This is a genomic window from Paenibacillus sp. SRL342 (assembly GCF_984798905.1).
In genome coordinates this window covers 2,018,501-2,133,843 of record NZ_OZ481790.1, presented here as the reverse complement: position 1 = coordinate 2,133,843, position 115,343 = coordinate 2,018,501, and the positions used below count along the sequence as shown (strand labels likewise).

General features: G+C 43.3%; 115 protein-coding genes and 2 pseudogenes (2 of these 117 running past the window's edge). 34 read left to right on the top strand and 83 right to left on the bottom strand.

The features are described from left to right. From AC4E8D_RS09820 to AC4E8D_RS09810, 3 genes are all read right to left on the bottom strand, one after another. A protein-coding gene (locus AC4E8D_RS09820; protein ID WP_490206148.1) for a phage antirepressor KilAC domain-containing protein crosses the window boundary here: on the bottom strand, nt 1–643 show its 5' portion. The gene continues 146 nt to the left of window position 1, outside the view; only the first 643 of its 789 coding nucleotides appear in the window; it begins with the start codon at nt 641–643; its stop codon lies off the left edge, out of view. 71 nt (nt 644–714) lie between these two features. Beyond that, complete coding sequence (locus AC4E8D_RS09815; RefSeq protein ID WP_490206147.1) at nt 715–885, bottom strand: helix-turn-helix domain-containing protein; 171 nt, start codon at nt 883–885, stop codon at nt 715–717. Between the two features lie 29 nt (nt 886–914). Next, nucleotides 915–1,148, bottom strand: coding sequence for a helix-turn-helix domain-containing protein (locus tag AC4E8D_RS09810; RefSeq protein ID WP_490206146.1), 234 nt, complete (start codon nt 1,146–1,148; stop codon nt 915–917). A 159-nt stretch (nt 1,149–1,307) separates the two neighbouring features. Between AC4E8D_RS09810 and AC4E8D_RS09805 the strand changes: the two genes are divergently transcribed. From AC4E8D_RS09805 to ytvI, 3 genes are all read left to right on the top strand, one after another. Next, complete coding sequence (locus AC4E8D_RS09805) at nt 1,308–1,652, top strand: helix-turn-helix transcriptional regulator (RefSeq protein ID WP_490206145.1); 345 nt, start codon at nt 1,308–1,310, stop codon at nt 1,650–1,652. A gap of 17 nt (nt 1,653–1,669) precedes the next feature. Next, a complete protein-coding gene (locus tag AC4E8D_RS09800) occupies nt 1,670–2,857 on the top strand; it encodes a tyrosine-type recombinase/integrase (RefSeq protein WP_490206144.1) in 1,188 nt (395 codons plus the stop codon). Between the two features lie 382 nt (nt 2,858–3,239). Next, nucleotides 3,240–4,358, top strand: a complete 1,119-nt coding sequence (gene ytvI / locus AC4E8D_RS09795; protein WP_221823142.1) for a sporulation integral membrane protein YtvI — start codon at nt 3,240–3,242, stop codon at nt 4,356–4,358. A 98-nt stretch (nt 4,359–4,456) separates the two neighbouring features. Here the strand turns inward: ytvI and AC4E8D_RS09790 are convergent, their stop codons facing one another. The 9 genes from AC4E8D_RS09790 to AC4E8D_RS09750 form a co-directional block, all read right to left on the bottom strand. Next, a complete protein-coding gene (locus tag AC4E8D_RS09790; protein ID WP_076209101.1) occupies nt 4,457–4,855 on the bottom strand; it encodes an FxsA family protein in 399 nt (132 codons plus the stop codon). 7 nt (nt 4,856–4,862) lie between these two features. Next, nucleotides 4,863–5,399, bottom strand: a complete 537-nt coding sequence (locus tag AC4E8D_RS09785; protein WP_237176130.1) for an acyl-CoA thioesterase — start codon at nt 5,397–5,399, stop codon at nt 4,863–4,865. 101 nt (nt 5,400–5,500) lie between these two features. Next, on the bottom strand, nt 5,501–6,928 hold the full coding sequence (gene pyk / locus AC4E8D_RS09780) for a pyruvate kinase (RefSeq protein WP_062833547.1): 1,428 nt from the start codon (nt 6,926–6,928) through the stop codon (nt 5,501–5,503). Between the two features lie 105 nt (nt 6,929–7,033). Continuing rightward, nucleotides 7,034–8,065, bottom strand: coding sequence for an acetyl-CoA carboxylase carboxyltransferase subunit alpha (locus AC4E8D_RS09775; RefSeq protein WP_339307701.1), 1,032 nt, complete (start codon nt 8,063–8,065; stop codon nt 7,034–7,036). After that, nucleotides 8,066–8,959 (bottom strand): acetyl-CoA carboxylase, carboxyltransferase subunit beta, encoded by an 894-nt coding sequence (accD, locus tag AC4E8D_RS09770; RefSeq protein WP_221823132.1) that lies wholly within the window; start codon nt 8,957–8,959, stop codon nt 8,066–8,068. It lies immediately after the preceding gene. 63 nt (nt 8,960–9,022) lie between these two features. Next, complete coding sequence (locus AC4E8D_RS09765; protein ID WP_490206143.1) at nt 9,023–9,277, bottom strand: hypothetical protein; 255 nt, start codon at nt 9,275–9,277, stop codon at nt 9,023–9,025. 87 nt (nt 9,278–9,364) lie between these two features. Beyond that, nucleotides 9,365–9,553 carry a hypothetical protein gene (locus AC4E8D_RS09760; protein ID WP_017689496.1) on the bottom strand — a complete coding sequence of 63 codons (189 nt, stop codon included), beginning with the start codon at nt 9,551–9,553 and terminating at the stop codon, nt 9,365–9,367. Between the two features lie 284 nt (nt 9,554–9,837). Next, the gene (locus AC4E8D_RS09755; RefSeq protein WP_076209104.1) at nt 9,838–10,329 is read right to left on the bottom strand and encodes a phosphatidylglycerophosphatase A family protein; all 492 of its coding nucleotides are present in this window, start codon (nt 10,327–10,329) and stop codon (nt 9,838–9,840) included. Between the two features lie 304 nt (nt 10,330–10,633). Beyond that, nucleotides 10,634–14,773: a DNA polymerase III subunit alpha gene (locus AC4E8D_RS09750; RefSeq protein ID WP_339307697.1), complete on the bottom strand. Its 4,140-nt coding sequence runs from the start codon at nt 14,771–14,773 to the stop codon at nt 10,634–10,636. 270 nt (nt 14,774–15,043) lie between these two features. Here AC4E8D_RS09750 and AC4E8D_RS09745 point away from each other — a divergent pair, with 270 nt between their 5' ends. The 3 genes from AC4E8D_RS09745 to AC4E8D_RS09735 all read left to right on the top strand — a co-directional run bounded on the left by AC4E8D_RS09745 (nt 15,044) and on the right by AC4E8D_RS09735 (nt 16,307). Continuing rightward, nucleotides 15,044–15,373 (top strand): YtrH family sporulation protein, encoded by a 330-nt coding sequence (locus tag AC4E8D_RS09745; RefSeq protein WP_026081169.1) that lies wholly within the window; start codon nt 15,044–15,046, stop codon nt 15,371–15,373. Between the two features lie 21 nt (nt 15,374–15,394). After that, nucleotides 15,395–15,883: a sporulation membrane protein YtrI gene (locus tag AC4E8D_RS09740; RefSeq protein ID WP_017689500.1), complete on the top strand. Its 489-nt coding sequence runs from the start codon at nt 15,395–15,397 to the stop codon at nt 15,881–15,883. An 82-nt stretch (nt 15,884–15,965) separates the two neighbouring features. Next, complete coding sequence (locus AC4E8D_RS09735) at nt 15,966–16,307, top strand: YtpI family protein (protein WP_339307695.1); 342 nt, start codon at nt 15,966–15,968, stop codon at nt 16,305–16,307. A gap of 145 nt (nt 16,308–16,452) precedes the next feature. Here AC4E8D_RS09735 and AC4E8D_RS09730 read toward each other — a convergent pair whose 3' ends face one another. The 3 genes from AC4E8D_RS09730 to AC4E8D_RS09720 all read right to left on the bottom strand — a co-directional run bounded on the left by AC4E8D_RS09730 (nt 16,453) and on the right by AC4E8D_RS09720 (nt 18,779). Next, a complete protein-coding gene (locus AC4E8D_RS09730) occupies nt 16,453–17,787 on the bottom strand; it encodes a DRTGG domain-containing protein (RefSeq protein WP_076209105.1) in 1,335 nt (444 codons plus the stop codon). A gap of 245 nt (nt 17,788–18,032) precedes the next feature. Beyond that, the gene (locus AC4E8D_RS09725; RefSeq protein ID WP_085981456.1) at nt 18,033–18,317 is read right to left on the bottom strand and encodes a hypothetical protein; all 285 of its coding nucleotides are present in this window, start codon (nt 18,315–18,317) and stop codon (nt 18,033–18,035) included. Between the two features lie 114 nt (nt 18,318–18,431). Further along, on the bottom strand, nt 18,432–18,779 hold the full coding sequence (locus AC4E8D_RS09720) for a YlbF/YmcA family competence regulator (RefSeq protein ID WP_036609862.1): 348 nt from the start codon (nt 18,777–18,779) through the stop codon (nt 18,432–18,434). Between the two features lie 237 nt (nt 18,780–19,016). Here AC4E8D_RS09720 and AC4E8D_RS09715 point away from each other — a divergent pair, with 237 nt between their 5' ends. The 5 genes from AC4E8D_RS09715 to AC4E8D_RS09695 are packed head-to-tail and all read left to right on the top strand — an operon-like array spanning nt 19,017 to nt 25,379. Continuing rightward, complete coding sequence (locus AC4E8D_RS09715) at nt 19,017–20,384, top strand: YheC/YheD family endospore coat-associated protein (protein ID WP_221823125.1); 1,368 nt, start codon at nt 19,017–19,019, stop codon at nt 20,382–20,384. Between the two features lie 50 nt (nt 20,385–20,434). Further along, nucleotides 20,435–21,625 carry a YheC/YheD family endospore coat-associated protein gene (locus tag AC4E8D_RS09710; protein ID WP_339307692.1) on the top strand — a complete coding sequence of 397 codons (1,191 nt, stop codon included), beginning with the start codon at nt 20,435–20,437 and terminating at the stop codon, nt 21,623–21,625. 60 nt (nt 21,626–21,685) lie between these two features. Then, the gene (locus AC4E8D_RS09705; protein ID WP_310334037.1) at nt 21,686–23,059 is read left to right on the top strand and encodes a YheC/YheD family endospore coat-associated protein; all 1,374 of its coding nucleotides are present in this window, start codon (nt 21,686–21,688) and stop codon (nt 23,057–23,059) included. After that, nucleotides 23,059–24,165 carry a YheC/YheD family endospore coat-associated protein gene (locus AC4E8D_RS09700; protein ID WP_221823121.1) on the top strand — a complete coding sequence of 369 codons (1,107 nt, stop codon included), beginning with the start codon at nt 23,059–23,061 and terminating at the stop codon, nt 24,163–24,165. The genes AC4E8D_RS09705 and AC4E8D_RS09700 overlap by 1 nt, the downstream gene beginning before the upstream one ends. A gap of 35 nt (nt 24,166–24,200) precedes the next feature. After that, a complete protein-coding gene (locus AC4E8D_RS09695; protein WP_339183647.1) occupies nt 24,201–25,379 on the top strand; it encodes a YheC/YheD family endospore coat-associated protein in 1,179 nt (392 codons plus the stop codon). A 66-nt stretch (nt 25,380–25,445) separates the two neighbouring features. Here the strand turns inward: AC4E8D_RS09695 and AC4E8D_RS09690 are convergent, their stop codons facing one another. From AC4E8D_RS09690 to AC4E8D_RS09655, 8 genes are all read right to left on the bottom strand, one after another. Next, nucleotides 25,446–27,368: an alginate lyase family protein gene (locus tag AC4E8D_RS09690; protein WP_339307689.1), complete on the bottom strand. Its 1,923-nt coding sequence runs from the start codon at nt 27,366–27,368 to the stop codon at nt 25,446–25,448. Beyond that, complete coding sequence (locus AC4E8D_RS09685; RefSeq protein ID WP_339183643.1) at nt 27,365–27,700, bottom strand: cupin domain-containing protein; 336 nt, start codon at nt 27,698–27,700, stop codon at nt 27,365–27,367. The genes AC4E8D_RS09690 and AC4E8D_RS09685 overlap by 4 nt, the downstream gene beginning before the upstream one ends. 68 nt (nt 27,701–27,768) lie before the next feature. Beyond that, a complete protein-coding gene (locus AC4E8D_RS09680) occupies nt 27,769–29,166 on the bottom strand; it encodes an ABC transporter substrate-binding protein (RefSeq protein WP_339307687.1) in 1,398 nt (465 codons plus the stop codon). A gap of 133 nt (nt 29,167–29,299) precedes the next feature. Continuing rightward, nucleotides 29,300–30,904 (bottom strand): helix-turn-helix domain-containing protein, encoded by a 1,605-nt coding sequence (locus AC4E8D_RS09675; protein WP_339307685.1) that lies wholly within the window; start codon nt 30,902–30,904, stop codon nt 29,300–29,302. Between the two features lie 11 nt (nt 30,905–30,915). Beyond that, on the bottom strand, nt 30,916–32,667 hold the full coding sequence (locus tag AC4E8D_RS09670; protein WP_339307683.1) for a sensor histidine kinase: 1,752 nt from the start codon (nt 32,665–32,667) through the stop codon (nt 30,916–30,918). Between the two features lie 104 nt (nt 32,668–32,771). Continuing rightward, complete coding sequence (locus AC4E8D_RS09665) at nt 32,772–33,641, bottom strand: carbohydrate ABC transporter permease (protein ID WP_339308654.1); 870 nt, start codon at nt 33,639–33,641, stop codon at nt 32,772–32,774. 52 nt (nt 33,642–33,693) lie between these two features. Then, a complete protein-coding gene (locus tag AC4E8D_RS09660) occupies nt 33,694–34,584 on the bottom strand; it encodes a carbohydrate ABC transporter permease (protein ID WP_076209116.1) in 891 nt (296 codons plus the stop codon). A 205-nt stretch (nt 34,585–34,789) separates the two neighbouring features. Next, the gene (locus AC4E8D_RS09655) at nt 34,790–35,476 is read right to left on the bottom strand and encodes an HAD family hydrolase (RefSeq protein WP_339307681.1); all 687 of its coding nucleotides are present in this window, start codon (nt 35,474–35,476) and stop codon (nt 34,790–34,792) included. Between the two features lie 294 nt (nt 35,477–35,770). Here AC4E8D_RS09655 and AC4E8D_RS09650 point away from each other — a divergent pair, with 294 nt between their 5' ends. After that, nucleotides 35,771–37,489 carry a methyl-accepting chemotaxis protein gene (locus AC4E8D_RS09650; protein WP_339307679.1) on the top strand — a complete coding sequence of 573 codons (1,719 nt, stop codon included), beginning with the start codon at nt 35,771–35,773 and terminating at the stop codon, nt 37,487–37,489. A gap of 184 nt (nt 37,490–37,673) precedes the next feature. On the opposite strand, the gene AC4E8D_RS09645 is transcribed toward AC4E8D_RS09650, so the two are convergent. Further along, on the bottom strand, nt 37,674–38,645 hold the full coding sequence (locus AC4E8D_RS09645) for a Gfo/Idh/MocA family protein (RefSeq protein WP_237176141.1): 972 nt from the start codon (nt 38,643–38,645) through the stop codon (nt 37,674–37,676). Between the two features lie 411 nt (nt 38,646–39,056). On the opposite strand from AC4E8D_RS09645, the gene AC4E8D_RS09640 reads away from it, so the two are divergent. From AC4E8D_RS09640 to AC4E8D_RS09620, 5 genes are all read left to right on the top strand, one after another. Then, nucleotides 39,057–40,688 carry a thiamine pyrophosphate-binding protein gene (locus AC4E8D_RS09640; protein ID WP_237176142.1) on the top strand — a complete coding sequence of 544 codons (1,632 nt, stop codon included), beginning with the start codon at nt 39,057–39,059 and terminating at the stop codon, nt 40,686–40,688. Between the two features lie 12 nt (nt 40,689–40,700). Continuing rightward, a complete protein-coding gene (locus AC4E8D_RS09635; RefSeq protein WP_221823110.1) occupies nt 40,701–41,069 on the top strand; it encodes a carboxymuconolactone decarboxylase family protein in 369 nt (122 codons plus the stop codon). A gap of 187 nt (nt 41,070–41,256) precedes the next feature. Next, nucleotides 41,257–41,607 (top strand): hypothetical protein, encoded by a 351-nt coding sequence (locus AC4E8D_RS09630; protein ID WP_221823108.1) that lies wholly within the window; start codon nt 41,257–41,259, stop codon nt 41,605–41,607. Between the two features lie 54 nt (nt 41,608–41,661). Continuing rightward, on the top strand, nt 41,662–42,654 hold the full coding sequence (locus tag AC4E8D_RS09625) for a 3-oxoacyl-[acyl-carrier-protein] synthase III C-terminal domain-containing protein (RefSeq protein WP_490206142.1): 993 nt from the start codon (nt 41,662–41,664) through the stop codon (nt 42,652–42,654). A 296-nt stretch (nt 42,655–42,950) separates the two neighbouring features. Continuing rightward, entirely contained in the window at nt 42,951–44,012 is a 1,062-nt protein-coding gene (locus AC4E8D_RS09620; protein ID WP_490206141.1) for a hypothetical protein, read from the top strand. Nucleotides 44,013–44,153: 141 nt separating this feature from the next. On the opposite strand, the gene AC4E8D_RS09615 is transcribed toward AC4E8D_RS09620, so the two are convergent. The 8 genes from AC4E8D_RS09615 to AC4E8D_RS09580 all read right to left on the bottom strand — a co-directional run bounded on the left by AC4E8D_RS09615 (nt 44,154) and on the right by AC4E8D_RS09580 (nt 51,402). After that, entirely contained in the window at nt 44,154–44,441 is a 288-nt protein-coding gene (locus AC4E8D_RS09615; protein ID WP_490206140.1) for a hypothetical protein, read from the bottom strand. A 215-nt stretch (nt 44,442–44,656) separates the two neighbouring features. Beyond that, nucleotides 44,657–45,226, bottom strand: coding sequence for a manganese catalase family protein (locus tag AC4E8D_RS09610; RefSeq protein WP_076209122.1), 570 nt, complete (start codon nt 45,224–45,226; stop codon nt 44,657–44,659). Between the two features lie 22 nt (nt 45,227–45,248). Then, entirely contained in the window at nt 45,249–45,524 is a 276-nt protein-coding gene (locus tag AC4E8D_RS09605) for a spore coat protein CotJB (protein WP_076209123.1), read from the bottom strand. Continuing rightward, complete coding sequence (locus AC4E8D_RS09600) at nt 45,514–45,753, bottom strand: spore coat associated protein CotJA (protein WP_179088483.1); 240 nt, start codon at nt 45,751–45,753, stop codon at nt 45,514–45,516. Before AC4E8D_RS09600 ends, AC4E8D_RS09605 begins: the two co-directional genes overlap by 11 nt. Before the next feature lie 267 nt (nt 45,754–46,020). Next, nucleotides 46,021–47,373 (bottom strand): hemolysin family protein, encoded by a 1,353-nt coding sequence (locus tag AC4E8D_RS09595; protein ID WP_339183617.1) that lies wholly within the window; start codon nt 47,371–47,373, stop codon nt 46,021–46,023. Between the two features lie 46 nt (nt 47,374–47,419). Beyond that, on the bottom strand, nt 47,420–48,556 hold the full coding sequence (gene yfkAB, locus AC4E8D_RS09590; RefSeq protein ID WP_221823102.1) for a radical SAM/CxCxxxxC motif protein YfkAB: 1,137 nt from the start codon (nt 48,554–48,556) through the stop codon (nt 47,420–47,422). Between the two features lie 220 nt (nt 48,557–48,776). Beyond that, nucleotides 48,777–49,898, bottom strand: a complete 1,122-nt coding sequence (locus tag AC4E8D_RS09585; RefSeq protein ID WP_339307664.1) for an HD-GYP domain-containing protein — start codon at nt 49,896–49,898, stop codon at nt 48,777–48,779. Nucleotides 49,899–49,971: 73 nt separating this feature from the next. After that, entirely contained in the window at nt 49,972–51,402 is a 1,431-nt protein-coding gene (locus AC4E8D_RS09580) for a bifunctional metallophosphatase/5'-nucleotidase (RefSeq protein ID WP_339307662.1), read from the bottom strand. Nucleotides 51,403–51,522: 120 nt separating this feature from the next. Here AC4E8D_RS09580 and AC4E8D_RS09575 point away from each other — a divergent pair, with 120 nt between their 5' ends. Together AC4E8D_RS09575 and AC4E8D_RS09570 are read left to right on the top strand one after the other, a co-directional pair. Then, entirely contained in the window at nt 51,523–52,269 is a 747-nt protein-coding gene (locus tag AC4E8D_RS09575; RefSeq protein WP_339183608.1) for a molybdenum cofactor biosynthesis protein, read from the top strand. Nucleotides 52,270–52,392: 123 nt separating this feature from the next. Then, nucleotides 52,393–53,442, top strand: coding sequence for an HD-GYP domain-containing protein (locus AC4E8D_RS09570; RefSeq protein WP_221823089.1), 1,050 nt, complete (start codon nt 52,393–52,395; stop codon nt 53,440–53,442). 160 nt (nt 53,443–53,602) lie between these two features. Here AC4E8D_RS09570 and AC4E8D_RS09565 read toward each other — a convergent pair whose 3' ends face one another. The 9 genes from AC4E8D_RS09565 to AC4E8D_RS09525 all read right to left on the bottom strand — a co-directional run bounded on the left by AC4E8D_RS09565 (nt 53,603) and on the right by AC4E8D_RS09525 (nt 61,528). Continuing rightward, nucleotides 53,603–53,743 carry a hypothetical protein gene (locus tag AC4E8D_RS09565; RefSeq protein ID WP_017689533.1) on the bottom strand — a complete coding sequence of 47 codons (141 nt, stop codon included), beginning with the start codon at nt 53,741–53,743 and terminating at the stop codon, nt 53,603–53,605. A 150-nt stretch (nt 53,744–53,893) separates the two neighbouring features. Beyond that, on the bottom strand, nt 53,894–54,613 hold the full coding sequence (locus AC4E8D_RS09560) for a M23 family metallopeptidase (protein WP_221823087.1): 720 nt from the start codon (nt 54,611–54,613) through the stop codon (nt 53,894–53,896). Nucleotides 54,614–54,817: 204 nt separating this feature from the next. Further along, a complete protein-coding gene (gene sufB / locus AC4E8D_RS09555; protein ID WP_076209130.1) occupies nt 54,818–56,215 on the bottom strand; it encodes a Fe-S cluster assembly protein SufB in 1,398 nt (465 codons plus the stop codon). A 20-nt stretch (nt 56,216–56,235) separates the two neighbouring features. Beyond that, nucleotides 56,236–56,667 carry a Fe-S cluster assembly sulfur transfer protein SufU gene (gene sufU, locus AC4E8D_RS09550; RefSeq protein ID WP_017689537.1) on the bottom strand — a complete coding sequence of 144 codons (432 nt, stop codon included), beginning with the start codon at nt 56,665–56,667 and terminating at the stop codon, nt 56,236–56,238. Then, a complete protein-coding gene (locus AC4E8D_RS09545) occupies nt 56,657–57,877 on the bottom strand; it encodes a cysteine desulfurase (RefSeq protein WP_017689538.1) in 1,221 nt (406 codons plus the stop codon). The genes sufU and AC4E8D_RS09545 overlap by 11 nt, the downstream gene beginning before the upstream one ends. Continuing rightward, a complete protein-coding gene (gene sufD, locus AC4E8D_RS09540; protein WP_036609929.1) occupies nt 57,874–59,178 on the bottom strand; it encodes a Fe-S cluster assembly protein SufD in 1,305 nt (434 codons plus the stop codon). The genes AC4E8D_RS09545 and sufD overlap by 4 nt, the downstream gene beginning before the upstream one ends. 25 nt (nt 59,179–59,203) lie before the next feature. Beyond that, nucleotides 59,204–59,986, bottom strand: a complete 783-nt coding sequence (gene sufC, locus AC4E8D_RS09535; protein WP_017689540.1) for a Fe-S cluster assembly ATPase SufC — start codon at nt 59,984–59,986, stop codon at nt 59,204–59,206. Between the two features lie 379 nt (nt 59,987–60,365). Then, a complete protein-coding gene (locus tag AC4E8D_RS09530; protein ID WP_221823083.1) occupies nt 60,366–60,941 on the bottom strand; it encodes a DUF1802 family protein in 576 nt (191 codons plus the stop codon). Nucleotides 60,942–61,066: 125 nt separating this feature from the next. Continuing rightward, nucleotides 61,067–61,528: a Dps family protein gene (locus AC4E8D_RS09525; protein WP_221823081.1), complete on the bottom strand. Its 462-nt coding sequence runs from the start codon at nt 61,526–61,528 to the stop codon at nt 61,067–61,069. A gap of 296 nt (nt 61,529–61,824) precedes the next feature. Here AC4E8D_RS09525 and mtnK point away from each other — a divergent pair, with 296 nt between their 5' ends. Together mtnK and mtnA are read left to right on the top strand one after the other, a co-directional pair. After that, nucleotides 61,825–63,042, top strand: a complete 1,218-nt coding sequence (gene mtnK / locus AC4E8D_RS09520; RefSeq protein ID WP_339307657.1) for an S-methyl-5-thioribose kinase — start codon at nt 61,825–61,827, stop codon at nt 63,040–63,042. A gap of 24 nt (nt 63,043–63,066) precedes the next feature. Beyond that, entirely contained in the window at nt 63,067–64,140 is a 1,074-nt protein-coding gene (gene mtnA, locus AC4E8D_RS09515) for an S-methyl-5-thioribose-1-phosphate isomerase (protein ID WP_036609936.1), read from the top strand. Between the two features lie 105 nt (nt 64,141–64,245). Here mtnA and AC4E8D_RS09510 read toward each other — a convergent pair. The 4 genes and pseudogenes from AC4E8D_RS09510 to AC4E8D_RS09495 all read right to left on the bottom strand — a co-directional run. Continuing rightward, nucleotides 64,246–64,443 (bottom strand): annotated as a pseudogene (locus AC4E8D_RS09510) (YunC family protein); the annotation flags it as partial. A gap of 69 nt (nt 64,444–64,512) precedes the next feature. Beyond that, nucleotides 64,513–65,628 carry a site-specific integrase gene (locus tag AC4E8D_RS09505; RefSeq protein ID WP_490206139.1) on the bottom strand — a complete coding sequence of 372 codons (1,116 nt, stop codon included), beginning with the start codon at nt 65,626–65,628 and terminating at the stop codon, nt 64,513–64,515. Between the two features lie 98 nt (nt 65,629–65,726). Next, nucleotides 65,727–65,912 (bottom strand): hypothetical protein, encoded by a 186-nt coding sequence (locus AC4E8D_RS09500; RefSeq protein WP_338593242.1) that lies wholly within the window; start codon nt 65,910–65,912, stop codon nt 65,727–65,729. Between the two features lie 127 nt (nt 65,913–66,039). Further along, the gene (locus AC4E8D_RS09495; protein WP_490206138.1) at nt 66,040–66,840 is read right to left on the bottom strand and encodes a hypothetical protein; all 801 of its coding nucleotides are present in this window, start codon (nt 66,838–66,840) and stop codon (nt 66,040–66,042) included. A gap of 97 nt (nt 66,841–66,937) precedes the next feature. Here AC4E8D_RS09495 and AC4E8D_RS09490 point away from each other — a divergent pair, with 97 nt between their 5' ends. After that, nucleotides 66,938–67,267 (top strand): hypothetical protein, encoded by a 330-nt coding sequence (locus AC4E8D_RS09490; RefSeq protein ID WP_490206137.1) that lies wholly within the window; start codon nt 66,938–66,940, stop codon nt 67,265–67,267. A 625-nt stretch (nt 67,268–67,892) separates the two neighbouring features. Here the strand turns inward: AC4E8D_RS09490 and AC4E8D_RS09485 are convergent. From AC4E8D_RS09485 to AC4E8D_RS09460, 6 genes are all read right to left on the bottom strand, one after another. Continuing rightward, entirely contained in the window at nt 67,893–68,699 is an 807-nt protein-coding gene (locus AC4E8D_RS09485; protein WP_490206136.1) for a stalk domain-containing protein, read from the bottom strand. Nucleotides 68,700–68,793: 94 nt separating this feature from the next. Then, on the bottom strand, nt 68,794–69,081 hold the full coding sequence (locus AC4E8D_RS09480) for a hypothetical protein (RefSeq protein ID WP_490206135.1): 288 nt from the start codon (nt 69,079–69,081) through the stop codon (nt 68,794–68,796). A 21-nt stretch (nt 69,082–69,102) separates the two neighbouring features. Beyond that, nucleotides 69,103–70,947 carry a hypothetical protein gene (locus AC4E8D_RS09475; RefSeq protein WP_490206134.1) on the bottom strand — a complete coding sequence of 615 codons (1,845 nt, stop codon included), beginning with the start codon at nt 70,945–70,947 and terminating at the stop codon, nt 69,103–69,105. A gap of 26 nt (nt 70,948–70,973) precedes the next feature. After that, the gene (locus AC4E8D_RS09470) at nt 70,974–71,273 is read right to left on the bottom strand and encodes a hypothetical protein (RefSeq protein WP_490206133.1); all 300 of its coding nucleotides are present in this window, start codon (nt 71,271–71,273) and stop codon (nt 70,974–70,976) included. A 474-nt stretch (nt 71,274–71,747) separates the two neighbouring features. After that, nucleotides 71,748–74,081, bottom strand: a complete 2,334-nt coding sequence (locus AC4E8D_RS09465) for a hypothetical protein (protein ID WP_490206132.1) — start codon at nt 74,079–74,081, stop codon at nt 71,748–71,750. A gap of 76 nt (nt 74,082–74,157) precedes the next feature. Continuing rightward, nucleotides 74,158–74,793, bottom strand: a complete 636-nt coding sequence (locus AC4E8D_RS09460) for a hypothetical protein (protein WP_490206131.1) — start codon at nt 74,791–74,793, stop codon at nt 74,158–74,160. Between the two features lie 678 nt (nt 74,794–75,471). Here AC4E8D_RS09460 and AC4E8D_RS09455 point away from each other — a divergent pair. After that, nucleotides 75,472–75,642, top strand: coding sequence for a hypothetical protein (locus AC4E8D_RS09455; RefSeq protein ID WP_490206130.1), 171 nt, complete (start codon nt 75,472–75,474; stop codon nt 75,640–75,642). Nucleotides 75,643–75,648: 6 nt separating this feature from the next. Continuing rightward, a complete protein-coding gene (locus AC4E8D_RS09450) occupies nt 75,649–77,640 on the top strand; it encodes a recombinase family protein (protein ID WP_490206129.1) in 1,992 nt (663 codons plus the stop codon). Nucleotides 77,641–78,044: 404 nt separating this feature from the next. On the opposite strand, the gene AC4E8D_RS09445 is transcribed toward AC4E8D_RS09450, so the two are convergent. Then, nucleotides 78,045–78,899, bottom strand: a complete 855-nt coding sequence (locus AC4E8D_RS09445; protein WP_490206128.1) for a tyrosine-type recombinase/integrase — start codon at nt 78,897–78,899, stop codon at nt 78,045–78,047. 1,097 nt (nt 78,900–79,996) lie between these two features. On the opposite strand from AC4E8D_RS09445, the gene AC4E8D_RS09440 reads away from it, so the two are divergent. Further along, nucleotides 79,997–80,155, top strand: coding sequence for a hypothetical protein (locus AC4E8D_RS09440; protein WP_490206127.1), 159 nt, complete (start codon nt 79,997–79,999; stop codon nt 80,153–80,155). Between the two features lie 19 nt (nt 80,156–80,174). Here the strand turns inward: AC4E8D_RS09440 and AC4E8D_RS09435 are convergent, their stop codons facing one another. The 11 genes from AC4E8D_RS09435 to AC4E8D_RS09385 form a co-directional block, all read right to left on the bottom strand. Continuing rightward, a complete protein-coding gene (locus AC4E8D_RS09435) occupies nt 80,175–80,861 on the bottom strand; it encodes a hypothetical protein (RefSeq protein ID WP_490206126.1) in 687 nt (228 codons plus the stop codon). A 164-nt stretch (nt 80,862–81,025) separates the two neighbouring features. After that, a complete protein-coding gene (locus tag AC4E8D_RS09430; protein WP_490206125.1) occupies nt 81,026–81,232 on the bottom strand; it encodes a hypothetical protein in 207 nt (68 codons plus the stop codon). Nucleotides 81,233–81,300: 68 nt separating this feature from the next. Further along, nucleotides 81,301–81,606 (bottom strand): hypothetical protein, encoded by a 306-nt coding sequence (locus AC4E8D_RS09425; RefSeq protein ID WP_490206124.1) that lies wholly within the window; start codon nt 81,604–81,606, stop codon nt 81,301–81,303. Between the two features lie 66 nt (nt 81,607–81,672). Beyond that, on the bottom strand, nt 81,673–82,101 hold the full coding sequence (locus tag AC4E8D_RS09420) for a hypothetical protein (protein WP_339193955.1): 429 nt from the start codon (nt 82,099–82,101) through the stop codon (nt 81,673–81,675). A 271-nt stretch (nt 82,102–82,372) separates the two neighbouring features. Then, entirely contained in the window at nt 82,373–83,056 is a 684-nt protein-coding gene (locus AC4E8D_RS09415; RefSeq protein WP_490206123.1) for an AbiTii domain-containing protein, read from the bottom strand. A gap of 85 nt (nt 83,057–83,141) precedes the next feature. Then, nucleotides 83,142–83,306 carry a hypothetical protein gene (locus AC4E8D_RS09410; protein WP_490206122.1) on the bottom strand — a complete coding sequence of 55 codons (165 nt, stop codon included), beginning with the start codon at nt 83,304–83,306 and terminating at the stop codon, nt 83,142–83,144. Between the two features lie 168 nt (nt 83,307–83,474). Continuing rightward, the gene (locus AC4E8D_RS09405; RefSeq protein ID WP_490206121.1) at nt 83,475–83,849 is read right to left on the bottom strand and encodes a DUF2513 domain-containing protein; all 375 of its coding nucleotides are present in this window, start codon (nt 83,847–83,849) and stop codon (nt 83,475–83,477) included. A gap of 244 nt (nt 83,850–84,093) precedes the next feature. Then, nucleotides 84,094–84,978 carry a DUF2971 domain-containing protein gene (locus tag AC4E8D_RS09400; protein WP_490206120.1) on the bottom strand — a complete coding sequence of 295 codons (885 nt, stop codon included), beginning with the start codon at nt 84,976–84,978 and terminating at the stop codon, nt 84,094–84,096. A 58-nt stretch (nt 84,979–85,036) separates the two neighbouring features. After that, nucleotides 85,037–85,822 carry a peptide arginase family protein gene (locus AC4E8D_RS09395; RefSeq protein WP_490206119.1) on the bottom strand — a complete coding sequence of 262 codons (786 nt, stop codon included), beginning with the start codon at nt 85,820–85,822 and terminating at the stop codon, nt 85,037–85,039. Nucleotides 85,823–85,846: 24 nt separating this feature from the next. After that, nucleotides 85,847–86,332 carry a hypothetical protein gene (locus tag AC4E8D_RS09390; protein WP_490206118.1) on the bottom strand — a complete coding sequence of 162 codons (486 nt, stop codon included), beginning with the start codon at nt 86,330–86,332 and terminating at the stop codon, nt 85,847–85,849. Nucleotides 86,333–86,372: 40 nt separating this feature from the next. After that, on the bottom strand, nt 86,373–86,666 hold the full coding sequence (locus AC4E8D_RS09385) for a hypothetical protein (protein WP_490206117.1): 294 nt from the start codon (nt 86,664–86,666) through the stop codon (nt 86,373–86,375). 250 nt (nt 86,667–86,916) lie between these two features. On the opposite strand from AC4E8D_RS09385, the gene AC4E8D_RS09380 reads away from it, so the two are divergent. Continuing rightward, entirely contained in the window at nt 86,917–88,470 is a 1,554-nt protein-coding gene (locus AC4E8D_RS09380) for a serine/threonine-protein kinase (protein ID WP_490206116.1), read from the top strand. Between the two features lie 72 nt (nt 88,471–88,542). Here the strand turns inward: AC4E8D_RS09380 and AC4E8D_RS09375 are convergent, their stop codons facing one another. From AC4E8D_RS09375 to AC4E8D_RS09365, 3 genes are all read right to left on the bottom strand, one after another. Further along, a complete protein-coding gene (locus AC4E8D_RS09375; protein WP_490206115.1) occupies nt 88,543–89,163 on the bottom strand; it encodes a hypothetical protein in 621 nt (206 codons plus the stop codon). Nucleotides 89,164–89,714: 551 nt separating this feature from the next. Further along, nucleotides 89,715–89,999: a hypothetical protein gene (locus AC4E8D_RS09370; protein ID WP_490206114.1), complete on the bottom strand. Its 285-nt coding sequence runs from the start codon at nt 89,997–89,999 to the stop codon at nt 89,715–89,717. A 543-nt stretch (nt 90,000–90,542) separates the two neighbouring features. Beyond that, the gene (locus AC4E8D_RS09365) at nt 90,543–90,962 is read right to left on the bottom strand and encodes a hypothetical protein (protein ID WP_111271497.1); all 420 of its coding nucleotides are present in this window, start codon (nt 90,960–90,962) and stop codon (nt 90,543–90,545) included. A gap of 377 nt (nt 90,963–91,339) precedes the next feature. Between AC4E8D_RS09365 and AC4E8D_RS09360 the strand changes: the two genes are divergently transcribed. Then, entirely contained in the window at nt 91,340–91,582 is a 243-nt protein-coding gene (locus AC4E8D_RS09360; RefSeq protein WP_111271496.1) for a helix-turn-helix domain-containing protein, read from the top strand. 206 nt (nt 91,583–91,788) lie between these two features. Here the strand turns inward: AC4E8D_RS09360 and AC4E8D_RS09355 are convergent, their stop codons facing one another. Then, on the bottom strand, nt 91,789–93,240 hold the full coding sequence (locus AC4E8D_RS09355) for an SEFIR domain-containing protein (RefSeq protein ID WP_490206113.1): 1,452 nt from the start codon (nt 93,238–93,240) through the stop codon (nt 91,789–91,791). Nucleotides 93,241–93,401: 161 nt separating this feature from the next. On the opposite strand from AC4E8D_RS09355, the gene AC4E8D_RS09350 reads away from it, so the two are divergent. Then, the gene (locus AC4E8D_RS09350; protein WP_490206112.1) at nt 93,402–94,133 is read left to right on the top strand and encodes a hypothetical protein; all 732 of its coding nucleotides are present in this window, start codon (nt 93,402–93,404) and stop codon (nt 94,131–94,133) included. A 630-nt stretch (nt 94,134–94,763) separates the two neighbouring features. Here the strand turns inward: AC4E8D_RS09350 and AC4E8D_RS09345 are convergent. From AC4E8D_RS09345 to AC4E8D_RS09335, 3 genes and pseudogenes are all read right to left on the bottom strand, one after another. After that, nucleotides 94,764–94,892, bottom strand: a pseudogene (locus AC4E8D_RS09345) (YunC family protein); the annotation flags it as partial. Between the two features lie 215 nt (nt 94,893–95,107). Further along, nucleotides 95,108–95,713 (bottom strand): hypothetical protein, encoded by a 606-nt coding sequence (locus tag AC4E8D_RS09340; protein ID WP_074094349.1) that lies wholly within the window; start codon nt 95,711–95,713, stop codon nt 95,108–95,110. A 146-nt stretch (nt 95,714–95,859) separates the two neighbouring features. Then, complete coding sequence (locus tag AC4E8D_RS09335; RefSeq protein ID WP_490206111.1) at nt 95,860–96,087, bottom strand: hypothetical protein; 228 nt, start codon at nt 96,085–96,087, stop codon at nt 95,860–95,862. 496 nt (nt 96,088–96,583) lie between these two features. Between AC4E8D_RS09335 and AC4E8D_RS09330 the strand changes: the two genes are divergently transcribed. Next, the gene (locus tag AC4E8D_RS09330) at nt 96,584–97,156 is read left to right on the top strand and encodes a hypothetical protein (protein WP_076318334.1); all 573 of its coding nucleotides are present in this window, start codon (nt 96,584–96,586) and stop codon (nt 97,154–97,156) included. Nucleotides 97,157–97,279: 123 nt separating this feature from the next. Here the strand turns inward: AC4E8D_RS09330 and AC4E8D_RS09325 are convergent, their stop codons facing one another. Next, entirely contained in the window at nt 97,280–97,666 is a 387-nt protein-coding gene (locus AC4E8D_RS09325; protein WP_017689551.1) for a DUF423 domain-containing protein, read from the bottom strand. Nucleotides 97,667–97,998: 332 nt separating this feature from the next. Between AC4E8D_RS09325 and AC4E8D_RS09320 the strand changes: the two genes are divergently transcribed. Together AC4E8D_RS09320 and AC4E8D_RS09315 are read left to right on the top strand one after the other, a co-directional pair. Then, the gene (locus tag AC4E8D_RS09320; RefSeq protein WP_339307653.1) at nt 97,999–98,469 is read left to right on the top strand and encodes a hypothetical protein; all 471 of its coding nucleotides are present in this window, start codon (nt 97,999–98,001) and stop codon (nt 98,467–98,469) included. Between the two features lie 105 nt (nt 98,470–98,574). Then, a complete protein-coding gene (locus AC4E8D_RS09315; protein WP_211081105.1) occupies nt 98,575–99,423 on the top strand; it encodes a DegV family protein in 849 nt (282 codons plus the stop codon). Nucleotides 99,424–99,620: 197 nt separating this feature from the next. On the opposite strand, the gene pdaA is transcribed toward AC4E8D_RS09315, so the two are convergent. Together pdaA and AC4E8D_RS09305 are read right to left on the bottom strand one after the other, a co-directional pair. Beyond that, on the bottom strand, nt 99,621–100,400 hold the full coding sequence (pdaA, locus tag AC4E8D_RS09310; protein WP_074094344.1) for a delta-lactam-biosynthetic de-N-acetylase: 780 nt from the start codon (nt 100,398–100,400) through the stop codon (nt 99,621–99,623). A 97-nt stretch (nt 100,401–100,497) separates the two neighbouring features. Further along, nucleotides 100,498–100,908, bottom strand: coding sequence for a hypothetical protein (locus AC4E8D_RS09305; RefSeq protein WP_221823056.1), 411 nt, complete (start codon nt 100,906–100,908; stop codon nt 100,498–100,500). Nucleotides 100,909–101,115: 207 nt separating this feature from the next. On the opposite strand from AC4E8D_RS09305, the gene cysC reads away from it, so the two are divergent. Then, nucleotides 101,116–101,754 (top strand): adenylyl-sulfate kinase, encoded by a 639-nt coding sequence (gene cysC, locus AC4E8D_RS09300; protein WP_221823054.1) that lies wholly within the window; start codon nt 101,116–101,118, stop codon nt 101,752–101,754. 167 nt (nt 101,755–101,921) lie between these two features. On the opposite strand, the gene AC4E8D_RS09295 is transcribed toward cysC, so the two are convergent. The 9 genes from AC4E8D_RS09295 to AC4E8D_RS09255 all read right to left on the bottom strand — a co-directional run bounded on the left by AC4E8D_RS09295 (nt 101,922) and on the right by AC4E8D_RS09255 (nt 111,916). After that, the gene (locus tag AC4E8D_RS09295; RefSeq protein ID WP_221823524.1) at nt 101,922–103,739 is read right to left on the bottom strand and encodes an ABC transporter ATP-binding protein; all 1,818 of its coding nucleotides are present in this window, start codon (nt 103,737–103,739) and stop codon (nt 101,922–101,924) included. After that, nucleotides 103,739–104,872 (bottom strand): nucleotidyltransferase domain-containing protein, encoded by a 1,134-nt coding sequence (locus AC4E8D_RS09290; protein ID WP_237176441.1) that lies wholly within the window; start codon nt 104,870–104,872, stop codon nt 103,739–103,741. Before AC4E8D_RS09290 ends, AC4E8D_RS09295 begins: the two co-directional genes overlap by 1 nt. 52 nt (nt 104,873–104,924) lie before the next feature. Continuing rightward, complete coding sequence (locus tag AC4E8D_RS09285; RefSeq protein WP_221823522.1) at nt 104,925–105,407, bottom strand: lasso peptide biosynthesis B2 protein; 483 nt, start codon at nt 105,405–105,407, stop codon at nt 104,925–104,927. Between the two features lie 4 nt (nt 105,408–105,411). Next, on the bottom strand, nt 105,412–105,711 hold the full coding sequence (locus tag AC4E8D_RS09280) for a lasso peptide biosynthesis PqqD family chaperone (protein ID WP_017689560.1): 300 nt from the start codon (nt 105,709–105,711) through the stop codon (nt 105,412–105,414). Next, the gene (locus tag AC4E8D_RS09275; protein ID WP_221823050.1) at nt 105,708–106,655 is read right to left on the bottom strand and encodes a phosphoenolpyruvate carboxykinase (ATP); all 948 of its coding nucleotides are present in this window, start codon (nt 106,653–106,655) and stop codon (nt 105,708–105,710) included. The genes AC4E8D_RS09280 and AC4E8D_RS09275 overlap by 4 nt, the downstream gene beginning before the upstream one ends. 139 nt (nt 106,656–106,794) lie before the next feature. Then, on the bottom strand, nt 106,795–106,932 hold the full coding sequence (locus AC4E8D_RS09270; protein WP_174806426.1) for a paeninodin family lasso peptide: 138 nt from the start codon (nt 106,930–106,932) through the stop codon (nt 106,795–106,797). Nucleotides 106,933–106,961: 29 nt separating this feature from the next. After that, nucleotides 106,962–108,893 (bottom strand): asparagine synthase-related protein, encoded by a 1,932-nt coding sequence (locus AC4E8D_RS09265; RefSeq protein ID WP_221823048.1) that lies wholly within the window; start codon nt 108,891–108,893, stop codon nt 106,962–106,964. Then, the gene (locus AC4E8D_RS09260) at nt 108,890–110,158 is read right to left on the bottom strand and encodes a sulfotransferase family protein (RefSeq protein ID WP_221823046.1); all 1,269 of its coding nucleotides are present in this window, start codon (nt 110,156–110,158) and stop codon (nt 108,890–108,892) included. The genes AC4E8D_RS09265 and AC4E8D_RS09260 overlap by 4 nt, the downstream gene beginning before the upstream one ends. Nucleotides 110,159–110,581: 423 nt before the next feature. Continuing rightward, nucleotides 110,582–111,916 (bottom strand): MFS transporter, encoded by a 1,335-nt coding sequence (locus AC4E8D_RS09255; RefSeq protein ID WP_490206110.1) that lies wholly within the window; start codon nt 111,914–111,916, stop codon nt 110,582–110,584. 255 nt (nt 111,917–112,171) lie between these two features. Here AC4E8D_RS09255 and yhbH point away from each other — a divergent pair, with 255 nt between their 5' ends. Both yhbH and AC4E8D_RS09245 read left to right on the top strand, forming a co-directional pair. Continuing rightward, nucleotides 112,172–113,341 carry a sporulation protein YhbH gene (gene yhbH, locus AC4E8D_RS09250; protein WP_074094335.1) on the top strand — a complete coding sequence of 390 codons (1,170 nt, stop codon included), beginning with the start codon at nt 112,172–112,174 and terminating at the stop codon, nt 113,339–113,341. Then, entirely contained in the window at nt 113,338–114,774 is a 1,437-nt protein-coding gene (locus AC4E8D_RS09245; RefSeq protein WP_221823042.1) for a SpoVR family protein, read from the top strand. The genes yhbH and AC4E8D_RS09245 overlap by 4 nt, the downstream gene beginning before the upstream one ends. Nucleotides 114,775–114,914: 140 nt before the next feature. On the opposite strand, the gene AC4E8D_RS09240 is transcribed toward AC4E8D_RS09245, so the two are convergent. After that, a protein-coding gene (locus AC4E8D_RS09240) for an EAL domain-containing protein (RefSeq protein ID WP_221823034.1) crosses the window boundary here: on the bottom strand, nt 114,915–115,343 show its 3' end. Its footprint extends 2,052 nt past the window's final position; only the last 429 of its 2,481 coding nucleotides appear in the window; the start codon falls outside the window, past its right edge; its stop codon occupies nt 114,915–114,917.

The following is a 115,343-nucleotide window of genomic DNA, read 5'->3' as shown; positions in this document are numbered from 1 at the left end:
TTTGCGTTGGTTCTGTTCCGGTTTTACTAATCAGCTTCCATTCCCTCAACTTGTCGTAAAGCCTGTTCTGTCCAATCTTGATACCATGACTACTAAGAGAATGTGCCAGGTCACGGACTTTAATTGAATCATTTGACTGCATGCACATTTCAGCAAAGGTAACTAGCGGTTTCTGTTTCTCGTTCTCCGCTCTAGCGACTTTCAATTGAGTAGCAAGTGAAATGATTGTATCTGGATCAGCCAACACTTCTTCGATTTTTGCAGGGGTCAGATAACCACCATGCTTTTGCACGGAAGGAAGCATTTCCTCATACAAGAAATCTTGGAATGGGATTGCCTTTGGCTGTCCGGACTGACCAAGCACCCGATTGAGTGATAGATTAGAAATGAACTTTTCACCAGCATTGTTCATTTTTCGGATATGGCGATTCACCATGTCTGAATTCTTTACAAGGTAGACATGTTCGGTTTTACAGAACTTCAGTACCTCGTTTGTTGCTGATGCACCTTGATACTCCAAGCCGACCGCCACGTCCTTAGCCGCAATGATGAATTCCCCTATAAAATCAAAGTCGACATCCCCCGGCATCAGGATCGTGATTGATATTTGTCCTTCAAATAACACCATTTGATTTTGATTCATTCGTTTTCTCCCTTCCATATCGTTGTTCATTCCAACACATTGTTGCTTCGTTCCAGTACAAAGTTGCTCTATTACTTGCCATTATTTTCGTCATACCCTTCAATCCATTCACGTTTGACCAGTACTTTACCACCGAATCTGAAGCTTTGTAGTTCTCCAGATTTAATCCTTCTCCAAATGGTGGTTCTACTCACACCGAAGTGAGACATGCAATCCTTAATCGTCATAAGAGTAGATGACAATATTTCCACCCCCTTTCACTCACACAATGTTAGATCACCACAAGTTCACCTAACATAAAGTTAGGATTCTGCTCAAAAAAAATGATTTCCCTAACTTCACACTCGAAAACACTAGCAAGCTTTATTGCTTCCTCAAATGTCGTCTTTTCTGGGTGATCTTCCATTCGTGTGTATGTGCCGCTATGAACCCCTAAACGCGCGGCAATAGCCGATTTTGTCAGTTTGCGAAATGCTCTCCACTCCCTAACTGTTTTCCTGACCATTGTGCATCACCTCGCTCTCTGGTGTACCCAATATATCAAACTTAAAGTTAGAACTCAAGCATATTTTTATATTTTTTAAGTATAAGTTAGATTTTTTGTGGAAATATTATATATTTAATGTTAGGATAGATACATAATTTCAAAGGAGGAAACACGGGCGTGAAAAAAATATATTTTGCTGAGAATTTGAAAAGGTATCGTGAGGAAAAGAAGTTATCCAAAGAAGAGTTGGGAGCAAGAGTGGGGGTATCTGGGGTAACCATAGGGTATTGGGAAGCAGGAAGAAACGAACCTCGGATGGGTAAGGTTCAGCTTATCGCACAAGTGCTTGATGTTACTATAGAAGACCTTCTTTTTGAAAATTCATTCAACTTGATCGAAATACATAATAGAGAAATAACTAATGAACAAAAACGCGCCATTGAGTTAATCCTTGCCCTACCAGAAGATGAAATTAAGATGTTCAACTTGTTGATGGAGCGTTCTTTGAATAAAGAGATTTAATCCAGGAGTGAATTCTAATGGCAAAGAAAAAGAAGGCTAACATACGACAAACTAAATCAGGTAAATTCACTTACCGTTATGACATGAAGGACCCCATCACTGGGAAACGGGTACAAAAAGAAACGCCTGCATTTGAATCATATGATGATGCACTTAATGAATCAATCCGAATTGATGCCGAACTAATGTACGGCATGCTTATAGATAAATCAAAAATAACATTCAAATACTGGGCTGCGGAATGGATTGAAGAGTATTCAAAAAGCGGTGTTGGGAAAAGTACTGTTGCAACTCGTAAAAGCATGATCAATTTAGCGGATGACTTGTTTGGATCAATGTATATCCAAGAGTTCACTGCATTTTATCTCCAAGACGTATTTGACAATTTAAAAGAAGATGGGTACGCAAGAAGTTCTCTTGTTAGCTTGTATGTTACTTTAAAAATGATCTTCGAAAGAGCCATGAAGCATGATCTCGTGAGAAAAAACGTTGTGCTCCATGTGAAAGTGCCTAAATATAAAAAAACTGTCGAAGAAGTTGAATTGGACAATGACATCCCACGCTATCTAGAAAAAGATGAGTTGATTCATTTTTTAAAAACCTCTTTAAACGCTTCTAGCGAACAAGCATTTCGTATTTTTTTCGTCTTGGCCTACACCGGTGTCCGAATTGGAGAACTTTGCGCTTTGAAATTGAGCGATTTTTCAGAATCCAACAAAACACTTTCAATAACAAAAACTTTGTACATCCCTAACTCCCTTAAAAACTATGAGATAGGACCACCCAAGACACCGTCATCCGTAAGGAAGATAACTATTAGCCAAAGCGTTGTGAATATCTTAAAAGAACAATTGGATTATAAGCAATCATTAATACGCCAGCATGGGAAGTGGTTCGAGGACCACAACTTCATTTTTTTTAACGAACACCAATATCTTGGATACCCAATGCCGATGAGTACTATTAGAGGGATTATGTCTGATATTTTGGAGAAAGCTAATTTGCCCGAAAGCATAACGCCCCATCTATTGAGACATACATTCACATCATTAATGGCCGAAGCTAAAGTGGATCTGCCGACCATTCAAGATATGTTGGGTCACGAAGATGATAGAGTGACAGAAAGAGTCTACCTACATGTGACGCAAGCTAGAAAACTTGATGCTGCGGATAAGTTAGACGCTCTAATTGGGGACATATTTTAGGCTTTGTGGGTGGATCGTGGGTGATGGAGCATAGAAAGCCTTGATATATAAGGGTTTCAAGGCCAAACTTCTTTATCGGACCGATAAAGCATTTTTGAAAGCCTTTACAAAAACAAGGTTGACATTTAATGTTTTTTAACCAATCCTGTCGTATGAAGAACTTTCTATTGCTATATTCTGTAATACTAAGGCATACTCTAGGCAAAAGAAAGAATCCCCGCAGATCTTGTTCAAAAACTCCGCTTTTGAACAAGATCTGGTAACATCCCGGCGTTTCAAAACCTTGTAAATGCTCTATATTAATTAAGATAGCCATCTATTTCTAATACTGCTTTATGGATCATACATAGGTCGGCTTAATTGAAATAAGGAGAGTTGATGCTTGGATAGAATCATAATGAAACGCCTGCTCCGCGGCTTATGGGTTATCATTGCGGCCGTTCTGATCGCCGTTGCCATATACTTGCTGTTCCCGCTTTTGTACCCTTTTGCGATTGCCTGGATTATCGCCTATGCCATGAATCCTTTAGTGAAACTGCTTCAGCATCGAGCACGATTCCCCCGCTGGCTGGCTGTGACTCTTTCATTGATCCTTTATTTTGGAGCCATTGCGGTAGTACTGTCTGCGGCGATTACCCGCATGGTAAAAGAAGTCATTTCACTTACGACAAGCTTTGATCTTCATGTTGATGAGATCAAGGACACGTTTGTGCGCTGGACCCAGAATGACACCATTCAAAGTTTGACTGCGCAGATCAATGAATTTTACAAGGAAAATCCCAACTACCAGGAAACCATCAACAGCAATATTAGTAAAACAACTGAGACGGTGGGTACAGCCGTCACAGATCTGGTCACCGGATTTTTCAACATGATTCTGAGTCTGCTGACTTCCCTGCCGAACATGGGCGCGGTATTAATCGTTGTTCTGTTGTCTACATTCTTCATTAGCAAAAGTTGGACCAGGCACAACATCACCGTATCGGGATGGGTGCCCTCTTCCATTCGCAAGCCGATCTCCGATATATGGACTGACCTTAAGAAGGCCCTGTTCGGATACGCAAGAGCACAATTAATCATGATCTCGATTACAGCACTATTCGTTATGATTGGGCTGCTTATATTGCAAGTCAATTCAGCCTTCACCATCGCTCTGATGATTGGTTTGGTCGATCTGCTTCCTTATCTGGGTGTTGGCCTTGTCATGGTGCCTTGGGCAGCATACCTCTTTATGAATGGGGATCTGTATCTGGGTATTGGCATTAGTATTATCTATCTGATCTTACTGATCGCTCGTCAGATTATTGAACCAAAGGTACTTGCAAGCAGTGTTGGGCTCGACCCACTCGCCACGCTGGTTGGCATGTTTGTGGGTTTGAAGTTGTTCGGTGTTCTGGGCTTGATCATTGGCCCTGTCAGTCTCGTGATTCTCGATGCGTTCAATCGGGCTAACGTATTACGCGACCTCAGAACGTATATCATCAACGGACGTGTCCGATGAGGCATCATCTTATGACACAGGAAAAATAGAAAAGGCTTCGTTCAACAGAAATTATCTGCTGAGCGGAGCCTTTTCCATTATGCATAACAACTGGTGCTTCATTTCGGACGACGATAAAACGTAATTTTTCCACTTTTCATTTTTTTCTCCAGCCACCCCAGGAAGAACAGACGGTAAACCGGACGTGTTAATGGAAATATTAGTGTAAACCCGATCAGATCCGTTACAAAACCTGGAATCAAGAGCAGGAAACCACCGACAAAAATAAAAAGACCATCGACCATTTTTCTTCCAGGTACCTTGCCACGCTCCATCTCGGATTTGGCGTCCACAAGTACTTTTCGCCCTTCAAACTGCAACATTGCTATACCAATCAAGGACGTGAGAATCATGAGAAGCAATGTCTTTCCGGCTCCGATCCAGTCACTCATCAGAATAAAACCAAATAATTCAATCACCGGAATGATTAAGAGTAAAGCCCACATCCATTTTCGCATTGACGTATTACCCCTTTCCCAAAAGCCACACCTTTTCAAGCGCGCTGTATAGCTCAGAGGCTGCCTTATCCAGCCGAACCGGCTTCCAGTCCCCATTCACCCATACATGCTGGGTAGAGCCTGTAACTAGGCGTTCACCTGGAAGTGATTCATCAGCTAACCATACCCGTTCTCCAATCGCCATATGCTCATCAGGTTCTTCAGACATGCGTCTTACGTCATACTCATAATTCAGTCGCAGACCACTAAATGCAGCAATACGGGTGAAAATGATAATCTCATCATCATATCGGGCAGGCTTGTGATACTTCACATCCAGTCCGGTTACGGGAAGCAGTAACCCCTGTTCCTCCATTTTACGATATGTATACCCCATTTGGCGAATCATCTCAGTTCGACCGATTTCAAACCAATTCAAATAGTTCGCGTGGTAGACCACGCCCATCTGGTCACTTTCTTGATAGCGTACACGAAGACGTGCCGCATACCAGCTGCCGTTGCTCTGTTCTCGCACGTTATCGGCCTCCTTCGTTCTGTCATTCATACGTGTTACTTCGTTGTAAAGTGTCAAGAAGATGGAAAAAAAGCAACGGGACAATAAAGCCCCATTGCTTCTTTCCTGTTGCTTCTCCATCCAAGACGCTATTAAGCGTTGTTTGGAATTTGGCTTACTTTAATCAGGTTGGTAGAACCGGAACGACCCAAAGGTACACCTGCTGTGATCACAACCAGGTCTCCTTCTTTAACAAGTCCGGATTTTACGCCGCCTTCAATTGCGTTTTCGAACAAAGCATCCGTCGAATCAACCAGTCTTCCTTTGACAGGAGTTACACCCCAAGCCAGAGCCAAACGACGGGAAGTTCTATCTTCCGTAGTCACAGCGATGATTGGAGATTCTGGACGATACTTGGAAATCATGCGTGCAGTGTGTCCTGATTCAGTTGAAGTGATGATCGCTTTTGCGTTCAAATCTTGAGCTGAGAGGGCAACCGATTGGCTGATTGCTTCTGTAACTGTTGTTTGTTGAGCAACACGTTGTTTCAGGTACAACTCTTGGTAAGGCAGAGCAGATTCTGCTTTTTCAGCAATACGGGACATGGTCAGAACAGATTCAACTGGGTATTTACCCGCAGCTGTCTCACCAGACAACATGATTGCGTCCGTACCATCGAAGATTGCATTTGCCACGTCACTTGCTTCCGCACGTGTTGGACGTGGGTTACGCTGCATGGAATCCAACATTTGTGTAGCTGTGATAACCGGTTTACCTGCAACGTTACATTTTTCGATCATGCGTTTTTGTACCAAAGGTACTTCTTCCGCAGGAATCTCAACACCCAGGTCTCCACGAGCAACCATCAGGCCGTCAGACACTTCAAGGATTTCGTCGAGGTTATCAACACCTTGTTGGTTTTCGATTTTGGAGATGATTTGGATATGTCCAGCATTGTGTTTTTCAAGCAGTTCACGAATCTCAAGTACGTCACTTGCTTTACGTACAAAAGAAGCTGCGATGAAATCGACACCTTGTTCGATACCAAATACGATATCGTTAGCGTCTTTTTCGGTGATACCCGGCAGAGAAATGGCAACGCCCGGAACGTTAACACCTTTTTTGCTTTTGATCGATCCGCCGTTAACGATACGGCATTTGATCTCGGTGCCTTGTACTTCCACCACGGTCAGTCCGATCAGACCGTCGTCGATCAGAATTGTAGATCCCGGTTCAACATCATTCGGAAGATCTGTATACGTAATGGAAAGACGTTCTTTGGTGCCCAGAATTTCTTCTGTTGTCAAAGTGATGTACTCGTCTTGAACCAATTCGATCGGTTCAACTTCGAGTTTACCTGTCCGAATTTCCGGTCCTTTGGTGTCCAGCAGGATCGCTACTGTTTTGTTCAACTCTTCGCATGCTTGGCGAATCGCAATGATCCGTCCGCCGTGCTCATCGAAATCACCGTGGGAGAAGTTCAGACGGGCCACATTCATACCGGCCATAATCAATTTTTTGGTGTTCTCCAGAGATTCACTGGATGGACCAATGGTACATACAATTTTCGTTTTACGCATTTTGGGTTTCCTCCGATTTTAAAGGTATTACTCTTTATCTATTTTTCTTTTTCCAACTATTAAATTTACTATACTTTTGCTCATTTGTATAGGAAATTCGTCACATTATTCAGCATTTCCCGACAAATTACTCGCAACATCGACTTCTACAAGCTCTTGAGGGGCTTCAATGGAGGCTTGAGGTTCAATCGTGACCGATCCAATTTTACGGAATTTCTCATAACGATCCTGTTTCAGCTGATCCCCGCTCCAACCCTTCATCTCGTCGAGATGACGGACCAAAGCTTCACTGATGAAAGCAGCAGACGCTTCATAATCCCGATGAGCACCGCCGCGTGGCTCAGGGACAATCTCTTCAATGACTTCCATCTCCAGCAAGTCTTTGGCTGTTATTTTCATGGCTTCAGCCGCCTGATCTGCCTTGGATGCATCCTTCCAAAGAATCGAAGCAGCTCCGTTTGGAGAGATTGCAGAATAGATCGCATGTTCCAGCATCAACACACGATTACCCACAGCCATAGCGAGGGCACCGCCGCTTCCACCTTCGCCGATGACCACAACAATAACAGGAACCGATAGCTTCGCCATTTCCATGAGGTTGCGAGCAATCGCTTCCGATTGACCTCTCTCTTCTGCAGTATTACCCGGATATGCCCCTTTAGTATCAATAAACGTAATAATAGGACGACCAAATTTGTTCGCTTGTTTCATCAGACGAAGTCCTTTTCGGAAACCTTCTGGATGAGCGCTGCCGAAAAAGCGGGCGATATTATCCTTCGTGTCTTTCCCCCGCTGTTGTCCGATTACCGTTACTGTCTTTCCATTCAACTTGGCAAGTCCGCCAACAACCGCAAGATCGTCTCCGAACATGCGATCACCGTGCAGCTCAATGAAGTCCGTAAATATCAGCTGGATCAGATCCAGCGCCGTTGGGCGCTGCTGATGACGGGCCAGATGCATCTTCTGAGCTGCTGTTATGCCAGTGTAGATCTCTTCTTCAAGTCTATGGTAACGTTCTTCCAGGCGGGCAATCTCGTCCGTGAAGTCGATGCCTTTTTCCTGTCCAAACTGTACGAGTTCATCAATCTTTTTGCGCATCTCAACCAGAGGCGCTTCATATGGCAACTCACCCGCCATTTAGACCCCTCCTTTTTCACTATGCATATCCAGAAGCTTACCAAGAGTGGTCCGTAGTTCTTTCCGGTGCACAACCATGTCCAACTGACCATGTTGCATATTAAATTCAGCCGTCTGGAAATCATCAGGTAACTTCTGACGGATCGTCTGTTCGATAACGATTCTGCCGGCAAAACCAAATACAGCGCCAGGTTCGGCAATATTAATATCGCCCAGGCTCGCAAAACTTGCCGAGACTCCACCTGTCGTTGGGTCCGTAATGACCGAAATGTACAGCCCGCCCTGTTCATCCAAACGGGATAAAGCTGCGCTTGTTTTGGCCATTTGCATGAGGCTGAGAATACTCTCTTGCATCCGGGCACCACCTGATGTAGAGAAAATAATCAATGGTAACCGTTTCTCTGTTGCATGCTCAACGGCACGGGTAATTTTCTCCCCCACAACAGAACCCATGCTTCCTGTGAAGAAATCAAAGCTCATGACAGCCACAACTACAGGCAGGCCATCAATAGTTCCTTCCCCTGTAATTACCGCTTCCTTCAGGCCCGATTTCAGACGCTGTTGTTCCAATTTGTTGCTATATCCAGGAAAGCCAAGTGGATCAACCGATATCATATCAGCATCAAATTCAACAAATCCTTGATCATCAAGTACCATAGCAATGCGCTCCATAGCGTTAAGACGCATATGGTAACCGCAGGCAGGACATACTTTCAGATTTTTCTCCAATTCCTTGCTATATTGAATGGTGCCGCATTTGCTGCACTTGTTCATAAGCCCTTCAGGTATTTCACGTTTTGGGCGTTCTAGGACTTCCTGGCCTTCGCCGGGAAGTGCACGCTCGGAAGGTATGGTAGCGTACTTCCGTTTCTTCTGGAATATATCTTTGAACACAACTACACCTCTCCAGCCGTTGATTTGATGGCCGCAACCTGCAGAGCGCTGCTTGTGGCAGCTTCATCCGCGTGCTACGGTAAACCGCTTACGACCCACACGCTGCCCTGGGCCTTGTCCAGCATTCACAACAAAAAAATCCGCCGGTACAGGGCAAGGATCAGCGGCTTCTGTCAGCACGATTGATGTTACCTGCAAAAACCGAAAGATTGTTGCGCCGATGTTTGAATCTATCTTGGTAGGGTCTCCGGTAGCAACCAGGTCGGTCCTTGTCCTAACAAAAAAAGAAGGAAGGACAGCAGCATACAATACATGCAAGTCGATTCCTCTCTCCGCTTACGCGATTAGTCCCTTATGTACCGATGGTACTTCTTCATCTGCCAAGGCACGTCGATGTCGAACATATCAGGAATGCAGAATGGAATTCAACACTTCCTGGACCTCTTCCAATTCCCCAGAAGGGACGCGAATCTCAAATTGCTGCTTGGATAAACTGATGGGACGGGTCTGTACCAGAAAACCTTCTTCCGAAAGCTTGGTCTTGATCTTGTCCGCAACCTTTGCTGTCGGTGCAATGTAAATCACCGTCCACATGCCTTGTCCGCCCCCTAAGCTAATGTTCAGAGCCCGTATATTGGACTAATGATAACATACCTCACTTTTTTTCTGCAAGAAAGGGTTCGGGACCTTTGGGGAGAATTTGGGATCATGAGGGACATTAGTCCCCCACGAATAACTCATATGGTTGACGAAATCTTCTTGTTCCTACCTCTTCCATAAACAGCCACAAGCTTATCAGGGCAGCGTCAGCCGCCCTTGTAGACCTTCATATGAGCCATTAGATTAACCATAACAGGCAAGCATGGAAATACAGGAGGTTAAAGGTCTGAGGGGTATTTTTTGGCTTTAATATTTTTGTGTGCAATCCGGGCAGAAGCCGCAGCGGCCACCCCTGCGACCAGATCATCCAAAAAGACATGAATGGCTGTTGTGTGTTCGTTCAAATCATGAATTACACCTATTTTTTCTTTATCCAGGTAACCAAAGCTGGTTAAACCGATCATACCATACACATGAGTAATGCCGAGGGCCAGAGTCTCGTCCACTCCATACAGGGATTCATCCGCTTCCATAATAGCCTGTAACGGTTGGGGCAAGAGTTTTTTCTCCGCAAGTTCGTCGAGAGCAATACCCGTATAGAGCGTATATTGCACCTCTCGTTTCTGCAGAACGGATTTCACGCTGGTTACACAGTCGTCCAAGGTCAGTTCGGGGTGGTACCCTTTTTGCAGACGGTATACAATTGCTGCGATTGCATCAATCTGTACACCCCGCCGGGCCAGCATGGCTTCTACGATTTCATATGACATATCTCGACCTCCCGCATCAATCCCCCGAGGACCGCGAGGTCCTTCGGTGTTCTCAAGTGTATGCAGCAACCTGTTAAAATGTTCATAAAATGTGCGGATGGTTAAGACCAGTCGCACCCAGGACATGTTGCAGGTTTGTACATTCCGCTCTGGTCTGTAGCTGGCCTATAACAAGTCTGTCATTCATCTGTTTAAACCCTGTCGTCAGGGAACCTCGCTAAAATAATCACAAAAAAACCTGTTCAGCATTGAGCCAAACAGGTTTCATACTATGGATAAGTGCTATCACTTATGGGACAGCCTCTTATTTAATTTTGACTGTGCCTTCACCCAGCATTTTCTCCATCTCGGAGAACAAGGTTGGTGATGGCTTAATCCGGTAGGCATCACTCAGCGCAAGCAGCTTCTGCTGCTGCTCATAGAAGAGCACTGTCGCCACAGGTCCGGGATGCTCCTGAAGCAGCTGCTTCAGACGTGACAGAAGCTCAGGCTTCTCCGCATGCGGGGCAATCTTCACGAACACCCGCTGCTCCACGGCCCGCGGTTCGCGGCTCTGCGCCGGGCTGCCTGCCGCTTCTGCGGCACCGCCAGGCCGGGAAGCCGCCGCCGTGGCTGCGCCCATGCCCGCCGCATCGCTGCGCGTCGCTGCCGAGCCGTGGCTCCCGCTGCTACGCGCAGCCGAAGCATCCCCGCCTGCGCTGCTGCGCTGCGCTTCGGCTCCTGCGCCCGCTGGCCGCCGCGACGAAGCCGCCTGCGCCGGGCGCGAAGAGCTGCCGCTGCCGGGCTTGCCGCGCCGGGCGCGGCTGCGCAGCTGCTGCTCCAGTGCCGCCGGTGACAACGGCACCACTTCCTCAGCCAGCAGCTTAAACCCTTCGTCCTGCTGCTGCACTTTGGCACGCACGATGAGCAGTTCACCTTTCCCGACATGTTGCTGGCTTCGCCGCCATACCTCGGGAAAGAGAACCACTTCACAGCGTTCGATCTGGTCTTCCAGCTCCATGAACGCCATAGCCTTGCCCTGTTTCGTCGTGATCGACTTCACGGACACAACCATACCCGCGGCGACGGTCATCGTGTCGTCTGCCGCCTCGGTCAGCTCCATGATCCGGTCAGCCCCACTCGATTCCAGCACATCTTCATAGTCATCCAGCGGATGCCCGGAGAGATACAAACCTAACAACTCACGCTCCAGCTCCAGTTGCTGCCCTGAGGAATAAGGAGGAATATCCGGATACTCAATCTCCCAGTTTGGCGTCTCAACAAAGTCGAACAATTGAATCTGCAGATCCTCGCGTTCCTTGCGCCATTTCAGAGCCGCTTCAACAGTCTCATCCAGCATCGCGAGCAATTGAGCCCGGTGCCCAGGTAATGTATCAAAAGCTCCGGCCTGGATCAGCGATTCAATCACACGTTTGTTGCATACACGCAGATCCACACGACGACAAAAATCGAGCAAACTGTCGAACGGTCTCTCCTGCCTTACGATCATAATGCTTTCCATTGCCTGGGTACCGACATTTTTCACAGCGGCCAGACCAAATCGTATTGCGCCCGTTAATTTTTCCTCATCCGGATTATCATTAGACACTGCAACGTTCTTCTCTGCTGAGGAGAGTTCCCCTTGCTCCGCGCGCGAGGAAGACGCCTCTTGTCCCTCGTCATTACCATTTTCCATTGAAGAAGCCGTCACCAATCCAGGTTCCTTCCGGTTGTCGGATGTCTCAGGCATGGATGTTGCTGCCTGCCACTCATATTTACCACTGTCCTCTTCGGGTCCAGGACCGGGATCATCCGGCAGAGGTGCTTCACCATATTCGGCTTGTCCCGAATGCCCATCATGCTCATGAACGCGATCTTCCCTGAAGGAACTCTCGTTACCGTTCGTGGCATGTTCTTCGGCAGGGCTTCCGGCGTCACTCTCTGCATCTGCTCCCGCAGTCTGCCGCAATACATTGCTCTGATTCCCAGCTCCTGCGCTGCCGGATGGCACAAATACAGGTGTGAACAGAATACCACTCTCATTCACATCCGGCGGAAGCACCTCCATGTCCATACGTCGACATTCCACCACGTACTCTGCCACTTTCCGATGACTGCCCATTACGGCTGTTAACATGGATGCCATAAAATGAACCGGATAATGCGCCTTCAGATACGCTGTCTGGAACGCAAGCACACCATATGCCGCGGCATGAGCCCGCGGGAAGCCATAGTTGGCAAACTTGACGATCATATCATAGACCAGGTCTGCCTCTTCTTCGCTATACCCTTGTTTCAGGCTGCCTTGTACAAAGTGTCCACGCTCCAGATCCAGCACTTCCCGTTTCTTCTTGGAGACCGCTCTGCGAAGCAAATCTGCCTCACCCAGCGAGAAACCGGCCATCCGAGAGGCTATCTGCATGATCTGCTCCTGATACACGATGATGCCGTACGTATCTTTCAGGATAGGCTCCAGATCCACATGGGGGTAATCCACTTCAATCTGTCCATGCTTGCCCTGAATGTATTTGGATATGAACTCCATCGGGCCCGGACGGTACAAGGCAAGTACAGAGATTACATCTTCAAAACCACTTGGCTTCATCTCTTTCAGCACACGGCGTACCCCGGCAGACTCCAGTTGGAATATGCCCATCGTGTCCCCTCGCCCAAGCATCTCGTACGTTAACGGATCATCATCGGGAATAAGACGGAAGTCCGGAATTTCTCCATGTTCCCCAATCCAGCGCACACAACGCTCAATGATCGAGAGGGTACGCAGACCAAGAAAGTCCATTTTAAGCAGACCAATAGACTCCAGGTTTTCCATGGAATACTGGGTTAATGCTGTCCCTTCACTGCCCTCCTGAAGTGGCACCACATCGGTTAGCGGGTCACGGGATATAACCACTCCCGCTGCATGCGTCGAAGCATGGCGTGGCATACCTTCTACCTTCATCGCCATATCCAGCAGCTCACGTGTCTTAGGCTTGGTTTCATACAGCGCCTTCAGTTCAGGTGTAGCTTCCATGGCCCGCTCAATGTTAATGCCAAGCTGCGCCGGAATCAGCTTTGCAGCCTTGTCCACTTCACCATAAGGCACATTCAGTGCCCGTCCAACATCACGTACGGCTGCACGGGCAGCCATCGTTCCAAACGTAATAATCTGGGCGACATGGGCTTTGCCATATTTATGCGCGACATAATCAATGACTTCATCTCGCCGTTCATCGCTGAAGTCAATATCAATATCCGGCATGGAGATCCGCTCCGGATTCAGGAATCGTTCGAAGAGCAGGTTGTATTTCATCGGATCAACATCGGTAATATGCAAAGTGTACGCTACAAGACTACCTGCCGAGGAGCCACGGCCTGGTCCAGTAACAATGCCTTGTTTATGCGCATAGGCGATAAAATCCCAAACAATCAGGAAATAATCCGAGAATCCCATGCTGTCGATTATACCCAGCTCATACGCTAATCGTTGTTCGAGTTCGGATCGAAGCTCCGCATCTGTCCAACGTGTGGACTGCGCATAACGCTCCTCCATTCCTTCTTCGCACAGCTGACGCAGATACGCCGAAGGGCTGAGTCCATCGGGAAGTGGTCTGTATTCCGGCAAAATCGATTTGCCGAATTCCAGCTTCAACTCACAGGACTCCGCAATGCGGACGGTGTTCGCCAGAGCTTCGGGTACATGAGGAAACAAACGAGCCATCTCTTCTTCACTTTTCAGATAGAGCTGATTGGTTCCAATCCGAAGCCGAGTCTCATCATCCACGGTCTTGCCCGTTCCGATACAGATCAGCACATCCTGAAGCTCAGCATCCTCTTCCGACAGATAATGTGCATCATTGGTCGCTACAAGCGGAATCTCAAGCTCGGCAGCCAGTTTGATCAATTGCGGATTTACCCTTTTTTGCTCGGAAAGCCCGTGATCCTGAAGTTCCAGATAGAAATCGGCACCAAAGATATTTTTGTAGCGTAACGCGGCACGTCTTGCCTCTTCTTCTCGCCCATGCAGCAGATGCTGTGGTACTTCACCACCCAGACATGCGCTTAGACAGATAATGCCCTTGTGATGGGCAGCCAGACTTTCCATATCTACACGGGGTTTGTAATGAAAACCTTCGAGATGTCCAATGGAGCACAATTTCATCAGATTACGGTAACCCGTCATATTTTTGGCCAGCAAAATCAAATGATGAATCGGTTGATCCTTGCGGCTTCCCCGCTCTTTGCGGGACCCTGCTGTCATGTATGCCTCGCACCCTATAATCGGCTTGATGCCTCTCTCCATACATGCTTTATAAAAAGGAATTGCACCATACATCACGCCATGGTCGGTCAGCGCAAGTGTCGTCATTCCGAGATCTGCAGCCTTATTCACGAGATCCGGAATACGCGCAGCGCCGTCCAGCAAACTGTATTCGCTGTGAACGTGCAAATGCACAAAAGAACTCATGTTTTTTTCTTCCTTTCGCCGCAGATAGTCGCAGCATCGATCTTCTGATCCGTCTGCTACCCTATCTATCTCATATATATATGAATTAAATAAAAAAAAAAAATGGAATCTCCTATTAAAATTCGTGACAACCTCATAAAAAGGAGACTTTATTATTCTATTTTATCATAACGTTCGGGGGCACGCCCATACAATAGAAGTACAAGCCGCTCCCCCTGTGACAGACCGAAGACAGGAGGTGTGCTGCTAGGTCTGAAAGGGGTGTTGCCAGTGAGCACATTTTTGTCCAAAGCCATTCTTGATTTCTTTATTGCGTTTGGAATCGTGCTGGGCGGCGCGATGATCGGAGGTATTGGAGCAGTGATTTCACTTCAGCCTCCGACACAGACGATGCTCGATATTTCCGGGAAAATAAAGATATGGGCACTCGCAGCCGCTGTCGGCGGCACAATAGATCCCATGCGTGTCATCGAGAGCAATTTCCTGGATGGTAACCTGTCTCCGGCGGTCAAACAAATTCTGTATTTGATCTCTGCTTTTATGGGCGCACATATGGGAACCGAGCTGGTGAAATGGGTGTGCGGCGGAGGCCGGAGCTAATATGAGACAGGAACAGCGTTCATGAGAATTCCGCCATTTTCCCGTTACCGCCCGCTGATGCGAATGACCGCTGTGTTTGTTCTGGGAATGATCGCTGGATGTGTCGTCTACAACGGTGTATTTCACCTGAGTTACAATGCGTTATGGCTGAACAATCAGGAGCTGCAGCTTCAGCTGCATCAGAATGAGGAGGATATCAAAACGCTGAAAAAATACAGTAAACGCCAAACCGTTATCAAGGAAATCAAGGTCCGTGCAGAAGAATCGGATAAGGGGCCAGACGAAGCTTCTCTGAAAGTGATGTTACAGAAACTCGGAGACGAACTTGAGGTACTTCGGGGCAGAGATGTATTCAACATCGATGAGTATAGCAAAATGACGCGAATCATGCTGAATCAGAAAGTCTACTCGGTCAGGGAAAAGGAGTACACCGTTCAGGTCAAAACGATGCTGGTTATGGAAGGCGTACTGCAAGTTTGGGTACAGATTCGCATGCACGTTCCTGCGTAACAGCAAAAAACTGCCCTTGTCTGCATCTCTGCATGGTACAATAAGGGCAGTAAATGCTTTCCAGAAAAGGAGCTGCGTCTTTGTGTTCATTGATGTACTCAAATATGCTCTAATCGCCATCTTTGCTGTTGCCATGGTTTTTGCAGCGTTGAACAGCATTCGTTCACACAGAAGTTCAGATGCTACCAGCGCCGGTCTGTACCGTTCGTGGACAAATATCTGGATGGGTGGCATGCTTGTCGTGCTTGCACTGATTCTGATGTTTGTCTTCACGGGTTCCACTTTATCCGTGATTGTGGAAGCGCTATTTCTGATTATGGGTGCGTATAATGTATTTGCCGGAATACGTAACCGCAGTTATTATGCGCGGCTTCAACAACGGTCCAATAAGGGATCAGGTAAAACCTCCGGACAATCTGCATGATCCGTTGCAGCGCTATCATTGTGTCTGCAAAAAGAGAGTACTTCCCCTTCGTTAAGCGAAGCCAGAACCGCGCGACAGCGCAACCCGGCAGAGCTTATTGGTCAGGGAGTACTCTCTTTGTCTATGCCCGAGGCAACGTACCCTGCTAGGCATGGTCAATCGACTGCAATGTCATTACCGCTTTGCATACCACACTGCCTTCACGGGTAACCACAATGTCCATTTTGCAGGTTCGACGGCTGGTTTCCAGAATTAACGGTCGAACCAGGATCTGATCCTCAATCTGTACCGGTCGAACAAAATACGTCGTTACATTATCGACCACATGGTCGTTCCCTGTAACATCCCACGCTGCCCGCCGGCCAGCCTGTGTCATCACATTCAACAGAACACCTTCGGAGATCGTACCCAGATCCGTTGCCATCTGAGGAATGATGAATCCGTGGAATAACAATTCGTTCTGTTCACCGCGCTCCTCAGCAAACCCGTTCCAGATCAGATGATCAAACGTCTCTCCCAGTTGTGGCTGCTTCTGTGCATCCCGCATGGCCTGAAGCACTTCCTTGCGTGTGACGGACGCAATCAGTTTGCGGTTCCGATCCACGATTGGCAGAAAATCGATGCCTTCCCAGGTCATAATCTGGGCAGCAGAAGCAAGAGATGTCTGCAATGAAGCCGTAATCGGGCGGCGTATCACACATTTCTCAATACTTTGATCTTCTTTCAGCTCACTGACATCCTTCAGACTCACAATCCCGATGACCCGGTTCCATTCATCCACCACCGGGAAGCGATGTTCACCCGTCTCCGACACCAGCATATGAAAATCTGCGGCTGAACTGGTCACCTTCAATACCTGCAAGCGAGGTTTCTGACCAATGATATCCTCAACAAGCATAATTTTTTTCTTAATCAGCCGATCGAAGATCGCACGGTTAATCATTGAAGCCACTGTGAATGTATCATGTCTGGAAGAGATAATGGGTAGCCCAAGCTCGTCAGCCATAATTCTTACTTCACGACTTGTCCCAAAACCACCCGTAATCAACACGCCCGCTCCCTGTTCGAGGGCAAGCGAGTGAGCATCTTCACGGTTACCTACAATCAGCAGACTCCCAGCGTCAATATAACGGGCCATTGCCTGTTCTTTCATCGCACCAATCACATACTTGTGCAGCGGTTTGGTGAGACCTTCGTTCCCCCCCAGCACATGGCCCTCCACAATGGTCACAACATCAGCAAAGGTCAACTGTTCCGACATGCCCCGAGGTCTCTTCTCGATCCGCACCGTTCCAATTCGTTCCTTGGTCACGACCAGCCCGAAGTTCTCCGCCTCTTTCACCGCACGATATGCTGTCCCTTCACTTACACCCAGCTCCCGCGCAAGTCCACGTACTGATATTTTGCTGCCAACCTTCAGTTGTTCAATATGTTGAAGTAACTGTTCATGCTTCGTTACGTTCTCTTCCTGTCCGTCCAACTGTACCACCCCCGAAGATGCATCTGTACTATACTGTACCTATTATAACACGACGTCAGGAAAATAACCCCACTTCCTATCCCATTCTTATTGGGAAATGGGCTGCTTGAATTCAATCTTCTGATTATTCCCTGATCCTTGTATATAACAAAAAGACCGGCCCCTTATGTGCAAGGGAATCCGGTCTTGTTCCAGAGGCAGAACCAACGCTGTTGGCCCTGGCATACGGATTGTAATTCTATCCTTTATACAGACTCGCTCCGCTCCTGCTTGTCCAGCAGTTTCATCTCCCACTGCCGCAGCTTCGCCCGACGAACGGCTTCCAGCGCACGCTTCTTCTCTTCATCCACACCAAGAATAAAATGCAGATGTGCGCCAACGATTAATAAGGAGAACAGCACCCATACGATGCCAAAAATATTAACCCAGTCCATTCCTCCAGCAAAGGAAATCCGCGGCAGTGCTATGACCAGCATCGACAACGCAATAAGCAGATAGATTACATGTTTTGCTTTTTTCAACCTTTTCACCATTCACAGCTCCTTCGTTCTTGATCGACTCTATATGTCTAGTCTATGAACGATAAGGAGCCAATATGAAAGGTTCAGGTAAAAAAACAAGACAACCTTTTTGAACTACCTTTTTTACGCTTCAGCGCCACCGTACAGATGACCCAGACTGTCAGCAATAATTTTATTCACGTCTTCAATGATGACACTGAGGCGACGCTCCGCGTCAAACAAGCGACGGATATTCAGATTCAAGCTCAGTACCTCAAACAATTTTTCCATTTTCTCCATCTCATCCGGAGCTGGCATATCCCCGCTCATCATACGTTGTTGCAGTTCCATTTGTTGATCACGGAAGTTATCCAGCATTGCTTTTGCATCCGGATCAGCTTCAATCAGCTTCATCGCGGAAGTAATCTCTTCCACCTCGCTGCTTTCTCTCAGTGCTTTGGCCAAATCATTGGCTTTGTCATAAATGTTCACTATTATTCCTCCTCAGATTGGTTTGTTCATCCGTGCTAATACACGCTTTTCTTCGCTGTCAAACAAGGACGATCTGAAACAGGCCATCCATAACCTGCCTCGAAATCAAATGCATTTAATCCATATGGGTCAATCACCAAGGGTTATATGTCCTCATATGATGAAGCACATGCCATGTTCAGATGCCGTTCAACTTCGAGATCAGACATCAAGTTGCCGCCCGGAAGGAGATCCGTGATGTCCACTAAAAAAGTAACGATTCAGGTTACCGGCTCGGGCATCCTGCAGGACGACGTCATCATGCTGGGCGAAGGGGTGCTTAAGGCACTTAAAATCCCTTCAGGAAGGCCGCTTCAGCTGCAATTTGGATCTTTCCGTCGCGAAGTCACTGTTATTCCGGTACCAAGGTATGACGGGCTGCGCATCAATCAGACAGTTGCCAGCAAGACCGGTCTCGTTCCACGTTCGGTTCTGAGGGTATCCTATCGTTCAGCCAGCCGTACGCTTCGTCTTGGACCCTACATCAGTGTACTGGTTAGCCAGGATTATCCCGATCAGCCCGATCGGCCCTTTGGCTCCATCACGATGTTCTGTCAAGAACTGGTGAACGCCTGCCGTAAGCAAGGCGCCTATGTATCCTTTTTCACACCGGAGGATATTGGAGCGGTAACGGGTTATATGAAAGGCTGGGTGTATGATGACGGCTGGAAAAAGACTGTTCTGCCTGTAGCAGACGTCGTCAATAACCGGCTAACGTCCCGCAAGCTTGAGAACAAACCTAGCGTACAGCATTTTATGAAAGAAGTAAAATCGCTCTACGGCACGCAAACCTTCAATGAAAAGTTTCTGGACAAAAACGAAGTGTTTGACGCACTCAAGTCCATTTCAACGCTTAAACGAGTTCTTCCCGAGTCTCATTTACTCAAGACATCAGCCCTGCTCAAGACGATGTGCAATCGACATCCGGTTGTATTTCTGAAGCCCGTACGCGGCTCTTTGGGTAAAGGGATCATCCGGGTCTCACGTCAGACGGACGGAAGCTTCCTGACTCTGGCGACTGGCGTCGGGGGCACCCGGAAACAAACGTATACTTCTCTGGATAAACTGTATGCCAGTATGTCTGGGAAAATGAAAACAACGCGTTATCAGATCCAACAAGGGCTGACTCTCATTGACAACAGTGGCAGACCCGTGGATTTCCGTGCGCTCGTGCAAAAGAACCGTACAGGTAAATGGAGTGTAACCTCCATCGTCGCCCGGATTGCAGGCGGGAGTCACTACGTATCCAATCTGGCACGGGGTGGAAGTCTCAGCACCGTCAAGGATGCTGTTGCCAAAACACAGTTATCTGGATCAGCCAAAGCTTCCGCTTATGCAGGATTGCACACCGCAGCACTGGATATCGCAAAGGGGATTGAGAGTGCCATCCCTGCTCATTTTGGTGAACTTGGTATTGATCTGGCTCTGGACACCACTGGGCGCGTATGGCTGCTCGAAGTCAACTCCAAACCATCCAAGAATGATAATACACCACTGAGTGAGAGCAAGATCCGCCCTTCCGTCAAAGCCATGCTTGAATATTCTACGTACCTGGCGGGTTTTTGAAAAGTTATTCCCTACTGGAAACAAATCTGATAGAGGAGAGGTGCAGCGTAATGTTTCCATCATCTCAGACCAAGACACTGGCCATTCTGGTACGTGCAACCGAAGGCTCACCTCCCTTTACAGATGAACTTTTCTGTCGTCGTCTCAGTGTGGGGAGCATGCGATACGCCCTTCAGATTATTGTGATCCCGATATCAAATGATGCAGTCCATCTCCCTCTTCAATGGGGATATGTCTATCATCAAGGGAAGTGGAATTCGGTACCTGTTCCTGCAGTCGATCTCATTATGGATCGTTGTCTTCGCCCGATCTCCAGGTACGTCAGACAACAGCTTAAGGAATGGATACCAACCAACGGCACAGATCAACACCGTTATTGGTCTGCTTCCCTTCCAGGAAAATGGGAGGTACATCGTGTGTTGTCCCGAAATCCTGAATTGAGGTCACAACTTGCTCCCACAACCCGGATCGGATCACATATTCCTTGGGAAACATGGCTGGACCGTTGGCCCAGAGGACTGTTCTTCAAACCGGTATCCGGGACTCATGGCAAAAATACCTTTCGCCTGTCTCGGGGAACGACTCCATCAACATGGATCGTGGAGGGGCGTAACGAGGACAATGAACCCTTTTTTCTTACATTCAACCATACCCAGGCTGTATCTTCCTGGCTAGCATTACATCAGGCTGAGCGTAAGATGATCGTGCAGCCATATCTGGAGCTTAGCCATCATGGAAGAGCATTCGACATACGGGCTCTAATGCAAAAGAATGGGCAAGGTCGCTGGACGCTTACCGGATATATGGTACGGGAAGGACCCGAAGGTTCACTCACGTCCAATCTTCACGGTGGGGGTAAAGCATATCCTGCCCACGCATATCTGCTCCAGCGATATGGAACGATTCGCACAGAAACTCTGCTGAAGAGCATCCGGCAGACTGCTACTCTTATCCCCACCCTGCTGGAAAGCCGTTTCGGCAGGTTAGCCGAATTGGGGCTTGATTTCGGAGCAGATGCAGAGGGCCAACTCTGGCTAATTGAAGTCAACTCCAAACCAGGCCGCACCTCATTTGCAGAAGCGGGCGACCGACGCATGCATACTCTGACTTATACCCGGCCGCTTGCCTATGCCCGTTATCTGTTGCAACAACATGTTCTCACGGACGTCATTCGTCCAATGAAATTGCCGAATACATCCAGCAAAGCTGGCCTGAAACCCATCCCGATTCACGGCGGCTGAGGCCCGCAGCGCCCGCTTGCCATGGAGCCCAAGGATCTTTTCAGGATAGGAGGATAAATCATGAGTTTGACCTTTTGCAATCTGCATTTCACCAAGCAACCGGATAAAGTGGTTTATGTATCCAACGCTTTAATGAAGAGCCTCAACCTGTCCGGCAAAAAAACGGTGCACCTTCGCTTCGGGCGTGACCGGGTACCTGCAACGATCAAACCAATCAAAAAAGCAGGTAAACATCTGTATCTCGCTTCAGGTATCCGTAATATGATGAACGTTCCGAAACGGGGCAGTATTTATCTCCGGAATTTGCAAAATGATGAGGTCCAGTTAGGTCCACTGATCGGCGTACTCTCTGATGGGCCTGCGACGAGCACGAATCCATTCGGTTCCCGTACTGGTTTCATCAAACAGTTACTCCGTGAAGGCAGCCGAAAATCCTATATTTATGCCTTTACTCCCCGGGATATCAATTGGCAGAATGAGACGGTATCCGGTTTTTTTCTGAATGATAACGGAAGCTTTACCCGCAAAACGGTACCTCTGCCCGATGTCGTCTACAACCGGTTACCAAGCCGTCGTTCAGATTTCTCACCAGCCATTAACCAACTGCGGGAACGATTTATTCGTCGGAAAATTCCGTTCTTCAATTGGAGCTTCTTCAACAAATCAGATATCTATACATTGCTGGAGAACGAACCAACAGCCGGAAGGTATATCCCTGAATCAATTACCAATCCGTCCGTTGAACAGATGAAGGAAATGTTGGAACGCCATCAGTTCGTCTACTATAAACCTACTGCCGGAAGTCTGGGGAACGGGATCTACCGCCTGACTTACTCGCCCAAACGTGGATATTTCGCACGTTATCGCAAAAAAGGCGGTAATGCACTCCTGCGTTTTGGGTCCTTCAACAGTCTGATGCGCATGCTTCAGGGAAGACATGGCAAACAGCTACGCGGATATGTCGTTCAGCAGGGAATACGTCTAATTGAGATTGATGAATGTCCAATTGATTTTCGTTTTCACATGCATAAAAATGGTAACAATCAATGGGTTGTTGTCGGAATTGGAGCCAAAAAGGCAGGACGTGGCAGCGTCACAACACACATCAAAAATGGCGGCTCCCTAATGACTCCTGAGCAGGCGCTCAGTCGCAACTTCGGCGATCGTGCGGGAGAAGTTCTTCAGCATGCCAAATCCGTCGCTATTACACTGGCCCAGGCGATTGAAACCCAGCACCAGCATCTGATTGGTGAGATTGGCTTTGATCTGGGCATTGATCAGGAGGAACATGTATGGATGTTCGAAGCGAACGCCAAACCCGGGCGCTCCATTTTCCGTCACCCTTCACTCCGGGTGGAGGGCAAATCGTCGGTGGAGCACATCTTGGAACACTGCCTGTATTTGAGCAAGTTCCGGAAGAAGGAAGAAATTTGATGAGCCTTCATGATGATTTCAAACCTGTCATTGCTGTTTTGACCATGCATGATAAACAGCGCATGTTCAGGGGAAATCATCAAAATTTTCAGGATATCTTACAGACAGGCGAAAGCATGGGATACGTGGTGTACATTGTAACTGTTCGGGATCTGAACGTGAGTGGTCCCACCGTGAAAGGATATACGTACAACAAGGGGAGTGGAAAGTGGGTTTCACAACCTTTCCCCCTTCCCCATGTTCTGTACAATCGTATTCCCAACCGGGAAGACGAAGGAAAACCTTCCGTACAGCGTAAAATTGACGAATGCATGCAATCCGGAATCGAACTGTATAACCCATTCTTTTTCAACAAATGGGATCTGTTCGAATGGCTGAAGAAGTCCAAATCGACTCAGCAACTGATCCCTTATACTCGGCGGATGCGAAGTGCTTCTTCTCTGGGTGCCGTTCTACGGGCGTATCCCTACCTGTACCTTAAGCCCGAGAGCGGCAAAGCTGGCAAAGGAATCATGATGCTTAAATTTCAGGAAAAAGAACGACTTCCCTACCGACTCAAAATACAAACCACACGTAAAAGCACGACCTATAAAGCAGCTACACTTGCCAAGTTATGGGCACGAATTCGCAAAGAAACCGGACTTACGCCCTATATCATGCAACAAGGCATTGAATTGGCATCCTCTCGTAAACGCCCCTTCGATTTGCGTGTTCTTGTACAAAAGAACACCAAGGGCCAATGGAGCGTAACCGGTGTAGGAGCGAGACTTGCTGGCTCCCGCAGCATTACAACGCATGTGCCGCGCGGCGGGAGCGTAGAAGACCCTGAGAAGCTGCTGACCGAGCTTTTTGGCGAAGAAATGTCAACAACCCTGATGAAACGTGTGAAATCCACTTCATTAATGATCGCAAGACAGGTAGAACGGGGATCTGGTTTCACACTCGGAGAAATGTCCATGGATCTGGGCATTGATGACCTGGGGGAACTCTGGTTCTTCGAAGCCAATGCAAAGCCCATGAAGTTTGATGAACCACAGATCAGACGGCGGTCATTGGAACGTATATTTCACTACAGCGCTTATCTTGCCCGTCAGTCCAAACGATGATAGACAGGAATACTGCAAAAAGAAGGTGATTGTTTGTGTCCTCACCTGTTCTGGGCATTATGACGTTGTACTTAAATGAACATCGCGCTCTTGAAGAACGAAGCGTCTATCGCAGAATGATTCTTGAAGGGCGCAAGCGGGGACTCGATATCTATGTATTCACACCAGCCGACGTACACCCCGGGGGCAAACAAATTGAAGCCATGGTTTTTCATGAGGGAAAAGGCTGGTCCAGGGAGTGGCGATCATTCCCGGACCTGATCTTTGATCGCTGCCGGATTCAACGTAACCGAAGGTTCCAGCAATTGCTTGCTTTTCGTGAGAAATATGGGCATCTGCTCTTTCTGAACAGGCCACTGCGCAATAAATGGACCATCCACCAGACCCTTTTACAAAAAGCCAACTTTCGTGAACACCTGCCGGAAACCGCTCTATTTCAGGATATGTCCGATGTAAACCGGATGCTCAAAGTTTCTTCCCTGGTCTATCTCAAACCCATTAATGGAACAGGCGGACGTGGTATTCTGCGCATTGAACGCAGCAGTAGCGAGGCTAATACGGTGCTTGTTCAGGGGCGGGATCAGAAACGTCGTATCATCACTCCACGTAAAGTTCATTTCTCACGACTTGGCGCGTTGCTCCAGCACTGGAACATGAAAGACAAGTATCTTGTACAAAAGGGGATTCAACTTCAGCTTCCGAATGGACGTGTGCATGATTATCGCATGCTCGTTCAGAAGAATGGTGAAGGACAATGGGAGCTTACTGGATGTGCTGGACGCATGGGTGCAGAAAAAAGCGTGACCTCCAATCTGCATGGCGGCGGTCAGGCAATAGCGATGAACCGACTCATGAAGCAATGGATCGAAGATGACGACCTCCGGGCAGAAATTAACACAACTGCAGAGAAATTCGGCATTGATGTTGCTTCGTTTCTGGAAGATACGTATGGCGACCTGTGTGAGCTGGCACTGGATTTGGCGATTGACAGAAGCGGACGTATCTACCTGCTTGAAGTTAATCCCAAACCTGCGCGTGAAGTATTCGCTCGCATCGGGGAGCGGGATATCTATTATAAAGCCATCACTCAACCGCTGGAGTATGCCTTATATGTATATCGCAACAGACCTCCCGGAACGTCCAGAAAACCAGCCACTCCCAGGCCCGTTTCGCAAAAATCCACCAGAGTAAAAAGAAAAAGGAAAGTCAAGTGAATGGATTAGATAAAGCAGGAGTCTATGTTCGCCAAGTGCGAGCATAGACTCCTGCTTTACTGTTTTTTATTTCTGTTCTTTCGTCCATTGCAGCGTATCGTTGTCAATCACAATATACCCTTTTTCCTCACCTTGCACATAAGATAATGCCAATCTCATCAGGTCAGGTTCTAGTTGGCATGTGGTAACACATGTAACCTGGTCAATATGATCCGCAGGCAGGCACAACGTCAGAATACCCACTTTTCCCGAGAAATCAGTCTTGCCCTGGATGACCGATGTTTCCGACTTGGAACCATACACCTCAGATACCCAGCCGGGCTGCTCCGTCAACGCGAAGGCTCCCTTCCCGATGCCTGCCGTAACCCATTGCATCGTCAGCGTTATGGAAGATGCCTCATAGCTCATATCCGCCGTCATTTCTCCAGCTTCATTCATCCTCAACGCAATATCCGCTTGCGGATGCAGGTGAAAACGTTGCTCCAGAGTATGCTCTGCTTCTGCCTCCAGCCAATCCACAATTAGTAGTATAGGAATCTCCACCCCTGCCAGCATCCACCGGCGATGTGTAACTGGATCTGGCAAATGTGTATATCCATCCTGCGAAGCATCAATGAAGTGATAGCTGTCATTGCTCTCCCAACGTAACGTTGTGGCCTGAGCCTCCGGTTCACCCCATTGCTGTGTGGAGAGATAAGGTGTCTGATTCAGACCATCCACCGTGACGGTATTGTGCGCCCGCGTACTTTTGAAATACCGACGCCATTCCCCTTCTTCATACGTGTAACGTCCGGTGTCCGTGAAGAAAAGCTGGTTCTTCCACATCCACTCCACATTCAGCGCATCTGCATGTCCATGTGCTCCGCCCATGGCAGCCGCATCAAAAAAAAGATATTGATACTTGTCCCTCATAACATAATATCCTGTCTGCGGAAAAGCCCGGCTCGACAAAGCCGGAGAAGAAGAAGCCTGTAGACGGAGGCATCGCTCATATTTCTCCACACCCAGCAACCAGAGACACTCCGAGCTATCCGTTCCGCGAGCCATCAAATCATCATCGTCCAGGATCGCTCCAAGCAGGGTCAGTCGTTGTCGTCCATCGCCAACCCAATCCGAATCACCAATACCGGTAGACTGGTGATCTGGTCGAATCAGCGCCTCAGTAAATGCTGCCATTTGGCGTAGACAGCTGGCATACCATTTCGAGAAAGGATGTCCTGAAATCTCACCCAACCGATAAGGCGTGCCAAACATCTCGATGCTGGCATTGTGGTAATGTGTTGTCAGTTCAACCTGTATTCCCTCTTCACCCAACTGATGCAGCAAACACAGCTCAAGACGTTCCATCGCCACTTGACGCCAGTGTGGACTTCGCGGGTGCTGGTGGTAGAACGTAGCAATCATGAACAAGCCTTGCATATGCATAATGGCATGATTGATTTCCGTGCTGCCGAGGTAACGGGTCAAAAACTCGGCGTGCTCTTCCAGACCTTGTCGGAACTCCGCCTGAAAACCTTCGTCTATCAGTGAACTCGCTTCCATATATTTATATGCCGATATCCAGGACTGCACACGTAGTCCCGTCTCCAGCAGGCGCCACGGACCGGGTCTTTGAAAGAACACAGCCTCGTCATAAACCAGATTTACAGAAACCGGGTTTTGCTGTCTCCAGCTACGGAAGTGGTCAATAAATGCTGTTACATATAGCGGATTGCCCTTCATCAGATACGCCTTGCCCAGATCGAGCATATGCCAGTGTCGATTGATGCCCCATGTGAACTCCAGATCATTGGTCGGGTTGTCGAGCCAGTCCACAGGTGTCCCCATCGGAATCCAGCGATTCAGATCGTTGGTATAAGGAACGATAAATTCATTCAGGATGGCACGATTGGCAATCGTGAGCGAATTTCGGGCTTCTTCCGGAAAATGTTTTTCATAATATTGGGCAGCCCGTTGCAGATCCGTTGCCGAAAGGTAAAAATCGCTCATTGGGACGCCTCGAGGAAATCCTGACGGAATGGGGTAAACACATCCAGAATGACGGAGTCCTCCAGGGCCTTGACCCCATGCGGAACGTTAAAACCGGCATAAAAGCTGTCCCCTGCTTTTAAGATACGAGTTTCTTCACCGACCTGTACCTCAAAGCTGCCTTTGACGATATAGCTGACTTGCTCGTGCGCATCATGAGAGTGAACTTCTCCAATACCACCTTTAGCAAAGGTAACCTCCACCATCATTAATGTACCGCCCATGCCCAAGATCTTGCGGGAACTCGTTTCGTTTATGATATATGCATCGGTAGACGCATGATTAATAATCATTTTGCTTTTCCCCTTTCCTTGTGAATAAGCGACCGAAGTAGTTAAACCACGGCCGCTATGAACGTTTATTAGTCTTCTGTGGACAATTTACCCTGAAGCTTGGAAGAATCGAACGATGGATCAGCAGTTATGTTGGTCAGCCCTGCCGCTTTGGTTTTCTCCAGAGCTGCATTGTACCTTGTATCCAGATCCTTGATCACAGCATCGAGATCGCCACCCGTGAATACAAAGATTGAAAAAGCCTCACCCCATTTGGTGCCTTCCAGTGAACTCTCGGTCACCACACTTGGATTTGCCGGGAAAATGGCATCATATCGTTTGGGCAGGAAACCTTCAATGCCCGGAATGCTTGGTTTTTTGTCAGAGCTTAGTACAGCAGGAATCAGTGAGATTCCGTATCCCTTTTCGTAATACTCACTCTGAAGATCTGTGCTGTACACATACTCCATAAACTTCCATGCCGCTTCCTTATTGGCAGAATCTGCATTGATGCCGATGTAGGAGCCCCCGATGACTTGCGAAGCGCCCTTGATCGTTCCATCATTTGTTGGCACAGGAGCCGCTGCCCAATTTTCTTTGGTAGGAAACTGATCTTTATATACCCCTGGTTCGCCGGAGTGATTAATGTACATTCCAATTTTTCCTTGTGCAAACTGGGCTCTGAGTGGATCGATGTCCAGACTTTCTACCCCTGGCAGCATACTGCCATCCTGATTCATCTGACGGAGTGCCATTGCGATATCCTTGTACATCCCAAAATCAAATTGGCCAGTCTTGTAGTTGTAACCATCAATACCAACATTACTGCTTGCACCTGCGATCGTATTGGCTGCTCTCCAGAAGCCGCTGCTGCTCTTGAACGGGCTGGCAAAACCATAGATGCCTTCACTTTTACCAACTTCGGTAATTTTTTTGGCATCCGCAACCATCTCAGCCAACGTTTTTGGCGGACTCTCGATCCCTGCTTTTTTGAAAATATCCTTGTTATACACAAGCCGCCAGACCTGCCCTGTATTGGGGAGGGAATATATTTTTCCATCAATCGTGTTTTTATTTTCAATCAAGCTGTCTTTAAACACGGCCTTCATCTCATCACTCATGTATCCATCGATCGGGGCGAGATACCCCTTCTGATAATACGTCTGAAAATCATTAACTTGCAGCACATCGGGTGCCTGCTTGCTGGCAAAAGCAATATCGACCGCCTGTGGGTAGTTGTCCCCCATCACGGTCATCTCCACTTCAATGTTGTCCTTGTTCGTCTGGTTGAACTCATCGATCTTGGATTTCATAAAATCAGCATCATGGCGGTCCGGTGTCCAATATATGATTTTGGTTTTCCCTCCGGCATTCTCCCCGCTGGTCCCCGATTCGCTATTTGCCGAAGTACCACTGTCAGCAGAACAACCTGCCAAACTTAGCGCCAGCAATGCACTTAGCGTAGTCACCATCCACTTTTTAACCATTGATATGCCCCCTTATGCTTGTCTGGACAACCCGTTTGGTTATCCGTTAACGTAATGATAATCGCTAAGCTTTCATGCAAGTGAGGGACATTCTGACTTTGCATGGTGGGAAAAATGACGATCCGTATCGGGTTCAATTCTCATACATTTGCCGGAAGCAGGTTGGCGTCATGCCGCAATATTTCTTGAACAAACCGCTGAAATAAGGCCTGTCCTCATAACCCAGCCTCTGGCAGATCTCTTGCACCTGTACACCTGCAACCAGCAACTCTTTTGCTTTTTCCATCCTCATCTTAGTAATATATTGAATCGGCGTTATGCCCGTTTCCTTTTTGAAGGCATTGGCAAAATAACTCGGACTTAAATGCACGGATTGGGCACAGGCATGCAGCGTCAGATTTTCTGCAAGATTCAGACTGATATATTCCTGTGCTTTGCTAATCGCCTGTTTGACATCGGTGAGTCGCTTTTTGTCCATAATCTCGCATCCCATACTGCTAAAATGCTTGATATATCCCCTCCAGCCCTCAAATGTCAAGGAGCGCATCGCCTCAAGCACTGTCAGGTCGGCCTCCAGACGCAAGCGTTCCTCTGCTGTAATCTCATCACAAAAGGCACGGTAGATGGCAAAGGCCAGTCCAGACAACAAACGAATCATCGTGAGCGGCTCGGGAAAACCTTCGGAAACCTGCCATTCTTCGAGAATTTCATCAATGATCCGGTGACAAGTGCTCTCATTACCACATTTCAGTGCGTAAAAAAGCTCTTTTTCCTTCTCCAAAGGATATACCGGGGCCACACAGGCCTGATTCTCCAGTTCAGCATACTTGAGGATGCAATTTCCTTCACTGTAAAAACGATAGGATATCGCCTGATCTGCATGTGCGTAGGACGTCCAGATTTCCTGTGGTCTGTGGGCAATCGTACCCACACCAATCGAGACTGTTTTTTTGCTGAATCGCTCCACATTTTGGCGGCATTGCTCCAGGAGCTCGGAGACATCGATCTGACTTGGTGTGTTAAATATGGCGGCAAGCCGGTATCGGTTTTCCCGTAAAACAACGCCCTTGGTATAGCGGTTCAAGGTTTCTCCCACAATATTTTGGACCGCAAAAGGAACGATTTCGGCATCCAGATGCATCGTGTATCCATATCGCGTATAACCATCCACCTCAATGACCATCACGAGAAGATTGGAGGAATCGAGATCAATATGCAGCTCGTTCCAGCGACTTTCATTCAGGAAGCCCCCGATTTCATGACGCAACAAACCCAGGAGATAGCTGTGACGCTCGTACTGGCTGCTGCTCTCCACCTTCTGCTCCAACTGTTCCAACTGTTTGCACTGTGCCTGCTCTTCCTTAATCACCTGTCTTACCTTCAACACCGCACCGAGTATTTCTTCAGGGGTAAACGGTTTGAGCAAATAGTCGGATGCCCCCAGCTTGATGGCTTCCTGTGCATATTGGAAATCCGAATAACCACTGATGAAAATAAATTTGGCTCGCAGTCCGGCATCCAATGCCCGCTTCATGAGGTCCAGTCCGCTCAGCTTGGGCATCCTGATATCACTAATCACGATGTCGGGTTGCTGCTCCAGCAACAAGGACCAACCGAGCTCTCCATTGCCCGCCGTGCCTACAATCCGAACCTGATGATCTTCCCACGGAATAGTTGAGGATATGCCTTTTACAACTGCCTGGATATCATCCATAACACACATCGTCAATTGGCCCATACTGCCCCTCCTCAGGTGATCGGAATCGTGATAACAACTGTTGTCCCTACATCTGTACTGCTATGAAACACAATCGAGGCCACATCCCCGTAGTGCAGGCTTAGTCTGCCATGGAGATTGGATAGGGCATAACCTTTGCGTCCCCCGTCAGGAGCATCCTCAGCAGAGATGCTGGCTACATCCATCCCACATCCATTGTCAGCCACCTCCAGCCGTAGTGTGTTACCCTGACGATCAATGCGGATCAGGATAACGCCCATATCTTCTTTGTCATTGAATCCATGCAGGATGGAATTCTCGACCAAGGGCTGAAGCAATATTTTTAAAATATCAACAGCGTAACAAGAGGGGTCCCCCACCTCAATTCGATAAACGAACAGATCCTCATAACATTTTTGCTGAAGCTGCATGTATTGTTCGACATGTTTGATCTCCTGCCCCACACTGGTGATGTCTTTCCCATCATTCAGTCCCAGACGGAATAACAAGGATAAGGAGACGATCATCTCACTTACATCCTTCTTCTCTCCGCTCTCACTTTTCCAGAACATTGTATTCAGCGTATTGTAGAGGAAATGAGGATCAACCTGCGCCTGAAGCGCCTTGACTTCAAACCGCCGTTTGTCTTGCTCTGTTGTCCGTACTTCTTCAAACAGAACCTGAATCTGGTCCAACATCCGATTGAAACGATGCCCTACAGCGCTGACTTCATCGTCATACTTGCTGCGAAACCGTACATCCAGATCATTGGACTCCACCTCAACCATCAGGCGTCGCAGTTTGTTCAGTGGCTTCAGCAGAGCGGATGCCAGTAGCCTGGACAACCCAAGTGCGAGCAAAATGCAAAACAACATGATCAGGATGATCAGCCAGCGTATCTTTTGGAGGGGGGACAACAAGTCAGCCTTGGACTGTACACTTACCATGACCCAATCCTCGTTCATCGACAATGCCGAATAGTTAACAAGCATGTCCTCCCCCTGATCGTTCCTATAGGTAAAATCTCCAGCATCGCCACGGCTAAACTGTTGGGTAAAGTCCGGCTCCATAATGAAATCGTAATTTCGGGACCTGGGTCGAATGACTTCATTTCCGTTTTTGTGCAGCAAAAACAGTTGAATCTGGTTATTCATGAGATCCTGCGTCAGAATGTCTCGCATCGCCTCTTCCTTCATATTGACGACCATATATACATTCGAATAGGTATGATTATCGATCACAATGGGTTTGAGCAACAGAGATAACACATTTCCTTGGGATTGGAACAGTTCACTCTGATGTGAACCAAACCACATCGTATTCCAGCCTTGCAGCTTCACGTAGCGTCCGTATTCCCTGTCGAACGGGTTATTGCGATTCGGAAAATCTTTGGTCGAGAAAAAATCACCGATGGGTGTTGTCAGATATGCGGTATCAATCAGTGGCTCTACGAGCTTCAATTGAGCAAACGATGTTTGCAGCAGCGAGAGATTCTGATAATAATGAGATGTGTTATTTTTCCCCACGTCCTTCATGACCTGGGTGAATGCTTCATTGAGCATAAAAGAAAAAGAGGATACAACAATATGCCTTAGATGTTCATCCATAACCTGCACTGATTTGTTCAGAATGCTTTGTTTCAGTTCAAGTGCATTCTGCTCAATGCTTCGTGCAGCAAAGAGATAAGAGCATATCCCGGTCACACTGATGCACAGGACAACGAGAAAAATGTACAGCAGCTGTATTCTTTTTTTCAGGGACATTTTATAAAAGTCGAATATCATCGGCGCTCGCTCCTTGAACACGGCTTGGCCCGTCCGCTGTGAATTAAAATGAGTATAGCACAGTGGAATAACCCGTAAAACCGTTTCCATGATTGTGCTCACGCCTATCCTTTCACAGCTCCCAAGGTCACCTGCATGAATGATTTGTTGGCAAAAATATAAACGATGAGCAGCGGCAAAATGGACAGACAGGCTCCGGCCATCATCAGTTGGACCTCAGCCGCAGCTCCGATGCCATATCGCAGACTAGCCAGCCCAACCGGCAAAGTCTGCAAATCCGGATTGCTCATGGTGAACACAAAAGGAAGAATATATTCATTCCAAGAACTCTGGAATACACCCAGACCTGCAACGGCGAGTCCGGGCCGCAGGAGCGGAAGAATAATTCGCCAGTATGTGGTGAAGAAATTACAGCCATCAATCATCGCCGCTTCATCCAGTTCGCGCGGGATGCTCTTGAAGAAACCAATGAGAATAAAGTATGTGGCAGCGTGTGCGCTGATCAGTATAATAATAACGCCCCACAACGTGGTATTCAGCCCCAGCTTAACCATGAGGTCAAATTGCGGACGCAGCACAACCGCGCCTATGGAAATAAACAGAGTGGATGCCATGAGCAAGGTGTACCCCTTTTTCCCTTTGAAATTCACTCGATCCACAGCGTAGGCTGACATCGAAGCTACCAGCAACGTGCCAACTGTTGTACTGATGCTAACAAACACGCTGTTCATCGTAAAACCCGAAAAATTGGCGGTTTTCCAAGCCTGAGCATAGTTGGAGAACTGCCAAATCTTCGGCCAGATGGTAGCCCCTCCGGTCAATTCCTGGTTTGTTTTGAAGGAACCGAGCAATACAAGTATGATGGGGAACAACGACAGCAGAGCAATTGCGATCAAAAACAGCCAAAGTACCGTTCGTTTGGTCCAGCGAATGAGTTGGGGAGACCCTGAGGGCGCAAGCACATTTTGAGTCATCATCGTTTCCTCCTGATTAATTTATACGTGTTCAAAAAGTCTGTTTTTCATTTTAATAGACATCATTGAGCTTTTTGGATATACGGAAATAAATGAGCGTCACAGCCCCTACGATGAGAGCCGTTGTGAAACCAACCGCACTGCCATAACCGAGCTGCTGGAGTGATTGGGTGTCAGCCGACACGGGAAACAACAGTTTAAACAAATACAGATACATCACCTCTGTTTTGCCATACGGCCCTCCTTCGGTAAGCACCATAATACTCTCGTAACCTTTCAGCGCCGTGGTAATTGCCAGCATGATGATCATCTGCAAGACTGGACCCAGCAATGGAATTGTTACATTCCGCAGTTTCTGAAACTCACTCGCTCCATCCAGCGATGCCGCCTCATAAAGCTCTTCGGGAATGCTCTGAAGACCCGCAATGAACAACAACATATAGTTGCCCACAGCCCCCCAGATGGCGATGATGATGGTTGTTAGCATGGCATGTTCAGCCCCCAGCCAGCTAATGGATTCGGAGATCACATGATACTTGAGCAGCAATTGGTTCAATATTCCGTTATAAGAGTTGAAAATAATAAAGAATACAATCGCCATGACCGAAGCACTAAAAATAGTGGGGAGATAATAGATCGCCCTAAAGAGGGATCGCCCTCTCCATTTGCGATTCAGAATAATCGCCAGAGTTAACGACAGTGGAATTGTAACAACGAGTTTGCCCAGGGCGTACACACCCGTGTTGCCTACAGAATCCCAGAATTGCCCGTCACGCAAAATGCGTCCAAAATTATCAAGCCCGATAAAGACAGGCGTCCCGATGCCTTGATAATCATAGAACATGTAACGCAGCGCCCATAACAGCGGATAGATCCCAAATACAAGGGTTAAAAAAAGACTTGGAAAGATGAACATATAGGCATGTATTTTGGATGGTTTCACCAGAATCGGACCCCCTATAGCTTTTGAATGAAGTATAGAGGGAATATGGAGGTAGGCGGGATAGGGAAATCAACTTTTTACAGGGGAGAATGTGACTGCATGACCATACAAAAAAACCTGTATTCAACGAATTTCCGTTGAGTCTACAGGTTCATATCATGCGGTTCGTAATCTTAAATCTCAGTATACGTATGTAGCGTATAGGCTACTCTGCTTCATCATACAGACGCAGCAGTTCTGTAAAATCAGAGATGAGCACATCTGAGCCCGCAAGCTCCTCATCACGGCCAAACCCGGCATAAGCACAGCCGATGACCGCCTGACCGTTCATTTTACCAGCTTCCACATCAGAAGAGCGATCCCCTACCATCCATGCGTCCTGAATACGATGTTTCTCAAGCAGGATCTGCACCAGATTAATCTTGGAAGGAGTCTTGTACTGGCCTGCACTGTATACCCCTTCAAAGAAAGGCATAATCTCGTGTGCAAACGCCACACCCTTCACATAGTCCTCCAGCCCGTTACTTGCGACAAAAAGACGCACTCCTTGTTGTTTTAATGCTTGCAGTGTTTCTTTCACCCCAGGATACAATTGGGAACTTCCTTGATCAAGCCCCTCAATCTCCAGTTGAAGCAACAGTTCGTCTGCACGGCGATGTGCCACTTCCGATGCCTCAGGCATAACCACTTTCCATATATCCTCGAGCAACATGCCCAAACTTCCCAGCATCCGTTCCTCGGGTGGAGTTTCTCCTTCAAAATGCCCTTCGGCACGCAATGTATCAAATAGTTGCTGGTAAGCTGGCAACAACAGGGTCTCTGTCTGGAACAGCGTACCATCCATGTCAAAAATCATCGCTTCCGGTTTGAGCAATACCTTCTCTTTATTCATGTCCAATGTTCCTTTCGGATTGGGATATTGTATATGTAATTGGAATCGTTCCCTTCCCATGATAAACATAACGTTTGAACGTGTAAACCAACGATTGTAAAACATCATCAACCCCAACCTTATACAACATAAATCAAACGTTATATTATAGTTAAACGAACTATATACAAAAGAAGTTTCTTTACGTATAATACTAAAAAATAGTTCTTTAGACACCTAATCTAAAGACCTACAATTGTCATATTTCCGGTTTTTTCGACAACTACATATACCCCATAGAGAGGAATAACAAACATGAAAAAGCGAAAGACCTTTAAGATTTTTTATAAGATCGGATTAGGATATTTACTCGTACTGGCTGTACTGGCTGGTTGCATCCTGCTGATTCAGAACAGCACAAGTCAGCTCCAACGGGAACTGGATTTTCTGGTCGATCACGATATGAGGGTACACGCCCTCACCTATGAACTCGAAAGAAACATGGTAGATATGGAAACAGGTCAACGCGGTTACATCATCACGGGTCAGGACAATTATCTCGATCCCTACACCCAAGGAAAAGCGCAACTTATTACACTCAGAGATGAACTTGCTGCTTTAATTTCGGATAATCCGGCTCAACTTGCACTTTTGGAAGACATACATACTAATATGGAGAACTGGGTCCAGATCGCTGGTGAACCTGTGGTCGCTCTTCGTCAAGCCAATAATACTCAGGCCATTCGAGATTTTTTCGCAGATGATCCAGGTAAAAGAGACATGGACCAGATTCGGACTGCTCTCGATACGTTTCGAACCAACGAGCATACGTTAACCGATAACCGTACAGAAGCACTGAAGCAAAAAAACACACTACTGAACCTGGAACTGTATGGGGCACTTATCGTTGTGGCCATTATCTCGTTCATCACTGCATTGGTCCTGTCACGTGCCATTGTTAGAAACATCCGTACCGTGAAGCAGGCATTAAATGACATCGGTTCTTCCAATGGTGACCTGACACTGAGAATCGCTACGCCAATGAAAGACGAAACTCGTGAACTCGCGGAGGCAGCCAATACAATGCTCACTGGTTTGCAGCAAATGATGCTGGACGTTCAGAGCAATGCCATGATTCTGAGCAAAGCTTCGGATCGATTGGATAAAGGCGTTGCCGATAGCCATCTTGCAGGAAAAGAAGTTGCCACTGCCATGGAACGTGTGGCTGAAGGCGCTGATGAACAGGTTGCTCTTACGCAAACCATGGTAGCTGCGATGCAGCAATCCCTCAATGGCCTTAATCGTGTCGCCTCCTCGGCAAGTGACGTGGCAGGCCGTGCAGTTCGTACCGAATCCATTGCCGTGGATGGGCAACAGCGCATTGATAATGCTGTAGGTAAAATGAGTTCCATTGAGCAATCCTTCCTCTCTGTACAGGAAGCCATTAATGAAATTTCGAAGATGTCTGATCAAGTGATCAACATTGCAGATTCAATGTCGGGTATTGCGAGACAAACCAATCTGCTTGCACTTAACGCCGGAATCGAAGCTGCCCGCGCTGGGGAAAATGGACGCGGCTTCGCTGTTGTTGCCGCGGAAATTCGTAATCTTGCAGACCAAAGTGCAACATCAGCCAAAGAAATTACAAGTATATTGGAAACCGTGGTAGCAGGTGTTCAAAGTACGGTGCAGGTGGTTGATGAGAGTACTCTACATGTGAATGAAGGGTTGCGGACCATTGAGGATGCAGGTAATGCTTTTTCAACCATTACTCAGCATATTCATAACCTCAGTGGTGAAGTTCTGGAGGTATCTGCTGTTGTCGAGGAGTTAACTTCCGGTAGTGAGGCTGTGATGAAGTCCATCAATGAGGTATCGGCTGTTGTGGAAGATACTGCATCAGCCACGGAAGAAGTATCTGCGATGACGGAGGAACAACTTGCTTCTCTGCAGGAAATGTCTGACACGTCCAAGCAGTTGAATGAAATGTCGGATACACTTGATCAGCTGGTTAAGCGATTCAAGCTGGCGTGACCTGAATCAACATACAACATAACGATAGAATGTCTATGTAGCTCTATTTTGCGCCAAAACACAGGAAAGAAGCATCGCAGACAGGCACACCTGGGCCACTGTGATGCTTCTTGGTGTTACGAAGAGCTGATACATTTAGAGGTACAGCAGGCACTTCGAAATGAAAAACCTGACACTCCTTTTCTTATCCTGATTGTTCCGTGTTCCGTAACGCTTCCAGTATCAATTGTGCCTGATACCCATCGTTAAAATCATATATCTTAGCTGGTTTGCCTTGTATACGGGCAATGACATGTTTAATAACCGGCAACTCACTGGCGGACTCAAGCACTTCCACAGGCGAAAGTGGCTGCCCCACCATGCCAGTCTTCAATTCTTCCCAATTTTCCAGAGCAATCGTGCCTTTTGTGCCGTACACCACCATGGATACACGTTCTTCCCCCGCAAATTGAGAGATCCCGTTCAGCTGAATTCGGACTCCGTCTTCCAGTTCCATTGCAGCCTGCACTTCTAGTTCACAGTCTCCATTATCAGGATATTGAACCTGGGTGCTCACTACCCGGATGGCACCAAACACCTTTTGAATCATATGAATCCAGTGAATCCCCACTTCAAGAATAAATCCACCCTGCTCCCGGCTTGTAATCCATGCATTCTGTTGCCATGATCGTGGCCACTGCGGGAATTGCAAAATGAGATCTATTTTGCGAATGGCCCCCACAGTATCCTGCTCAATCATCTCTTGCAACTTCAGCACGGAAGGTTCATGCGGCATCGAGAAGTGGATGGCATGAACAACGCCCGCCTTTTGCGCTGTATCCAGCATCTTTTTGGCTTCTTCTATACTATTGGCAAGCGGTTTCTCGCAGAATACATGAATTTTGCGCTCCAGCGCCTCCATGACAACCGGATAATGAAATTTCGGCGGAACTGCAATATACAACAGATCAATCTGATGTTCATTCATCAATTGCTTGTAATCCGTATACGTCCTAACTCCCCGATGGGAAGCTGCAAAAGACGCCAAACTTTCCTCATTCGCATCACACACCGCAACAATCTCAATCTCCGTGTCCATCTTTGTATTCTCGATGAGATGAACCATATGTAATCCCATTTTACCCAGCCCAATCAGAGCCATCTTGATGACTGTCATTCCATCCCCTCCCAATTCCTTTCCAGTATAGCAGAAAGCAAAGAATTGCGAATGCGATGCGTTGATACGAAAAAAGATAAATCCCTAGCTTTCAAGTCGCTATTAGAGACTGAAATTCATCATTGTTAGTCATGTTTTTACATTATTTGTAACTTTGTACCGATTGGGTAATTCGTTGCAGGGATATATAACCAATTATTTTTACTTTATCCAGCAACACTTAAAGCGTTACCAACTTAAGAATCAGGAATTTAGACTCACAAAAACAGGTTGACAAAAAACCACAAAAAAAGATACTCTTCCTAATAACAATGAATATTTCCTCTTACAACCTTAGACAGTAACTTGCATTCAACAAATGGAATATGCGTATGGTTCTAATAACCTATTTCATGAAGCGAGGTGTCCCGCATGAGAACAGTTGCGGACTATTTGGCAGAAACTCTGCGTAATCTAGGCGTTACTCATGTCTTTGGTATTATTGGTAAATCCATCTGCCCTGCTGTACTGAAAATGGTGGATTACGGATTAGAATTCATTCCAGGCCGTCATGAATCCAGCTCAGGTTTTGCCGCATCCGGTTATGCATTACAGACGGGTAAACTCGGCGTTGCCTTTGCCACATCCGGTCCAGGCGGAACCAATCTGCTTACTGCAGCAGCCCATGCAAAGGCCAACAATCTCCCTGTACTGTTTATTACGGGTCATCAATCCATCCAGGAACTGGGGTTACCTCAGTGCCAGGATTCCTCTTCCTATCTGGCTGATCTAGCCGAGATGTTCCGGCCTGCCACATTATTCAGTAAACTCGTTGAGCGTGGAGATCACTTCGGCACCCTACTGAATCATGCCTTATCCATTGCCCTTGGTCCGAATAAAGGCCCTGTTCACCTCTGTCTTCCTTTTGACGTACAGACTGAATTGTTATCGGAATGCCGGATTGTCATTCCCGAACCGGAACCTCTGCTTAGCGTATCTAATCTGAATCGCATTTTCCCTCTCATTCAACAATCCAACCGCCCTTTAATTATTGCTGGTAAAGGTGTAAGTCGTGCCAGAGCCCATGATGAATTGCTTCAATTGGCCGAATCGTTCAACATTCCTGTCATTACTACGCCTGGTGGAAAAGGAGCGATTGCGTGGGACCATCCCCTGTACCATGGACCTTGTGGTGTTGGAGGATTTCCACATGCAGACGACATGTTGAACCAAAGTGACCTTTATATTGTACTCGGTTCACGTCTGAGTGATATGACCCTATGCAATCTGAAACCTGAGAACCACCCGGCACACCTCATTCAATTTGATACTGATCCTACATTTGTGGGTAAGATTCTGAGCGCTCAAACCTTACATATCACCGGTGATTTGAAGGACAACCTGCAATATTTGCTGGGCACATTAGAAGACCTCCCTACTCCTGTGAGAACCACGGCACCCATCGATTACACTGTCCCTTTACCAGATCTCCCCCAACTGTCTCTGGCTTCTGTGCTAGATGGAATGAGCGATCTGCTTCCGTATGATCATAAGCTTTTTGTTGATGATGGCAGCCACGGATTTCATGCGGTCCAGCGATATAAAGTCAAGAAACCAGGCAGCTTTGTGTTTGACGCTTACTTTGCCTGCATGGGTAATGCCATTGGTATGGCGATAGGTTCAAAGGCCGCTTCACCTGAAGAGACCGTCGTATGTATCACCGGGGATGGATGTTTCATGATGCTGGGGACGGAGATCCATACCGCGGTATGCAACAATCTGAACGTCATCTTCATTGTTGTTAACAACAAACAACTGGACATGGCACTCAAAGGAATGGAAAAAACAACAGGCAGAATTGATGGCACATTATATGAAGTTCCTATGGATGCCGCCAAATTTGCCGAATCTCTCGGTGCGGTTGCGTTTCGAGCAGAAACCCTTGCAGAATTCTCATCTGCGCTGAACACAGCCCAGACATTGAATCAGGTAACTGTTATTGAACTTCTGACCGATCGAGATGAAATTCCACCCACGGCTCACCGCACCGTAACTTTGAATTAGGAGGAGTAGATCATGAGTGAACATGTAGCTCAGGGACTAGACCGTTTCGCAAAACTATCTGGTGAGTACGGTGCAAGAGCCCTAGCCCCCATCAAAGAACATTTTCCCGAATTGTCGGAATTTATTATGGGAACGGCATACGGGGATATTTTTCAGCGCACCACGATTACGGATCAATGGAAGGAAGTTGCTATCATCTCTTCGTTGATTACCCAAGGCCAGTATGAACAATTAGGGGTGCATTACACAATGGCTCTGAGCGTGGGAATGACGGTGGATCAGCTCAAGGGAATATTGCTACATCTGGCACCCTGTGTGGGTGCTCCACGCATTATAAGTGCATTTAATATTTTGCTTGCCACCTTGGAAGAAATACAGTAATTCACTTTTCTACATTTTTATACATGATTCGACTTTTTTATTGATCTTTTTACATTCCTACCTTTATAATATGGTTAAATTATCCTTCGAACCAGCTCTCATCTTAGAAGCTTTCAGCAGAGGCCCTATGGGGCTGTGTATCCATTAGCAGGATAGCCTTAACTCATTTAAAGGAGAGAGATCAAGCATGGGAAATTTCATTCTGAAGACTGACGTTCCAAACAAGGTGTTAAACATTGAACTGGAGGGTTCTTTCTCTCAAGAAGACGGTTTGCGTTCCATCTCGGCCTATCAGGATACAATCGCTCCTATTAACACCAAGGAGTATAACCTGAACATCGATTGCAAAAAGTTGAATGTTACTGCTCCGGAGATTGTTCCTCTTCTGGAAGGCTGCCTTCAATTATTCAAAAAAGATGAATATAAAAAAGTCGTGTTGACCCTCGAGAACAACGCGATTCTAAAAATGCAATTGTCCCGGCTCGGCCGGTCAGTCGGTCTGGACAATCTCGAAATCATATCTACCGTTACCACTTAATAAACCAGGCGGACAAGCTGTGAATTCACCCTTCCGCTCAAGAGGAGAATGAAGATGGCCGGAATTCGTATTGTAGATATCGATATCTATCATCCAGCAACCAAGGTGCACAATGATTTTTATATTGAACATTTTGACGCAAGAGGTGTAGATATTCGTGGATTGTTACAGGCACTTGGTCGTGATACACGTTATAAAATTGACAACGATGACGAAAATTCACTAAGCATGGCCTTTGAGGCAACCAGTAACCTACTGGAGAAAACCGGACTCACCGGTGCAGATATTGATCTGATTGCTTATGCAAGCCAAACGCCAGAATACATCTTTCCTACGAATTCCCTGATGATTCATCGCATGATTAACGGCGCTTCTCACACGATCTGCATTGACAGTAATGCGAACTGTGCAGGCATGACCGCTGCTTTCGAACAGGTTAGCCGGCAGATGCTGGGCAATCCCCGAATTCGCAGGGCATTAATCATCGGCTCCGATTACGTGGCTCCTCACGCCAGTCCCGATGATCCCGTATACTTCGCCAATTTCGGCGATGCAGCAGCGGCGGTTATTGTAGAGCGGGATGAACATGCTGTCGGTTTCATTGATTCCATCTATCAGACGGATACCTGCGTGTATGGTAATTCTCTTTTTCCTGCACAAGGCTTGGCAAAGCTGGGCAAAACGGGTGTAGATGCGGGTGCCTTTCATGTGAAATTCATCCCATTTGATGATTCCATCTGTGTGGATGCTGCTTCAGAGTCCATTCGTACCTTGCTGATACGTAATGAGATTAGACCAGACGAGATCAGAGCCGCCTGCTTCTCCCAGCTATCCATCAGTAACATTCGGGCTGTATCCGAGAACGTCGGCATTGGTGATGATATTGCCGTCTATATCGGAGATGAGTTCGGATACACCTCTACCAGCAGTCCATTCATCGCATTACATCGAGCGGTTACAACCGGTCAGATTCAGCGTGGTGACAAAGTTCTGTTCTGGACCGTTGGAGCCGGGTGGCAAAATGTAGCCATGGTAATTGAATATTAGGTAAACACTTCAAATTCTATAAAACCATCTCTGGTACCACTACTGGAGATGGTTTTTTGTTTCTTCATTTTCTACCTATAACGTTCATTGAAGATTTATTACCTTTCATTGTGAAAATAGTCACTTACATATTATTACACAAAAACTATGATTTAGAAGTAATTAAAACTCATAAAAGGAGATGTTTATGTTCAAATGTTATCTATTATCATGAGTTGCTACTGCATTAAACGGAGTTAGAAATTGCATTGGTAATTATTCAACACACATTCCATTTGAGAGAGGGAGTTTTTAGATTGAAGATAAGAAAATCGCTAACTTCTTTATTATCCTTAGCTTTGTTATTAACTCCATTAAATCTTGTATTCGCAGATGGTAATATGGACACGATCACCATGAACAATGAACTTAAAAAAAGGATCGAAGTCAACATCGATTCATCAATCACAGGAAATGAGCGAGAAGTAATTGCTGACGTGATGGCCCGGCTTGACGAAGAAGATCGAGGAAATGTCATCTATGTCACAGAAGACGGTGCCATTTACTCTAACAAGACGGAACTCAAAGAGACGACAGAAGTATATGATCTGGTTGAGAACAATATCTATCAAAGCGCATCCGGAAAAGAACTTGTCGGTCCTGGAATATCCACGAATGATTTTTCAGCATCTGCCGTTAAAGATGACACACAAATTTCGCCCACTGCCGAAGTGCCTAATCCAAGCGGAGGTTCCGGTCCTTATCGAAGAGTTTTCTCAAATAATGGATATAACTGGTTAAGTACTTATGTAACCATTCCAGGTGCCCCATACGTAAAAGGGAATGTTTCGACGGATGTTCCTTATGTATATCTGGGAGGCTGGGGATCTAACGGAAATGGGATAGATGCAGGTTTGCAATACAGCACAGCGTTTGATAACTGGTCACCTACGACGTTGGCCAACGGAGCCATGGTACCTAGCAATACGCGCTATCGATCAGGTCAGGATATTTATATGAAATTTTATGTGACGAATCCAAATGAATGTACTTTGGCTGTATCAGGAATCACAACGACTGGTGAACAATTAACAACGACAATTGTAAGAAGCGGGGTAAGCGGCTGGGATAAAAGCGGTATAGGGATGAGAGTTAAAAGAATGACCACCATTGGTCAAAAACCCGAGAACATGAACACAGGTTCAACCATTAAAAATGTTCGCTGGCATGATATCACTGTAGGATACTATTCGGGAAGTAATCTTATATATAGCAGTTGGGGCAGTGGACAAACCGGAGGATATCACTCTGTGCCTTCCAATAAAGTAAGTGTTAATTATATAAGCCCTGGTGAAGAAACCGTCAGCATTCAACTTTAGTATCTATTAATCTGAAAAAGAGGCTCTAAAGTGAAAAGTAGCAGTTCCAAGATTATTCAATCTTGAGAACTGCTACTTTTAAAATTTTATAAAATCGTTGTTATAAGAACTTAAATACTAGGTTTAAGCTAAAATTTCCGATTATTTGTAAACGATCCCATCGTATCTAGCAGCAACAATTCCATCCACCGTATGATAACTAACCAACACCAAGGTGCCTACATAACCGTCTGGCGTTTTATAGTCCGTAAGATATTTTGGTACTCCAAAACCTACAGGGTAATAATGAACTACAGTAAAAGGTTTACTTTCAAGCATAGGAGTTACTACGTCTGATACACTTGTACTGGTATTCGGTTGAATAGTTGCCGCAGACACGTCTCCACTTGAAATGGAAGTGGTCAGAATAAAGGAACATGCAGTCAACATAAGAACTTTACTAAGTCTCAAAATGTTCATCTCCTAAATAGATTTTTTAACTACGATTTCATTGTATAACATACGAGTTTATTTAACAACAATATTTGTAAATTATATAATTATATGTAATTTAATCTTAAAAATTATTTATTTAATTTTATTATCTTTTCATACAAAAAAGCAGCCCTATCGGACTGCCAGACTTCTGCTTTTATACCAGATGTTCAGAAAATCTTCTTTGTCTCCCGATCGTCTTTCAGGATCTCTACAGCCTCCCGAAAACGCAAGGAATGCACAATCTCGCGTTCCCTTAGAAACTTCAGACTATCCTGCAGATCCACGTCATCGGTCAGGTCGATCAACCATTGATATGTAGCCCGGGCTTTCTCTTCTGCTGCAATGTCCTCGTACAGATCCGCAATTGGATCACCCTTGGCTTGAATATACGTAGCGGTAAACGGTACACCTGCTGCATTACTGTAAAAGAGGGCCTTATCGTGATTAACGTAGTGAGCATCCAAGCCAGCTTGCTCCAGCTGCTCCACTGTAGCATCTTTGGTGAGCTTATAGATCATCGTGGCAATCATCTCTAAATGAGCAAATTCTTCTGTTCCAATGTCGTTTAACAGGCCGATAATTTTGTCTGGAATCGTATAACGCTGGTTCAGATACCGCAGGGCAGCTGCCAATTCCCCGTCTGCTCCACCATACTGCTCCATCAGTAATTTGGCCATATGAGGGTCACATTTACTCACTCGAACAGGATATTGTAGCTTTTTCTCGTATACCCACATTGCAAGACTCCTCCTTTAACGTTTATACCTGCCAAGGCCATGGTGTCTGGGACCACTCCCACGGATATTTTGAGAAGGCATGACCAAAATTCATCAGCGGTCCATACAGCTGTTGAAACTCATGAGCTACCCGCATTCGCTCCTGGCTGAACTTGTTGTACTGCTCAATGCTTTGAAAATCACCTGGATGGGTATCCAGGTATAGATTCAGTTCCACTAACACGAAGTCCAGCGCCTGAAGTTCTTCCAGCAACTCGTAGTATTTTGCATCACAGGCTTTCGGTGCTTCAGGTTCCATCTGCCTCCACCTTCCTCTCCTTTGATTTCTTGGATGTGTAAGGGCTATATAATGCAGGCCATAATGTTCCCAGTCTCAACGCTTCTGCCGGACTGTATTGCGGCCAACCCATGGGCTGGAAAGGTATAAACAACTGCGGTGGAACAAGATACGTGCGGATTTCCATCGGTTTGCAAGGATCAAACGGCCCCACAAAAGGAGCATAGGCTCGAAGCTGTGGATCCTTCACTCGAAACGCCTCCTTCAACGATGTTTACGTGCATTCCCCATACCATTCAAACCATTGCTTCCCGTCTCTACATGTATATGTTTCAGTTCTACAGGTTAATCCCCATTTATCCAAACTTCATAAAGGAATTTCTCATGCCAACTTCACTCTCAATCAAAAAAGACCTTTGGAAGCACCTCTTACGGCACTTCCAAAGGTCTGTATTTCGTAAAATGAGTAATATGTTCACACTTGCTCATCTCACTCATCATCAGATTACTACAAAATCTATTCTACTGGTTTTTCTTCCGAATTCATGTCTTGAGGAACAGATTGCTTGTACACGCGAACCCGGGTAATTCGCAAACGAGTGGACTCCTCCACTTCAAAGACGTATCCATTCAGCTCCCGAGTTTTGCCCTTGGCTGGACTACCTCCAAGCTCTTTAAACAGCCATCCGCCAATGGTATCCACTTCTTCATCCTCAATGATGGCTCCGGTCCACTTATGAACTTCTTCAATAAGCGAACGACCATCAATGGAAAACGAATCACCACTGCGTTCCATATGCGGACGCTCATCCTCAAATTCGTCATACAAATCTCCAACGATCTCTTCCAGAATTTCTTCCGCAGTCAGCAATCCAGCTGTGCCGCCATATTCATCCACAACTAGCGTCATCTGTGAATGTTTCTTCTGCATGAGACGCAGCACATGGCTGATTTCCATGGATTCAGGAACGTTTAAGATTGGACGAACAAGTGAAGCCAGATCATGTTGTTGCTCCGGTTTAGCCAGCAACAGATCGGTGATGTGTATGAATCCGATGATCTCATCCTTGTCTTCTACTGCTACGGGATACCGGGAATGTTTGGTTGCATTAATGATCTCCAGGTTCTCTTCCAAAGACATATGCGTGTACAGACAATCCATGTCTGTACGTGGCAGCATCACTTCACGTGCCAGCATATCGGAGAAATCAAAGATGTTGTCCATCAGTTTGATCTCATCTTTATCGATGACACCACTTTTGGCACTCTGCTTCATCAGAATTCGAAGTTCATCTTCCGAGTGAGCTTCTCCTTCACTGGCAGGTTCGATACCTGCCAAACGCAGCAATGCATTGGCCGATACATTCAGTACCCAGATGAACGGGAAGAAGATTTTGTAGAACAACAGCAAGGGTGCAGATAAGAACAATGCCACTCCGTCTGTTTTTTGAATTGCCAACGATTTAGGTGCAAGCTCACCCAGCACAATATGCAGAAACGTAATGATACAGAAACCGATAATGACCGACACGGTCGAAATAAGCCCTGTATCTCCTACACCGAGCTTAAACATGAGAGGCTCAACGAGCAATTCAGAGATGGCTGGTTCTCCCAGCCACCCGAGTCCAAGTGATGTTAATGTAATCCCGAACTGAGTTGCCGATAGATAGGAATCCAGTTTACTATTCACCTTCAGTGCATAACCAGCCAAACGGTTTCCTTCACTCTGCAATTGAGTTAAGCGTGTCTGCCTTACTTTCACAAGGGAAAATTCCGCTGCAACAAATACGCCATTCAAAAATACGAGCAAAAAGACACAGACCAGATTAAATACCAGCTGTCCAAGATGAAATTCAGTATGAATATCCAAGTTGAAACTCCCCTTTTCTATCTATTTCAGGAATACACCTGGAATATCAACGTGTGATTGCCTTTCTCGATTTGAAATCCACACCCTTGTAATACATATCTGCCACTAGCAGGTTTGGTCCGCAACAGGATGCAATATCGCAATGGCAATTGACCGTTTGATTCAACGGATGTTCAGCTGACCATTCATGAAACACATCATCCAGTTTACGATCACGAATGTTGCCAAACGCCGGGATATCCGCAAAATCCGTCACATACACATTACCCGTGAACATGTTGACGTTAACACGGTTGCGTCCGTCCGGATCGTTACGTACCGTCACATTGGGTTCGCTGTATAAACGGTTGATCAGTTCCCGATCCTGCTCTGCTGCACTGCACGCGAAGAATGGCAGGGTCCCGAATAACATCCAAATATCTTTGTCACGCACATCAAGCAAACGATGAATCGCTGCTCTCATATGATCCAGTGATAACACGGGCAGTGACGAAGCAAAGTTCGAATTATACATCGGATGCACTTCATGACGGACACAGCCCATCTCTCGAATCAATTGGTGAATACCATCCAGCTTGTCGTGCGTACGGAAGTTAATCATCGATTCTGCAGAGATAAACATGCCTGCTTCACTCAGTTTGCGTGAATTTTCAATCATTTTCTCATACATCTTCACCGCTACTTCACGTTTCACAGGTCTGCCACTATTCGCAAATCCAACTTGATGGAAATCGTCAGCATTCAGATAGTTGAATGAGATATGCATAACGTCCAGATAAGGTAAAAGTTGCTCATACCGGCTGATATCCAGCGTTAAATTCGAATTGATCTGGGAACGAATTCCACGTTCCTTGGCATATTTGAGCAGCGGGATAATCATCTCATCCACTGTTTTCTGGCTAAAGCTTGGCTCGCCACCCGTCAGACTAATCGTCTGCAGATGCTCCACTTCATCCAATCGTTTCAGCATCAGAGGAAGCGGAAGAGCCGGCGCCTCACGCATCGTAAGCATATCTCCCACGGCACAATGCTCACACCTCATATTGCACAGATGTGTCACGGTCATTTCTACACTGGTCAGCACATGGCGTCCATATGTACGCAGAGAGCCGATCGGATCCCACGGATCATTCGTTGGCGATAAAGGCATCGGTTGTACCGATCCTGAGTTTAGCATGGTCATTGTTCTTCACCTTATTCCTTTTATTAACCTAAAAAGTTTTATTTACATCATACCTTGTGTTTCTCTTTTTGGAGTTATCTTTTATCATAGCACAATTTTGAATGCTCCGGCATACGTAGACCCTGTCCATTACATGACAAAAAACGCTCAGGCAACTCTGGACCGCATTGCGAAACGGCCCGGATATTACGACATGAGCGCTAATCAACTTTCAAGTAGTTCAACTTTCCACCTGTTCACTTTGAGCCACTGAAGGTGTATCTTCCACACCCTCTACACCTGTGATCATCACAGACAGTGCTGTAGACAGGTTAATTTCATAAGGCGAAGATAAAGTCTGGCCGTCCGCATCTTTTAGAACACGGATAAGTGGACGTTGAGGAACACGTGAATGAATTGATGCAACTACCCCGACCTCTCCTGTACTGAGCTTGACTGAAATACCTACCGGGTATATCGCGACACAATCCCTGAACTTCTCCAGCATCCGTTGTTCATAGAGGGTTCCTGAACCTGTATACAACACCTCTACTGCCTGATGCGGCAGCAAGGCTTGCTTGTACACCCGATTCGTTGTCATGGCATCATACGAATCAGCAAGCGCAATCCATTTGGCATATTCATGAATTTCATTGTCTTTCAAACCAAAGGGATATCCACTGCCATCAATTCGTTCATGGTGCTGCAATGCACAATGCGCGGATAGAAGCGGTATACCTGGTTCATCTTTGAGAATACGGTGTCCATATGTAGTGTGCTGCTGAATGATTTTGAATTCCTCGTCACTCAATCTGGAGGGTTTATGCAAAATTTCTGGTGCAATCTGTGTTTTGCCGATATCATGCAACAAAGCGCCCAGACCAATCTCCATTAATTGCTGGCGTGTGTAACCCGAAGCGACACCAAGAACCAGCGTGTACACACATACATTCAGAGAATGGTTATATAGGTCAAAATCGCTGGAGTTCATGTCCATCAGCATAATCATGGCTTCCTTCTGACTGCCGATGTCTTCCAGAATCGCATTCATCACACCACTAAGCGCTTTACCGAAATGAGGAATCCGATTTTTGGTTTTCAGTCCTGACATACTCTGAAATTGCTGTTTGATCTCGACCAGTGCTTTCCTTCGGGTCTCTTCCTGCAACATTTCAGGAACGATGATGTCCTCTGTCACAGCATCTTTAATATACACATAACCGACTCCGAGATCCTTAAGGCGTCCAATCAATCGACTGGTTAGCTCTACATCCTCACTAAGTAATACAAGGCCTTCTTCACTATAAATACGTTTCCCCAGCTTCATGCCAGGCTGCAATAAGTTTATATGTACTAAACGCACAGCCTATCCTCTCCCGCTCCGTAGATGTAATTACCACTAGCCGCCGCTTCAGCAGAAGGCAAGTACTTTAAATTTAGCTTTGATGCCAGCGGGCTCGCAGGCTGTCGTCCAGAGCCCCTGGTCGTTTTATTTCCGTTTCCAGCAAATCGCGTATGAATTCCGGAAGATGATAGAGCGTACGGGTTCCATGAGCAAGAGGAGGATACCCCACATTGAACGTAAACATGTCCAGTGTTCCAACGATATACTCACATTGTTCTTCCATAGGCTCCCCATTGATGGATATGGCCTGGATTTTCTCATACGCTGGCGCATCTGGATTGTATTGAACTTCCATTCCGTCCATACATAACGTGCCTAGAATATGACCACGAAAACCAAATCCCACAATGGGCTTACCTGAAAACTCGTCCAACAAGGACTGCTCAAGTGCTTCACGAATATGACTTCCACTCAAGCATATTGTACAAGCATTTATAGGAGATGGACATAGGGAATGCAACATTCCTTTTGTAATATTTCCTTGTGGAAGCTCTCCGAGAAGCTGACCTGCATTCACCAGAGACAGCTGTGCCCCCGTGAAATGACGGACAGCTTGTGCAAGCAATGTTGCAAACGGGGATTCCCGATCATACGTGATAGGCAGCACCCGATCCGTTATCACTGCCGTCTGATTGAGTGTTCTTTCGGCTTCCGTACGATTCGCAGCGATTGCCAGCGCAACCTGATCATCCAGTAACATACTCTTGGCAGCCATACAACCGCTACTTACCAGTTGGAGAGGTTCTCCCACATTTGTTCGTTCCAGAACCACTTTCCCAAGCCATTGGCCAAATTTTCCAGCCCCGCCCAACACGGTCTGACAAATGACTAAAGGCTCTTCGAGAACATGATGGGTATGCCCACCGAGAATAACATCAATTCCAGTAATCTGCTCCGCCAGTCTCCGATCTGTCGAAAGTCCCAGATGTGAAAGAATAACCACCACATCCACTTCATTACGTAATGCTTCCACTTGAACTTTTAATGATTCCACAGGGTCCAGAACATCCCACCCGAGCAGTTCGTAAAACGTGGTAAAAGGGGCCGTTGCCCCCAGCAGACCAACGCGAAATGGACCTTTCTCCACAATCAGAGAAGGTTTCATCCACACTGGTGCAAGTCCAGTATCTTGCTCCACAACATTGCCGCATACCACAGGACACAGAAGTCCAGCGTAGGACTGCGAGAGCTGATCTGGCGTAAAGGTTAGACCTTCGTTGTTACCGATTGTAATGGCATCGTAGCCCGTCAGGTTAATAACATCAACATTAGCCGTACCCAGTGTTCCTTCTGTGTCAACGGCCATCCGGTCCATATGATCGCCAATATCCAGTACTAGAAAGTTGCCACCTTGGTCACGTTCTTCATTAATCATAGCGGCGATGGTGCTCATGGAGCCGAAGTGGCTATGGATGTCATTGGTGTGCAGAATCGTTAACGTTTGCTTCTCCCTGGTGCTCATCACACCGCCTCCCCTGCTCTTCAATAAACGTTCATTCTTCTAATGGATAAGCATAACATTTTCCGCGTCGTTATGATATATTTAAAGGGTTTAGAGATCAAAAAGAGGTGAGTCATATCCATGAAATTGACAATTCAACTATTTGCAGGCATTGCAGAACGTTTAAATACATCCCTTCTGGAGTTTGAGTACATTGGAGACCTTCCAACCGCTGCCGATTTAAAAGAAAAACTGAGTCTGGCCTATCCAGAGGCAGCTTCTCAGATAAGGACATCTTTTTTGGCAGTTAACCAGCAGTACGCTCCTGCCGATACTATACTTAGCTCAGAAGATGAACTTGCGTTAATCCCTCCCGTCTCTGGAGGTGATGGTACGGATATATCCGATGAAAAGCTTCGCTCTACCGTTCCAGAACATCGGACTGAAGATGGCTTATTTCTGATCACAGAGTCCACCTTGTCCGTGGAAGCAACAACGGCGCTAGTGATTACCCCGAATCACGGGGCAGCTCTTACTTTTGTAGGCACGACTCGTGAAATGACTGGTGAACAGCGCACCGTTCATCTTGAATACGAAGCCTATGTGCCGATGGCTCTTTCTCAGATGGCTGCCATTGGTGTGGAAATCTCCGATCGCTGGCCTGGTGTGTTATGTGCAATCAGTCACCGAATTGGCAAAGTGGATGTGGCAGAGATTAGTGTAGTCATTGCCGTTTCCTCGCCTCATCGCAACGACTGTTATGATGCAAGCCGTTACGCCATAGAGAGACTCAAACAGACCGTTCCGATCTGGAAAAAGGAAATTTGGGAAGATGGATCTGAATGGAAGGGACATCAATTAGGACCATGGAACCCCATGGAGAACTAAATAATGAGCCTTTACACCTTTTAGATTGAGTGGGTTAATAGTAAATAAGTCGTTGTCAACCCATTTTTTTCTTGTTATTATAATTATATGTGTCGATATTAGTCGAGAAAAGGTGGTTTATACGTGAGAGTGCATGTTACTGATCTTAAACCGGGTGACCTGTTAAAAAATGATGTATACAACAGTTCGGGTCTCCACATGCTGATGAAAGGTTCCACCCTCAGTGAAGATGACCTATCCAAACTGTTGCAACATGGAATCGAGTACGCAGATGTAGAACACACACCATCCGACCTACACTCTGATGCACAAACCTTACCTTCCGATCAGACCCGTCTGTTAACTAACTTGTTTAACGATACGATCAAAGGTACTGAATCTCTATTTCAACAAGCGATGGAGAAGGGTTTTATTGATGAGACACAGGTCGATGAGATTTTGTTTACCCTAACAGAACAGTTGGAAAAACAAAAAGATGTTGTCTCCTTGTTGCTTATGCTGGACGGGGAAAGCGATTATACGTACAACCATTCATTGCAAGTCGGAATGCTCGCTTTTTATATCGCCGGCTGGATGGGTTACAACCCCGAGGAATGTCTAACGGTAGCCAAAGCAGGATATCTTCATGATATCGGCAAGTCCAAGATTCCTTCTGAGATTTTACATAAACCTGGTAAATTGACCACGGAAGAATTTGACGAAATGAAGAAACACACATTCTATGGGTACGATATCATTAAAGAATCCACGCAGGATGAAATTCTGGCAATGGTTGCACTTCAGCATCATGAGCGCGAGGATGGAAGTGGTTATCCTCATGGACTTCGAGGGGACGAAATCCACCCATATGCCCGTATAACTGCTGTAGCAGACGTTTACAGCGCCATGACGACAAATCGGGTGTACCAGACCAAACAGGAACTGATCTCTGTTCTGTGTGAACTGTACAGTCTCAGCTTCGGTCAGTTAAACGGTGAAGCAACGCAGGAACTGATCAAGCATATGCTACCTAATTTTATCGGTAAAAGGGTTCTGCTCACCACGGGTCAGACGGGACTCATTGTCATGAATAATCCTGCGGATTATTTCCGACCACTCGTTCAGACCTCTACAGCCTTTATCGATTTAGCGAAAGAAAGAGATATTGCTATCGTTGAAATTTATGTACAGTAGTGGTGTAACAAGCCTATCTGTTCATTGTACTCAGCACACAGGATGGATACGAAGCAACAAACAGGAAGTAGCTTGAATAACCAACTCATAGGTTGGCATATGACAAAAGGGAAGCCGTAATCGGCTTCCCTTTTGTCTATTCCGATTCAATCATGTTGGATTACACGCAGAATGCTTTTGTGATGATAACCAACAGAATGAACAGTACCAAGATTGCACCAGTGTTTGTGAACATATTGTATCCGCCAACGCCGCCTACTCCGCCTACGTTGCCACCACAGCCATATCCTACTTCGCTCATGTGATTGCCTCCTCTTCATCAGGTATACCCTAACATATGACGTTTCCGGTGGAATGAACCGGGCGAACAGGCAACATTCGATAAATGGTTGTCTGTCTGCATCTACCTGAGTGGATCAGCCTTCTGTTACTCCCTGTTCTTTGCAGGAATCTATGTGTCGGAATCCGAATGAACCTGGATGCCTTTTTCCTTGCGGTACATGATAACAAGTAATCTCCAAAATTCATAACTGCCTTTGTCGTTCATAATAAACGGTCGATAATAATCAAATGCTTGCTGCGCCCATGCGGGACAATCCATATTGGAAAGTTGCTCCTGTTGCTGAATCCATCCCCCTTGAATCTCCAGCGTTTTCTGCATGGCTTCAAACATTTTCTTCTGCTCAGTGGTCATCGGCGGAGCCTCCTGTTCCTGAGATGCAGTTCCGTATTCGGCCTGTAGATACGCACCCGGTTCCGTCACACCCTCTTCGCTGGCTGTATACCCATAAGATGGTGCACTTGTTTTACGAATCTCATAATGTACATGCGGACCAGTACTCTGACCTGTGCTCCCCTGATTACCGACAAGCTGGCCTCGCTTCACCTGCTGTCCAACGCTTACAGCAATACGTGAAAGGTGCGCATAACAATGCAAGTAGCCACGATGATCCTGAAGGGCAACTGTAAGCCCGTAACCGCCGAATCCGGAGCCTGTAACTCCTTCGGAAGCAAAACGTACCCTACCTTCCATAAAGGCATAGACGGGGCCATTCCAGGGCTCTGTCACGAGATCGATTCCGCGGTGAAATGTCTGTCCACCATGAATAGGATGAATTCGATAGCCGAATGAACTTGTAATCCGATAGCCCTCGAAAGGGTTTACGCTCATACACTCACATCCTTTTCTATCATTAAATGCTTAAATCTATGAAATGGCTTGTGCTATTGGTCTTATTTTATTCCACAAAAATACCCCCTAGAGAGACTTTTTAAAAGTCTGCTCTAGAGGGTATTCGATCACTTGAAACTATATCTACTGCTTAACATCAGCAGCTAGGTTTAGCTTTACGGCTTCGAAAGGCGCTGCATTGGATTAGCCAATGGAGCCTTCCATTTCGAATTTGATCAATCTATTCATCTCAACGGCGTATTCCATTGGCAATTCCTTCGTGAATGGCTCAATGAAGCCCATGATAATCATCTGTGTTGCTTCCGCATCAGTCAGACCGCGGCTCATCAGGTAGAAGAGCTGATCCTCAGACACTTTGGATACTGTAGCTTCATGCTCCAGCATGATGTTATCATTCATGATTTCATTGTAAGGAATTGTATCCGATGTGGACTCATTATCGAGAATGAGTGTATCACACTTGATGTTAGATTTCGCGCCCTCAGCTTGACGTCCAAAGGAAGCCAAACCACGGTACGTTACTTTACCACCATGTTTACTGATGGACTTGGATACAATCGTAGATGTTGTATCTGGAGCCAAGTGGATCATTTTCGCACCTGCATCCTGATGCTGGTTTTTACCAGCTACAGCGATGGAGAGTACGGAACCTTTAGCTCCACGGCCTTTCAATACAACCGCTGGATATTTCATCGTCAGTTTGGAACCGATGTTACCATCGACCCATTCCATCGTTGCATTTTCTTCTGCAACCGCACGTTTCGTAACGAGGTTGTAGATGTTTGGTGCCCAGTTTTGGATCGTTGTGTAACGAACACGGGCATTTTTCTTACAGATGATCTCAACGACCGCACTATGCAGTGAGTTCGTGCTGTAGATTGGAGCTGTACAGCCCTCTACATAGTGAACGAAGCTATCTTCGTCGGCAATGATGAGTGTACGCTCGAATTGTCCCATATTCTCGGAGTTGATCCGGAAGTAGGCTTGCAGAGGCACTTCACATTTAACGCCCTTAGGCACGTAGATGAAGCTTCCTCCGGACCATACCGCACTATTCAATGCAGCAAATTTGTTATCTGCTGGCGGAATAACTGTTGCAAAATATTCACGCAGGATTTCCGGATGCTCTCTGAGAGCCGTGTCCGTATCCATGAAGATTACACCTTGGTCTTCCAATTCCTTTTGCATGTTGTGGTATACAACCTCGGACTCATACTGAGCCGATACACCTGCAAGGAACTTTTGCTCTGCTTCAGGGATACCCAATTTATCAAAGGTTTCCTTGATTTCGGAAGGAACTTCCTCCCATGTTTTACCTTGTTTTTCAGAAGCACGCACATAATATTGAATTTCATTGAAATCCAATCCGTCGAGATCTCCGCCCCATTTTGGCATTGGCATCTTTTCGAATTGTTTCAAGGATTTCAAACGGAATTCCAACATCCAATCCGGTTCATTCTTAATCTTGGAAATCTCGGTAACCACTTCTGCAGTCAGACCTTTACCGGTTTGAAAGATGGATTTGTGCTCGTCGCGAAAACCATATTTGTACTCTTCCATTTCTGGTGCTTTTTTAGCCATCTTGCTCTACCTCCCTATCGTTATTGTACTTTATTCTCTTCGTCAATCCCTTTGCGTAATGCATTCCAGGCCAGAGTGGCACATTTGATGCGTGCAGGGAACTTGTTCACACCGGATAGGGCTTCGAGATCTTCATAATCGTCGAAATCGACTTCTTCACCTTTCATCAGTGAGGAAAAACGGTTAGCGATATCGAGTGCCTGCTCCATCGTTTTGCCTTTGACAGCCTCTGTCATCATCGATGCAGAGGACATGCTGATGGAGCAGCCTTCACCCGTATATTTGGCTTCCTGAACGATTCCGTCTTTCAGCAAAATTTGCAGTGAAATCCGGTCGCCGCACGTTGGATTGTTCAAATTCACCGTGACAGCGTCATTATCAAATGTTCCGCGGTTACGCGGGTTTTTGTAGTGGTCCATTATAACACGTCTGTACAGATCATCAAGTTGCATCGCCAAAATACTCCTTTGTCTGGATTAAGGCGCTGACAAGCCGATCTACATCTTGTTCGTTATTGTATAGATAGAAGCTGGCACGAGCTGTTGAGCTAACTTCAAGCCAGCGCATTAGCGGTTGACAGCAATGATGTCCGGCACGAATGGCTACGCCACTCGCATCCAGCACAGTTGCCACATCATGTGGATGAACATCCCCCAGATTAAAGGTAACGACACCCACATGCCGCTTGGCTGGGCCATAGATGGTTAACCCATCGATCTCAGCCAGTCGTTCTGTTGCATAAGCTGCCAGCACACTTTCATGATGTGCGATCTCATCCATACCAATCTGCTCCAGAAAATCAATGGCAGCTCCCAACCCTACCGCACCTGCGATAATCGGGGTTCCACCTTCGAACTTCCAGGGAAGCTCTTTCCAGTTGGATTCGTACAGACCCACATCATCAATCATTTCACCACCGAACTCAATGGGTTCCATGGACTCCAGCAGCGCCTTTTTGCCGTAGAGTGCACCGATTCCGGTTGGTCCGCACATTTTATGACCGGATAATGCATAGAAATCACAGTCCAGATCCTGAACGTCCACCTTCATGTGAGGTGTGCTTTGTGCGCCATCAACAACGATGACAGCACCATTGCGGTGTGCAATTTCAGCAATTTGTTTCACTGGATGGATCAGACCCATAACATTGGATACATAAGCGATTGCTACAATTTTAGTATTGTTCGTAATCGTCTTCTCAACATCAGCCAATTCAATATGACCGTCAGGCTGAAGCGGAATGTATTTCAATGTTGCACCTGTCTCCTTGGCAACTTGCTGCCAAGGAATCAGATTACTATGGTGCTCCATTTGCGTGATAACAATTTCATCGCCTTCTTTGCAATTGGCGCGGGCGTACGATGAAGCCACCAGATTGAGGGCTGTCGTTGTCCCGCGAGTAAAGATAATCTCCTGTGTACGGCGGGCATTGATAAACTTGGCTACCTTCTCACGTGCGCCTTCGTAAGCGTCCGTTGCACGGCTTCCAAGGGTATGAACACCTCGGTGTACGTTGGAGTTCTCATACTCATAATAATGTTTGACTGCTTCAATCACAGCATGAGGCTTCTGTGAAGTTGCAGCACTATCTAAATATACGAGCGGGTGTCCGTTAATTTCCTGGTGGAGGATCGGGAACTGCTCGCGAATGGACGGGTTCATTGTCCCAGCTTCTTCTCAATCAGGGACTGCAATTGGGTGCGCAGTGCTTCCAGAGGAATATCCGCCACCACCGGAGCCAGGAAGCCATAGATGATCAGGCGTTCGGCATCCGTACGGTTAATTCCGCGCGACATCAAGTAATGAATCTGCTCGGCATTGACTTGACCAACAGAAGCAGCGTGACCTGCCGTTACATCATCCTCGTCAATAAGAAGGATTGGGTTGGCGTCTCCACGTGCTTTAGGGCTCAGCATCAATACTTTCTCTGTCTGCTGTCCATCAGCTTTGGTAGCGCCTTTCTCAATCTTCGTGATGCCGTTGATGATTGCAGAAGCTTCTTCACGCATAACTGCACGTGTAATCATCTGGCTTGGTGTATTCTTGCCGAAGTGACGAGCTTCTGTGGTGTAGTTGATTTTCTGTGAACCGGAACCTACAGCGATGACTTTGGAATCAGAACTTGATCCATTGCCTTTCAGCACGGTCATCGTGTTGCTCGCTGTGTCGCCATTGTTCATTTCACCTACAATCCACTCGATGGAAGCATCATTCTCCAACACTGCACGACGGAATGAAACATCAGTTACATTCACACTCAGTTGATGAACCGATGCGAAACGTACTTTAGCACCGGATTTTGCGAATACTTCCACAACACCATTATGGAAAACAGGTGCGGACAATTCGCCAGATACATAGTTATCAACATAAGTTACTGAACTGTTTGCTTCTGCAACTACAAGCACGTGAGGGGCAAACGTTGCAGATGCGTCGTCCGTAAGCAACACTGCTTGCAGTGGTACTTCGATTTCGACATTTTTCGGAACATACAGGAAGACCCCGCCATTCCAAAGTGCCGCATGTAATGCAGCGAGGGAATGCTCATCCGCTTTCACTGCTGTGTTCAGATATTGTTTTACCAGATCGCCATGTTCGCGAACCGCTGTAGCCAGATCCGTGAAGATAACTCCTTTTGCTGCCAGATCAGCAGACACCTTGGAGTATACCGTACCGGAATTGCGCTGGATAACCAGACTGCCCTCAGCTTGATCCTGAACCAGATCTTTGATAGAAGCAGGTACTTCTGTCAAAGAAGAAATGGCTTCACTTGTTTTATATGTTCCGTACTCGCTGACATTCCAGCGTTCGATTTTTTGTTTTTCCAGTTTAGGAAGCGCAAGCCCGCTCGCAAGCTTTAAAGCTTCAAGCCGCTGTTCGGTCAACCAGCCGGGTTCATTGTTGCTTTCCGACAAGGCGCGAAGCGCTTCAGATTCAACCGGAAGAATTGTTTGTGTAGTCATTAATTAATCCTCCTCCGTTTTGTCTTTACGCTTCTTGGCCTACAGTTTCGTCTGTAATTCCCAGCTCTGCCTTTACCCAGTCATACCCTTCCGCTTCCAGACGGTGAGCCAACTCAGGTCCGCCGGATTTCACGATACGACCTTGCATCATTACGTGAACATAGTCAGGCGTAATGTAGTTCAACAGACGTTGGTAGTGAGTGATGATCAGGAAGCCACGGTCTTCGCTCTTCATAGCGTTCACACCGTCAGCCACGATTTTCAAAGCATCGATGTCCAGACCGGAGTCAATTTCATCAAGTACTACGATTTTCGGATCAAGCAGCATCATTTGCAGAATCTCGTTACGTTTTTTCTCACCACCGGAGAAACCTTCATTCAGGTAACGGTGAGCGAACTCAGGATTCATGTCGAGTTCTTTCATTTTACCTTCCATTTGACGAATGAACTTGATCAGGGAGATCTCGTTACCTTCGCCACGACGTGCGTTAATTGCACTACGCAAGAAGTCGGAGTTTGTAACACCTGCAATTTCACTTGGGTATTGCATAGCCAGGAAAAGACCTGCACGTGCACGCTCATCTACAGCCATATCCAATACATCTTCACCATCAAGTGTAATTGTACCGTCTGTTACTTCATATTTAGGGTGGCCCATCAATGCAGAAGCCAGAGTGGATTTACCTGTTCCGTTTGGTCCCATGATTGCGTGGATTTCTCCACCTTTCATTTCCAGGTTGATGCCTTTCAGGATTTCCTTACCTTCGATCGTCGCTTTCAGACCTTCAATGACGAAATTCGTAGCCATGTGTATTGTTTCCCTCCATTGATTAAATTGATGTTGTTGTCGAAAAAGAAAAAGCGCCTATTATATCTGAACAGGGCTTCCCCTGAATTTCTCCTGTACTTGAATCTTTCAAAGCAAGAACACTTTAGAATAATTCTAAACTGATTCTCAATGATAATCAAGTCATTTCCTAAGAACGTTTGTCCCTTGCAGGAAACATTATTCTTTCTGATTCTATATTAAAAGACAAATTGAATCAAATTAGAAAACATCTTACTCACAAATGTACAGTGAGAAAAATCACAGCAATTCAAGCTTTTATGTCATCTGCTGTACACTAATCTAAAAAAAGGACTTATCCATATCATGGACAAGTCCTCCCGTTAAATAACGTTACTATTTACAATTTGAGCATCTCGTTAATCTTCTGTACCTGTTCGTCAAAATCCGCAACGTCCACCACCGGCGTCATTTCGCGCGGCACCGGACCATTCGGAATAGAAATCCATGAACGACAACCGTTATATTCAGGCAGTACGGGGATTTCCATCGGTTCTTTCAAAAGGTACACACGTAAAATCAATACATGGAGCGGATCTTTCCGTTTCCATTTCAAACGGTCTTCGGCAAAATCCGCTGTCCACATATGAAAGTCAAGAAGTCGATCCAGCATCTCCTGATCTCGTATCTCCAGATCCTGCGTTACTTCGGCATATGCAGTAATACGGATTGTCGAAGCTTCGGGCACCCATTCGGCCAGTGATTCTTCAACATAGGATTGATCCGAGGACTTAATCAGTTCTTTACGCTGATGTTCATAAGTCGGATACAGGTAAAACGCCGGACTTTTCAGCTCAAAATGTCGGGTTTCCTCTATGATTCCACCTTTGCGCATCACCATAATTTGGCGACCCGTTTCCAGTGCTTTGATTGCAGAAGCCCATTCTTTTAAAGCCGGTATCGTTGGTTCTAACATAAGCGGTTCCCTCCCCTATCGTTCTTGTCAGCAGTATAGACGCTCTGGGCGTTTCTGACAACATGATCGGGGATCAGGAAGCTTACGTAAGAAACATACTTATATTAGATTAAATCTTGGCTGTATTAACCCAAGAAAGAGCGAAGCATCCACATGTGTTTCTCAAGGTCAGCCTTGAAGCCTGTCAGCATATCGGATGTTGGTTGATCTTCAGCTGAATCTGCAACATCGATACCTTCCTGATATTCATTCGAAAGTGTAGCGAAGTCCTCGATCAGGTTTTGTACCATCGTTTTTGCGTCTTCTCCGCCTGCTGCTTCCTGAATAGAGGAAAGCTCCAAATACTCTTTCATTGTAGCCGCCGGGCTACCTTTCAGCGTAAGGATACGCTCTGCGATTTCATCCATTTGTACTGTAACTTCGTTGTAGAACTCTTCGAATTTCACATGCAATGTGAAGAAGTTAGGTCCTTTAACGTACCAGTGATAGTTATGGATTTTAACATACAATACGTTCAGGTTAGCTACCTGACGATTAAGTACTTGTTCCACCGATTTTGCTTGATCTGTTTTGTTTTTTGTAGCCATATTAATCCCATCCTTTATTTAAAATTAGTCTGTCATGCCATGATAAGCAGGTTGTCCCACAATGCATAACAGAGAGTTAATAATGTGTCACCACATGTAGTGGAGAGGCTTGTTAACGGCGTTTCTCTCAACCGTCCGGCCTATTTGTTTTTACCCTTGAACCGGAAGTTCGAATCAGGATCGACTTGACTTGTCTCAAAAAAAAGTTCAAAAACCGCGTTATTTCCGATATACTGACATATACCAAGCAAAGAAGTGGGTTTTCCTGTTTCTTCATATATATGGAGGTGGCACCTTTGTCCCAATATCGCCCGTTTACCCCCCAGGATGCAATTGAACTGGCCAAAACATTACCGGGTCCATTTGCGGCAGATGCGAATCTGGATTGTCACGAGATCGGCGATGGCAATCTGAATTTGGTATTCCACATCACGGATCAGAACTCCGATAAAAGTATCATTATCAAACAGGCGCTTCCTTATGCGAAAGTGGTTGGAGAATCATGGCCGCTCTCTCTGGTACGTGCCCGCATTGAACGTGAGATTCTTCAGGAAGAGTATCGTCTATGTCCAGGGATGGTACCCGAAGTGTATCATTACGATGATGACCTCGCGTTAACGGTTATGGAAGATCTGAGTGATCATGTGATCATGCGTAAAGGCCTGATCGAAGGTGTTTCCTATCCTCTTTTTGCACAGCATATTGGGGAATTCATGGCAAGAACGCTGTTCTTCACATCCGACTTGGGCATGGATCAGCAATTGAAGAAGGAACAACAGGGCAGATTCATTAATCCGGACCAATGCAAAATAACGGAGGATCTGATCTTTGATGAACCCTACCGGATCGCCGAGAAAAATAATTATGATGTTTCCATTGAGGACGAGGCTGAAGCCCTTCGCACAGATGGAGAACTTCACCTTGAAGTGGCCTTGCTGCGGGAAAAATTCCTGACACATGGGCAGGCATTGCTTCATGGAGATCTGCACACAGGCAGTATTTTTGTTACACCTGAATCAACCAAGGTCATCGATCCCGAATTTGCATATTACGGCCCCATGGGATTCGATGTCGGTGCAGTCCTCGCGAACCTGCTCTTGAATTACGCATCCCTTCCAGGATGGATTCAGGATGAGTCTGCTTTGCGTGAGCGTGAGACGCTTTTGCTTAATATGGTTCGTGATGTATGGACTGAATTCGAGTCTCGTTTCCGTGCCCTCTGGGTTAATGACCTCGTCGATCCGATGGCAAAAACACCAGGCTATCAGGATCTGTATGTGCAACAATTGTTCAGAGATTCGATCGGCTTTGCAGGTGCCAAAATGGTTCGTCGTATCGTGGGACTCGCTCACGTGGCGGATATAGATACGATTCCAAATGCGACTGAACGTGAACATGCTCAGCGTAAAGCATTGTCCATTGGTAAAGCATTAATCAAGAACAATCGTCGCTTGAATACCATCGGCGAAGTACTGGATATTGTATCCACAGCTGTTACTACTACTAAGGCTTAACATAAGGAACGGAGGGAACCCCCTATGACAACCCCTGAATATCAGCCTCTGTCCTCTCTTATCTGGAAAAAGGACAAGCTTGAAATGCTTGACCAGCGTCTGTTGCCCGAAACGATCCTCATGTTGAAACTGTATACACCCGAGGAAGTATGGGAATCCATCCACTCCATGAAAGTACGCGGTGCTCCGGCGATTGGTATTGCTGCTGCATTTGGTGTTGTATTGGGTGCCAAATCATATGACGGAACAACCGTTCAAGGTTGGTTGGATCACGTAAAATCCATATGTGCTCATCTGGCTACTTCCCGACCAACAGCGGTGAACCTTTTCTGGGCACTGGATCGCATGATGCAAAAAGCAAATGAGGTCGTTGAATCCGGCCTGAGCCTGGATGAGGGCAATGATGCTCTTGAAGTAGAAGCTCTGTTGATTCAGAAGGAAGACGAAGAAGTATGCCGCATGATCGGCGAGAATGCACTGCCTTTGTTCGAAGATGGGATGGGTGTACTCACTCACTGTAACGCAGGCGGACTGGCTACGGCGAAATACGGTACGGCAACTGCTCCAATGTATCTCGCGCAGGAACGTGGCATTCACCTGAAGGTATTTGCAGACGAGACTCGTCCCGTACTTCAGGGCGCACGCCTGACTGCTTTTGAGTTACAGCAAGCCGGCATTGACGTTACACTGCTTTGTGATAATATGGCAGGCATGGTCATGTCCAAAGGTTGGATTCAAGCCGTTATCGTCGGAACGGATCGTGTTGCAGCGAATGGTGACGTAGCTAACAAAATCGGAACATACAGTGTCGCAGTGCTTGCTAAGGCTCACAATATTCCGTTCTATGTAGCCAGCCCATTGTCGACCATTGACTTGTCCACTCCATCCGGGGACCTGATTCCAATTGAGGAACGTGCTGCGGAGGAAGTGACCGAAGGATTTGGCAAACGTACAGCACCGCAAGGTGTTAAAGTATACAATCCAGCATTTGACGTAACGCCTAACGAATATGTAACAGCTATTATCACGGAAAAAGGCGTTGTTCGCGCACCTTTCCAAGAAAATCTGGCTGCCTTGTTCGCGAAGGAAGAGGCTTAATTTTATGAGAAGGGTTCGTGTATAGCTTTGCTAGTTACGACATGCCGGCTCTGTAATGCAACGCTAAAGAAGGGCTTCCCATACGGGGAGCCCTTTTGTTAGTGCTTAGATCATTTTCAACAAAGCCTCTACACCCGTCATGCCAACCGTAATGCCCATGGCCTCGGCTTCTGTTGTCACCGACTCCATAGGTGCATGCAACAATTGCTCCAGTGTACGCACACCAACCGCCCGAGCCGCAATAATTTTGCGATCCCCGAGCTTCTCATTAAGTAATCCCACGTCGAGTGCTCCGCACATGATATTAAGCCTCAAAAAACCTTGATATATCAATGTCTTCAGGCACTCATTATGCCCTTCGTAACAAAAGCGTCACAAAAGTACGATTTCTTCTAAAGTGTTTGTTACTTCTTGCTGCATGCTTGGTATCACATGACTGTACGTATCCAACGTAACTGAGATCTTACTATGTCCCAATCTTTCGGAAATCACCTTAACATTGATATCTTTAGACAATAGTAAGGTTGCATGTGTATGTCGCAAATCATGAAATCTTATGTGTGGAAGATCTGCTCTTTTAACATCTTTGGGATAGATTTTCATCATATTACTTGGAAATACAGTACCGCCATTCTTCAAATTGAATATAACCAAATCGAGATCAAGAAACTCTCTCCCCAATTTACTTTTCAAAGCATCATACTTTTCTTGCTGTGTTTTGAGAACTTCAACTAACTGATTTGGAATAGATATTCTACGAACTCCTGCATATGTTTTAGCCCCAGATTTTAGCGTTTTTCCATAGTTCGATAAAGTTTGATTGACGTATAAAACCTTGTTTTCATAATCAATGTCTTTCCATCTGAGTCCTAGAATCTCTCCTTGTCTCATTCCAGTCAAAAGCGCCAATGCATAAACACAAAAGTATCTTCGGTTCTTGTTTGCTTCAAGGAATTGATTTACCTGATCTATTGACCAAATGTTAACTTCATTCTTTGTTTTTTTGGGTAAGGTAGTCTTCCTCATCGGATTTGATTTACATAAACCATACTCAATGGCTTTATCCAGCACTCGTTTAATCAACGTTGTTATTCTTTCAATTGTGTTTCTCGCGTACCCTTTAGAATTTAAATTAGTAACAAATTGCTGACAAGTCTTCATATCAAGTTTTTGTAACTTAACATTTCCAATTGAATCCTTGATATGATTCTTATAATATAGACAGTCATTGTAAAATGTTACTTCACTACACTCCAATTTTCGGATATTTTCTAGCCAATAAAGGGCAAAGCTACCCAATGTAGAGCTATCATTCTTCACAAATTCACCGTTCTCGATTTCTTGTTGTAATTTTGACATAATTAGATCAGCTTCACGCTTTGAATCAAATCCTTCTCGCTTAATTTGCCTTCTTTTCCCTGTGGGTTCATAGTAATCAAATACGAAATACCACTTCTTTGTGTCTTTGTTTTTCTTTACAGATGCCATTCCGATACCTCCTATTTTCTTATTGTGACGTTATAAGAAAATGGAGCCAAGCAAGTGACTGTTACTTAACTTTATCACATTACTGGCTCCATTTTCAGTTAATTGACTTTTGCTGTTTTAATCCACTCTTCTAGGACTTGGCTAGGAACGTACGATCGTTTACCAATTTGAATTGGATTCAATTTTCCCATTACTTCTCTAGCCGCATTTCTCCCTAATTTCAGTCGCAACATAATGTCCTTTGTACATAACAATTCTTTTTCATTGGGTGTCTTCACACTCATCACCTCGTTAACTCCTATGTATGTATTAACTTGTCTTATTACTGTTTAAATTCTTATGTATATATTCAAATGTAGCTATTAAGATCGTTTTAAAAATCTAATCTAACTTCGTATCTTCTCTCTACTTTTAACTATGTACTATTTGTTGGTCTTGCTTTAAAATGATCGCCATTCTCTCATAAGTGAAATTTCTACTGATAGTTATTGTTCCACCATGTGGATGCTTTGTAGTTATTGAGAAAGATCCCGTATAGCTTAAATCCTCAGGGTTTTCATATTCTTCTATTGTTGTTCTTCCTAGAGTAACATCCTCCGATTGGAGCAAATAAAGAGCGTTGCCTACCTGATGAAATCTTCCTGTGTCAGACTTGGCGTAGGGTAAGCCTATATGTTTAAATGCTGCGCCCTTAGAATCAAATCGTCGAAAAGTTTGCTGTTTCGTTGGATCAGTAGTATTTACTACAGTAAATAGATAGTGAGGAAAGCTAGTTGCTTTAGCGCAATTCTTTGCATTTGTTAATACTTGTATGTTATTCAAGCTATAACCTTCTTTTTCATTCACTCTATCTATAGTTGGTCTGAAAGAATGTTTGTAATCATTTTTCATGTACTCTTCCGTGTGATCTTTCCATGACACCCAAAAATCTTGTTGCTTATGTAGTATATCTAAGAATGTCTTCTCCTCATCTTCCCATTCACACTTAACATACTTGTACATACCTGAATTATATTTACAATTAGTTATTCGACTATAGAGACTACCATGAAGTAGAAATGCACTAAATTTCTCATTTTCAGCAATTATACCTTCTCCATAACATTTTTCTGCAAATGCCAGTGCGCGTAACTTATAATCAACGTAATTTTGATCTCCATATGTATTAATCCAAACTTCTAATACTTCCTCTGCAATGAGACGTTTTGCCAAATATGCTCTCTTCCTTCCTAATGTGAATTATCAATTTTAACTGCTCCTGATACGCGATATAATGTATAATAAATTTATATGATTAGGAGGTGAAAACTTGAATAATAGAGTATACAAAATAAATGCCAACAAGCTACCAGATGATGTTTCCCAGTGGAAATGGGAATCGGTTAAGACGGATCTCTGGGAAGAACTCCCTCAAATTGCTTGTGTATTTGTAGTAGTAAAAGTAGAAGACGGTGTAATAATTCCTCTGCAAGCAGCCAGTTCCGAAAATCTTCGAGGTTACTTTTATAAAGGTAACTTAAAGGTTCGCGCGCATAACCGTAACGAGGAAGTTCATTACATACGGGAATCCAATGAAGTAACACGAAGAAAAATGAAATTAAGACTTGACGAAGTTTTTGGGTTAAAGTATGTATATTGAGAATTTTGAAGGAGAGTAATCTCTCCTTTTTTTAATGAAGTCTTTACTTCGAGCAAACTTCTATATAATGAAGTCCACTTGCCACTACTGTTCACACCCTTGAATTCAATATCTTCAAAGTTAAAATATCGGATCACTTTTTTCTCGCCCAATCCTATTGATTACATATTGATTAGACTATCCCCTTCTTCAATGGTAGTGTTACTTCCCAAATGGGTTTGAACAATTGATCCTTGGACAGCAATCAATTTACCATTCAAGTAAACCTTAGCATCGTTACCTGTAGAAACACTTCCTGTACCACCACCAGATGTACCTGGACTAATGGATATAATAGATCCTCCTCTTTGCGGAGAGGGAGAAGGGTCGGCAGCCCATTGTTCTTGCGTTGAATCCCCTATACAAGCCACGCTGACGCCGTTAACCTTGAATTTATTGTTGATGGGAGCTACTGCACCCGTAACCTTTGCATTGGTCGTGTGAGTCGTCGTACTGTATTGAGGGACTCCATTCTCATCATAACCATAGATGTATCGTTCAACGTATGATACATGTCCTGTTTTAGATGAATCCGCTAAGTGTGATCCCTGTAATGCTACATTTGCGATATAAATCTTCCTTTCTTTTACATCATGTAAATCTTAAGATATCTCTGTTCAGTTGAGTTATCACCAGCGTAGTCTATTGCCTGTTTTCCAGAACTGTCTCTAAGCTCTGCGTCTGCTTTTAAACCCGTCATTTCTCCGAAATAGAATACATTCTTGTTAATAACAGTTAGCATCAGCGCCGTTTTTCCATCATATCGCTGAACATCCACATCAAGTGCATTACGTTTAATTGCTTTGTAGGCTTCATAATTGTTTTCTTCAATGACGTACATCAGAAGTGTGTTGTTACCATTAGTAGAATCTTGGGCGTTCACATCCAGTGTGCCATTGTTCAACGCTGTACGAATCTTCTCTGCGTCCAATTTCCCATCTGTACTGTACGTTTCCCGCAAATTTGCTACCTTCTTATTTGCTGTTGTACTCGCTGATCCACTATTAGAATTACTTGGATTGGTAGCACCCGTTCCAGACTGACCACCCGTTGAACCATTGTTAGAGCTAATTCCAGATTGACCAGTTGTTCCACTGTTCGTTGTAGTATTACTAGACGATTTACCTTCTTTTAACGAAACCTGAGAACTAGTAACAGATTCTACAGTGTAACCCATAGCATTAGCAGTGTCTCTCACTGGGAGATAGAGTTTTCCATTCACGTTAAGTGGTGAATCAGATAACTTAGCCTGAGAACCATCTACTACAAACTTTACACTTGATTGGGTTGCTTTAAGGTATGTAGCTGCTCCTACTGCTGTTCCTGCTGTAACCGCAACACCAACAATCAAACCTAATGTAAACGTAGACATCTTACTGAACACTTTTTTCATATTATGTACCTCCAATTTAATATGGGATATACCTAGTAAAACTAGATACAGTATATCCCATATATCGGTCACATTAATGAATTTTATTACTTAACTACTTCACTCTTACTCCGTTAATGTAAACCTCTTTACCAATATTAACTGATGGTTCCTTAGTCTCTTCTGGTTTATGCGTAATCAGGCTTAAGTAACTATTTAACAGGTCTGGTTCAGTGTATTCCTTAATTTGTTCATAAATATAGTTGTCCAACATCTTTGTTAGATTATGATCCATGATGAAATTCATAAGAATATCGCTTTCTTTCATGGTCGTTTCGTACAACTTTCTCGTTTCCTGAAGCTCCGTCATTAATGCTTTCTCTAGCTCAAATCGTTTATCCATATGTATATTCCTCTCTATTAACTAGTTTGTGTGAAAATTGAATGCTTTACCGTGGAACTCAAACGTACCGTCTGCTGTAATCTCAATATAACCATTGGTATTACCGATCTTCATTGGCCCTCCATCTGCCATTGCTATTAGCTCTTTTGCTGTAATTACTACCTTTTCATCTTGAGAATCTAGGTAAACTCCGTCATCTCTCAGGTCAATGCTACGCTCTTTCCCCGTATTTGATGCCTTATAAAGTTGCTTATAACCACCGTTGTACTTAGTGTTTACCATCTTAGCCCGATTATTTGCCCCACCATCACCTGTACCAATGATATCAGTTGGTTGAGCCGCATCTCCTGAGCCATCGAAACTAATCTCTCGCTTAATCTTCTCATTAGTCAACTTATACGCATAAGCGATAATGCCTGTGTTATCCGTAGTCAGAATCCGTTTCTCACTGTCTTGCCAAAACAATAGACGATCACGAGAATCTTTAGCCTGTTCTTTGGATTGAACTTGTGCTGTAATCCATCGTTGGTAATTGTCTTGAATGTCAATATAGTCAATAAACTGCCCAACCTCTGCGTCCTTACCTATCGTTTTGAGTCTATTAACAGTCAAGTTGTTCACATAGCCGTCATCAGCAAGAATTGTATTGACTTCTAACATTTCAGCCAACAATCTGCCAACGCCTTCTAAATCCATATTGTTCAACCACATTTTATTTCCATTGGTCTCAAGCATTGTTTGCCCATCTGAACCCTTGATAACAAGGTCACTCATAGTCGCCCTACCTTTAGGATTAACCCAAAATGGAGCACTATTAGGGTCGTCATTACCAAGGTAAATTCCCTGATTGTTTACATGGAGCACTGAATCACCTTTACCAATAGTAAGCGATCCTCCGACAAGCTCCCCATCAGTAATAAATGAATCTTTTAGATGAGCCGCATTAGCATAAAGAATACCATCCAGACCAACTCTAAAAGGTGCATCTTCAAAAATTTCTGCTCCCAAGTAGATTCCACTATAATCTGCCTTGAAAACATGGCTTCCACTACCAATTCTCATAGTGGCTCCCTCAATTGATCCATCAGTTATAAAACTTTCCCGAAAGTGACCACTTCTAGCATTCAAATTACCATCAGTATCTAGCCAAACTACTCTCTCCATCTCTCCGGTTCCAGTATTCTTATCAATGAAGAATCCGTCTTCATTCGTCATTTGCAATTGTTCCTGATAAAATCGGATATTTTTTCTATCAATGATTGGACATTGCAAGCTATGTATAACTTCCCCGTTTGCTAAAGTGAATACGCTTAGAAATCCACCAACTTGCTCATCTGCTAATCTAGAGTAAACCTCTCTATATATCTCTAGTGGATGCAATCTACCATCAAGACTTTTTGCAATGTCAACTGCTTCTTTAACATGTACTCCTACCGCCGCAAAAGCTGATTCATCGTAATTACAAACTTCCCTAATTACCTTATAGTTTGTTTTTGACGCGATGTTGTATATTACAGGTATATTATTCTCAAAACAACATAGAGTCATGTCGGCACAAAGTTTCTCTTTAAAATCAAAATCTTTACTAAAACTATAATCTTTTGCCTCAAAAATGTACTTTTCTAACTCATATTTAGTAATTTCTTTTAGACTTTCGACACTATGATCTGAACTCTTCTTAAATGATTCAATAATCCTCAAGCTTACTACAGCATGTCCAGAAGCAAAAAGCACAGTATTTCCAATTTGTTCAATTTTCCTTGCGTGTCCTGATGCATAATTCAGACCATTATATTTCAAAGATAATCTGGAATCTCCAGCAATCATAAGACTGCTGGAAGAAAGTTTCATTAAAGCTAAACTCATTTATTTACATTCTCCCTTTGTATGTATTATTCAAATCCGTATCCAATATCTTCAAATTTCTCGCATAGATCACCATAGATTGTTCCATCAATTCTTGCCAAATCACCTTCGTAATTGTTCAGAAACATGTAAATCTCGTCTAACATCGCTTTATTCTCTTCATTATTCGCAATTTGAACATATGGCTTGTCCTCAATCATCTTGATCAACTTATTTACTGCTTCAGAACGATTCAAAACAACTGGCGTAAGATGAATCAATTCTGTAAAAGAGGTATACATGCCCATGGCAATCCATTTACTTTCCGTACTGTTGATATCAATCATATTCACAATTCCTCATTCCCTATGTATTATTTTTCAACTATCACTATCTACGGTCAAACTACATCCAAACTTTTTTCCTCTTCTTCTTTATCCCTGTTGCCCTTGTGTCACTTCCAGCCTATCCGCTGCATCAACCTGCACCACACATATCGAATCCTACGCGTATCTCATTCCTCCCGTTCATCTGTATTCATAGGCTCCAAGAGTCTGCCTTGGAATTCGTTAACCTCATGTAGTCAATTTAATTCTGAGAATTAATAACGTAAACGTGACTTTCCATAAAAATTTGGAGGCCTCTATTCTCTACATTTCTTACTCACCTCCCCTCAATACTCATCACAAATCTGTCAACTAAATGAGCATCTAGAAGCACCACATAGAGTTAACTATTCTTTAGTCTAATGATACAGGGTGCTTTATAACGACAATTTAGTTGACAAGCAATATTAATAATATTAATGAATAGAATAGTAATCATCTATTTTGTCTTTTCAATACATTGGATACATATTGTCTAGAACAGCTCATTAACTCAGCAATCTTAGAGTTTGATAAACTTGTATCACTTTGCTTCAACCTTCTAATTTTTGATGCCTTATCATCGTTATCTTCTTTCGAATCTACTATCTGATGATACACAGAACCTTTAATATGTAATGGAATATTTAATCTTCTTCTCAATTCTTTGTTAACTCTTGCTTTCAAATATCCTGCTTTAACTAATATTACAGGCATATAAGCTGCCATTTTCCTCAGTAAAAATGCATTCAACCACCGTTGAAAACCTTCATCATAATCATTTACTTCTAGTAAATCCAGTTCTGACTTCCTGTTCGAATTAAACTTGAAATTGTCTTTGTACAATTGCTTGTAATCAATATTCTCCATTCTTAGAAGTTCAACTACCTCTGAATCACATGTCCAGCCCTGAAGCCCTATTTTCTCACTAACCAATTTGTATATTAAGTCAGAAAGTCTCTGATTCATCTCAGAAATGTCCTCCTCTACACGTTCAGGAAAAACACGATTTGCTTCTTCCACTCCACATAGACCAAGAAGCTGCTCCCTTTTAAAACTCGAAATCGTCAAATGGTTAGAATAAAAAAACTTACTCATCTCTTCAGCGAGCATAAGTCGCTCTGTATCCATACTCACGATCTCGTAATATCTGGCTAAATTTCTAAATGTCTCTCCATTTCTAAAAGAACTCTTCTGGTACTCCTTTACCTTCTTTTGCATCTCATCGGGTAACTCATCTATACCTATTGTGTTGAGCAAATACATGAAAATCATAATAATCACTTTGGTATTAGCCTTATTAATGTTCTGAGCGCTTGAGTCATCACTTAACACTTCTTCAATAACTTTTCCAATTGGTGCAAACACTATTGCATTGGTATTCTTGAGATCTAGACTTTTCATTGTCGCAAGTTGGGGTAACTTTCTCCTTGCAACTTCGTGTATCTGAATCAGAAGACTAAGTGTACCCTTTGTTCGTAAAAACCTACTCAAAAATGGGTAGTTGTTATGTAAATCTACGTCGTACTTAAACCGTTCAAGAAATTCGATATTAAAATCAATCAACTGTTCCTGATCCATTTGCCACTCTGTTTTGACCTCAGCTATGTTGTATAGTTGCTTTAAATAATTAAATGCTTTATGTATAGGTAATCTTGTCATTCGTTCTATTACTTGCACGATATCATAATGGACACCACATCTACTCGAATGGCATTTGTAAAACCACTTGTCTTCATACTTGTAGATGTTTCCACTGCTTGAATTACTACTATTGTGAAAGAAACAAAGAAATCGATCAGATTCTATCCCCAGTAATTGTTTTAAATTCTGTCTTTTTAAAAACTGTCTGATATCATTGCGGTCAATGTAACAAACCTCAGGCTGGTTATCTACACCTAACCTACTCTTTAATTCTAGTAAACCCTCAAACCCACGGCTTATCAGTGAGATGTTTCCAAAGTCTATGTTCGAGTAATCTATACCTTTTCGAGCTGGAAGTCTCTTATTAGAAGGAAGTAACTTATTATTGTATGTAGGTGCTTTGTTTCGATTGACACATAACTGTGAGTCCACCTTAATGATTACTCTTTCAATTGTTTCTTTAAGACGTACAATAAGTTCTGCTGCATCATACCTAATGTTTCTTTTAAATGTACCAAGTTTTATCGTGAATGGATCATTCGGTTCTTTTAAATGAAGTGTATTGGGCACCCTTAATAACCTTGCTGGATTCTTGACTGCGGTATCAGCATTAAATATGTATATCAGTAATCCTTCTAGTGTTTCAAATTGATGTTTTTGAGCTCCAGTTTCAAGTAAATAATACACATGATAGCCATTCTTCGTTTCTACAACAGCACTAGGAGGAATCCCGTATTTTTCCAATTCTATTATACGCTCTTTGAATAACTGCTTGTAATCAAACCTTTGTTTGTTGTTTAAAGAGCTAAAGCCTACCTTAACTAACTCTTGCAAATCATTTCGTGTTCCTGTGAAGCCTGAGGCCACAATTTTATGCTCCAGTTCATCTTTTATGTCCATATCTACAAAACACGCCCGAAAATCTGTTATCTCTTCATTTTTGTAACCTCCACCGTTAGGTAGATAAAATATTCCATAACCTTGTTCATTCCATTCTTCGAATTCTTTAATAGCTTCTTTGCTGTAATATTTCATTTTACTCTTGTACACTTTACTATGTTTTTTTCCTTCTAATATGTACTCAAAATTAATTCTTCCATTATCGAATCCGGTTTCAAAGAACTCCCTGATCTTTTCATTATTCAAAAAGATATATTTCTCCCTTCTATGTTTGACTGATTAAAAGATATTCGATTATCAAAGGACGTTGAATTAGATATTATTAATTCATTTTAAAATCATACTTACTAAGCAACACTCTAAACTCTTCGTAAAGACGAAGCTCCTTTTCTGATGGTGAAAAGTCAGGATCTGAACCAAAACCAAAATCAGATTCATAAGGTTGAGTAAAATAAAACATCAACATCATTAAGCTAAACTGTTTCGATTCCCTATCTCCTTTCAGTATATTTTTGAATTTTCGTAACAATTTTTCATTCAAACGATAGGTTCCTTCTTCATCAAAAATTATTTCTTCATATTCCTCTAGTAATTTCTGACGTTCACGTTGATCTCTTAATACATTAATGATATCTTCGTTTGATCTTGATATAAACTGGTTAGTAAAAACATTACCTTGATCATCACTCTCCTCATACTCCTCAACTTCCCACTCATCCGTTTCAGTATAATAAATTTCTTGAATTAAGAGTTTCTCTGATGCAAGCAATTCCTTTCCAAATAGTTCTGGTGGTATCTTAGGGAAAATATCTACTAGTTGATCTATTCTCTTAGGAGGAATACTCCGCTTACGTCTAAGCCATGCATTTAAATTCTGAGGAGTAGTTTTCATTCTTATTGCGAGCTCTTTAAACTCCATATTGTATACTTTACATATGTAATCCAAACCGATTTCCAAATCGCACCTCCAAATGTTTTATTATAAAACAACTTCCAAAGACAATATATCATTTACCATGCTTATAAGCAAGTGTTTTTTGTTTTATTTTAAATCAAATTTGATCTTTGAGAAACTCTTTTCTTTCCAATTAGATATAATACTTTCAATTCTGCGAGTGCACTTACACATTTTTAATAACATTTCCCTAGTCGGAAGAAAGTTCAGTATACGAAAAAGTATGATTTTAAGGTTATAGCACTTTCTCTAAATCAAGTACAAGTTATTTCATTGGATGGAATCTATTCTCAAAAAGTCTTGCCACTTAATCAAAACCAAGAAAAGAACTGTTTCAATGGGAAAGGTGTATCGCCTTTAGACAAGAGGAAACACCATAGGTCAGTGAATAAGCGATAACTTATGAAGTTACCCATATCCCAATCCCCCTATCGAACTCTTGTAGAGGTGACCTAAAAGATAGTATCTATATAGCTAGAGTTTTGCTTTTCTATTTTAGTGCATAAACACTCCAGTATTTTCAAGTAGATGATTAAACACGTTTTCGGGTATAGTTGTCATTTGCTTGGCTCCTTCTTTCATGATTAAGTAATTCAGAGTAATACCCGGTATTTTATGTATTGGATAACTCCAAATCATGATATACAGCTTTATTAATTGATTCTTATTAAGGTGGTCATTATGAGATATAAGAAACGGTATGAATATAAGACTATTTCTCGTTACCAGGACAAAGAAGTTGCAGTTTCAGAAGAGCTCATTGAAGAACAAATACTCAATTGGATGGAATTTGTTCTTCTGAATTATTCTGTTGAGAACAAGATAGAAAACAAACAAAATCCGGAGGATTGATTGTCGATGATTGTCTTAAAAGATATGCAAAAGCTAAATACAGCTCAAATTACAGCCTTGATCGGTAAGATCAGGGCTATTGTTTATACTCGGGTATCTTCTGACATGCAAATTGATAACTATTCCTTAGAATCTCAAATTGACATATGTCTAAAAGATGCGAAGGATAAGTTTGATATCAGTGAAGATGAGATTATTGTTCTTCGTGAAGAGGCAGAATCAGGAGACAACCCTAATCGTCCGATGCTGAACTATATCCTCTTCCTACTACAAAAGGGATTAGGAACTAAAGTTATCTTCCTACATCCAGATAGATTGAGTAGACATCTTCACCTACAACAACAAATTACCCATCAAATATGGGAACTCGGTTGCGATTTACATTTTGTTGAGTTTGACTTACAAAAAGGCAATGCGGAATCAATGCTAAACTATAATATTCAAGGATCAATAGCTCAATACAATAAGGCTAAGATTCTGGCAAATACTAAGCGTGGAAGAAGGACAATGGTTTTTAACAATAAGATACCCGGAATGAATCGTATTTATGGGTATACCTACGACAAAGACCTGAACACTCTTGTTGAGAATGAATATGAAAAAGAGAGATATTTGACTATGGTTAATATGATACTGGAAGGTTCAACTTGTTCAGAGGTTGCTGCATACTTGGCTAAAAAGAAACATCCTGCACCAAAGGGAGATAAGTGGTATCAAGCAACAATCAGTAGAATACTCAGAAATGAGTCTTATATGGGCACGTATTATTATGGAAAAACTGAAGTGGTACGAGTAAACGGCAAGAAAAAACAAGTACCTAAACCCAGAGAACAATGGCAAAAGATTACCATACCTGAATTTATTGATGAGATTACATTTGGACGCTTGCAGAAATGTTTAGATGGTAATATCAAGAATGGTGGTCGCCCATCAGAAGACTATTTGCTAAAAGGCATTGCTAGATGCGGAAGATGTGGAGCAGCAGTCTCATCGGGTATAACCACTAGAACAAAAAATGGATTGTTAAAATATTATAGTTGTACAAGAAAAACAAGAAAATCATATAGTGTTGAAACAGGAGAGCCCAATAAGATTTGTTTAGGTGAAAATTGGCGAGTTGATATGGTAGACTCTCTCATCTGGAATGAGGTAGTGAGGCTGATTGATAACCCTAAAACATTGATTGATAAGATGCTTGATAAGATTTCTGATGTATCAAAAGTTAAAGAAATGGAAAAAAATAGAGATGGAATTATCAAATTTATAAAAGATAAAGAGTCAGCAAAGGATAGATATATTGATCTCTATGCTGACAGAACTATTAAATCTAAAGAAGAGTTAGCAACTAAATTGGAACCAGTTGAGAAAGAGATTGTTGAATTAAACAAAGAATTATCTGCCATAAACGAAAATTTAGATCTGAACAGTGGACAAAATAAGGATATGTCACTAGGGATGTCATTGCTTAACAAATATCAAAGTATCATCAATAACGAATTACAGATTAAAGACGCAAGAAAAATCGTGGGTATCCTCCTAGATAAAATAGTCTTATATGATAATAAACGCATCGAGATACTATATAAATTCACCGCTGAAAGTAAATTAGTTAGAAATGCTACCTATGTCTCTGATTCAGTCAACTTAAATAAGCTTAAGTGGGTAGTTGAATCCCCTCCTGCTAAATGGAGCGAGATTGAGCACCTTTACCCTCAGATGCTAAAAATGTATAACGAAGACTTGCTTAGTTTTGAACAAATTGCTGAATCAACCGAAGCAGATTGGTGGACTATTAAGCAATTGTTTAAGGCTAAGGGAGCCATCTTGCTTACAACCAAAGAAAGGGGCATAAGAAGACGAGCTCGTGACTTCGAGAGGATATACGATTTACACTTTGTTGATAGACTAGCTTTTACTCGGATATACAAGGAACATGGATTAAGTCCAACTTACTGTAAACAGGTACTTGAAGAAAATATGCACAAGTTAAAAAAATGAAAAAAATCCCCCTCTTAGTCCTCTGGAACGAATAGTGTATTCCCCCTCCTCTATGGAGGGCTATTTTGTATAGATGGGATGGCATTATAGTGTCGGTTTTATCCAATAGAATTTCACTCGTTAAAATTCAACTCTCGTGTCGAAGCAGATGTGCTAGGGGCATATTCTGTAAAATGGATACTATTTTAGATTTAAAATAGCCCCCACCTATTAGTAGACCGGCTAAGACTGGAATATGAATCGTTAATGAATCCAACTTCACGGAATAATTACAAGTGCTAAAGCAATATTTGGCAAATACCAGCTAGTTGTAGGTGTAAATATACCCCCATGCATATTCCTCTCAAATCTTAGATGATCCCCAAACACAAAAGCCTAAGCAATAACGCCTAGGCTAATGATTGTTACAGTCTATCCATCTTAGCAAGCATCTTCTCTCTTGTTGGGTTAGTGTACAGCAACGTAGTATGTATGTTACTGTGCCCGGCTTGATTGGCTACCTCATGCACTGACATATCATTCTCTAATGCATGGGAACAGAAGAAGTGACGCAAATCGTGTGGCGTGATATCTTTGCCTATGATACCTGAATAATGCTTAAACAGTTTATTGATTACTGTTCTATCTAGTTTGCTTCCACGGTTACTGACAAACAAGTATTCTCCATTGATACCCTTCTCTTCTCTTTCCTTGATCCAGCTTTGCAACGCTGTCCTTGCTTTGCTCCCTATATTCACATTCCGCTGTTTCTTCCCTTTACCCTCTGACACAATCAATTCCCTGGATGTTAGGTTGAATTCATTCATCCCAATGTTTAAGCATTCACTAATACGTAGACCACAATAGGCCAGTAATGAAACGATAGCATAGTTACGCTTAGATTCACTCTCTAATACTAGTTGTCTGAATTTCTCTACATCAGCAAGCCCAACCGTAGCCAATGAAGCATATTGTTTCTGTAGCTTTAGCATATCCTTCTTGCTTATCACCTGTTCAGTTTGGACATTCGTTTCAATGAGACACTCATTGAACTTAATCAATGCACTTATCTTAGCGTTGATCGATGTTGGACTGTTCTTCTTAATCGTTTTCAAGTAGCTTATGTAATCTTTAACATTCTCTCTATGTACTTTCTTAAACTCGACTCCCTTACTTTCCTCAAACCATTTAATATATCCTCTAACATTTAGCATGTAGCTTTTAATTGTGTTGGTACTTAGTTCATCGGTTATTAGCTGCTGCTCAAACAATTGAATCATTAGCTCACTCCCTATCAGTTATGTTGCATTATCTAAAGGCGTATATCCACTAAATTATGTTGCATTACATGCTCTTATTCTACCCTTATACATCACGAAATGCAACATAATTAATATTATGTTGCAAAATAAATTAATGTTTATTCCGGACTGCGACAATGATATATTTGAGGATTAATGGCTGCTAACTTCAATTTGAGGTTACAGTTCGGAAATCGAAGTTCGATTCCTTGTTGTCCACTTGTAGTAGTGTAACAATATGGTACTGGAACAACATCGTAATTTCCGAAGTCACTAACCGGTCATTTAGGATGGTTACTTTTAACTGTCTGGATATTCACGATAGTTCACCACTGTTTGGGACAGTGTGTTCTGTTTAAGAAACAATCCATCACGATCAATTGATTAAGGAAGAGAAAACATTTCAAATAGCTTTCCTAATACCGAGCGGTGCAATGTCATACCAAATTGTTCATATGACAGAATCAACAAATTATAATCACATGGATCGTGATTCCAATCGTGTACGATACAACAACTATCCATTTATGCAGTTAAATCAACGTTTTAGCTTCTTTGTCAGGTCAATTTATCCTATATCGTAAGCGCAATCGTAGAATGACGATCAACACCCTATAAAGCTAGTCGTAGCAACGATTATAACAAATTGGTAAATTTTGTATGTTAACGATTGAAATATCAAAATACGTAGACAGGACAAGGAATTTCGGCTTTTTCCAAAAGTTCAATCGTATAGTAACAGGATTACCTAAAATGATGACTTATTTATGCATTATTTCACATTTATTCATACATCCTGAAAAATTGCTTCACGATTAAAATTAAAAAATTGATAAATAAAGAGAAAAGCAAGTAAACCTTACCGAAAAAAGGAGTTGGGTTATACAGACTACTTATTAGTCCATTTGATTGCTTTTAATTCTCTTTTCCATTGCTTTATGTAGAACTAGTATAATCATAGATGCAAAAGTTAAAATATCTATCTCTCTTGAAAACTCGTCTTCTTTTAGGTATTGAACAATTCCGTAAAATTCGTATGGAATATAGCATATAAAAAAAATTCTAGAGCTATTGCTATGATAGAGGCAAACTTTGCAATAATCATTTCAAGCTTCTTTGATGCTGCAGAAAATGACGATACACAGAGATTAAAAGCCGCAATGAGCAATGACAATATTCCTGTGACAAAAACAAAAAGTACGTTAACTATTATTGAAAGAAAAAGACCCTCTTAAAAGGGCCAGAAGCTAAAATCTATTTTATTTTTGAAAAATCTACTTTGTATGTTACTGAAAGTTCTTTTCCAGCATACATATATATTAATTCTGCATCCTTACTGAAATCTACATTTTTCATATCAAAGTATGCAAATATGTTAGCTCTATAAGCTGGAGAATCAGGCCAATTCAAGGATCTCTTCACATCGTTCGTACCTTTGATTTCTACAGGATGATAAATCTTATTACCTTGTTTAAAAACTACCTTAATGGAGTCAGTGAAATCGATATTGTTACCATAAGCTTTTAAATTGAAACTAATTCTATCTGCTTCTCTATAAAAATTGGCATAGTACTTAGCTTCTTTTAATGTGTAGTTTTCGTACTTATTCGAAGCCAGAAAAGAAGCCAGAGCCACAAAACTATACGGGGTGTCGAGTTGAACCTCAGGCTGCCATATTTTCATTTTATCGTTACTAATAGGTAAGTTTTGCTTCAGTGTGAAAGCTTGAAGAGAATCGTATCCCTTTTTTCCTAATGCGATTGCATTTTTAATCTGCTGATCAGATAAGTGATATATTGCATACTTAATTTTGTTGCTTTCTTTTTGGGAACTGCTAGTACTGCTTGATTTGATATTTATCATTTCGGATTGGGGAGTGGCATAGACTGAACTTGATAATAATGTACTAGCTGCTAATACGGAAATTATTACTTTCTTCATTTTTTTCTCCTTTTAATATGTATTTAGTACATTGTATCCTGTCTTCCAACATAGGTAAATAGTTCTAGTAAGTACGAGCGACCACGAAGCCTTCTGGACAGTCTCTGAGGTCATCTACGTAGAGGTTAATCTTATCTGTCATGGTCGCACATCCTTCCTTTCTTTTAGCGAATAGAAATTACTGTTCGGAGTCCACCCTCATTAAGGTTAACTTCATATCCACCGATCAGTTGAACTGTTTTGTACAAATCTTCGGCAATTCGTTTATAGTTGTCTCCATAGTGAAAGGCATCAAGAGAGACTTCCTTGTTTGTATGTAATTCTTGCAGCAAATTAACCATTACAAGAATACTATTGTTAGTCGTAGCCATTTATTTCACCTCCCAATTTCACTTTAATTTATCTCTAAGATTCCAATCCTATTCTGATCGACACTATATCAACCATTGATGTAAGCTGCTTTCACATAAATGCCAGCAAGTTGATATAATCGAAAATCATTATATTCAATTTCATTTTCATAGATTATAACAATTCGATCGGACAATTCATCAATATTCAGTTCTTTCACACTTGTCAATGAAATTGACTTTTCCAAACTATCTTCTTCCCCTGTATATACTTCATAGATCACCTTGTAGATATAACTCGTGTTTTTATACCTGCTCTTTAGATCATCTGGTAATTTTTCATGGAATATCTTTGTCGAATCATCTGGTGAAATATAATGTACAGCGTACTCCACTATATGCACTCCCTCTCATTTCATTAAAATAGCCATTTTAACTAAGCGTCAGAATATAAGAAGACTTTATTCTTCCTTATCTCGTTGTCTCAGTTCAAAAATAAGATCATCTATCCCCATTGGTTCCCCTCTTTTTCTCCGTTCAAAATAAGCTTTTTCTTCTTCAAGCTCCCTTCTTTTGATTTCTTCAATCCTTTTTTCCTCAATTAATCTTCTATTTGCATTGGCTTTTTCGGCTCTTTCCTGATTTAACCTCTTTATAACTATATCTGAATTTCCGCTAACAATTTCGAAATATTCCTTAAGTCTATCAATTGATTCAACATAATCTACAAATTCCATTTTACTTTTCTTAAATGAACTTTCTCCTCTAAATATTGAAAAGAACTTCTTCCGGAATTTCAAGTGATACTCTTGAAAACTTCCTCCATAATTTACATTCGATCTAATCACATCTTCAATTGCTCTTCTTAATTCCCAATTTGAGCTGTTCATGGAAAACTCTCCCGACTTCAAATGAAATAGTTATTTCAATAAAAAGAAATTAAAATAAACTCTCGATGTAATTAACAATGTTACTCCAAAAGGAGAATAACAAAATAAATCCCACAGAAATTGAAACAATTATAGATATGAGGATTGGATGCCTTTGAGGAAATGAATTTGGCTTTAGATCGCTATTCTTGTTTTCATCCGTATTTAAATTAACTTGATGACCAATTGAAGAGTTTTTTATTTTGTTATTGTCTCCGATTTTTATATCCATCTATTTATTCCCTCCAAATATTCTACCTATTCCAGATTTTTTTATTTTGTTGTTATCTCCAATGTCAATTGATCCCTCGTATATAATCTTTTCAATATTAATTGTAACCAACTCTTTTTTTGTAGGATCTGATTCAACTTGTTCCCTTATATCTAAGTCATCTAGATTTTCAAAACGTTTCTCCAGCTCCATTAAAATATCAATCAGCTTTGATTTAACATGTGAGACAATGCTCTCAATTTTATTAGAAGGAATAGCAACCCTCATGCCAGCTATTTGAAGATCGAGTTTCGATATGCTATGGCAGTACGATGTCGGAATTTGTTTAACATAGTTATCCCTGTCTTCACTATTCAAAATCAACTGCACTGCTCGAATACTGTCATCAATAAAAACAGAATTAATCTCTTTAATTTCATTTTTTTCCAGTAAAAATTCTAGTGGGACTTGATGATCAGTATATTTTGTGCCACGATTAACAATAAAAGTACCTAAGGCAACTCCCTGCAAAATTCTATATTGCGGGAGATCATCTTCAGCACCATATCCCTCAAGTTCTCCATTAATCCAATTCATTATATTCTTGTCGTCAAGATCCGTAAGTATAACTTTCATTCGTAATAATATATTCTCAAGATCAACATTATTACTGACAAGATCAATCAGAAGTTTACTTCTTCCCATATTCATCTCTCCCACTCTATATGAAATAAACCTTTTAGACATCTATAATAGTAATCTAAAATTTACTTTTTCCTATTCGAAGGTTTCATTTCAACTCACTGTCGTATGCATTTGCAAAAGTAATTCCCACAACCTGAACTTGCTCATAGCTCTGAAACTCTGCACGAGACTCAATTAATCCATGCACTACATTTGCTGCTCGTTGTGCCAGTTCCTCTTTATCCAACTTCTCATCAGAATTAACTCTCACGTTCCTGATTTATGTATTCTTCCGCGTCATCCTGACTAGCATATAGATTAACCACAACTGTATATGAGTATCGAGCATTCTTGCTTTGTTTTTTAACATTTTCAGGCATCGAATAATATTTCAATTCTCTAACCTCACTTTCCCATAAAATGTAAATACAATCAACCGTTAACTAAATAGCATTTTTTTAGTGGTTTCAACCAGTAGTGCTTTAGCAACCTCTAGAGGTAAACTCAAGAAATCAAGTCCCTTACTTTTTACAAATTCCTTTGTTTTATTCACGACCACTTCATTTCTTGCTACATCTAAAAAATCATGACCTGCCCATGTCATATTGGAAATAGTAAATTCATAAGGATTCAGACCACCTCTTGCTTCAACATAACCCGCATCTTTTAGTAATTTTATCTGATATTGAACATGCTCTTGCTCTTCTTCAGAATCATATCCATACATTCTAACTACGATATTGCTGGATGCTGATGTCTTAGTCTCTTCTATGCATTTTAAAATATCAATTATCAGATCCATATCTCTTTTCAAATGCCCAGCCCCAATCAAATAAATTATTTATTTTTACTATCTCTTCTTTTCTCTAATACAATCAACAAATAATACAACAACCAGAATAGTAATGGAAATATGGCTACTGCAGTATATTTCTTATCATGAGGGAGCGTAAAGATAGTAACAATTGTGATCGGTATTATAATAGTAAGTAGAATTAAGTACTTTCCCCAATGCTTCTTTATCATCACAATCCCTCCTTATGAAAGATTCTTTTTATCTAATTTATTCTGTATGATGTATACTCATAATCTAGCGAATACTCATTGAGTTTCATCTGATATGCCGGTATACCTAGACTATTAGCGGTGTCTATTAATTTTGCTTTATTTACTTCGCTACATTTTTCTCCAATATATATTGCAGAAGGAGTTGCGTCCATATACGGATCGTTAGTTGATGAGGTAATATAGCGGACTTCTTCCTCATAATCCCAACTGGGGTGCTTTATGCAATTATAAAATATACCCATCCATACAACTATAATATTACTTATGAGAATTTCCTTTTTATTTTCTTTATCTGCGGCTTCTTTTGCCCTTAATAAGTCTGATACGATTTCATCCATGATTGGAGTAATATCAATTCGCTGGTTGATATATTGAACAGGAAACATTGATCCCCTTAATTTCATATTGCTTGGCAATCTGGTGTCGTATTTCACACAATACCCTCTATGATTATTAGAATAGTGCGCCCACATAGGCATATTATTAACACCGCACCTTGTAAATGAGGAAAGTCGGACATAGGACGAAAAATCGTCAATCAGCTTCCCCTTCCATCTTTTTAGGATTTCGTATTTAAGAAGTTCTTCACTTCGATAAAAGAATGCTCTGCCATCAAAAGGGTCGTTAAAATCTTTAGGTTCAGCAGAATAAATCTTTTTATCCTGTAATGTCTTAAGTCTTATGCTGTTTAAATTTTCGTCATCGCCAAGATAATAGTACTTATACAGATATTGAGGTATGTGCCATCTGGTGATTTCATAAATTGTTTCCGGTACAACTGGATTAGATGGCTGCTTATTCAAAAGCGATATGGCTTTTATATAATCCATAGGATTTTCTTTCACATATTCTTCTATGTCAAAATTATCCTGCATTTAACTAACCCCCTGTAACTTCCATACCTCGTGAAAGGCTAATATTATTTTCGTATCATCATATATCTATATGTTCTATTGTATTTAAGTCTATCTTCATTACCTTCACTACATTTTCTAACAACATCTCTGCCTCAAAGACACCTCCACAGTACTCTGGCGAGATAGCTATCGTTATTAGATCCCAAGGATATAATTTTAACAACTCTTCAGTGAGCTCCCTCACCTCATGTAGAGGTCTAAGATCTGGATTCATGTTGTACTCATCAGAATAATTAAACACATCAATATCCAAGTCAAGTATAGCCGTCCTGCCTGAAAGCATATCTGAAAAGCTCTCACCATCATATTTCTGAAGGAATTTCTCTATTGTGGTGTACCTTTGATACTTATGCTCAAAATTCAATGGGAGTTTAGATAAGATCAACATACTCTCAGGACTATCACTTTTCTTTAACTCTTCTAGTATTTCCATATCTTTTCTGTCTCTTGAGACAAAAATAATCTCTCCGATAGTCTCACGAGCAAGCGATGGCCAAATAAAATTATCATATTTCATGTATAAACGATCTGGTGTTTCTCTCGTTAAATAATCAAACCCTTTACTAAGCTCCAATATCTGTTCTTTGTTGTCAGCCTCCATTAACCCTTCCAACAATAATCCATCCATGGCATCGTCTAGGTGAGAATCGACATGAACAAGCAAAGAATTCGATTTAATCTTACCATCTAACCTTGCTAATTCCCACGCTCCAAAAGCCCAATTATGATTTCGCATTATTGTTATTCGCTTATCATTCGATCGAACTTTCCAATGAATGTTTTGCTCCCATTCTGTTCTCATGGTAACCTCCTTTCTATAAAAGACTCATTTGATCCCATTCTTTGAGTACCAACCGTAAAACAATTCCGAAATGGCTTCTCCAGCGTTTAAAAAAGGATCTATTTCTTTATTGTCAATGTCCGTTGACTCCTTAACATTGAAATATAGCCATTGAGTTATAATCAAATAAAGGTTATCCAAGCCCTGAGCCAATAAAGGACTATTTCTTAAATAGTTGTTAAAATCTTGGGACGCTTCTACCCCCTGTTTATCCCAGTTGTTTAAACGTTCTATTACTTGTATGTAATTTTCTTCATAATCATCTCCAAGCTCTAATAGTCCTGTCATAACAGCGGCTACAGAAAAATAGAAATACCAGTGATTTTCTTTATCTTTTACTAAATTGTGTTGGGGGATTTCATTTAATAATTTTTGATAAAACTTATCAGATATCTCAATTGATTGTGCAAAAAGCAATCCTACATACTCAACCGAATTTTTGAGATTCTTTTTTTTCTTTTTCCAGAACACAGGTATCAGTCCTCTTTTCTATGTAAAATGTTTGTTTGAACTATTCATTTTTAAAATGGTGCAGATCTTCAAGCTCAACATAGCCTATCCTGCCAGTTTCATCAAACTTAATTCTAGCTTTCAATGGATTATTTAACCTATCTACTTTAAATCCCACTAACATACCCACTTTGTCTCGATGTTTGAGTTTGTTTGTATTATCAGGAACAACTTTATAAATTCCTCCGTATTCCAATGTTACCTTGCGAACTAATTCACCCTTATGCAGAGCCTTAATAGTACATTTAAGTGGCTTACCTGATTCCTCTGAATAAGATTTAATGTCATACAGCATGATCATTCACCCTTTTAATGAAAGTATTATTTCACTAAGAATAACTTTGCAAATTTTAAAAAATAATCAATACATAAATACGCTAGTTCCTATCAATACAATTACTTTGCTACCACAATTATACAACAACATGTGTCTGTATACCTATGTTTTCTGAATGTATCTGTGTTCAGCAGTCTATCTAATTATGTAGTGCATGAATGTTAGATATTATATAATAGAGCCACCGTAATTGAAGGAGGAATTATCCATGATTGCACCAGGTGTAACTGTCTATGATGGCAATAATGATGCTTACGAAGTGGTAAAAATGATTGGACATGGTGGTTTTGGTTTTGTTTACTTGATTCGAAAGCAATCTGATGGTACTCAATTTGCACTTAAAACACTACCTCAAGGCTTCCCATCTCAAAGTGCATATGATACTTTCATGAACGAATGTCGCACTGCAATAACAATTTCTCATCAGAATGTCATAAAATATGTTTACATACATGATGGGCATAAATATCCTGACTTGCCGCAATACTTAATAATGGAATATGCAAATCAAGGAACATTATTAAGTCATCTTCAAGCCCAAACGATTACAGGGGAATTTTTCTCTATTGAAGTATTGAGAGAACTTTTCTCACAATTAATTGAAGGTATGAAGCATATCAGCCTTAATTTAGTGCATAGGGATATTAAATCAGACAATGTATTAATTCATGATGGAGTATTGAAAATAGCTGACTTTGGGTTGGCAAAAATCGCTACAGAAAACACACGACAAATAACGTTCAAGGGAATTGGGCATGTCAAGTATATGGCTCCCGAAAGATGGGTTCAAGATAAAAACACCATACAGAATGATATATACTCTATGGGAATCCTTTTCTATGAGTTGGCAACACTTCAGCATCCATACACTGTAAAAAATGAATCAGATCAATCAAGTTGGCAAGAAGCTCACACTTTTCAAAATGCAAAACCCATTAAACAGATAAACTCCAATCTTACAAATGGTCTGGTACAAGTTATCAATAAAATGTTAGAAAAAAATGTGAACCAACGATATAAAAATTGGGATGAAATTGAGAAAGACCTCAGTGTAGATAATATGCCTTCTACACCTATATCAGGTATGATTGAAAATTTAGTTAACGCCAAAGTAGCTAAAGATGAATCAGCTAAAACACAGAGACTTTTACGAGAACAGGAAGAGAACGAAAGATTGGCACATATCAAAAGAATTAACTATCAATTTAAACAAAGTATTTATGATCCATTGCAAGAATTTATAGAATTGTTCAACACCAAGTACACAGCAAACCAAAAGATCACATTAGAGCCGTTTAACAACCTACAAAGGGATAATTTTGTTGTCAAAATGCATTTACCTTCACATCAACGGATCGAAATAAAACTTAAAGTTCTTTATGATAAAGACTTCATGAAGGAAAGAACGGATAGATTCGATAGATTTGATCAACGAAAGTTCAAGGTTTTAGAATGTCCTAAACTAAACAATCAATTGATACTTGCATGGGGTTATTTTGACATAGTAGCGACTCATGGATTTAACCTATTACTTGTCGAAGAGGAAGATAACATTTATGGTAGATGGTATCTAATGAAGAATAAAATAAGTGGACTATATCAGAAGCCAAAAAACGTCCAAGAACCCTTTGCAATTGAATTCGACGGATTAGAACAGGCAATTAACCATTTAGGGGTTTTTGGTTCTAAATTTGAAAGTGAAGTACTAGCTGGGGATAAATTTATAGAAGTAGTAAACGAGATCTTAGTTCAGAATATTTAGAGAGGGGATTCCCCCTCTTTTTAGTGTTTAGACATTACAAAAGACTCATCTACTTAAACAAATCCAATTCGGTTATGTATTCTCAATCAACCTGATCTGTTTCTCTACCTCTTCTAATAGTGGTTTAGCAGCATCAATAATATACTTCACAGATCCATTTATTGTAATTTCAATCTCATCATCAACATGTTTAGAAAGCTTGTTATACTTGACAAGATCATAATCTCCCCACCATCTCTTGCTCATGTCAAAGATAACTTTACGCTTTGGAGTTGTCATAGCAGGAATTGATTCAATTGCAGTATTTAGAGATTCATAGCCACGCATGTACTCCCATAACCTTTCCAGTAACTCTTTGTGATCTTCTACATTTAAGAGTGAACTGTTGTTTACTATTTGTCCTGTTAATGGGTTTCTCAAGTAATACTTCCCTTTAGCATCATAATGTTTAAGTACAGTATTTAATTCATGTCTAAGCATATGTAATAACTTAAGACACTGATTCTGTTCAGCCCTCTTCTCTTTTCTGTCTGCTCTCCAGTTAGCAAGCCACCAACCTATAAGTACTGCAATCAAAGGCATTATAACGCTTCCTATTACACCACTTTTCCACATAGCCTTTATCCAATCTATCGTCCATACCAATACCTTACCACTCCTTATGTATGATAGGAATATTATACCACTTAACATGCTCAAGGTTACCGTGTCAATTCAGATTCAACCTGAACCTGACCTCTTTTTAACTTTGAAGTTAGAAAATGATTATTTCCGTTCTCAGATTAACGATGTGGCTTCAAACCAAACGTCTTATACAATCCTCGTTGGACAAAATTTTCGCGTGAGAAAAATGTTCTCCTCTCAGTGAAGGTAAGTTATTCGTTTCAAACGAAATAGTACCGTAGCCCTTCAGAGGAGATTGTTGACTCTAGGACAGACTGTCCTAGAGACCATTCCGAGGAATATCTCGTTATGTTTTACGCAATGTTAAACAATTGTTATAGGATCTGTGACTCACGCCAATTTTCGGTCATTATTCGAGACTTGTATTCAAGTTCGACATAACGCCCAATCAAGGAGGATGGAATTTCAACTCACCTTAAACAGTTACCCTCAGTTTGGGGCTTCTAGGTTAAACTTTACGAGTAATATAGTCATGAATCAATGTGGGCATTTTGTCCTTATTGAGACCACGAATATATAATGTAAAAAGGACAACACCCATTTGTGTCATCCTCATATATCTATTCAACTTGTCTTGTTATCTCCTGATCCATTAATCGTTTCTGTTTCCTGATCAGTGCGAGTTCCTTTCTAATCTTCATCCTACGTTCAATTGTGATGTCTAATCGTGATCCCTCTTTAACCAAGTCATGATACAAACCTTCCAATTCAGTTGTAATGTTATTAGTCTGTCTTCGCTTTCTCACCTTCTTCTGATACTTCACTTTTTCCACTGTACGATATAGTGGAATATCCGTAGTATTCAAACTCATGATCTCATCAACTAATGATCCGTCAGATATCATTTTATGTTCCTCTTTCCTACACGGATGGAGCCATGATTTCATCAAACATTTCCGAATACATTGTTTCCAGGGCAAAGGATTGCGGCTTATGCTTATGTCTCATTTTAGTATCCATAGCCTTCATTAACACTGTCCATTGTGGCTGTCTTGCACGATCCAGTAATGCTAATGTGAGCATAGCACATGGTGAAGGATATCTGAAGAATACATCAATGGCTTCACGTTGCATCTGATACGTATCTAGTGTCCAGTAAGATTGCTCTTGCTCTGATAAGTTGTAATACTCTTCTTCATAACGCTTGTAACGTTACTCTTTAATTAGGTTCTTGATAAATTGTATTGGTTTCATATGTTTATCCCCTTTTCGTCACAAACTGTGCTTACTTCAAAACTCACGTACCAATTTGGTACTACCTTATAAGTGTGAATCAAATCGTCATTTCACAGAATTTTTATGTATCAACTTGTTGTAATCAGATTGATAAGATATTTTTACGTTACAACGTTATCCGTTCTAGTAAAATGTTACTGACAAAATTGAATTTACTTATACAACGCTGTCAACGCCCTATTAAGATGAATTGAGTAATCCGTTTGTTTCAGTTTAACCAACTCTTTTAGATCGATGTTCCATTGCTGGATACGCTCTTCATGAGCAGGGACAATGCTATGTTTAAAATATTGCCGTAATGCTTGAATTGGATTTAACAAGTACATATCAAGAAACGACTCATCTGACATTGGGTTAAGACAAAGTTGCTCTTTTCTCATTTCGTGTAGAAGATCGAAAACTTGATGTCCATTGGGATCAAATGGAACACGCATCATGAACTCATAGCGCAACTCCTCAGTAACCAAGATAGCCTTAAAATTGTCGATAAGAGCAATAGCCTTTTTACTTACGTTACAATCAACGATAACCTCTTCAATTGTCCAAGTTGGTCTGATATACTCGGTTGTCATATATATTCTTCTCCTTTAAAGTTTGGATTTGTTTAATTGAATGCTACGAACGCATAACTGCCCTTTGATCAACTTGCCATGTTTATACATGTGCATACGACGCTCCTTTCAGATTGAATAACTTTGTAAAACGGCATTAATTTGTCTTTCTGTAATTGTTATAAGAACAATATTTAAAGTATGTTGTTGCTATTTTGATTTGCTTTTGGAAATCTAAGCACAAGTTACATGGTACAAATTTTGATGATGAAAAGTTACAGATAGTGTACAATGTGTACACAGGTGTTAATTGTTCAATTCATCCAAATTATGACCTTGTGGTCATAATTAAAATATACACTTAGGGTCATATATTGTCAACTGTCTGGAGGTAATTTATGCTTAAGGTTAAAATTAAACTTAAAGAGGTACTTAAACAACGCAATCTAACACAAAAACAACTTGAATCTATGTCTGGGGTTAGTCAAGCCAGAATTTCGAAACTTGCCAAGGCTGACAGACAAGAAGTTAACCTTGATATGCTAACAAAGATAGCCGCTGCACTAGATATCAAAGACATATCTGAGCTGATTCAGTTTGAAGAAGTACTAGACATAGATCATGCACCTGACTCAAAATGAGTTGGGTCTTTTTTTGTTTTTCTATTTTGCTTAAATTCTACCGTCAACTTTTCTCTAACAGGATGAAATGCGATATAGTACGTAATAGATCGTCTTTTTATTCCCGCTCATAAAATAAAAAAAGCAATCCATTAGGACTGCTTAATTATTGTTAAAATTAATCTTTTAAAAGGATAAAAAAAGAGAGGATTATTCCTCTCTTGGGGTTATGGGTTTACCGCAATTTCTTCTGGTTTAATGTAATATTTAATGTATGGTATATTGTTTCCTGTCCCAGCAAATCGATAGCCTGATTCATGCTCATAAGAAGTTATAGCAGATCGAAGTTTTTCGATGGAAGCATAACCGAACAAATCAAGAATTGACTCCGCTCTTCGTTTTGACTTTAGCCTTGCTAGTAATTTAATTGGTTGAATATAATCCCTATAAATAAATGTCACTGGAAACCATCCACCTCGATCAGGCGATACATTGAGCATTATTGAGAGATAAAACAATATCATATCTGTATCTAGCAGCTCTTGCTTAGTGATGAGAGCTGCATTGATTCTTTCCGTTATTAGGAAAGCTGTATAGCTTATTTTTCTAGAACCAATTCTCTCGTTTCTTGATTCTAAGGAAGAAAGATGAAACCTTAAATCAGTAAATTTTCCTTCTAATGTACCCCGTTGATATTCAAAAATATAACTTGACGATATCAATTCGTTGATAATTCTGTATTTTGACTGCTTCAAAAGAACCGCACAAGCATAAATATATGATTCTTGAATTAAAAACTTATAGTGGTCACACTGAAAGTCGCTGGAATTGCCCTTTCCTCTGAATTCAGTAAAGGCAAAGATCCTTTCAAAAAAATCAATAAGCCATTCTGTTTCAATTACATCATTTTCGCTTAGAATTTTAACTGTCTCAATAAAATTGTCTCTTAATGGAATGGTGTCATTCAATTTTTCAATAATTTTCTCATCTGGAGCATTCATGTCGAAATCTTCATAGTTAATACGTAGTTGATCCAAGTCCTCAAAGTAAGAATCTGAAAAATTAGAAGCCAAAGCTGACAATCTACGTGGATTACTCTCTACAGCTCTACGCATTTGGTGCACTATACCACCAGTTCTCAGAAAGATTGTAGTTTCTTGATCATCAAAGACGCGTCTTTTCCCCAATGGAGGCTTTCTGTACAAAGGAGCGTTCACAATATTTCTAACCAAGTGTTCATATCTGTCCTCGAACTTCGCCGTATCTGACATGTCTATATATATTCTCGATTTAAGGAAGGTTGGTAAGTAGGGGTTTCCGTCTTCATCCAATTCTGAGACAATGGGTATGATTTTGTTTTGCTCAACATTCTCCATAACTTCAGGAGTAATGAGAAGTTTTTCTGTGCCCACTCCTCCTTTGTTACTGTTTGCCTTAGACTTATACCCCTCATCACATATAATAAGAACTTTATCTATCTCTGGAGATGTCACCATCCTCTCCATAAAGGCAAATTTATCATGCCCTTCTTTCAAATCCCACTTATCCAATTTCACATCTATTCCGTCGGCCTCTCTTAACCTTTCAGCTAATTCGTAAACCCATTTTTCGTGTTCTGGTGTAGTCCAACTATAAGATATAAATACTACAGGAACCTTTGAGTTTTGAAGTGTATCCATTCTCTTATTTCCCCCATCAAGTTAAGATGCAATCAAACTTATTATACCATCAGATTTGTAAACTACGGAAATTATGAAATCAGACTTTCGTTTGAAAGAAGTACAGTATATAGTTTTAAATTATTCGAGATGGTATATTTGAATAAAAAAGGAGTTTTTAAATGTTTTCAATTTATGATCTCTCCAAAGAAGAGGACAGATTAATTCAGAATGCAAAAGATATCCATGGTCGTTATTTTACATTTACAAAAGAAGTTATAGAATACTCTTGGACTTTTATTGAAAAGATTGATGCCACTGCATATGTATTTAATGCGTTCTCAACCCAAATGAATAAATCTTTGTCCCTTTCTTTACTGTCAATAATTAGACTTCACACAATTCAAGCATACCAATCACTAAGAAATGCAATTGAGTCTGTAGGACTAGCAAGTTACTCACTTTACAAGCCCAATCAAAATAACTACGTTTTAGATAATCCTGAATTTCCAGGACATCTTATTGCGAAAAAAGACGTTTCAGATAAAGTAAATAAGTGGCTGAACAATAATTATCCTTCCCACTCCGATAAATTGAGAAGCATTAAAAGCGAGCATATAAACAAACATTTTGCACACTCAAATCTAACAGATGCTTTAACTAATGTGCACTACATTGACAATAAAACCTATAATTCTGTTTTTGATGAGACCAGCTTTATACTTACAAAAATACATTTAGTAAGCTTATCAAACATGGCTATACATATGATCGATCTATTGGGTAATGTCTTGAAAGATTATCCTTTAGCTAAAATCAAAACTGGCCACTCAGTAAAACTAGATGGATTTTATAGGACTTGTAGACAACAATACTTAAGCCTCAAAAATGATGCTACATTCCCTAAATATTAGCTGCCCTAGTGGTAGCTTTTTTCTTGAAATTCAACGTTCGTCGTGAATCATGTAATATTCATGGTCTTTAAGAATTATTCTTTCAACCTCTTCATCTGTTGCTTCTTCCCAAACAGTTATCATCCTGTTATACGTAACAATCGGCCTTGCACGTTGGAGAGACAAATTATTGAGATTTATTCTGAATTTAGTAGCCATCCTCCCCCTACTGTTAAGCATAAGATTGGAGGCTTTTCTCCATTACGTTAAAGACCTAATGCCTAAACTATTCCAGTACTAAATCGTTTAGAATAATAATCCCCTACACTTTTAAAAGTTATTTGGGTTATTTTTTATTGTAACTGTATATGCAAGTGAGGGTTTTGACAATATGTCAAAAGGGTTGATAGCAATCATAAAATACGCATAATAACCGTCACAGAAAAAGATTAATTCGCCTTGCAAATCCACACCAGTCAACAGCTTGCACCATTTCTAAAGCGTCACAAAAAGCGTCACAAAATTGAATCACAATTGATTTTTTTTAGCGTTTCGCAAGTCCTTTCAAACACTTTTGAAAACTAATGAAAGCTTGTCCCATATGGGTCTATGACGTGCACCAGCACTTTGCGACTCTGTTCCAAAATGGGATACGGTAGTTGCTCCGCACATGATATATCCTTTGGATGTGTTAATGGTCAACAACGTTGTTTTGGGCAGCTTGACTTCTACCCCTACCAATACATGCTCTCCAACTACAATGGGCTCCATCGTCACCATAATTCCCCAATCCACCTCCTCTTCCACAGGTCACGATAATTGTATGCCTCATTCTGGATTGTCGTGTGGACACCTGCCGTGTTTGAGAAAATGTGGGTACTTACAGTTCAAATATATTGTTGGTAATTCTTTTACGCAGACTTAGATAGTAGAACTGAGCTTTCAATGAAATATAAAAAGCCACCTCAGAAATGAGGTAGCTCTCATAATAATCGTTAATATTTTTGAGCGTCTATAAGTTCATCAAGGTCATACTTCAAATTATAATCAGTGTATATCACTCTAAGCCTTACAGCATCAGTAACCCTAGCCAACATCAAACTAATACTGGTTTTTTTCTTGTCAATTACCCAATTACATTCCAAAGCAACCGCACCCGAGAGTAGATTTTTTTCTATGTCATCGTCATAATGAACTCGCTTTCCATTTGGAGTTAAACCATCTTGGAAGTTAATTGAAGCATCATATTCGTCAAAGAGGTCACGTTTTATACTGAAGTATTTATAAACTCTGTCCATAGTCGTTTTCTTAAAATCATTAGGATAAATCTCGTATACTGCACGTACTAATTTGTTTTTGTAGAATATGTATACTAGTTTTGCGTTGACTCTGAATCCCGTTGTTTTGTACTCCAATAACGAGATATCCTTTATTTTTGATTGATCTAGCAATTTAGATTTTTCTTTCTTTTTAACCTGATTAACTGTCATACCCCAATTTACGTTCTTAAAATCATACTTAGTAGCTGCTGTTGCTGGTTCATATGTAGTTGAAACGACAAACAATAATAAAACTAAAAACGATAAAACCAACTTCTTCATATGTAGACCTCGTCTCCTAAATTATGGAATGATTATACCATGCCAAAAGGAGCGGGTCTATGGGATTCGATAGAAGGGATTAGAACGCAGGGAATAAACACCAATAAAAGCCCCCCTCACCCAAGGTGAGTTGAATTGGGCCTACTTTAAAACGTATGCTCATCATTCTTTAATCGCCTTATCTCCGTTAACTCTCTTCTAATTCCCAGTACACGTCTATGAAGTACACTTCGATCTATTGATTCAGCTACCGACTTTTTGAACTGGACATCCAATTCACTTAGTGGCTCCTGAGCTAGTTTCTTTTTATGTATTGGTTTAGCTTCAACTTTTGTAGTTTCAGGCTTGACAGGCTTCAATCTTTTCTGCTTCATAATCTGTTCAAATACACTGTCCTCTTGATGCATGGTCTTCATTCCTTAATGTGTGATGAGCATATTGTAACATAATAACGAGAAGACGGTTGTTAAACGTCATAGTACAAACAATTAAAGTGGGCATAAGATGAATGTTGTCTCATACGGGTTCATTATTTACGTGTAACAGCACTTTGCGACTCTACTCCAAAATGAGATACGATAAGTTGCTCCGCACATGCCAATACGCGCTCTCCAACAATAATAGACTGCATCGGTCAACAAATTTCCCGATCCACCTCCTGTTCCACAGGTCACGAATGTTGTTTCCTCATTCTGGATTGTCTTGTGGACAACTTCGAAAAGACGTGAATAATAAGGTTTAATTGTGATATTTCCCCATTCTAATCGGCATATTTCTGCGTCTCTAGCACTATGATAATTTCCTTTTTAATGATATAGTGAATTGAAGCGTTTTTTTGAGCTGACATACTTTTTAACGGGGCTGGGATGAATGAAAGAAACCTTATCCAATCAAGAGGACATCGGCTTTTTATTTAATGTCGATATACTTATTAAGAGCCGCTCAAATGCATTGGCACTGCAGTCCCTGTTGGAGTTCATAAACAATGAAGAACAAATTGCGGACTTTCGGATTCAATCCGGCATAGAGCTAGGCAAAATTATTGAAGCGACACTCCAGTCCAAGAAGGACTCTTTCGTCACACTTCACAACGAACGCAAAAAAGCCAACGCAGCACAGAAGGCGTCCACTGCAGCTCAGACACCTGCCTCACCTGCTCCAGTCAAAACACAGAATCTACAAGAACAACCGGTTAGCGAGAAAAAGCCTGCCACCCAAACATCCAATGTATCCGATGGAAACTCATTTGACGCGTGGATTGACACGCTCATTAAAGAGAATAAACTCACTCGTATTGTTGTCAATAACAAGAACGGTAAACATCAGAGCATTCCTTGCCGTATTCTGAATTTTGATCGTGATACCAGTATTGTGAGCATCTACCATGTTGATGAAAAACAGGTGTATACGTTCCGAACCAATGAAATCGATGAGTTTCTGTAACTAACTTCATCGGATTAAAACAAAAAGCAACTTGCGTTAGAATGACGGGACATTCTAACGCAAGTTGCTTTTTAGTTCTATGGTTCATGTAGGATTGAACCCTCCGAGATTTGTTTGGACCGATCAAGAGCGATCTTTACCTCGCTGCCATACATCTAATGCCAATAACAACCATCCGGCAATGAAGGCTACCCCACCAATCGGTGTGATGGCACCCAGAATCTTGATGCCAGAAATACTAAGCACATACAAGCTGCCCGAGAACACAATAATTCCGATAAACAACAGACGCGCTGCCCACTTCAGTTTTGTCGATGCTCCAAGTTGACCAGCCGTCAAGCCAATAATGAGCAAAGCCAATGCATGAATCATGTGATATTGTACACCTGTCTCATATGTAGCTATGGCCGCGGGCCCAATCGTATCCTTGAGCATGTGAGCACCAAACGCTCCAATCGCCACCGATAACATGGTCATTACAGCTCCAAGCATCATCCATCTTCGTTGCATATAAGTTCTCTCCCTTAATTTAACTACAGTTCACTCCTATTATTGTATCGAATCCCCTCCTCCTTTACCAGTCGTGACGGAGCTTCAAAGATCATATGTCTGTTTATACTTAACAATTCTATCCCTGCCCTATAAATTGTAGGAAACAAGCGTAAATCCTTGATTTTTATCGATATTTATGGAAAAGTAAACAGGTATGTAATCGTTGTATTTTAAGTGCAAGTTCAAAAAGATTGGTTTTCAGTATCGAGAAGATGGGATGAAGCTAATCATTACTCATCGATTAGGTTAATAACACTCAGTACGATGATTAAGGGAGGCAAGTCAACATTATGGATAATCGCGATTCCTATAATTCAGGTTATAACAAAACGGATCAGAATCCTGGCCATGCAGATCCATACAATAACAATGGGCATGAAGCATACCCGCCAGATCATCAGAGGCAACCGATGGCACCACTGAAACATTCCGGACCTGGAATCGCCAGCTTTGTCATTGGGCTGGTTGCAATCTTGGGTTATATTCTGATATTCTTTATTGCCACCATGGCTGTAAACGAGTCCATCGGAGTTCTCACCCCGTTGCAGACAGAAGAGATCGCCTTGCATCCAGCAGTGGTTCTGGCTTCATTAGCCATTCTGGTCTGCCTGATTCTCAATCTGGCCGGAGTCATCGTCGGAATTATTGGTCTTGTCCTCAAGAATCGAAAGAAAGTTTTTGCCATTATCGGAACCCTATTAAATGGGATCATGATTCTGTTATTCGTTGGACTTATCTTGGTAGGCATGACGCTGATGTAACGCTTTGCATCAGCGTCATGTTTCCTTATAATTAAAATGAATGGGTTTACACATAAGAATAATCTATATTTTTTGCCAAAATCATTGTTTTCAAAGGAGATTGACATGTCACGAATCAAAATTTTTGCGGACAGCACAAGTGATCTGGCTCCAGAATGGATCCAGCAGCACGATATCGGTATCATTCCCTTATATGTCGTGTTCGGTGAAGAATCACTGAAAGACGGTGCTGAGATTAAGCCTGAACAGCTATATGAACGTGTCAGCCAAGATGGGCGTCTTCCCAAAACAGCTGCACCTTCCCCCGCTGATTTCATAACGGCATTTCAACCTTACATAGATCAAGGGGATGAGATTTTATATATCAGCTTATCTTCTGAACTTTCCTCTACCTATCAAAATGCACGACTAGCGAGTTCCGAGTTCCCTGAAGGTCGAATATCGGTCATTGACTCACAGAATCTCTCATCAGGAATTGCACTGATGGTGATGAAAGCTGTACATGCTGCTGATAAAGGGCAAAACCTGACTCAGATTACACACCTGATTGAGGCGATGAAATCAAATGTACGCACGGAGTTTGTCATCGATACACTAGAGTATCTGCATAAAGGTGGACGCTGTTCGGGCATGCAGAACCTGATTGGAAGCCTGTTGAAGATTCGTCCTGTCATCCGGGTAACAGATGGCAAGATGGCACCTGCCTATAAAGTGCGCGGCAAACGGGAAAAAGCTCTGGAACAAATGCTGAATAATACGCTCAGCCAGAAGGATCAGATCGATCCAGACCTGCTGATTGTTGTGCACACTATGGCTGAAGAGGATGCGCTTGACTTGCAGAAGTCTTTGCAGGAACAAACGGGTGCCCGTGTGGAACTAACCACTGCTGGTTGTGTAGTATGCAGTCACTGCGGCCCAAAAACAATTGGAATCATCTATAGTACTGTTTTATAGTATTACACGCTACATCGTATCGTATTACCCAATCCAATCCTTTCTTCTAGATCTGTATGTGGTACATCCAATACTTGGACTGGCATATCGGTATAACTAAAAAGGGCATTCCGAGCTTAATCGCTCAGGATGCCCTTTAATATTTTGCTAAACTTTGAATGACCTACACTTGGTCCATTGCTCATTATGATAATGGATCAATAACTTTTGGTCCGCAGATCATCCAGACTTTTGAATGCGTATCCTTGCTTGCGAGCCTCATCAATAATGGAACCCAGAGCCTCCGTGTTATCTTTGGATACCGAATGAAGCAAAATGACAGCGCCCGGATGGAGTTGTTTCAACACCTGTTGATGAGCATATTGTGCACCACGCTGCACATTGGTATCCCAATCTTTATAAGCAACAGACCAGAACACGTTCACATACCCTTGGGCATGACTCTCTGCAAGCGTACGATTGTTAAAAATCCCCCGCGGTGGCCGTAAAAAGGTCGCTTGTTGACCCGTCAGCCGATTGACCTCTGACTTGACCTTCTCGAGTTCCTCTCTAAGCTTTTCATTGGAGATGCGGGTCATATCCGGATGACTCCATGAATGATTACCGACAATATGACCTTCTGCCGCCATACGTTTGACCAACTCAGGCTGATCTTTCAGATAATGACCTGTCACAAAGAAAGCAGCTGGTACCTTCTTGGTACGCAAAACATCCAGTATGGCAGGTGTGAATCCATTCTCATACCCGTTATCAAACGTGAGATACAATTCCTTCTGTTTTGTATCCCCCAGGAAAATGGCATCGTTATGTTGTAAGATCGATTTAAAGCCTTCCTGATCAATGGAGGGCAGTTGACCGTTTTGACTTTTTTTGAAGCCAAAGTGATACGCTCCGGTAACCGGTGATGCTTCAGTCTGTGCCGGTACCATACTGATGGACAACAGTCCCAACAGTATATATAGAACCATTCGCTTCATTCTATCCGCTCCTGTTCCTGAAAAATTCGGTTAGTCGTTTGCACACACGAATACCTTCAGGTAATATGCCACAGGAACGGCTAATGTATGTAAATCATCAACGATCGAAACGTTTATTTTCAGCTTGTGGCGGAGATTGATGGAACAATTCAAGTAAGGTCTGAGGTTTGCCACTGGAAGCAAGCCATTCCCTCACGGTCTGTATGGCACGGGTCTGTCCATCTCCCCGATCACGCCATGTAAGCAACTCGATAACTTTGATAATCAAGGCCGACATATTGTGATTATCCAGTTCAGACCGCTCTGCCCTCAGCTTGTGATACAAAGCCTCCTGCTCCCAATCCAATAGAATCTCATCACCAATGGTTGGCTTCAAAAGTGTATACGCTCTGTCACAACCTTTACAACGAACCGTGCTGACCTGTTCATCTATAAATTCCGCTCGGATATCCTGCTGGCAATCCGGGCATTTGAACCCAACTTGTATGTTTTGTATGTTTTCGTTCATGACATTGTTCCTCCTGCGATGTGAGCATTTTGCATCAATCGATTCAAAATACTCCTTGGATATATGCATAATGCTTATGTATGTACTACATCTATACCCGATATTTTGTCGATTCACGCTTATTTTGAAGAAATCTGTAAGGTGCTATAATCTTGTAAATATGTTAAAATATTATACATATCATGGTAGGGAAAAGGCGGGATACTCATGTCGAAGGAAGAGCGCAATATAACCTGGCAATCATCCAGCATCAACAGACAAGACCGGGAGAAGCATAATGGGCACCGTAGTCGTGCCATATGGTTTACCGGATTATCAGGTGCAGGAAAGTCATCCCTTGCATTTGCCCTGGAGCAAAATCTCTATGAACAAGGCGTAAGCTGTTATGTTCTGGATGGGGATAATGTACGTCATGGACTGAACCGCGATCTTGGTTTTACAGCTGAGGATCGTCAAGAAAATCTGCGCCGAATTGGGGAAGTATCGAAGTTAATGGTGGATGCCGGGTTGTTTGTACTTTCGGCCTTTATCTCTCCTCATGAACAGGATCGGGAGATGGTTAGACAATTATTCGAACCGGATGATTTCATTGAAATCTATGTGCGTTGTTCAATTGAAGAATGTGAGCGTCGTGATCCCAAGGGTCTATACAAAAAAGCCCGCAACGGTGACATCCCGCATTTTACAGGCATTTCCGCCCCCTATGATGTACCCAAATCACCTTCAGTCATCATCGATACGGAACAATCGTCCATTGAGGAAGCTGTACAAGAGATCATACAGCATTTGGAGCAGATCGGTGCTCTACAGCTGCCGCTTCCTACGAAAACAGCCGTTGTTCATTAATCCATGCTCAATATACGAACCACCTACATAAAGGGCGCGCCCATCGTGGCGCGCCTCTTTACGTGTGTCGTGCCTGATTATTCAATAAATATATGAATGAACAGAAGCAGATACATATGTCCCATACTCGGCTTTTAATTTTGGAATGGATTCTGCTATCTACCCTCTTACTGTCCCACAACACCCGCCTGCATGTTCAAAAGCTTGCTGAACGTCCCTACCGGATCAGTAGATAACTGTTGATATCCACCCTCTTGAATCACCCGACCTTCATCCAGCACAATTACACGATCTGCCGTCCGAATCGTGGACAATCGGTGTGCAATCACGATAATGGTCACATGTCCTTTTAACCGTTCTAACGCCTCATGAATGTACTGTTCATTTTCACTGTCCAGCGCACTTGTTGCTTCATCCAGCACCAATACAGAAGGATTACGCAACATGGCCCGGGCAAGCACCAATCGCTGACGCTCCCCCCCGGATAACCGAATACCCCGATCACCAATGATCGTATCCAGACCCTGTGGCAACTTTCTCACAAAAGCCGCAGAAGAGGAAAACTGTAAAGCCTGCCACATCTGTTCTTCACTTGCATTTGGATCAACCAGACGCAGATTCTCACGAATACTCGTATGAAACAGGAATGGGTCCTGGGAGACATATCCGATGGAACTTCGCCAGCTTAATAATCGTTCTTCTGACAGAGGCACACCGTCAATCAGAATACGACCAGTTTCAGGCCTCACAAGGCCCATAATCAGATCTATCAGCGTGCTCTTGCCTGCTCCAGATTTACCTACAATTGCGGTCATACCCCTTGCTGGAATCGAAGCTTGCACATTTCTCAATGAGTAAGCATCACTTCCCTCATAGCGATAGCAGACATCCTCACACGTGATAGATTCCTTCAGTTCCATAGGTTGAATACCATCAGTTCCAACATCTCCTGCCGAAGCAATCTCTGCACTAATCTCACGACTCTTCGCCGTCTGCGCTTGCAGTTCTCTGACTACCCGAAACGCAGGCAGCATGGAGCTGATGTACTCCAGATTGGACTGAATCGCCGTAAATCTTGGCCATAAGCGGGAAAAGATAAGGATGATGAGCAGCAGACTTGCTGGAGGCACCGTCATTACACGGAGAGAAAGATAGATGAATGCCGCAATAATGATTGCCGCGGACATCCGGTGAATCAACTGTGTTCCACTGTTCAATTGACTAAATTGAATGACATTGCGTTCTATCTGTCTGCACATGCGCTCAAACCAGTTCATGTGTGAGCGCTCAAGCATGTTGCTCTTAATATCCTTAATTCCGTTAAAATGCTCGGTAATGCCGTTATAATAACTTTGCGAATATTCAGAGGTCTGGTCTCCGATCTGCTTGGCCCGCTTGACGAATTTTCTCAAGACAAAAAATAATAACAATCCACAGAACAGCACAAGTGCCGTCAACTTGGCGGATAACCAGAAAGCGAGACCGATCTGAATGCCCGTAAAGATCAGAGAGGCTGCCATTTGCAGCATAATGCTCGTTCCCTGACTCACACGTGCAAGTTCAGTCGTTAATATATGGTTAAAATCGGATTTTCGTTTTTGGAGAAAAAATGACCATTGCGCCATAATAATGGCACCATAGGTTTCCATGCGCAGCGTGCGTACAAATTGCTGCTGGATTCGCGTATTACGGATCGTCTGGAGACGCTGCATCCAGGCCTGTCCGGAGACAATCAATACAAAGGTGAACAATACGAGTAACAATTGGCTATTTTCAGAAAAACGATTCAATACGTCTCCAAGCCAGGGAATGTTTAAGCCTGTGGAGCCCATCTCAAATATGCCAATCAGACTCAGCATCGGAACAAGCATGTAGATACCGATCCCTTCCATGAGACTGATACAGATCATCCCTAGCAGATTCCAATATAAAATGGGCCCCGTGACATGATGCAACTTTCGCATGAAATATCTTAATTCCGAGATCATACTTTACCCCTTTCCGTCACCGTATACCTTTTAATTCGCCGCCAGAACCAGAGAAACGGACGTAACGGAAAGTACAGAAAAAACAAAGAACGCGGAAGCGGCAATTGATCCACATCCCATGTACTTGGATATAAACGTTCGATAAAGAAAAACCATTTCTGTTTGGTACTTCGAAGTTTAAACAGATATGATTGATAAGACTTCATATCAGCCGGACTTTCCAGCATGTCGTTCATGAACTTTGCGCCTTCATTGGCTAATCGCTTGCCTGTACGGTCACTCAAGGACATTAAGGACCTGTACTCTACATCCAGCGGCGTATTCAGCAGCTCCGAGGCCAGATAAAGAGCCTGTGAACCGATGGATAAACGCCCCTCCGCTTTCAGACGTCTTTCCACTTTCTTCACATCAAGTGGCATGCTGCGGATCATCTGGTCGATATCCAGTAACCAGCGCAGTCTGAACCAGCCGTGTCGTGCACCATGGGTTACGAGATAAGCCCACAGGTCTTCTTGTTCAAGCATACGGACAGGTGTCTGTGTGTATGAACTGAATCGGCTGCGTTTCCACAGCAATTCAAAATCGGTTTCTTTCCCCGAATCCGGGTTGAGACGCCAATGAATCTCTACTTGAGTCTTTTTGACCGGATGGGTATAACAGATATGATGTTCCCGCCATTTCCAGCTGCGCACCGTAGGTGCTCGCTCCCCTTCCTTGGATACGTATCCGAGAGTAGCCAGAATTCCTTCAGCCGCTTCCACATCATCGAACGGAATCAGGATATCCAGGTCTTTGGAGGTTCGCATGGATACATCGCCATAGAGATCATGGGCGAGCGCTGGTCCCTTTAGTGTAATATTGCGGATGCCGCGTTCACGAAAAGCGCCACACACCTGCTCCATCTCAGCTGTCAGATGTAACATGCGGAACGTATTGACCGTGTATTGTTGTCTCAGACTCTCCATAACATCTGCAGGAATGATTGCAGAGTTCAATTCTTTCATTTTCAAATAAAGGACAGAATATAAGCGGTGATGATAGACAAGCCGCAGAAAGAGCTGCCAATCCGTTCCTTGCAAACCTGCCTTGAGTTCTTCAGGGGATAGAGCCGTCAGATCACCTCTAATCATGCTCAAAATCAGCTTAAGCTCCTTCGGAAACCCTGATGAATAGAGTTCACTTTCATGTATCATAGACAATCTCCCCAGATCCCTTCTCCGGACACCGTTTGCCAAACACACCGACAACCGTATATTGGTCCATAGTATCAGCTCCGGTCACGATCAATTTACCACTTCGCAGCCAGGCATGAGCCATCATATGTCCTTGTTTATTCCGCGCTGTCCCCATATATAACGTACTCTCTATCTTGCGTCGCTGAAGCATCTTCATCCCGGCAATCGCCATTACAAGGCAGCGGCTTTCCCATAACGTATATTTGCTGGCGAGCGAAATCGCTTTGGAAATATTCCGTATAGTGATGACCTCGCTGCGATCAAGTCCTGTCATCGGTGTTTCAAGCATGGGTGTACCCAGCCCTGGCGCGATTTTGGCAAATGGCATAGCCTTCTGTATGCGTGCCCAACCAAGGAGCATATAAGCCTCCCATACCAGTCGACGCATCGACCGCGGGAGCGCGAGATAAGCCTTTATTTTTCGCAACATCATTCTACACTCCGCGAGTAACGTCGATTAAACCTTCACGGGACAGGTGTTCCAGGAATTGCACCACCTGCTCACGACATACATCTGGCTCAATCTCGTACTCCGCAGCAAGTACCTCAACAACTTCACCCAGCGTGCGTTCTTCTGCGATCAGATCCCAGATTCGTCCACCGGTACTCCCGAGATTATAGTATTTTCCAGAGCTAATGCTCATCATAACTTTCTCACTGCCCATATCACTGACCAGATTGCCTTCCTTCCGGGTTACCCGGTCTTCCACATTCATCGGTGTAGTCGCTGTCATTGTCCTGTATGCACTCCTTTACGTATATGATCTGTGATCCGATCCACCATCTCAAATGCTGTAAACTCAGCACCCGTTCTGACCAATCTGCCAATCTCCACACTTGCTGAAAGTCTTGAAGCCGTCTCGAACAGCCACTGTGCCAGCCCCTGTCTTGCAACAAGTCCACCCCGGAACGTATGGGAGCATAACAGATGCAGTCGTTCTAGCCCCATCACTTCAACCAGTTGAACAGAAGTATGGTTTTCCTCCGGTTGTGGAGCAAGTTCGAATATTCCACCTAGTGGTACGGCCATCTCATGAAAATAGTGCTGAACAGGTATCGCATACTTGGTAATCTCCGCGTGAACCGTTGCATAATCCTGTTCCTTCATACCGAAGCCATCCAGACTGGGCTGCCACAATTTCTGTTGCGGGTAACCAGGTGATACGATAGCCCTTCCCCCAGCATCCCAGGTCAATGCGACAACATCATCGGTGAGAAGCGGATATCCGCGTGATGCCAGTGCGGCCGAGAGTGTTGATTTGCCTGCTCCCGAATGTCCGACAAATGCGTAAGCCCATCCATCAATAACAACTGCACTACCATGCAAAGGAAGAATGCCACGCTGCATCATAATGACCGCCATACAAGTGCCCAGGATGAATAATCTAACCTTTTTCTCATCTGCACCCGATATAGGGGACACGACAATGCGCTTTCCTTGTTCCATTAGAAACAGACCTGTATCTTCGATTTTGAAAAAAAGACTGCCCTCTCGTGCCACAAAGTTGTCGTTGCCTACATTCCAATCCTCCCACAATGGGGTCAGATCTGAAGACTCGATGTGCACATCCACGACATCAAAATCACTCTCCGCATCCTTGGGTGCGATCTGTAGTTCAGGCATTCGAGTTTGGCTCGACCAGCGCAGACCATACGCCACATAATGCACAGGCAACAATGAACGACGCCTCCTTCGTAATTAAATGTAAAAAAAAGCCCTTATATTCATGTTGCTCAATATAAGGGCGGAGGCGAAAAGCTGGATTGGTTCCAATTCCGCCCTTTAAGTATGATGACACGTTTTGGAACTAAACAACTTAGGAAGTTGGATCGTACAGATCCGCATCGTGAACTGTGATCCAGTCAATTTGTCTGTAGCCAGTACCGGCCATCGTTTGATTGACTTCCAACACTTCAAGAGCTGGTGCTTGCCATTCCTTTTTTTCCATTTGCATCGTATTCACCTCCTTTCATGTGCCCTCATTCAGAATTTTCGAATGAACCGATAGACGATCAGACTATGCATCATCAATCGCAGATCTGGATGTGAAGCAAGTTCAGGTCTTGGACTCGGAAAATTGGCCAGAGCAGACTTGATACGCTCCGTGTTTAATATGCCAGCAACCTTGCTATCAGAACACAAGGCACGCAACTCGGCCGTAAAGGCATCCCAATTCGGAATGATGCGATGCAGCCAATCCGCCGGTTGTACCCCCCGTACCCGTTGATTCAGTCTGACCTTGTCAGGCAACTCCGGTGAAGTAGCCCGGCGAATCAATGAACGATCCGTCCCTTGTTTCACATATTGTTCAATCGGAACGGACAGACAGAACCGGATGACTCTGGCATCACTTGTCGGATCACGTTCCCAAGCGCGGTAACGCAGAGAACATTTTGTAGCTACAGCACCGTTTTTGTTCGCAATGGCCAGGTTATTGAATTTCTCGGCACGTACTTTGAGTGCATCAGCCTGGGCACCGCCCTGCAGAACAATAATGGATTTGAGTCTTTCCAGTACACCTGTTCTTTGAGCAAAATCAGGATGGATCAACTGTACAGAAGCGGCCTGGCTTGCTCCTTTGGACTGTGCCTTGAACCATTCTGGATATGCCTTTTTCCCGGTGATCTTGGCTATACGGGAGAAGGGCATACCGGTCCGTTCACTGTACTGCTGCATCTCACGGAACCAGCGATACCAGCGGCCACTTTTCAGCAGACTGGCGTAATAATCCAAAGCCGGGCCCCAGGAGATGGTGAAGTTACCGCGTGCTCCTGTGAGCAGAATACCTGCATCCTGCTGGCTCGCTTTTTCATAGAATCCGCGAATCCAGAATGAATTTTCAAAGTATTTGTAGGGCATTTCCATAATATCGAGCCAGGTGTCTACTTCACTGAGAGGACTTCTGCCTTCAAAATCCAGATAGTTCTCTGTGATATTCCCGACGTGATTAATAGTCGAACGTATAAATGGTCTCTCGTCAGCAAGCAACGTTTTCGACGTGTAATCCGTGAAATCCGGCACGGGAACATAGCTATAAGCATGCAGCCGTTTGCCCTGACTTCTCAGTGTTCCAGAAGCAAAACCAACCACGGCTCCCGAGTCCAGTCCGCCACTTAAAGCAGCAGCTACCTGCCTGTGAGTTCGCAATCGCGATCCAACCGCCTGCCCAAAGACCTCCCGAAACGCTTCTACATACTCACCATCGGATTTCAGCCTTAGGGGTTCGACTTCATTCCAGCGATGATATTGCTTCAGCTCCAGTCTCCCATCCCGGAAAACAAGTGTATGTGCAGAAGGCAGTTGGCTTATTCCCCGATATACGGTTGAATTGATATCTGCTGAATCATGCATGTCAGGAATGGCAAGGAATTCGGACAACCAGGTCTCATCCAGTTCTTTATGTACCCCTTCAAGCCCAAGCAACGGATTCATGAGTGTGCAGAAAGCAAAACGTGAGCCATCATGTCGGTAATAAAAAGCTCTCATGCCTGTAATGTCTCTCGCTGCATACAGTTTTCGATTCCGCTCATCCCATATCGCGAATACAAAATCCCCCAGCAATCGGACAGCTACATCTTCCCCCCAGCGCTGATAGGCACGCAAGATCAATTCACTATCCGATAACATCGCCAGCTCAGCTCTGGATATCTGTAATTGATCTGCCAGTTGTTCCCGGTTATCCAGAATGGCATCTGCCGTGATGGTCAGACCACTTTCCTCATCATATAGAGGCAACTTCTCGCTAACCGCTTCCGGTGTAATCCATTGGGCGTGACAGCTAAGGAACGCCTCATTGCCTTTCCACACCCCTGTTGTATCCGCAGGGACATGCCCCAGGCTTGCGTAAAGACGCCAGCTGTCTTCCCATAGCGCCTGCTGACCATCGTTGTGTACAATTCCTGCTATGGCGCTCATGACTTGCCTCCCCGTAGAATCTTGCGCTGTGAAGCCCAAGCGCTGATCTGGTGACCAAATGGTACCCATGATTTGATACGCTGTATTTTGCTTTGAGCAGAAGCCAGCTGGACTTTCAAACGTTCTCGCTCACTGTATCCTCGTTCCAGACGATGATCTGCCGCCCGTAGTGCGGCCTGCAGCTGTCTGATCGTTGCCAGTGCAGCCAGTGTGGGATCTATCTTTTCCGGTTCTTCGAGAGCTGAATCATTCCGATTTTCATGGGAATCATGGACGAGAGAATCAGCTGGCTGCATCCGATAGTGCTGCTGCCAGTCGCAACCGGTCGCTGTAATCAACTGATGCGTAATTCGCTCGATGACCTCTTGATCCGGACTTGCTTCATAACGAACACCCGTCCATTGTTCGGCTTCTGCCAACTGGTCACTGTACCCCATCCGATGGAACAGATCCGCTCCCATCACACGACAATACAGTTCAACTTCATGTGGTTCTAATATGTTTTTCCAGTTGTTAACAGAACCCTGATGTGCCTCTTGATGGGAAGAAAGGAATGGATCACCCACGCCCATACTGTAGAACATGTCAGACTTGGCACTGTCCAGAAACTGTCCATACTGCTCCATACCCTGTTCATATGGAATTCCCAGAAACGCGCATAGTTTTTCAAGTTCTTCCTGGGGATTGGAAACCATTCGTTCATATTGCAATTCATACGCATTGGAATGTGGTTCGGCAAAATAATCATTCAAGCGGAGCATACCCAGTGTGAGATCTACAGATTTCATATTTAATTTGGAGCTCTGCAAACTATGAGTCAGGTCGAATCCTTCACCTGTATGACGGTTTACCTTTTTGAATGATGCTGCTATGGCCAGAGGATTACGCTGGAGATGAATGCGCTTGGACTGTGGGAACAGACGATCCAGCCATTCTAGCATGTAATAATAACGCGGAGATTTATCAACGATGAAGTCTGCTCCGCTCCCTTCCAGGAATCCATTGTAGATCTCAAGAGCAAAACTTCTGCACGCCTTTTCGAAGACATCCTCGGATACCATGGCATTGTAGAACTGACGCATGATGGAGCTGCCACCATAAGCGCGTGAATCGGTTTTTGGCAGATCGACAAGACTCATCAGAAACCACATTTCCTGGGTGGCGAATATACGACTGTGATTTTGTAGCATGACTGTGGATAATGAACTACCACTGCGGGGAACACATAGTAAGAAAACAAGTCCGTTACCTTGAGCGTCGATCAATGGCAGCCTCTCCTCTGTTCAATAAATTAAGCATGCAGCCGGGATAGACCAGACTCTACTTTTGTGTTTGGCAAAACGAATACTACGCAAACTATTAGGTCAGTATTTTGCAACATTCCGTCGGAACCTTACCCGAGAGTGATGCAAATACACATATTCTTTCGACAACTCTCAGATACAATATGTATTTATAGTTTTACTCTATGATACAAAATGTATCATGTCAATCTTTTATTTTCACCTTTTCATAAATTCTTACTCTTTCACTGTATTCTCCTGTCTGTCGTTTAAGCACTTATTCATGATCAACTATGTTCTGATTGCACAAACGCGAATAAGCTCCAGACATGTTCTGTGAGGAACAATGCCTGAAGCCATGCGTAATCCGTTGAGAAGCTTACTATGAAAACCGTTGAACAATCATCAGGTGAACCTTACATTTGAACTCTTCCCAGGAGCTCCGACACTCCTATTTTGCTCTTCTTCCTGATCTGCCAATGCAGCATCCTGCATCCCCTTCTGTACCTTCACAGTTAACAATACAGCAATGCCTGCGATGAAAAAGAAGATCAGCGACAGAATGCCCCAACGCGTGGAACCCGTGATCTGTCCGACATAACCGAACACAAATGGACCGAAGATCGAAGAGAATTTGCCTGTAATATTCACAAAACCAAAATACTCTCCTGTTCTGCCTGCCGGCATCAGATTGCTAAACAGGGAACGCGCTGTGGATTGACTCACACCCTGCACGACTCCAACCAGCCCGGCGAGCACATAGAAGTGGATCGCTTGTGTCATGAAATAACCGAGAATCACAATACATATGTAAACCGATAAGCTAACAATTAATACCTGCTTTGCTCCCCAACGCTGTGCCCATGCTCCCAATAACAATGTACACGGGAACCCGATGAACTGGGTTAACAGTAGCGCGAGCATCAGGTCGGTTGTGCCAATACCTATACTTGTCCCATAGATTGTAGCCATCAGAATGATGGTATTAATGCCGTCATTAAAAAACCAAAAAGCCAACAACATGCGGATTAACTGGGGAAAACGCCGCATCTGACGAAAGGTCTGCCGCAGTCTGCGCACGCCCACCGCAGCATACCCTGTCCACGAGCCGGGCATGTCCGGTGATGCAGGCCGTCTCGGAGCATGACGAAAGATCGGTATCGAGAACAGCAACCACCACAACGAGACGGAGATAAAAGCAAGTCTTGTGCCTGCCAGTGTACTGCTCATCCCGAACCATCCCGGTTGCTGAATCATCAGCAGGTTCACCGCAAGCAGCAATCCTCCTCCAATATAACCATAGGCATATCCTTTGGAGGATATCATGTCTCTTCGTTCAACAGGTACCAGATCCGGCAGCATTGCATCGTAAAAGGTGTTACCACCTGCAAAACCAATCGTAGATATGACCAGCAAAGCGGAAGCAAGTAACCAGTCCCCTTCACCGATTGCGCTGAATCCCAATGTAGCAAGGACGCCTATGATTGCAAATACACGCAGGAAGTCGCCCTTACGTCCTGACAAATCAGCCAGCGTTCCTAGCAACGGTGTTAGCAGAGCTACGCACAACATGCCAATGGAGTGTGTATAAGCCAGGTAGGAGCCGGCGGTATCCTTATCCAGCGTTGCTGCAGCAACCGAAGCATAGAATACGGGCAGGACCGCTGCCAACACCGTTGTCGCGTAAGCCGAATTGGCCCAATCATACATAATCCAAGCCTTGATCGCCTTTTTATTCACATAAATCCTTCCTTTACATGCAACTATTATAATGATTGATGTCTTTCTCCTATTGTAAAGGAAGGATATCACACTTGTTCACTGTTTCTGTAAAAAATGGTGCAGTTCTGTTCTTGCAACTCACCTTACCTCCGAGGTGAACTTGCGTAATTGTATCATTTTATATCCACTCTCATCACATATCGTCCTCGCCCGTGAATATACTTAATTACCGACAGGCCAAACTGTGCCGCGTAATCAATGGGGGGTGCCTACATGTCAAATTCACACCAGCCTTACTCGTTCGTCGTGTCGAAGGAAGATTGGTCGCTTCACCGCAAAGGGTACCAGGACCAGCAGCGCCATCAGCAAAAGGTGAAAGATGTCATCAAGCAGAATCTGCCTGATCTGATTACGGAAGAAAACATCATCATGTCTGATGGAAAACAAATCATCAAGGTACCAATCCGCAGTCTGGATGAGTACCGTTTTGTGTATAACTACCAGAAGCAAAAACATGTCGGTCAAGGAGACGGTGACAGTCAGGTCGGAGACGTCATCGGTCGTGATCCCGCTGCTTCGCAGAAACCCGGCAAAGGCGAAAAAGCTGGCGATCAGCCTGGTCATGATATTGTGGAAGCCGAAGTTAGTATTGAGGAACTGGAAGATATGCTCTTCGCTGAGCTGGAATTACCTGATCTGAAGCAGAAAGACAAGGATCTGATTGAGACACATACGGTAGTTTTCAACGATATTCGCAAAAAAGGTATGCAGTCCAATATTGACAAGAAACGTACCATTCTGGAGAATCTACGTCGCAATGCTACGACTGGCACGCCAGGCATCCATCATATCAGTCCGGATGACCTGCGCTACAAGACATGGGAAGACAAAATCATTCCTCAATCCAATGCCGTTATTATTGCCATGATGGATACATCCGGGTCCATGGGTTCGTTTGAGAAATACTGCGCGCGCAGCTTTTTCTTCTGGATGACCCGTTTTCTACGCCGTCAGTATGAGAAAGTTGAGATTGTTTTCCTCGCCCATCATACGGAAGCCAAGGAAGTAACCGAAGAAGAGTTCTTTACCCGTGGCGAGAGCGGAGGCACCATCTGCTCCTCTGTATATATGAAGGCGCTGGATATTATTGACAGCCGTTATCCACCTTCCAGCTACAACATCTACCCTTTCCACTTCTCTGACGGGGATAATCTGACCTCGGATAACGAACGGTGTGTGAAGCTGATCGGGGAGTTAATGAAACGTAGCAATATGTTTGGATACGGCGAAGTGAATCAATATAACCGCAGTAGCACACTGATGTCGGCTTACCGCCATATCAAGATGGATCAGTTTATGTATTATGTGATCAAAGAAAAAGGCGAAGTGTACAAAGCTTTGCGCAGCTTTTTCCAGAAACGGGAAGGAGGCAGCGTTAGATGACAGATGAGATCCGCGACCTAGAATACGCTATTGCCGAGATTATGGAGATTGCCAATGGTTTTGGTCTGGACTATTACCCCATGCGGTACGAAATCTGCCCATCGGATATTATTTATACATTTGGAGCCTACGGCATGCCGACCAGATTCAGCCACTGGAGCTTTGGCAAAACATTTCATAAGATGAAAATGCAATACGATTTTGGACTCAGCAAAATTTATGAGCTTGTCATCAACTCCAACCCTTGTTATGCCTTCCTGCTGGATGGCAATTCCCTGATTCAGAACAAATTGATCGTAGCCCACGTATTGGCACACTGTGATTTTTTCAAAAACAATGCCCGCTTCTCCAAATCCAACCGTAATATGGTCGAAAGCATGGCTGCTACGGCGGATCGGATCAGCAATTATGAGATGGAGTACGGAACGGAAGCGGTTGAAGCATTTATCGATGCCGTGATCGCAATTCAGGAACATGTAGATCCACAGCTGATTAAACCCCGCCATTTGGACAAACAACGTTACATGGAGATGAAAATGCGGGAGCAGCGCGGTGAGAAAGCACCCAAACCGGAAGGCCGCTATGATGATTTATGGTCGCTTGATGATGTGAAGACCGAAGATACACCAGCCGAAGGCATTCAGGTCCATCACTTTCCGCCTGAACCAGAGAAGGATGTCATGTGGTTTATTCAGGAATTCTCGGAAGTATTGACCGACTGGCAGCGGGATATCATGAGTATGATGCGTGAAGAGATGTTATATTTCTGGCCACAGATGGAAACGAAAATCATGAACGAAGGCTGGGCTTCTTACTGGCATCAACGCATTATCCGTGAACTCGATCTCAACAGTGAGGATACGATTGAATTCGCGAAGCTCAACTCCTCCGTGGTGCAGCCATCCAAACAAAGTCTGAATCCGTATTATCTGGGACTGAAGATTTTCGAGGATATTGAACGACGCTGGGATAACCCAACCCGGGAAGAACAGGATCGTTGGGGCCGTAAACCAGGCCAGGGTCGTGCGAAAATGTTCGAGGTGCGTGAATTCGATTCCGATACCTCCTTTATTCGGAATTACATGACTAAACAATTAACTGAGGACCTCGACCTCTACGTCTTTGAGAAAAAAGGCCCGGACTGGAAAATCACCGACAAGTCCTGGGAAAATATACGGGATCAGCTCGTATTTTCACGTGTCAACGGGGGCTCCCCTTATCTGGTCGTGCAAGATGCCGACTATATGCGGACCGGGGAACTCGTGCTGAAACATCAATATGAAGGCATTGAGTTGGATCTGAAATATATGGAGCGCACCATGCCTTATCTGTATCGCCTCTGGGGGCGTACGGTACATGTAGAGACACGTGTCGAGGATAAACCGATCTGGTTTACGTATGACGGCAAGAAGCACCACCGCAAATTTATGTAAGGTTTTCGATTATCATTATAGGAAACGAAAATATAAATACTCTTATCATGGATCAGTTTAATGTTTAATAAAAAATAAGACATAAAAAAGCGGCAAGTCCCCGACATACACGGGAACTTGCCGCTTGGCATTTCATAAAATTAGGATGGTACCGGCGTTGTACCATTGCCCTGCAAGCGCAGCGGTACAAAAAAGTCATGTTCAACTTCACTTGCCGGCAGAGGACGACTGAAATAATATCCCTGAATCTCACGGCAGTCATTCTGCATCAGAATGTCCAGTTGACCTTTCGTCTCAATACCTTCGGCAATGACTTCCATGTTGAGATTCTGGGCCATCGATATAATGGTCGCTACAATTGCCTGATCGCTATGGCTCTCTGTAATACCCGTCACGAATGAACGATCAATCTTGAGCTTGTGAATCGGGAAATGCTTCAGATAACTGAGTGAACTGTATCCCGTACCGAAATCATCCAGGCTGATTTTTACCCCCAGTGCCGTGAGTTCTTTCAGGATTGCCGTGGACACTGTTGCATCCATCATCATGCTCTCTGTAATCTCCAGCTC

What these genes read in the sequence shown, in the direction of transcription:
- AC4E8D_RS09810 (WP_490206146.1), bottom strand. Translation starts at nt 1,148, where the DNA reads ATGGTCAGGAAAACAGTTAGGGAGTGGAGAGCATTTCGCAAACTGACA.
- AC4E8D_RS09800 (WP_490206144.1), top strand. Translation starts at nt 1,670, where the DNA reads ATGGCAAAGAAAAAGAAGGCTAACATACGACAAACTAAATCAGGTAAA.
- AC4E8D_RS09790 (WP_076209101.1), bottom strand. Translation starts at nt 4,855, where the DNA reads ATGCGAAAATGGATGTGGGCTTTACTCTTAATCATTCCGGTGATTGAA.
- AC4E8D_RS09785 (WP_237176130.1), bottom strand. Translation starts at nt 5,399, where the DNA reads ATGAATGACAGAACGAAGGAGGCCGATAACGTGCGAGAACAGAGCAAC.
- pyk (WP_062833547.1), bottom strand. Translation starts at nt 6,928, where the DNA reads ATGCGTAAAACGAAAATTGTATGTACCATTGGTCCATCCAGTGAATCT.
- AC4E8D_RS09775 (WP_339307701.1), bottom strand. Translation starts at nt 8,065, where the DNA reads ATGGCGGGTGAGTTGCCATATGAAGCGCCTCTGGTTGAGATGCGCAAA.
- AC4E8D_RS09760 (WP_017689496.1), bottom strand. Translation starts at nt 9,553, where the DNA reads ATGTGGACGGTGATTTACATTGCACCGACAGCAAAGGTTGCGGACAAG.
- AC4E8D_RS09755 (WP_076209104.1), bottom strand. Translation starts at nt 10,329, where the DNA reads ATGTCATATGAAATCGTAGAAGCCATGCTGGCCCGGCGGGGTGTACAG.
- AC4E8D_RS09750 (WP_339307697.1), bottom strand. Translation starts at nt 14,773, where the DNA reads ATGAGTTCTTTTGTGCATTTGCACGTTCACAGCGAATACAGTTTGCTG.
- AC4E8D_RS09740 (WP_017689500.1), top strand. Translation starts at nt 15,395, where the DNA reads ATGAGAATTCCGCCATTTTCCCGTTACCGCCCGCTGATGCGAATGACC.
- AC4E8D_RS09715 (WP_221823125.1), top strand. Translation starts at nt 19,017, where the DNA reads ATGTCCACTAAAAAAGTAACGATTCAGGTTACCGGCTCGGGCATCCTG.
- AC4E8D_RS09710 (WP_339307692.1), top strand. Translation starts at nt 20,435, where the DNA reads ATGTTTCCATCATCTCAGACCAAGACACTGGCCATTCTGGTACGTGCA.
- AC4E8D_RS09705 (WP_310334037.1), top strand. Translation starts at nt 21,686, where the DNA reads ATGAGTTTGACCTTTTGCAATCTGCATTTCACCAAGCAACCGGATAAA.
- AC4E8D_RS09700 (WP_221823121.1), top strand. Translation starts at nt 23,059, where the DNA reads ATGAGCCTTCATGATGATTTCAAACCTGTCATTGCTGTTTTGACCATG.
- AC4E8D_RS09690 (WP_339307689.1), bottom strand. Translation starts at nt 27,368, where the DNA reads ATGAGCGATTTTTACCTTTCGGCAACGGATCTGCAACGGGCTGCCCAA.
- AC4E8D_RS09685 (WP_339183643.1), bottom strand. Translation starts at nt 27,700, where the DNA reads ATGATTATTAATCATGCGTCTACCGATGCATATATCATAAACGAAACG.
- AC4E8D_RS09680 (WP_339307687.1), bottom strand. Translation starts at nt 29,166, where the DNA reads ATGGTTAAAAAGTGGATGGTGACTACGCTAAGTGCATTGCTGGCGCTA.
- AC4E8D_RS09675 (WP_339307685.1), bottom strand. Translation starts at nt 30,904, where the DNA reads ATGGGCCAATTGACGATGTGTGTTATGGATGATATCCAGGCAGTTGTA.
- AC4E8D_RS09670 (WP_339307683.1), bottom strand. Translation starts at nt 32,667, where the DNA reads ATGATATTCGACTTTTATAAAATGTCCCTGAAAAAAAGAATACAGCTG.
- AC4E8D_RS09665 (WP_339308654.1), bottom strand. Translation starts at nt 33,641, where the DNA reads ATGACTCAAAATGTGCTTGCGCCCTCAGGGTCTCCCCAACTCATTCGC.
- AC4E8D_RS09655 (WP_339307681.1), bottom strand. Translation starts at nt 35,476, where the DNA reads ATGAATAAAGAGAAGGTATTGCTCAAACCGGAAGCGATGATTTTTGAC.
- AC4E8D_RS09650 (WP_339307679.1), top strand. Translation starts at nt 35,771, where the DNA reads ATGAAAAAGCGAAAGACCTTTAAGATTTTTTATAAGATCGGATTAGGA.
- AC4E8D_RS09645 (WP_237176141.1), bottom strand. Translation starts at nt 38,645, where the DNA reads ATGACAGTCATCAAGATGGCTCTGATTGGGCTGGGTAAAATGGGATTA.
- AC4E8D_RS09640 (WP_237176142.1), top strand. Translation starts at nt 39,057, where the DNA reads ATGAGAACAGTTGCGGACTATTTGGCAGAAACTCTGCGTAATCTAGGC.
- AC4E8D_RS09635 (WP_221823110.1), top strand. Translation starts at nt 40,701, where the DNA reads ATGAGTGAACATGTAGCTCAGGGACTAGACCGTTTCGCAAAACTATCT.
- AC4E8D_RS09630 (WP_221823108.1), top strand. Translation starts at nt 41,257, where the DNA reads ATGGGAAATTTCATTCTGAAGACTGACGTTCCAAACAAGGTGTTAAAC.
- AC4E8D_RS09625 (WP_490206142.1), top strand. Translation starts at nt 41,662, where the DNA reads ATGGCCGGAATTCGTATTGTAGATATCGATATCTATCATCCAGCAACC.
- AC4E8D_RS09615 (WP_490206140.1), bottom strand. Translation starts at nt 44,441, where the DNA reads ATGTTGACTGCATGTTCCTTTATTCTGACCACTTCCATTTCAAGTGGA.
- AC4E8D_RS09610 (WP_076209122.1), bottom strand. Translation starts at nt 45,226, where the DNA reads ATGTGGGTATACGAGAAAAAGCTACAATATCCTGTTCGAGTGAGTAAA.
- AC4E8D_RS09605 (WP_076209123.1), bottom strand. Translation starts at nt 45,524, where the DNA reads ATGGAACCTGAAGCACCGAAAGCCTGTGATGCAAAATACTACGAGTTG.
- yfkAB (WP_221823102.1), bottom strand. Translation starts at nt 48,556, where the DNA reads ATGACCATGCTAAACTCAGGATCGGTACAACCGATGCCTTTATCGCCA.
- AC4E8D_RS09580 (WP_339307662.1), bottom strand. Translation starts at nt 51,402, where the DNA reads ATGAGCACCAGGGAGAAGCAAACGTTAACGATTCTGCACACCAATGAC.
- AC4E8D_RS09575 (WP_339183608.1), top strand. Translation starts at nt 51,523, where the DNA reads ATGAAATTGACAATTCAACTATTTGCAGGCATTGCAGAACGTTTAAAT.
- AC4E8D_RS09565 (WP_017689533.1), bottom strand. Translation starts at nt 53,743, where the DNA reads ATGAGCGAAGTAGGATATGGCTGTGGTGGCAACGTAGGCGGAGTAGGC.
- AC4E8D_RS09560 (WP_221823087.1), bottom strand. Translation starts at nt 54,613, where the DNA reads ATGAGCGTAAACCCTTTCGAGGGCTATCGGATTACAAGTTCATTCGGC.
- sufB (WP_076209130.1), bottom strand. Translation starts at nt 56,215, where the DNA reads ATGGCTAAAAAAGCACCAGAAATGGAAGAGTACAAATATGGTTTTCGC.
- sufU (WP_017689537.1), bottom strand. Translation starts at nt 56,667, where the DNA reads ATGCAACTTGATGATCTGTACAGACGTGTTATAATGGACCACTACAAA.
- AC4E8D_RS09545 (WP_017689538.1), bottom strand. Translation starts at nt 57,877, where the DNA reads ATGAACCCGTCCATTCGCGAGCAGTTCCCGATCCTCCACCAGGAAATT.
- sufD (WP_036609929.1), bottom strand. Translation starts at nt 59,178, where the DNA reads ATGACTACACAAACAATTCTTCCGGTTGAATCTGAAGCGCTTCGCGCC.
- sufC (WP_017689540.1), bottom strand. Translation starts at nt 59,986, where the DNA reads ATGGCTACGAATTTCGTCATTGAAGGTCTGAAAGCGACGATCGAAGGT.
- AC4E8D_RS09530 (WP_221823083.1), bottom strand. Translation starts at nt 60,941, where the DNA reads ATGTTAGAACCAACGATACCGGCTTTAAAAGAATGGGCTTCTGCAATC.
- AC4E8D_RS09525 (WP_221823081.1), bottom strand. Translation starts at nt 61,528, where the DNA reads ATGGCTACAAAAAACAAAACAGATCAAGCAAAATCGGTGGAACAAGTA.
- mtnA (WP_036609936.1), top strand. Translation starts at nt 63,067, where the DNA reads ATGACAACCCCTGAATATCAGCCTCTGTCCTCTCTTATCTGGAAAAAG.
- AC4E8D_RS09505 (WP_490206139.1), bottom strand. Translation starts at nt 65,628, where the DNA reads ATGGCATCTGTAAAGAAAAACAAAGACACAAAGAAGTGGTATTTCGTA.
- AC4E8D_RS09500 (WP_338593242.1), bottom strand. Translation starts at nt 65,912, where the DNA reads ATGAGTGTGAAGACACCCAATGAAAAAGAATTGTTATGTACAAAGGAC.
- AC4E8D_RS09485 (WP_490206136.1), bottom strand. Translation starts at nt 68,699, where the DNA reads ATGAAAAAAGTGTTCAGTAAGATGTCTACGTTTACATTAGGTTTGATT.
- AC4E8D_RS09480 (WP_490206135.1), bottom strand. Translation starts at nt 69,081, where the DNA reads ATGGATAAACGATTTGAGCTAGAGAAAGCATTAATGACGGAGCTTCAG.
- AC4E8D_RS09475 (WP_490206134.1), bottom strand. Translation starts at nt 70,947, where the DNA reads ATGAGTTTAGCTTTAATGAAACTTTCTTCCAGCAGTCTTATGATTGCT.
- AC4E8D_RS09470 (WP_490206133.1), bottom strand. Translation starts at nt 71,273, where the DNA reads ATGATTGATATCAACAGTACGGAAAGTAAATGGATTGCCATGGGCATG.
- AC4E8D_RS09455 (WP_490206130.1), top strand. Translation starts at nt 75,472, where the DNA reads ATGAGATATAAGAAACGGTATGAATATAAGACTATTTCTCGTTACCAG.
- AC4E8D_RS09450 (WP_490206129.1), top strand. Translation starts at nt 75,649, where the DNA reads ATGATTGTCTTAAAAGATATGCAAAAGCTAAATACAGCTCAAATTACA.
- AC4E8D_RS09445 (WP_490206128.1), bottom strand. Translation starts at nt 78,899, where the DNA reads ATGATTCAATTGTTTGAGCAGCAGCTAATAACCGATGAACTAAGTACC.
- AC4E8D_RS09440 (WP_490206127.1), top strand. Translation starts at nt 79,997, where the DNA reads ATGATAGAGGCAAACTTTGCAATAATCATTTCAAGCTTCTTTGATGCT.
- AC4E8D_RS09435 (WP_490206126.1), bottom strand. Translation starts at nt 80,861, where the DNA reads ATGAAGAAAGTAATAATTTCCGTATTAGCAGCTAGTACATTATTATCA.
- AC4E8D_RS09430 (WP_490206125.1), bottom strand. Translation starts at nt 81,232, where the DNA reads ATGGCTACGACTAACAATAGTATTCTTGTAATGGTTAATTTGCTGCAA.
- AC4E8D_RS09420 (WP_339193955.1), bottom strand. Translation starts at nt 82,101, where the DNA reads ATGAACAGCTCAAATTGGGAATTAAGAAGAGCAATTGAAGATGTGATT.
- AC4E8D_RS09415 (WP_490206123.1), bottom strand. Translation starts at nt 83,056, where the DNA reads ATGGGAAGAAGTAAACTTCTGATTGATCTTGTCAGTAATAATGTTGAT.
- AC4E8D_RS09400 (WP_490206120.1), bottom strand. Translation starts at nt 84,978, where the DNA reads ATGCAGGATAATTTTGACATAGAAGAATATGTGAAAGAAAATCCTATG.
- AC4E8D_RS09395 (WP_490206119.1), bottom strand. Translation starts at nt 85,822, where the DNA reads ATGAGAACAGAATGGGAGCAAAACATTCATTGGAAAGTTCGATCGAAT.
- AC4E8D_RS09385 (WP_490206117.1), bottom strand. Translation starts at nt 86,666, where the DNA reads ATGCTGTATGACATTAAATCTTATTCAGAGGAATCAGGTAAGCCACTT.
- AC4E8D_RS09380 (WP_490206116.1), top strand. Translation starts at nt 86,917, where the DNA reads ATGATTGCACCAGGTGTAACTGTCTATGATGGCAATAATGATGCTTAC.
- AC4E8D_RS09375 (WP_490206115.1), bottom strand. Translation starts at nt 89,163, where the DNA reads ATGTTAAGTGGTATAATATTCCTATCATACATAAGGAGTGGTAAGGTA.
- AC4E8D_RS09370 (WP_490206114.1), bottom strand. Translation starts at nt 89,999, where the DNA reads ATGATATCTGACGGATCATTAGTTGATGAGATCATGAGTTTGAATACT.
- AC4E8D_RS09365 (WP_111271497.1), bottom strand. Translation starts at nt 90,962, where the DNA reads ATGACAACCGAGTATATCAGACCAACTTGGACAATTGAAGAGGTTATC.
- AC4E8D_RS09360 (WP_111271496.1), top strand. Translation starts at nt 91,340, where the DNA reads ATGCTTAAGGTTAAAATTAAACTTAAAGAGGTACTTAAACAACGCAAT.
- AC4E8D_RS09355 (WP_490206113.1), bottom strand. Translation starts at nt 93,240, where the DNA reads ATGGATACACTTCAAAACTCAAAGGTTCCTGTAGTATTTATATCTTAT.
- AC4E8D_RS09350 (WP_490206112.1), top strand. Translation starts at nt 93,402, where the DNA reads ATGTTTTCAATTTATGATCTCTCCAAAGAAGAGGACAGATTAATTCAG.
- AC4E8D_RS09340 (WP_074094349.1), bottom strand. Translation starts at nt 95,713, where the DNA reads ATGAAGAAGTTGGTTTTATCGTTTTTAGTTTTATTATTGTTTGTCGTT.
- AC4E8D_RS09335 (WP_490206111.1), bottom strand. Translation starts at nt 96,087, where the DNA reads ATGAAGCAGAAAAGATTGAAGCCTGTCAAGCCTGAAACTACAAAAGTT.
- AC4E8D_RS09330 (WP_076318334.1), top strand. Translation starts at nt 96,584, where the DNA reads ATGAAAGAAACCTTATCCAATCAAGAGGACATCGGCTTTTTATTTAAT.
- AC4E8D_RS09325 (WP_017689551.1), bottom strand. Translation starts at nt 97,666, where the DNA reads ATGCAACGAAGATGGATGATGCTTGGAGCTGTAATGACCATGTTATCG.
- AC4E8D_RS09320 (WP_339307653.1), top strand. Translation starts at nt 97,999, where the DNA reads ATGGATAATCGCGATTCCTATAATTCAGGTTATAACAAAACGGATCAG.
- AC4E8D_RS09315 (WP_211081105.1), top strand. Translation starts at nt 98,575, where the DNA reads ATGTCACGAATCAAAATTTTTGCGGACAGCACAAGTGATCTGGCTCCA.
- pdaA (WP_074094344.1), bottom strand. Translation starts at nt 100,400, where the DNA reads ATGAAGCGAATGGTTCTATATATACTGTTGGGACTGTTGTCCATCAGT.
- AC4E8D_RS09305 (WP_221823056.1), bottom strand. Translation starts at nt 100,908, where the DNA reads ATGAACGAAAACATACAAAACATACAAGTTGGGTTCAAATGCCCGGAT.
- cysC (WP_221823054.1), top strand. Translation starts at nt 101,116, where the DNA reads ATGTCGAAGGAAGAGCGCAATATAACCTGGCAATCATCCAGCATCAAC.
- AC4E8D_RS09290 (WP_237176441.1), bottom strand. Translation starts at nt 104,872, where the DNA reads ATGATTAGAGGTGATCTGACGGCTCTATCCCCTGAAGAACTCAAGGCA.
- AC4E8D_RS09285 (WP_221823522.1), bottom strand. Translation starts at nt 105,407, where the DNA reads ATGTTGCGAAAAATAAAGGCTTATCTCGCGCTCCCGCGGTCGATGCGT.
- AC4E8D_RS09280 (WP_017689560.1), bottom strand. Translation starts at nt 105,711, where the DNA reads ATGACAGCGACTACACCGATGAATGTGGAAGACCGGGTAACCCGGAAG.
- AC4E8D_RS09270 (WP_174806426.1), bottom strand. Translation starts at nt 106,932, where the DNA reads ATGCAAATGGAAAAAAAGGAATGGCAAGCACCAGCTCTTGAAGTGTTG.
- AC4E8D_RS09265 (WP_221823048.1), bottom strand. Translation starts at nt 108,893, where the DNA reads ATGAGCGCCATAGCAGGAATTGTACACAACGATGGTCAGCAGGCGCTA.
- yhbH (WP_074094335.1), top strand. Translation starts at nt 112,172, where the DNA reads ATGTCAAATTCACACCAGCCTTACTCGTTCGTCGTGTCGAAGGAAGAT.
- AC4E8D_RS09245 (WP_221823042.1), top strand. Translation starts at nt 113,338, where the DNA reads ATGACAGATGAGATCCGCGACCTAGAATACGCTATTGCCGAGATTATG.